At 73.8% G+C, this 84,396-nt stretch carries 83 protein-coding genes and 5 tRNA genes (1 of these 88 only partly in view); 67 read left to right on the top strand and 21 right to left on the bottom strand.

Features of this window, described 5'->3' with window-relative positions:
* Window positions 1-109: 109 nt before the first annotated feature.
* Window positions 110-183 (bottom strand) — tRNA-Leu (locus tag O2W20_RS18380).
* A 68-nt stretch (window positions 184-251) separates the two neighbouring features.
* Here O2W20_RS18380 and O2W20_RS18375 point away from each other — a divergent pair.
* On the top strand, window positions 252-872 hold the full coding sequence (locus tag O2W20_RS18375; RefSeq protein WP_269171730.1) for an ANTAR domain-containing response regulator: 621 nt from the start codon (window positions 252-254) through the stop codon (window positions 870-872).
* 222 nt (window positions 873-1,094) lie between these two features.
* Window positions 1,095-2,423: an ABC transporter substrate-binding protein gene (locus O2W20_RS18370; protein ID WP_269171731.1), complete on the top strand. Its 1,329-nt coding sequence runs from the start codon at window positions 1,095-1,097 to the stop codon at window positions 2,421-2,423.
* Window positions 2,424-2,540: 117 nt separating this feature from the next.
* Here the strand turns inward: O2W20_RS18370 and O2W20_RS18365 are convergent, their stop codons facing one another.
* The 6 genes from O2W20_RS18365 to O2W20_RS18340 all read right to left on the bottom strand — a co-directional run bounded on the left by O2W20_RS18365 (window position 2,541) and on the right by O2W20_RS18340 (window position 7,925).
* Window positions 2,541-2,957, bottom strand: coding sequence for a DUF1772 domain-containing protein (locus O2W20_RS18365; RefSeq protein WP_269171732.1), 417 nt, complete (start codon window positions 2,955-2,957; stop codon window positions 2,541-2,543).
* A gap of 79 nt (window positions 2,958-3,036) precedes the next feature.
* Complete coding sequence (locus tag O2W20_RS18360; protein WP_269171733.1) at window positions 3,037-3,924, bottom strand: ABC transporter ATP-binding protein; 888 nt, start codon at window positions 3,922-3,924, stop codon at window positions 3,037-3,039.
* Window positions 3,921-4,964 (bottom strand): ABC transporter ATP-binding protein, encoded by a 1,044-nt coding sequence (locus O2W20_RS18355; RefSeq protein ID WP_269171734.1) that lies wholly within the window; start codon window positions 4,962-4,964, stop codon window positions 3,921-3,923. Before O2W20_RS18355 ends, O2W20_RS18360 begins: the two co-directional genes overlap by 4 nt.
* On the bottom strand, window positions 4,954-5,952 hold the full coding sequence (locus tag O2W20_RS18350) for a branched-chain amino acid ABC transporter permease (protein ID WP_269171735.1): 999 nt from the start codon (window positions 5,950-5,952) through the stop codon (window positions 4,954-4,956). The genes O2W20_RS18355 and O2W20_RS18350 overlap by 11 nt, the downstream gene beginning before the upstream one ends.
* Before the next feature lie 3 nt (window positions 5,953-5,955).
* Window positions 5,956-7,209, bottom strand: coding sequence for a branched-chain amino acid ABC transporter permease (locus O2W20_RS18345; protein ID WP_269171736.1), 1,254 nt, complete (start codon window positions 7,207-7,209; stop codon window positions 5,956-5,958).
* Window positions 7,210-7,517: 308 nt separating this feature from the next.
* On the bottom strand, window positions 7,518-7,925 hold the full coding sequence (locus O2W20_RS18340) for a PaaI family thioesterase (protein WP_269171737.1): 408 nt from the start codon (window positions 7,923-7,925) through the stop codon (window positions 7,518-7,520).
* Between the two features lie 90 nt (window positions 7,926-8,015).
* On the opposite strand from O2W20_RS18340, the gene polA reads away from it, so the two are divergent.
* A complete protein-coding gene (polA, locus tag O2W20_RS18335; RefSeq protein ID WP_269171738.1) occupies window positions 8,016-10,766 on the top strand; it encodes a DNA polymerase I in 2,751 nt (916 codons plus the stop codon).
* A gap of 72 nt (window positions 10,767-10,838) precedes the next feature.
* On the opposite strand, the gene O2W20_RS18330 is transcribed toward polA, so the two are convergent.
* Window positions 10,839-11,405: a 2'-5' RNA ligase family protein gene (locus tag O2W20_RS18330; RefSeq protein WP_269171739.1), complete on the bottom strand. Its 567-nt coding sequence runs from the start codon at window positions 11,403-11,405 to the stop codon at window positions 10,839-10,841.
* 98 nt (window positions 11,406-11,503) lie between these two features.
* Window positions 11,504-12,364, bottom strand: coding sequence for a class I SAM-dependent methyltransferase (locus O2W20_RS18325; protein WP_269171740.1), 861 nt, complete (start codon window positions 12,362-12,364; stop codon window positions 11,504-11,506).
* A gap of 230 nt (window positions 12,365-12,594) precedes the next feature.
* Here O2W20_RS18325 and rpsA point away from each other — a divergent pair, with 230 nt between their 5' ends.
* Window positions 12,595-14,061, top strand: coding sequence for a 30S ribosomal protein S1 (rpsA, locus tag O2W20_RS18320; RefSeq protein WP_269171741.1), 1,467 nt, complete (start codon window positions 12,595-12,597; stop codon window positions 14,059-14,061).
* A 317-nt stretch (window positions 14,062-14,378) separates the two neighbouring features.
* Here rpsA and O2W20_RS18315 read toward each other — a convergent pair whose 3' ends face one another.
* On the bottom strand, window positions 14,379-14,636 hold the full coding sequence (locus tag O2W20_RS18315; protein WP_269171742.1) for a hypothetical protein: 258 nt from the start codon (window positions 14,634-14,636) through the stop codon (window positions 14,379-14,381).
* Window positions 14,637-14,788: 152 nt separating this feature from the next.
* Here O2W20_RS18315 and coaE point away from each other — a divergent pair, with 152 nt between their 5' ends.
* Both coaE and O2W20_RS18305 read left to right on the top strand, forming a co-directional pair.
* Window positions 14,789-15,385, top strand: coding sequence for a dephospho-CoA kinase (gene coaE / locus O2W20_RS18310; protein WP_269171743.1), 597 nt, complete (start codon window positions 14,789-14,791; stop codon window positions 15,383-15,385).
* A gap of 81 nt (window positions 15,386-15,466) precedes the next feature.
* Window positions 15,467-15,958 carry a VOC family protein gene (locus tag O2W20_RS18305; protein WP_269171744.1) on the top strand — a complete coding sequence of 164 codons (492 nt, stop codon included), beginning with the start codon at window positions 15,467-15,469 and terminating at the stop codon, window positions 15,956-15,958.
* Window positions 15,959-16,052: 94 nt separating this feature from the next.
* Here the strand turns inward: O2W20_RS18305 and O2W20_RS18300 are convergent.
* The 4 genes from O2W20_RS18300 to O2W20_RS18285 form a co-directional block, all read right to left on the bottom strand.
* Window positions 16,053-16,127, bottom strand: a tRNA-Val gene (locus tag O2W20_RS18300).
* 53 nt (window positions 16,128-16,180) lie between these two features.
* Window positions 16,181-16,251, bottom strand: a tRNA-Cys gene (locus O2W20_RS18295).
* A 42-nt stretch (window positions 16,252-16,293) separates the two neighbouring features.
* Window positions 16,294-16,365 (bottom strand) — tRNA-Gly (locus O2W20_RS18290).
* 119 nt (window positions 16,366-16,484) lie between these two features.
* Complete coding sequence (locus O2W20_RS18285; protein WP_269171745.1) at window positions 16,485-17,000, bottom strand: SsgA family sporulation/cell division regulator; 516 nt, start codon at window positions 16,998-17,000, stop codon at window positions 16,485-16,487.
* A gap of 172 nt (window positions 17,001-17,172) precedes the next feature.
* On the opposite strand from O2W20_RS18285, the gene O2W20_RS18280 reads away from it, so the two are divergent.
* The 25 genes from O2W20_RS18280 (at window position 17,173) to O2W20_RS18160 (ending at window position 39,605) form a co-directional block, all read left to right on the top strand.
* Window positions 17,173-17,799, top strand: coding sequence for a sigma-70 family RNA polymerase sigma factor (locus O2W20_RS18280; protein ID WP_269171746.1), 627 nt, complete (start codon window positions 17,173-17,175; stop codon window positions 17,797-17,799).
* The gene (locus O2W20_RS18275) at window positions 17,796-18,698 is read left to right on the top strand and encodes an anti-sigma factor domain-containing protein (protein WP_269171747.1); all 903 of its coding nucleotides are present in this window, start codon (window positions 17,796-17,798) and stop codon (window positions 18,696-18,698) included. The genes O2W20_RS18280 and O2W20_RS18275 overlap by 4 nt, the downstream gene beginning before the upstream one ends.
* A 14-nt stretch (window positions 18,699-18,712) precedes the next feature.
* Window positions 18,713-19,204: a TIGR02611 family protein gene (locus O2W20_RS18270; protein WP_269171748.1), complete on the top strand. Its 492-nt coding sequence runs from the start codon at window positions 18,713-18,715 to the stop codon at window positions 19,202-19,204.
* A gap of 27 nt (window positions 19,205-19,231) precedes the next feature.
* Window positions 19,232-19,303: transfer RNA gene (locus O2W20_RS18265), tRNA-Val, on the top strand.
* Between the two features lie 111 nt (window positions 19,304-19,414).
* Window positions 19,415-19,822 (top strand): HNH endonuclease, encoded by a 408-nt coding sequence (locus O2W20_RS18260; protein WP_269171749.1) that lies wholly within the window; start codon window positions 19,415-19,417, stop codon window positions 19,820-19,822.
* Between the two features lie 10 nt (window positions 19,823-19,832).
* Window positions 19,833-20,390, top strand: a complete 558-nt coding sequence (locus O2W20_RS18255) for an MOSC N-terminal beta barrel domain-containing protein (protein ID WP_269171750.1) — start codon at window positions 19,833-19,835, stop codon at window positions 20,388-20,390.
* 47 nt (window positions 20,391-20,437) lie between these two features.
* Window positions 20,438-21,562 carry a CapA family protein gene (locus tag O2W20_RS18250; RefSeq protein ID WP_269171751.1) on the top strand — a complete coding sequence of 375 codons (1,125 nt, stop codon included), beginning with the start codon at window positions 20,438-20,440 and terminating at the stop codon, window positions 21,560-21,562.
* 81 nt (window positions 21,563-21,643) lie between these two features.
* Window positions 21,644-23,674 (top strand): threonine--tRNA ligase, encoded by a 2,031-nt coding sequence (thrS, locus tag O2W20_RS18245; protein ID WP_269171752.1) that lies wholly within the window; start codon window positions 21,644-21,646, stop codon window positions 23,672-23,674.
* Window positions 23,671-24,303: an HIT family protein gene (locus O2W20_RS18240; protein ID WP_269171753.1), complete on the top strand. Its 633-nt coding sequence runs from the start codon at window positions 23,671-23,673 to the stop codon at window positions 24,301-24,303. Before thrS ends, O2W20_RS18240 begins: the two co-directional genes overlap by 4 nt.
* A complete protein-coding gene (gene pgsA / locus O2W20_RS18235; RefSeq protein WP_269171754.1) occupies window positions 24,304-24,957 on the top strand; it encodes a phosphatidylinositol phosphate synthase in 654 nt (217 codons plus the stop codon).
* A complete protein-coding gene (locus O2W20_RS18230) occupies window positions 24,954-25,919 on the top strand; it encodes a phosphatidylinositol mannoside acyltransferase (protein WP_269171755.1) in 966 nt (321 codons plus the stop codon). Before pgsA ends, O2W20_RS18230 begins: the two co-directional genes overlap by 4 nt.
* The gene (locus O2W20_RS18225; protein WP_269171756.1) at window positions 25,919-27,145 is read left to right on the top strand and encodes a glycosyltransferase family 4 protein; all 1,227 of its coding nucleotides are present in this window, start codon (window positions 25,919-25,921) and stop codon (window positions 27,143-27,145) included. Before O2W20_RS18230 ends, O2W20_RS18225 begins: the two co-directional genes overlap by 1 nt.
* Window positions 27,146-27,156: 11 nt before the next feature.
* Complete coding sequence (locus O2W20_RS18220; RefSeq protein ID WP_269171757.1) at window positions 27,157-27,693, top strand: hypothetical protein; 537 nt, start codon at window positions 27,157-27,159, stop codon at window positions 27,691-27,693.
* Window positions 27,694-27,757: 64 nt separating this feature from the next.
* Entirely contained in the window at window positions 27,758-28,663 is a 906-nt protein-coding gene (gene pdxS / locus O2W20_RS18215; RefSeq protein WP_442928938.1) for a pyridoxal 5'-phosphate synthase lyase subunit PdxS, read from the top strand.
* Window positions 28,660-29,358: a pyridoxal 5'-phosphate synthase glutaminase subunit PdxT gene (gene pdxT / locus O2W20_RS18210; RefSeq protein ID WP_269171758.1), complete on the top strand. Its 699-nt coding sequence runs from the start codon at window positions 28,660-28,662 to the stop codon at window positions 29,356-29,358. The genes pdxS and pdxT overlap by 4 nt, the downstream gene beginning before the upstream one ends.
* Complete coding sequence (locus O2W20_RS18205) at window positions 29,355-30,107, top strand: YebC/PmpR family DNA-binding transcriptional regulator (RefSeq protein ID WP_269171759.1); 753 nt, start codon at window positions 29,355-29,357, stop codon at window positions 30,105-30,107. Before pdxT ends, O2W20_RS18205 begins: the two co-directional genes overlap by 4 nt.
* A gap of 142 nt (window positions 30,108-30,249) precedes the next feature.
* Entirely contained in the window at window positions 30,250-30,831 is a 582-nt protein-coding gene (gene ruvC, locus O2W20_RS18200; protein ID WP_269171760.1) for a crossover junction endodeoxyribonuclease RuvC, read from the top strand.
* Window positions 30,828-31,463, top strand: coding sequence for a Holliday junction branch migration protein RuvA (ruvA, locus tag O2W20_RS18195; protein ID WP_269171761.1), 636 nt, complete (start codon window positions 30,828-30,830; stop codon window positions 31,461-31,463). The genes ruvC and ruvA overlap by 4 nt, the downstream gene beginning before the upstream one ends.
* Window positions 31,460-32,587 carry a Holliday junction branch migration DNA helicase RuvB gene (gene ruvB / locus O2W20_RS18190; protein WP_269171762.1) on the top strand — a complete coding sequence of 376 codons (1,128 nt, stop codon included), beginning with the start codon at window positions 31,460-31,462 and terminating at the stop codon, window positions 32,585-32,587. Before ruvA ends, ruvB begins: the two co-directional genes overlap by 4 nt.
* Before the next feature lie 158 nt (window positions 32,588-32,745).
* On the top strand, window positions 32,746-33,081 hold the full coding sequence (yajC, locus tag O2W20_RS18185; RefSeq protein WP_269171763.1) for a preprotein translocase subunit YajC: 336 nt from the start codon (window positions 32,746-32,748) through the stop codon (window positions 33,079-33,081).
* Between the two features lie 13 nt (window positions 33,082-33,094).
* Window positions 33,095-34,741: a protein translocase subunit SecD gene (gene secD / locus O2W20_RS18180; RefSeq protein WP_269171764.1), complete on the top strand. Its 1,647-nt coding sequence runs from the start codon at window positions 33,095-33,097 to the stop codon at window positions 34,739-34,741.
* Complete coding sequence (gene secF, locus O2W20_RS18175; protein ID WP_269171765.1) at window positions 34,738-36,234, top strand: protein translocase subunit SecF; 1,497 nt, start codon at window positions 34,738-34,740, stop codon at window positions 36,232-36,234. Before secD ends, secF begins: the two co-directional genes overlap by 4 nt.
* Window positions 36,231-36,818, top strand: a complete 588-nt coding sequence (locus O2W20_RS18170) for an adenine phosphoribosyltransferase (protein WP_331254089.1) — start codon at window positions 36,231-36,233, stop codon at window positions 36,816-36,818. The genes secF and O2W20_RS18170 overlap by 4 nt, the downstream gene beginning before the upstream one ends.
* Before the next feature lie 100 nt (window positions 36,819-36,918).
* A complete protein-coding gene (locus tag O2W20_RS18165) occupies window positions 36,919-39,324 on the top strand; it encodes a RelA/SpoT family protein (protein ID WP_269171766.1) in 2,406 nt (801 codons plus the stop codon).
* Window positions 39,324-39,605, top strand: a complete 282-nt coding sequence (locus O2W20_RS18160; protein ID WP_269171767.1) for a hypothetical protein — start codon at window positions 39,324-39,326, stop codon at window positions 39,603-39,605. Before O2W20_RS18165 ends, O2W20_RS18160 begins: the two co-directional genes overlap by 1 nt.
* Before the next feature lie 59 nt (window positions 39,606-39,664).
* On the opposite strand, the gene O2W20_RS18155 is transcribed toward O2W20_RS18160, so the two are convergent.
* Window positions 39,665-40,309 (bottom strand): class I SAM-dependent methyltransferase, encoded by a 645-nt coding sequence (locus tag O2W20_RS18155; RefSeq protein ID WP_269171768.1) that lies wholly within the window; start codon window positions 40,307-40,309, stop codon window positions 39,665-39,667.
* A 41-nt stretch (window positions 40,310-40,350) separates the two neighbouring features.
* Window positions 40,351-41,154, bottom strand: a complete 804-nt coding sequence (locus O2W20_RS18150; RefSeq protein WP_269171769.1) for a peptidylprolyl isomerase — start codon at window positions 41,152-41,154, stop codon at window positions 40,351-40,353.
* Between the two features lie 161 nt (window positions 41,155-41,315).
* Between O2W20_RS18150 and O2W20_RS18145 the strand changes: the two genes are divergently transcribed.
* The 4 genes from O2W20_RS18145 (at window position 41,316) to aspS (ending at window position 46,199) form a co-directional block, all read left to right on the top strand.
* Window positions 41,316-41,999, top strand: a complete 684-nt coding sequence (locus O2W20_RS18145; protein ID WP_269171770.1) for an MBL fold metallo-hydrolase — start codon at window positions 41,316-41,318, stop codon at window positions 41,997-41,999.
* Between the two features lie 82 nt (window positions 42,000-42,081).
* Window positions 42,082-43,335: a histidine--tRNA ligase gene (gene hisS, locus O2W20_RS18140; RefSeq protein WP_269171771.1), complete on the top strand. Its 1,254-nt coding sequence runs from the start codon at window positions 42,082-42,084 to the stop codon at window positions 43,333-43,335.
* Window positions 43,332-44,345, top strand: coding sequence for an aldo/keto reductase (locus tag O2W20_RS18135; protein WP_269171772.1), 1,014 nt, complete (start codon window positions 43,332-43,334; stop codon window positions 44,343-44,345). The genes hisS and O2W20_RS18135 overlap by 4 nt, the downstream gene beginning before the upstream one ends.
* Before the next feature lie 72 nt (window positions 44,346-44,417).
* The gene (aspS, locus tag O2W20_RS18130; RefSeq protein WP_269171773.1) at window positions 44,418-46,199 is read left to right on the top strand and encodes an aspartate--tRNA ligase; all 1,782 of its coding nucleotides are present in this window, start codon (window positions 44,418-44,420) and stop codon (window positions 46,197-46,199) included.
* 85 nt (window positions 46,200-46,284) lie between these two features.
* Here aspS and O2W20_RS18125 read toward each other — a convergent pair whose 3' ends face one another.
* Together O2W20_RS18125 and O2W20_RS18120 are read right to left on the bottom strand one after the other, a co-directional pair.
* A complete protein-coding gene (locus O2W20_RS18125; protein WP_269171774.1) occupies window positions 46,285-47,163 on the bottom strand; it encodes a DUF559 domain-containing protein in 879 nt (292 codons plus the stop codon).
* A gap of 207 nt (window positions 47,164-47,370) precedes the next feature.
* Window positions 47,371-48,228, bottom strand: coding sequence for an aldo/keto reductase (locus tag O2W20_RS18120; protein WP_269171775.1), 858 nt, complete (start codon window positions 48,226-48,228; stop codon window positions 47,371-47,373).
* A gap of 34 nt (window positions 48,229-48,262) precedes the next feature.
* On the opposite strand from O2W20_RS18120, the gene O2W20_RS18115 reads away from it, so the two are divergent.
* The 15 genes from O2W20_RS18115 to nusB all read left to right on the top strand — a co-directional run bounded on the left by O2W20_RS18115 (window position 48,263) and on the right by nusB (window position 62,627).
* A complete protein-coding gene (locus O2W20_RS18115) occupies window positions 48,263-49,624 on the top strand; it encodes a replication-associated recombination protein A (protein WP_269171776.1) in 1,362 nt (453 codons plus the stop codon).
* A gap of 115 nt (window positions 49,625-49,739) precedes the next feature.
* Window positions 49,740-50,165, top strand: coding sequence for a DUF948 domain-containing protein (locus O2W20_RS18110; protein ID WP_269171777.1), 426 nt, complete (start codon window positions 49,740-49,742; stop codon window positions 50,163-50,165).
* On the top strand, window positions 50,165-50,461 hold the full coding sequence (locus tag O2W20_RS18105) for a hypothetical protein (RefSeq protein ID WP_269171778.1): 297 nt from the start codon (window positions 50,165-50,167) through the stop codon (window positions 50,459-50,461). The genes O2W20_RS18110 and O2W20_RS18105 overlap by 1 nt, the downstream gene beginning before the upstream one ends.
* A 59-nt stretch (window positions 50,462-50,520) precedes the next feature.
* Window positions 50,521-53,190, top strand: coding sequence for an alanine--tRNA ligase (gene alaS, locus O2W20_RS18100; RefSeq protein ID WP_269171779.1), 2,670 nt, complete (start codon window positions 50,521-50,523; stop codon window positions 53,188-53,190).
* Between the two features lie 125 nt (window positions 53,191-53,315).
* The gene (gene ruvX / locus O2W20_RS18095) at window positions 53,316-53,768 is read left to right on the top strand and encodes a Holliday junction resolvase RuvX (protein ID WP_269171780.1); all 453 of its coding nucleotides are present in this window, start codon (window positions 53,316-53,318) and stop codon (window positions 53,766-53,768) included.
* Window positions 53,765-55,831, top strand: a complete 2,067-nt coding sequence (mltG, locus tag O2W20_RS18090) for an endolytic transglycosylase MltG (protein ID WP_269171781.1) — start codon at window positions 53,765-53,767, stop codon at window positions 55,829-55,831. Before ruvX ends, mltG begins: the two co-directional genes overlap by 4 nt.
* Window positions 55,832-55,859: 28 nt before the next feature.
* On the top strand, window positions 55,860-56,651 hold the full coding sequence (locus O2W20_RS18085; protein ID WP_269171782.1) for a shikimate dehydrogenase: 792 nt from the start codon (window positions 55,860-55,862) through the stop codon (window positions 56,649-56,651).
* Window positions 56,652-56,661: 10 nt separating this feature from the next.
* Window positions 56,662-57,330: a prepilin peptidase gene (locus tag O2W20_RS18080; RefSeq protein ID WP_269171783.1), complete on the top strand. Its 669-nt coding sequence runs from the start codon at window positions 56,662-56,664 to the stop codon at window positions 57,328-57,330.
* A gap of 35 nt (window positions 57,331-57,365) precedes the next feature.
* A complete protein-coding gene (aroC, locus tag O2W20_RS18075) occupies window positions 57,366-58,544 on the top strand; it encodes a chorismate synthase (RefSeq protein ID WP_269171784.1) in 1,179 nt (392 codons plus the stop codon).
* Entirely contained in the window at window positions 58,541-59,071 is a 531-nt protein-coding gene (locus tag O2W20_RS18070) for a shikimate kinase (RefSeq protein WP_269171785.1), read from the top strand. Before aroC ends, O2W20_RS18070 begins: the two co-directional genes overlap by 4 nt.
* A complete protein-coding gene (gene aroB / locus O2W20_RS18065) occupies window positions 59,068-60,132 on the top strand; it encodes a 3-dehydroquinate synthase (RefSeq protein WP_269171786.1) in 1,065 nt (354 codons plus the stop codon). Before O2W20_RS18070 ends, aroB begins: the two co-directional genes overlap by 4 nt.
* Entirely contained in the window at window positions 60,129-60,563 is a 435-nt protein-coding gene (gene aroQ / locus O2W20_RS18060) for a type II 3-dehydroquinate dehydratase (RefSeq protein ID WP_269171787.1), read from the top strand. The genes aroB and aroQ overlap by 4 nt, the downstream gene beginning before the upstream one ends.
* Entirely contained in the window at window positions 60,560-61,657 is a 1,098-nt protein-coding gene (locus tag O2W20_RS18055) for an aminopeptidase P family protein (protein WP_269171788.1), read from the top strand. The genes aroQ and O2W20_RS18055 overlap by 4 nt, the downstream gene beginning before the upstream one ends.
* A complete protein-coding gene (gene efp, locus O2W20_RS18050; protein WP_269156862.1) occupies window positions 61,658-62,218 on the top strand; it encodes an elongation factor P in 561 nt (186 codons plus the stop codon).
* A 4-nt stretch (window positions 62,219-62,222) separates the two neighbouring features.
* Window positions 62,223-62,627, top strand: a complete 405-nt coding sequence (nusB, locus tag O2W20_RS18045; protein ID WP_269171789.1) for a transcription antitermination factor NusB — start codon at window positions 62,223-62,225, stop codon at window positions 62,625-62,627.
* A gap of 70 nt (window positions 62,628-62,697) precedes the next feature.
* On the opposite strand, the gene bldD is transcribed toward nusB, so the two are convergent.
* Complete coding sequence (gene bldD, locus O2W20_RS18040) at window positions 62,698-63,240, bottom strand: transcriptional regulator BldD (protein WP_269171790.1); 543 nt, start codon at window positions 63,238-63,240, stop codon at window positions 62,698-62,700.
* 253 nt (window positions 63,241-63,493) lie between these two features.
* Between bldD and pyrR the strand changes: the two genes are divergently transcribed.
* The 14 genes from pyrR to O2W20_RS17970 all read left to right on the top strand — a co-directional run bounded on the left by pyrR (window position 63,494) and on the right by O2W20_RS17970 (window position 79,607).
* Window positions 63,494-64,117, top strand: coding sequence for a bifunctional pyr operon transcriptional regulator/uracil phosphoribosyltransferase PyrR (gene pyrR, locus O2W20_RS18035; protein WP_269171791.1), 624 nt, complete (start codon window positions 63,494-63,496; stop codon window positions 64,115-64,117).
* Window positions 64,114-65,034 carry an aspartate carbamoyltransferase catalytic subunit gene (locus O2W20_RS18030; RefSeq protein WP_269171792.1) on the top strand — a complete coding sequence of 307 codons (921 nt, stop codon included), beginning with the start codon at window positions 64,114-64,116 and terminating at the stop codon, window positions 65,032-65,034. The genes pyrR and O2W20_RS18030 overlap by 4 nt, the downstream gene beginning before the upstream one ends.
* Window positions 65,031-66,332, top strand: a complete 1,302-nt coding sequence (locus O2W20_RS18025; protein WP_269171793.1) for a dihydroorotase — start codon at window positions 65,031-65,033, stop codon at window positions 66,330-66,332. Before O2W20_RS18030 ends, O2W20_RS18025 begins: the two co-directional genes overlap by 4 nt.
* Window positions 66,329-67,489, top strand: a complete 1,161-nt coding sequence (gene carA, locus O2W20_RS18020; RefSeq protein ID WP_269171794.1) for a glutamine-hydrolyzing carbamoyl-phosphate synthase small subunit — start codon at window positions 66,329-66,331, stop codon at window positions 67,487-67,489. The genes O2W20_RS18025 and carA overlap by 4 nt, the downstream gene beginning before the upstream one ends.
* Window positions 67,489-70,803: a carbamoyl-phosphate synthase large subunit gene (carB, locus tag O2W20_RS18015; protein ID WP_269171795.1), complete on the top strand. Its 3,315-nt coding sequence runs from the start codon at window positions 67,489-67,491 to the stop codon at window positions 70,801-70,803. The genes carA and carB overlap by 1 nt, the downstream gene beginning before the upstream one ends.
* Entirely contained in the window at window positions 70,800-72,164 is a 1,365-nt protein-coding gene (locus O2W20_RS18010; RefSeq protein ID WP_269171796.1) for a dihydroorotate oxidase, read from the top strand. Before carB ends, O2W20_RS18010 begins: the two co-directional genes overlap by 4 nt.
* Window positions 72,161-73,039 (top strand): orotidine-5'-phosphate decarboxylase, encoded by an 879-nt coding sequence (gene pyrF, locus O2W20_RS18005; protein ID WP_269171797.1) that lies wholly within the window; start codon window positions 72,161-72,163, stop codon window positions 73,037-73,039. The genes O2W20_RS18010 and pyrF overlap by 4 nt, the downstream gene beginning before the upstream one ends.
* The gene (locus O2W20_RS18000) at window positions 73,036-73,356 is read left to right on the top strand and encodes a hypothetical protein (RefSeq protein ID WP_269171798.1); all 321 of its coding nucleotides are present in this window, start codon (window positions 73,036-73,038) and stop codon (window positions 73,354-73,356) included. The genes pyrF and O2W20_RS18000 overlap by 4 nt, the downstream gene beginning before the upstream one ends.
* 207 nt (window positions 73,357-73,563) lie before the next feature.
* Entirely contained in the window at window positions 73,564-73,893 is a 330-nt protein-coding gene (gene mihF / locus O2W20_RS17995; RefSeq protein ID WP_269171799.1) for an integration host factor, actinobacterial type, read from the top strand.
* A 50-nt stretch (window positions 73,894-73,943) separates the two neighbouring features.
* The gene (gene gmk, locus O2W20_RS17990; protein ID WP_269156851.1) at window positions 73,944-74,519 is read left to right on the top strand and encodes a guanylate kinase; all 576 of its coding nucleotides are present in this window, start codon (window positions 73,944-73,946) and stop codon (window positions 74,517-74,519) included.
* A gap of 83 nt (window positions 74,520-74,602) precedes the next feature.
* Window positions 74,603-74,866 (top strand): DNA-directed RNA polymerase subunit omega, encoded by a 264-nt coding sequence (gene rpoZ, locus O2W20_RS17985; RefSeq protein WP_036335031.1) that lies wholly within the window; start codon window positions 74,603-74,605, stop codon window positions 74,864-74,866.
* Window positions 74,867-74,938: 72 nt separating this feature from the next.
* Window positions 74,939-76,201, top strand: a complete 1,263-nt coding sequence (gene coaBC, locus O2W20_RS17980) for a bifunctional phosphopantothenoylcysteine decarboxylase/phosphopantothenate--cysteine ligase CoaBC (protein WP_269171800.1) — start codon at window positions 74,939-74,941, stop codon at window positions 76,199-76,201.
* A 126-nt stretch (window positions 76,202-76,327) separates the two neighbouring features.
* Window positions 76,328-77,548 (top strand): methionine adenosyltransferase, encoded by a 1,221-nt coding sequence (gene metK / locus O2W20_RS17975; protein ID WP_269171801.1) that lies wholly within the window; start codon window positions 76,328-76,330, stop codon window positions 77,546-77,548.
* 106 nt (window positions 77,549-77,654) lie between these two features.
* Window positions 77,655-79,607: a primosomal protein N' gene (locus O2W20_RS17970; protein WP_269171802.1), complete on the top strand. Its 1,953-nt coding sequence runs from the start codon at window positions 77,655-77,657 to the stop codon at window positions 79,605-79,607.
* Window positions 79,608-79,625: 18 nt separating this feature from the next.
* Here the strand turns inward: O2W20_RS17970 and O2W20_RS17965 are convergent, their stop codons facing one another.
* Complete coding sequence (locus O2W20_RS17965; RefSeq protein WP_269171803.1) at window positions 79,626-80,120, bottom strand: hypothetical protein; 495 nt, start codon at window positions 80,118-80,120, stop codon at window positions 79,626-79,628.
* A 62-nt stretch (window positions 80,121-80,182) separates the two neighbouring features.
* On the opposite strand from O2W20_RS17965, the gene def reads away from it, so the two are divergent.
* The 3 genes from def to O2W20_RS17950 are packed head-to-tail and all read left to right on the top strand — an operon-like array spanning window position 80,183 to window position 83,090.
* Window positions 80,183-80,740 (top strand): peptide deformylase, encoded by a 558-nt coding sequence (gene def, locus O2W20_RS17960; RefSeq protein WP_269171804.1) that lies wholly within the window; start codon window positions 80,183-80,185, stop codon window positions 80,738-80,740.
* Entirely contained in the window at window positions 80,665-81,678 is a 1,014-nt protein-coding gene (gene fmt / locus O2W20_RS17955) for a methionyl-tRNA formyltransferase (RefSeq protein ID WP_269171805.1), read from the top strand. The genes def and fmt overlap by 76 nt, the downstream gene beginning before the upstream one ends.
* On the top strand, window positions 81,675-83,090 hold the full coding sequence (locus tag O2W20_RS17950) for an RsmB/NOP family class I SAM-dependent RNA methyltransferase (protein WP_269171806.1): 1,416 nt from the start codon (window positions 81,675-81,677) through the stop codon (window positions 83,088-83,090). Before fmt ends, O2W20_RS17950 begins: the two co-directional genes overlap by 4 nt.
* 41 nt (window positions 83,091-83,131) lie before the next feature.
* Here O2W20_RS17950 and O2W20_RS17945 read toward each other — a convergent pair whose 3' ends face one another.
* Window positions 83,132-84,396, bottom strand: partial view of an aldehyde dehydrogenase family protein gene (locus tag O2W20_RS17945; RefSeq protein WP_269171807.1) — the 3' portion only. The gene runs 214 nt beyond the window's last position; only the last 1,265 of its 1,479 coding nucleotides appear in the window; the start codon falls outside the window, past its right edge; the stop codon is at window positions 83,132-83,134.

Here is an 84,396-nt window from a genome sequence, read left to right as displayed (position 1 = left end):
CGCGGGTTGTGACTCGCTGCAGTTCGTGCTGGTCCTTCGGTGCCCCCGGTGCGACTCGAACGCACACTGCGCGGGTTGTGACTCGCTGCAGTTCGTGCTGGTCCTTCGGTGCCCCCGGTGCGACTCGAACGCACACTGCGCGGGTTTTGAATCCGCTCCCTCTGCCGATTGGGGTACGGGGGCCAGCTCAACTGGGTGAGCAGCAGGGTATCTGGCGGGGTCCGGCCGCCTGCGGCCGATAGGATCACCCGGTGACCAACGCACCGACCCGGGTCCTCATCGCTGAGGACGAGGCCCTCATCCGCCTGGACCTCAAGGAGATGCTGGAGGAGGAGGGCTACGTCGTCGTCGCCGAAGTCGGCGACGGCCAGGCTGCCGTGGAGCAGGCCCAGCTGCTGCGCCCGGATCTCGTCGTCCTCGACGTCCAGATGCCCGTCCTCGACGGCATCGCCGCGGCCGAGCAGATCGCCGCTGCGCGGATCGCGCCGGTGATCGTGCTGACGGCCTTCAGCCAGCGGGAGCTCGTCGAGCGCGCTCGGGACGCCGGTGCGATGGCCTACCTGGTCAAGCCGTTCTCCAAGAACGACCTGGTGCCCGCGATCGAGGTGGCGGTGGGCCGGTTCCAGGAGATGCACGCCCTGGACGCCGAGGTGAGCGACCTCAAGGAGCGGCTGGAGACCCGCAAGGTCGTCGAGCAGGCCAAGGGTCGGCTCATGTCCGAGCGCGGCATGACCGAGGCCGAGGCGTTCCGCTGGATCCAGCGGACGGCGATGAACGAGCGCACGTCGATGAAGGCCCTGGCTCAGGCGATCCTGGCCACCGACGCGCAGCCGACCGGGGAACCCAGCCCGACCGCTCCCGCCGACTCCTGAGCGCCTCGCCGGGGCAGAGTCCCCGGCGCGTTGCGCCGGTGTGTCGCACCCGTCGACGGTGTGGCGACTGCGCAACGTGCAGGTCACGACCTCATCACGGTACGGTCGAGGGCGGTCCGCCCTGCCCAGTCGACAGTTAGGTTCTCCGCACTGATCGGCTCCCCGACAGGCAATGGGGCCTGCCGGAGAGCGTGGAGCACACACCTCACTGGGAGTTCCTTGATGCGCACAGGCACGTTTGCCCGCGCGACCGCCCTCTCCGGTGCTGCCCTCCTCGCGCTGACCGCCTGTGGCGGCAGCGACGAGGACGGCGGTACCGCTGCTGAGGATGCGAGCGGCGAGAAGCAGGTCAACATCTACGGCACCGACGGCAACATGGGCAACGCCCTCGGCGAGGACTTCTCGGACGAGGGTGCGCTCGTCGGGATGAGCGGCACCACGCCGCTCACCGAGCTGTCCGGCGACTTCACCGAGCGGCTGCTCGCGATCGACCCGGACCTGCAGGACTACAACTACGCCGGTGAGACCTACGACGCGGTCATCCTGACCGCGCTGGCGGCCCAGGCCGCCGGCAGCAGCGACGCCACCGTGTTCGCGCCGTACCTCAACGGGCTGACCTTCGGTGGCGAGGCCTGCGACAGCTACAGCGCCTGCGTGGAGATCATCAACGCCGGCGGCAACGTCGACTACGACGGTGTCAGCGGGCCGCTGAGCTTCGCCGAGGCCGGCGAGCCGGCCCAGGCCAGCTTCGGCATCCTCCAGTTCGGTGAGGACAACGCGCTCGACGACGAGGCGACCGAGTTCGTCATCGCCGGCGACGAGGCCAACGCCGCCACCGACGAGGGCCCGGCCTACGCGCCGGCGGGCGCCACGGGCGACCCCCTGGTGATCGGCACCCTGCTGCCGCTGACCGGGAACCTGGCCTTCCTCGGCCCGCCCGAGGTCGCCGCCGCACAGCTGGCCGTCAACGAGGTCAACGAGGCCGGTGGCGTGCTCGGCCAGCCGGTGCAGCTCGTCGAGGGTGACTCCGGTGACGCCTCGACCGACACCGCGACCCAGACCGTCGACCGGCTGCTGCAGTCCAACGTCGACGCCATCGTCGGTGCCGCGTCGTCCGGCGTGAGCCTCACCGTCATCGACACCATCACCGGTGCCGGTGTCCTGCAGATCTCGCCGGCGAACACCTCCGACCAGTTCACCGAGTACAACGACAACGGGCTGTACTTCCGCACCGCGCCCCCGGACACGCTGCAGGCCCGCGCGCTGGCCGACCTGATCGCCGAGGACGGCAACAACACCGTCGGCATCCTGGCGATCAACGACCCGTACGGCACCGGTCTGGCCGAGAACACCCGCGACAACCTGATCGCCGGCGGTCTGTCCGAGGACAGCATCGAGTACGTGACCTACGACCCGCAGGCGGCGAACTTCGACTCAGAGGTCCAGCAGATGGTGGACTTCAACCCCGACGCCGTCGTGGTCATCGGTTTCGAGGAGTCCTCGCGGATCATCCAGGGCCTCAACGCCCAGGGCATCGGGCCCCAGCGCTGAGCTGAGGTACGAGGCGCTGTGATCGAGCAGCGCTGAGGCAGTCCCACCGTTCCAGGCTGCGGCCCGGCACCCTCGAGGTGCCGGGCCGCAGTGCTGTGCGGGGCACGGGGGAGTGCCTCAGTCGACCAGCAGCACGGCGAAGACGACGCCGGCGCTCGCCAGGCCCACCCGGACGGCGTCCACGCGGAGCAGCCGGCGGTGGACGGCGGCGTCCCAGCCGGCGTCCAGCCGGCGGTGCAGCGGCACGGCGCCCAGCGCAGTCACCAGCAGGACGAGGGCGGTCACCGTGGCCGCGCCGACGGCCAGGCCCCACGGCGTCCCGGCCGGCCGGTCGGCGAGCAGCCAGCCGCTGGTCACCGCCTGTGCGGCGAAGAGGGGCCCCACCACCCGGGCCACCCGGCGCTGGTGCGCACGCTCGTAGGCCGGGAAGGTAGCCGTGGGCACCTGGTCGAACTGGGGGTAGACGAGCACCCGCACGGTCCACTGGAAGCCGGCGTACGCGCTGACCGCGATCAGGTGGACGAGGAGGAGCACCGGGTGAGTCTGCCTCGCCCGGCAGCTCCGGGGACGACGACGGCCGGCCTCCCAGGGGAGACCGGCCGTCGTCGTGGTGTCACTGGGCCTTGGCGAGGGTCCCCAGGTAGAGCTCGATCACCTTCGGGTCGTTCATCAGCGACTTGCCGGTGTCGGTGTAGGCGTTGCGGCCCTGGTCGAGCACGTAGCCACGGTGGCAGATCTGCAGGCACCGCCGGGCGTTCTGCTCGACCATGATGATCGAGACGCCGGTGGCGTTGATCCGCCGGCAGCGGATGAACACCTCGTCCTGCAGCACCGGGGACAGGCCCGCGGAGGGCTCGTCCAGCAGCAGCACGGAGGGGTCCATCATGAGCGCCCGACCCATGGCCACCATCTGCCGTTCGCCACCGGAGAGGGCGCCGGCCTTGCCCTTGCGCCGGTCACCGAGGAGCGGGAACAGCTCGGCGACGTAGTCGAAGCGTTCCTTGAACGACTTCGGACGCAGGTAGACGCCCATCTGCATGTTCTCCTCGATGGTGAGCGAGGGGAACACGTTGTTGTTCTGCGGGACGTAGCCGACACCCAGGGACACCAGCCGGTGGGCCGGGGCCGAGGTGATGTCCTCCCCCCGGAGGGTCACCCCGCCGGACCGGACCGGGATCAGCCCGAACAGCGCCTTGAGCAGCGTGGACTTGCCGGCGCCGTTGGGGCCGATGATCCCCACCAGCTCGCCGTCGGCGAGGTAGAAGTCGCAGCCGTTGAGGATGTTGACCCCGGGCACGTAGCCCGCCACCAGGTCGTCGGCGCGCACCAACGCGCCCTCGGCGAGCCGCAGGTGCTCCTCCCGGGTGGCCGCCTTCTCCGCGGGCGACATGGCCGCCGCGGTGGCGGGTCCGGGCTCCTCGGCGACCGGCCGGTCCTGCTCGGACTCCGGGACCGAGAACCTGCGGTCCTCCGGCGGACCTGGTACGTCGGCGGTGCTCATCGTCCTGTCCTCCTCTTGCGGCCCCGGTCGGAGCTGATGACGTCCTCGCGCCGGGCACGTTCGGCCGCCTGGTCCTCGGCGAGGAAGCGGTCCTCCTCCTCCTCGGACAGCGGGGCGTCGTGGTGCGCGCCGAGGTAGGCGTCGACGACGGCCTTGTTCTGGCTGATGGAGTCCGGTGCGCCCTCGGCGATGACCTTGCCGGCGGCCATGACGACGACCCAGTCGCTGATGTCCCGGACGACGTCCATGTCGTGCTCGACGAAGATGACCGTCATGCCCTCCTCGCGGAGGTCCTTGACGTGGCCCAGCAGGCTCTGGGTCAGCGCCGGGTTCACCCCGGCCATCGGCTCGTCCAGCATGACCACCTGCGGCTCGCTCATGAGCGCGCGGGCCATCTCGAGCAGCTTGCGCTGGCCGCCGGACAGGCTGCCGGCGAAGTCGTCCTTCTTGGCGTCGAGCTTGAACCGCCGGAGGAGGTCCATCGCCCGCTCGGTGTTGGCCTTCTCCTGCGCCTTCCAGGTGCCGGGCACCAGGGCGCGGAGGAAGCTCTCCCCGCTCTGTCCCTGAGCGCCGAGCAGCATGTTCTGCAGGACGGTGAGCCGGGACAGCGCCTTCGTCAGCTGGAAGGTGCGGACGACGCCGAGCCGGGCGACCTGGTGCGGGCTCAGCTTGCCCAGGTCCCGGCCGTTGAACGACCAGGTGCCGGTGTTGGGCTGGTCGAACCCGGTGAGCAGGTTGAACAGCGTCGTCTTCCCGGCACCGTTGGGCCCGATCAACCCGGTGATCCCACCGCGCTGGATCTCCAGGTGGTCGACCGACACCGCGGTGAGGCCACCGAACGTGCGGGTGACGTGGTCGACGACGATCGCCGGGTCGGGCTTGGCGACGCCGACCTCCCAGGGGACGTCCCGGAGGGCCGCCTGAGCCACGCGGGTGGGTCGGGCGCGCGTGGCGCCGGCCGGAGCCGCGGCGCCGGCCGGGATCGTGGCCTCGTCGGACCGTGCGGCGTGCGCGCCGTGGGGAGCGGGGTCAGCGGGCATCGAGCATCACCTCTCGTCGGTCACCGAAGATGCCCTGGGGCCGGAACACCAACAACAGCATGAGCCCGATCCCGACCAGCACGTAGCGCAGCTGCGCGACGTCGGTCGAGGAGAGCAGCTCCGCGGGGATGACCCCGTTGGCGATCAGGGAGCGCAGCCCGGTGTCGGCGAACTGCAGGATGAACAGCAGCAGCATGGACCCGATGACGGGGCCGAGCACCCGCGCCGCACCACCGAGGATCAGCGCCGCGTACGCCAGGAAGGTGTTGGCGTTCTGGTACTGGTCGGGGATCGCCGAACCGGTGCCGACGGCGTAGACCATGCCGCCGAAGGCACCGAAGACCCCGCCCAGGACGAGGGCCTGCATCTTGTAGGCGTAGACGTTCTTGCCCAGCGAGCGGACGGCGTCCTCGTCCTCCCGGATGGCCTTCACCACCCGGCCCCACGGAGAGCGCATGAGCGCCCAGACGAGCAGCGAGCACAGCGCCACCAGGATCCACCCGATCGTGACGACCCAGAGCTCGCTGCCGCTCCAGGTGGTGCCGATCAGGTCGTACCGGCGACCGGTGTCCCAGGGGGCCAGCGCGATGAAGTCGCGGTTGAACGCCGACAGGCCCCGGGTGCCACCGGTGACCGGGGTGGCGGAGACGGATCGGAAGACCAGTCTCAGCCCCTCGGCCGTGGCGATGGTGACGATGGCGAGGTAGTCGGCGCGCAGGCGCAGCGTGGGGAGGCCGAGCAGCAGGGCGAGGACGACGGAGGCGAGCACCCCGACGATCACGCCGACCCAGAAGGGGAGCCCCCACAGGCTCACCGAGATGGCGATGCCGAAGCCGCCGAGCATGGCGAAGGCGATCTGGCCGAAGTTGAGCAGGCCCGTGTACCCGAAGTGCACGTTGATGCCGATGGCGAGCAGGGCGAAGAAGATCGCCTGGAACCCGAAGAACGCCTTGCCCGCGATCGCGAACGCGTTGAGGAGGTCGGCCATCGGTCAGCCGATCCTGGCTCGGCTGCCCAGGATGCCCTGGGGACGGACGACGAGGATGACGATCAAGAGGAGCAGCCCTCCGACGTACTTCATGTCATTCGGGATGACGAGGGTGGACATCTGCACGAAGACGCCGACGATGAGGCTGCCGAGCAGGGCGCCGTAGGCGGTCCCGAGCCCACCGAGGGTGACCCCGGCGAACATCAGCAGCAGCAGGCGGAAGCCCATGTCCCACTGGACCTGGTCGGAGAGGCCGAGGAGGACGCCGCCGAGCGCGGCGAGCGCGCCGCCGAGCACCCAGACGAAGAGGACCACCCGGTTGACGTCGATCCCGGAGGACGCCGCCAGGTCCCGGTTGTCCGACACCGCCCGCATCGCCTTGCCGATCTTGGTGCGCTGCAGCATGAGCGCCACCAGCACGAGCACGACGACCGCGATGACGATCGAGGCGATGTCCCGGTCCTGCAGGGTGAAGAGCCCGTAGCTCCGCGCCCGCTGCCCCTGGTAGTCGGCGTAGGGGTTGGAGAACCCGCCGTAGAAGATCTGGTAGCTGTAGCGCAGCGCCAGGGAGAGGCCGATCGAGACGACCAGCGCCGCGATGAGCCCGGTCCCGCGGCGCCGCAGCGGCCGCCAGATGGCCAGCTCGTTCAGGGCGCCCACGACACCGCCGACCACCATCGCCAGCAGGGCCGCCGGGATCAGCGGCACCCCGCCCTGCACGTTGATGTACCAGGCCGCGATGGCGCCGATGGTGACCAGCTCGCCGTGGGCGAAGTTGGTCAGCCCGGTGGTGCCGTAGATCAGCGACAGGCCGACCGCTGCCATCGCGATCAGGAGCCCGAAGCGCAGGCCGTCGACGAACAGCTGGACGGCGCGGACGGTGCCGCCCCCGTCGTTGCGGCTGCCGTCGTTCAGGCCGATGTTGACCGGCTGGGCGCGTCCGGCGTCCACGGTGACGGTCCGGCTGGGCTCGCCGTTGAGCTCGACGCCCTCCGGCAGGTCGTCGGGGTCGACGCTGACGACGTACTGGCCGGGGGCCGGCAGATCGACCTCCCACCGGCCGTCCTCGCCGGTCTGGACGGTGTCCACGGTCTCGCCGTCGGGGGTGGCCACCTCGACGGTGACCCCTTCGATGGGGCCGCTCAGGCTGGTCTGCAGGGTGCCGCGCACCTGCTCGCCGGCCTCGGCCGCGGAGGCGACGCCGGGCACCAGGGTGGCGAAGGCCATCCCGAAGGCGGCGATGAGCAGGGCCAGCACCAGTGGACGGTGGGCGCTGCGCCACCGGCGTGGGCTCCGCCGGTGTCCGGGTGGGTCCTCCCGGGTGGTGCTGCGTTCCCCGCACCTCGCGGCACGGTGGGGCGCGTGCGTCACTCGACCTCCCAGCCGTTGGATGTGAGCCGGGACAGTAACCCACCGCTGTTACGGGGATCGACCTGCTGGGACACACTGTGACCCTTCTGCGACACGCCGATGTGCTACTCACCGGTAGTCCGGGGACGACGTGTCGCCCGAGCGCACGGCCCCGCGCCCCCTGGACCGGTGGCGGGGCGGTCCCCGCTCCGGGTTCAGCGCGCGGGGCGGATCAGGCAGGTGAGCCGTGCGCTGGCGGTCGGCCGGCCGGCCTCGTCGTTCACCGCGATCAGGAAGGTCGCCAGGGTGCGGCCCCGCCGGACCGGTGTGCAGACCGCGGTGACCAGGCCGGAGGTGGCCGCCCGCAGGTAACTGGCGTTCAGCTCGATGCCGACCACCGTCCCGCCGGGCCCGGCGTGCAGCATCGCCGCCCACGACCCGATGCTCTCCGCGAGGGCGCAGGTGGCCCCGCCGTGCAGCAGGCCGAAGGGCTGTTCGTTGCCGGCGACCGGCATCGTCGCCACCAGCCGGTCGGGGGTGTAGTCGGTGATCTGGATCCCGAGCTTGTCGTCCAGCGGGCCCTGGGTGTCGGACGGCAGCCAGTCGGGACGCGCGGTGGTCATGCACGCACCGTAGTTGCGGCCCGGCTGCAGGGTCCCGCGCCGAGCTCGCGGGGCGTGGGGAGCAGCCGGGTCCTTCTAGGATCGCGGTCGATGTCCGCACCGGTGAGCACCTCAGCCAGCAACCCAGCGTCCGCCTCCGACCCGGCCTCCGGGGTCCGTCCGCGGCTGCTGCTGCTCGACGGCCACTCGCTGGCCTACCGGGCCTTCTTCGCCCTGCCGGTGGAGAACTTCTCGACCACCACCGGGCAGCCGACCAACGCCGTCTACGGCTTCACGTCGATGCTGATCAACGTGCTGCGCGACGAGCAGCCCAGCCACCTCGCGGTGGCCTTCGACGTCAGCCGCAAGACCTTCCGCAGCGAGATCTACGCCGACTACAAGGCCAACCGCGCCGAGAGCCCGACCGACTTCCGCGGCCAGGTGAGCCTGGTGCAGGAGGTGCTGGGTGCGCTGCACGTCCCGGTGATCACCGCGGAGAACTACGAGGCCGACGACGTCATCGCCACCCTCACCGTGCAGGCGGTCGAGCAGGGCATGGACGTGCTGATCTGCACCGGCGACCGGGACGCGCTGCAGTTGGTCAACGAGCACGTGACGGTGCTGTACCCGCGCAAGGGCGTCTCCGACCTCACCCGGTTCACCCCGGAGGAGGTGGAGGCCAAGTACGGCCTCACCCCCACCCAGTACCCCGACTTCGCCGCACTGCGCGGCGACCCGAGCGACAACCTCCCCAACATCCCGAGCGTGGGGGAGAAGACCGCCGCCAAGTGGGTGCGCGAGTACGGGTCGCTGGACGCGCTGGTCGACCAGGTCGACACGGTGAAGGGCAAGGTCGGGGAGAAGCTGCGGGAGCACCTCTCCTCGGTGCTGCAGAACCGCCGGCTCACCGAGCTGGACCGCGCCGTCCCGCTGGAGGTCGGGCCGCAGGACCTGGCCGTCCAGCCCTGGGACCGCAACGAGGTGCACACCCTCTTCGACAACCTGCAGTTCCGGGTGCTGCGCGACCGGCTCTTCGCCACGCTCGCCACCCCGGAGCCGGAGGTCGACGGCGGCTTCGAGGTGACCGCCGACCGGTTGGCCCCGGGTGAGCTGGCCGGGTGGCTCACCGCGCACGCGCGCACCGGGCACACCGGGGTCGTCTTCCGGGGCACCTGGGGCCGCGGTGTCGGGGAGCTCACCGGGATCGCGCTGGCCGCCGCCGACGACCACGCCACCTTCGTCGACCTGGGCCCCGACCTCGACACCGCCGACGAGCAGGCACTGGCCGGCTGGCTGGCCGACCCGGCGACCCCCAAGGTCGTGCACGAGGTCAAGGGCCCGCTGCTGGCGATCTGGAGCCGCGGCTGGGACCTGCAGGGCATGGTCAGCGACACCGCCCTCGCGGCCTACCTGGTCAACCCCGGGCAGCGGTCGTTCGACCTCGGCGACCTGGCGGTGCGCTACCTGCGTCGCGAGCTCAAGGACGCCGCGGAGCCGGAGGGTCAGCTGACCCTCGACGGGCTCGGGCCCTCGGTGGAGGACGTCGCCGCGGCCGCCGCGCACGCCGACGTCCTCAAGGCGGTGGCGGTCAACGACCTGTCCGACGCGCTGGAGCAGGTGCTCGGGCAGAAGGGCGGCGACCAGCTGCTCGGGGACATCGAGTTGCCGCTGACCCGGGTGCTCGCGGCCATGGAGCACCGGGGCATCGCCGCGGACCTGGACTCCCTGCGCGAACTGCAGCGTGAGTTCGCCGCCGCAGTGACCGAGGCGGCGGACGAGGCCTACGCGGTCATCGGCAAGGAGATCAACCTCGGCTCGCCCAAGCAGCTGCAGGCGGTCCTCTTCGACGAGCTCGGCCTGCCCAAGACGAAGAAGAACAAGACCGGCTACACCACCGACGCCGAGGCCCTGACCTCGCTGCTGGCCTCCACCGGGCACCCGTTCCTGGAGCACCTGCTGCGGCACCGGGACGTCACCCGGCTGCGCACCGTCATCGACGGGCTGATCCCGATGGTCGACGAGGTGGGTCGGGTGCACACGACCTACCAACAGACGATCGCGGCGACCGGTCGGCTGTCCTCGACCGACCCGAACCTGCAGAACATCCCGATCCGCAGTGCCGAGGGGCGCCGGATCCGGCAGGCCTTCGTCGTCGGCGCCGGCTACGAGTCGCTGATGACCGCCGACTACAGCCAGATCGAGATGCGGATCATGGCCCACCTGTCCGAGGACGCCGGCCTGATCGAGGCGTTCACCTCGGGGGAGGACCTGCACTCCTTCGTCGCGTCGCGGGCGTTCGACATCCCGATCGAGCAGGTCGACCCGGAGATGCGCCGGCGGATCAAGGCGATGAGCTACGGCCTGGCCTACGGGTTGAGCGCCTACGGGCTGTCCCAGCAGCTTCGGATCACCCCGGAGGAGGCGCGCGGTCAGATGCACGCCTACTTCGAGCGGTTCGGCGGCATCCGGGACTACCTGGACGGGGTGGTCGACGACGCCCGGCAGACCGGCTACACCGAGACGACGTTGGGCCGCCGCCGCTACCTGCCCGACCTGACCAGTGACAACCGGCAGCGCCGGGAGATGGCCGAGCGGATGGCGCTGAACGCCCCGATCCAGGGGTCGGCCGCCGACGTCATCAAGGTGGCGATGCTGAACGTGGAGCGGGCGATCGCGGCCGAGGGGCTGAGCTCACGGATGCTGCTGCAGGTCCACGACGAGCTGGTGCTCGAGGTGGCGCCGGGTGAGCGGGAGACCCTGGAGGCGCTGGTGCGGCGGGAGATGGGCGGGGCGGCCCAGCTGTCGGTGCCGCTGGAGGTCTCGGTCGGCTTCGGCACCAGCTGGGACGACGCGGCCCACTGACGAAGGACCCCGATGCCCCCACGCCTCGCAGGCTCGGCGCGGGCCACTGCATCGTGGCCACGGGCGGGGCGCTCAGCTGGTGGGGCGGCCCAGGGGGAACGTGGCGACCTGGTGCCAGGAGCCCGGCTCCCGGGTGCCGGCGTAGAACGCGGCGGTGTCGATGCGGGTCCGCAGCGGCATCGCCTCGCACAGCACCTTCTGGGCCTGCTCGAGGCCGGCCAGGTCGCCCTGGCGACGTTGCCCGATGCTCAGGTGCGGCACCGGTTCGCCGTGCGCGCCCAGGAACGGCTGGTGGTCGGGGTAGGCCTCGGCCACCCGCCGGGTCATCCGGCGGAACGGCTCCTCGGGGTCGGGGACCAGGTAGAGCATCTCCTCGCCGAACCACGCGGTCCCGGTGAACGTGCAGTCGAAGGCGGGCTCTGTCGCGAGGAGCTCGGCCAGACCGGCCAGCAGGGCGTCGTCCACCTGGCGTGGTGTGACGAAGGGGTAGATGACCGCCAGGTGGGCCGGGACCCCCCAGGACGCGGAGACGTCGAACTGCTGGCGGTGTGGGTCGACCAGCGGGTCGGCGTCCGGGACCAACAGCACCACGGCGCTCTCGGTCGCATCGCCCAGGACGGACTGTGCACTCTGGTCCACCGCGCGGCTCCCTCGCTCCGGTCCGGCGTCACCGGGCGGAGCCGGTGTCGCTGGACAGCCTCGCAGGTCCGCGCCCCGATCGGCAGGTCGACGGCGGCTCAGCCGGGCAGGTCGCATACCAGGATCAGCGTCCCGGGCATCAGCGCACCGCGCTCCGGGGACCACTGCCCCCAGGTCTCGGTCCGCCCGGGCGTCCACTCGGGTTCGAGGAGGTCGCGCAGGACGAACCCGGCGCCGACGACGGCTCGCACCCAGTCACCGATCGTGCGGTGGTGCTCGACGTAGACCGTCGTCCCGGCCTCGTCGGTCTCCACGTACGGCGCGCGGTCGAAGTAGGAGGAGACGACGCGCAGGTCCGCCGGGTCGGGGGAGTCGGGCATCGGCCACCGCATCGGGTGGTTCACCGAGGCGACCAACCGGCCACCCGGCCGCAGCACCCGGGCGACCTCGGCGAGCACGGCCCGCGCGTCGGCGACGAACGGCAGGCCGCCGAAGGCCGAGCAGGCCAGGTCCACGCTGGCGTCCGCCAGGGGCAGCGCCCCCGCGTCGGCCTGCAGCAGCGGAACGTCGATGCCGGTGGACCGGTTCAGCTCCGCCGCGCGGGCGAGCATGCCCCCGGACACGTCGAAGGCCACCGGGGACGCACCGGCGGTCCGCAGCCAGCGGGCGCAGGGCGCGGACCCGCAGCCGATCTCCAGCACCCGGCGCCCGGCGACCTCGCCCAGCAGGTGCGCGTCGGCCTCCCGCAGCCCCTCGGGGCACCAGAGGAAGTCGGCGTCGCCCAGGTCGCTGCCGTGCTCGGCGAGGTAGGCCGGTGCGGCGGCGTCCCACCAGCCCCGGTTGGCCCGGGCGGACTCGGCCGGGCCGGCCGCGCGGCGGGTCACCCCACCGGCCGCCGGGTAGCCGTCCTCGGCCAACGGCAGCGGGGCGACGGAGGGGCGCGCGGGGGTGCTGTCCATGACGCGCCGATGGTGACACGCCGTCGGGTGGGCGACCGTCCCGGCCGGGCCACACCCCTGGTGGACCGCCCCTCGCCGGGTCCGTACGATGGGGATCACGCCAGAGGTCTGTGGCGTCGACCTCCCTGTGCGGGGGTCGGCATCGCCGTCTCCCGTGAACCTCCCCGCGGTCGTCCTCGGCCGCGGGTGATCCTGTCCCTACGCATCCCCCGTCCGGAGCACTCGACCACATGACCTCCACTCAGGTCCGTCCCGACAGCACCCCCCAGATCGCGGTGAACGACATCGGCACCGCCGAGGACTTCCTCGCCGCGATCGACCAGACGATCAAGTACTTCAACGACGGCGACATCGTCGAAGGCATCATCGTCAAGGTCGACCGGGACGAGGTGCTGCTGGACATCGGCTACAAGACCGAGGGCGTCATCCCCTCGCGTGAGCTGTCCATCAAGCACGACGTCGACCCGACCGAGGTCGTCAAGGTCGGCGACGAGGTGGAAGCCCTCGTCCTCCAGAAGGAGGACAAGGAAGGCCGGCTCATCCTGTCCAAGAAGCGGGCTCAGTACGAGCGCGCCTGGGGCACGATCGAGGCCAAGAAGGAAGCTGACGAGGTCGTCACCGGCACCGTCATCGAGGTCGTCAAGGGCGGCCTCATCCTCGACATCGGCCTGCGCGGGTTCCTCCCCGCCTCGCTGGTCGAGATGCGTCGCGTCCGCGACCTGCAGCCCTACGTGGGCCGCGAGCTCGAGGCGAAGATCATCGAGCTCGACAAGAACCGCAACAACGTCGTGCTCTCCCGTCGTCAGTGGCTGGAGCAGACCCAGTCCGAGGTCCGCAGCGAGTTCCTCAACAAGCTCGCCAAGGGCCAGGTCCGCACGGGCGTCGTCTCCTCGATCGTCAACTTCGGTGCCTTCGTGGACCTGGGTGGCGTCGATGGTCTGGTGCACGTCTCCGAGCTGTCCTGGAAGCACATCGACCACCCGTCCGAGGTCGTCGAGGTCGGCCAGGAGGTCACCGTCGAGGTCCTCGACGTCGACCTGGACCGTGAGCGGGTCTCGCTGTCGCTGAAGGCGACCCAGGAAGACCCGTGGCGTCAGTTCGCCCGCACGCACCAGATCGGTCAGGTCGTGCCGGGCAAGGTCACCAAGCTGGTCCCCTTCGGTGCGTTCGTGCGCGTCGACGAGGGCATCGAGGGCCTGGTGCACATCTCCGAGCTGGCCGAGCGCCACGTGGAGATCCCGGAGCAGGTCGTGCAGGTCGGCGACGAGATCCTGGTCAAGGTCATCGACATCGACCTGGACCGTCGTCGCATCTCGCTGTCCCTCAAGCAGGCCAACGAGGGCGTCGTCGGCGACGAGGAGCAGTTCGACCCGGCCGCCTACGGCATGGCCGCGCAGTACGACGAGCAGGGCAACTACGTCTACCCCGAGGGCTTCGACGCCTCCACCGGCGAGTGGCTCGAGGGCTACGACGAGGCCCGCGAGACGTGGGAGCGGCAGTACGCCGAGGCGCAGGCCCGGTTCGAGGCGCACCGCAAGCAGATCGCGGCGGCCAAGGAGGCCGACGCCGAGGCTGCGGCCGGCGGCAGCTACTCCAGCGAGCCGGTCGACACGCCGGACGCCCCCTCGACCGGTGGCACCCTCGCCTCCGACGAGGCACTGGCGGCCCTGCGGGCCAAGCTCGCCGGCGGCGAGTGACCCCGCAGCTCGGCTGAGCAGCACCTGACCGTGCGCCGTCCACCTCCGGGTGGGCGGCGCACGGTCGTCTGTGCAGGAGGGTGGGCCGACCTGCCGGTCGGTCACCCGCAGCGCGACGACCCCGTCGACCGTGGAGGTCGACGGGGTCGTGGCTGTTCGTGGCTCAGCACTGAGCCCTGAGCCGTCGGACGGTGGCGCGGCCCTGGCTCGTGCGCCCGCCGTCGGCGGGCGGGCTGCGGGGGCGGCTCAGCCGTGGATCGCGCGCGCCCGCAGCGGCCTGCCGCGCGTTCGCGGACGATGCGGCCCGGCGCCCTGCGTCAGAGGCTGAGGATGATGGCGAACGCGGTCCGCGGACGGCCGCCGGCGTTGGCCAGGAAGTCCCAGGTGTGCCTGCCGGAGCGGACGCTGGGGATCAGGGCGCGGAAGAACGCGGCTCCCCGGCGGCTCTGCGGCAGGCGCTCGCGCACGCCCGGCAGGTCCGAGCAGCGCACCCCGGCGGGGTTGTCGAGCCGGTGCCGACCACGGCGGGGAGTGCCAGCGGCCGACAGTGCGCCATCGAGCGTGGAACGGGACATGGTCGGTTCTGCCTCTCTCCTGTGGCGGGGGAAGTCCACCGGGACGAAAGGTAGGTCCTGTGACTGGTGTGACTGGTGCGACGCGCCGAGGGTGGCGTCGCCGTGACCTCCCCGAGACCTGCGGGTGGGGTGCGCCCTCCTAAGGTCGGCCCGTGCTGAAGATCGGGTTGACCGGGGGCATCGGTTCGGGGAAGAGCACCGTGGCGGCCCTGCTGGCCGAACGCGGTGCGGTCGTCGTGGACGCCGACCGACTGGCTCGGGAGGTCGTGGCGCCCGGCACGCCGGGGCTGGCGGCGATCGCCGAGGAGTTCGGGTCCGACGTGCTCGCCGAGGACGGTGCGCTGGACCGCGCGGCCCTCGCCGCGGTCGTCTTCGCCGATCCCGCCGCCCGGGCCCGGCTGGATGCGATCGTCCACCCCCGGGTCCGCGCCCGCGCCGCTGAGCTGGCCGCTGCCGCACCATCGGGGTCGGTCGTGGTGCAGGACGTGCCCCTGCTCGTGGAGACCGGCCAGGCGGGCTCCTTCGACCTCGTGCTCGTCGTGGAGACCGATCCGGAGACGCGGGTGGCCCGGCTGCTGGACCGGGGGCTGTCCGCCGCCGACGCGCGGGCCCGGATCGCCAGCCAGGCCACCGACGAGCAGCGCCGTGCGGTCGCCGACGTCGTGCTGCACAACGACGGTGGGCGAGCGGCGCTGGCGGAGCAGGTGCAGCGGTTCTGGACCGAGCGGGTGGAGCCGGCCACGCGCTGACCGCGGCGATGAGTTCCGCCGGCCGGTGCAGTCCTCACTTCAGACCCCGGTGCGGGGTGCCGGTCGAGGAGCGGAGCTGAGATGGCCCAGCAGAAGATCGTCCCGAACCTGTGGTTCGACACCCAGGCCGAGGAGGCGGCGCAGTACTACATCGACGTGTTCGGGGCGGGGCGGGTGATCGACGTCACCCGGTACCCGGAGGGGGCGCCCGGCCCGACCGGGTCGGTGATGACGGTGGAGTTCGAGCTCGCCGGCCAGCGGTTCGTCGGGATCAACGGTGGCCCGCAGTTGCCCTTCACCGAGGCCGTCTCCTTCCAGATCGACTGCGCCGACCAGGCCGAGGTCGACCGGTACTGGGACCGGCTCGTCGGCGACGGGGGAGAGGAGAGCCAGTGCGGGTGGCTGAAGGACCGGTACGGACTGTCCTGGCAGGTGGTCCCGGCCGGCATGGCCGAGATCTTCGCCGACCCGGACCCGGCGCGGGCGCAGCGTGCCGTGCAGGCGATGCTCGGCATGCGCAAGCTGGACGTGGCGGCGCTCCGCGCGGCCGCGGACGGTGTGCCGGTCGGCTGAGTGGGGATCGTCACAGTCGTACCGGAGCGCCCACAGAGCTGTTGCCCGAGACGACAGCAGGCCCCAGGTCCGTGGACCTGGGGCCTGCTGGAGCTGGTGGGCGATACTGGGATCGAACCAGTGACCTCTTCCGTGTCAGGGAAGCGCGCTACCGCTGCGCCAATCGCCCGTACCGGTCTGCCGACCGGCCTGCCTCCACACCCGTGCTCCGTGGAGGAGACGAGGTGGAGACGGGATTTGAACCCGTGTAGACGGCTTTGCAGGCCGTTGCCTCGCCTCTCGGCCACTCCACCGCACACCGGGCGCCGGTCCAGAGACCAACGCCCGGGGTTCCGAGCGGACGACGGGATTCGAACCCGCGACCCTCACCTTGGCAAGGTGATGCTCTACCACTGAGCCACGTCCGCGTTACGGATCAAGTCCGCGTTACGGGGAGAACTCTAACCGACCCGATTCGGGCCTCCAAACCGGGGGGGTCCGGGGGGTGTCGGAACGGGGGTCTTCGCTGGTCAGCGGCGCGTGGAGGTCAGTGCGACGTGGGGTTGTCGGTGCCGCCGCGCAGCAGCGCGGTGAGCTCCTCGTCGACCTGCAGGAGCTCGCTCTCCGCGCCGACCGGCACCAGGGCGTCGGTCTCGCGCAGGAACTGGCCGACCGCGGCGCCGGACACCTCGAACAGCGCCTCGCCCGAGGGGGCACGCAGCTGCAGGAAGAGCACGTCCAGCCCGTTGCGGGCCGGCCACAGCCGGACGTCCCCCTCGCCGACCGGTCCGATCAGGCCGGCCCGCAGCAGGTCGCGGCTGAGCAGCCACTCGACGCTGCCCTCGTCGTCCGGGTCCGTGTCGTCGAGGTCGGGTGCCTGCGTGGCCGCCTCGTCGTCGTGGACGTCGACCTCCGCCGCGCTGTCGTCGCCGAAGCGGACGCGCACCGCGAACGGGTCGGTGGAGTCGTAGACCAGGGCGGCCGGGACGGCCGTCCAGGACTGGGGGCCGATGAGGTGGAACGTCGTCCGAGCGGTGCAGCCGGACATCGAGTGGCGGGGCATGCCTCCTTAACGACCCAGAACGGCCCTTGGTCACGCATGGTCTCGGCGTGTCGCGTCACACCGGTCACATGCGCCCCAGGAGTCGACACCCGACACGGCCTGACGCCGTCGCCGAGCCCGGCACGAGGTGGTGAACCGATCAGCGCCGACGTGCCGAACGCCGCGTGTGACCATGGGCCTCGTGAGCCGACCAGTGCGCAGTCCCGAGGACGGCGCAGCCGACCTCGAACTGGTCCGCCGGATGGCGGCCGGTGACCGCACGGCGGTCGACGACCTGTACCTGCGCTTCCGGCGCCCGGCCTTCGCCCTGGCCCGCCGGGTGCTGGCCGACGAGGTGCTGGCCGAGGACGTGCTCCAGGACGTCTTCCTGGGCATCTGGCGCAACCCCGGGGCCTTCGACGGCAGCCGGGGCAGCGTCGCCTCCTGGGTGCTGACCATGGTCCACCACAAGGCGGTGGACGCCGTCCGGCGTGAGGAGTCGCACCGCCGCCGCACGGCACGGGCGGAGGAGGACATGGCGCTCGCGGCACCGACCGAGACACACGACGTCGAGGACGAGGCCTGGGAGCGGGTGGAGGCCGGTCGCGTGCGGACGGCGCTGCGCTCCCTGCCTGATCCGCAACGGGAGGCGCTGACCTTGGCCTACTACGGCGGGTACACCCAGCGGGAGGTGGCCGCCCTGACCGGCACCCCGCTGGGGACGGTCAAGACCCGGATGCTGGCCGGCATGCGCCGGCTCAAGGAGACGCTCGGCACGGGGTTGCCCGGGGTCACGCCGGCCGACGGGGGCCCCCGATGACCGCACCGGCGAGCGGCCAGGACGACGAGCACCGCCGCTGGGAGGAGCTCGCCGTCGGCTGGGCGCTGCACGCCCTCGAGCCCGAGGACGAGGACCTCTTCGCCGCCCACCTCGCCGACTGTGACCGCTGCGCGGACACGGTCGCCGAGACCGCCGAGGTGATGACGGCGATGTCCAGCGACCTGCCCCAGGCGGAGCCGTCGGACGCGCTCCGCGACCGGCTGCGCGCAGCGGTCGAGGAGACCGAGCAGCTGCCGCAGAACACCCTCCCCGAGCGTCGGCGTGAGCAGTCCCCGGCTGCGCCGACCCGTCCCGCCGCCCGGTCGGCCCCCCCGCGCGCCGGCACGGGCAGCACCTCCGCACGGGACCTGCAGCTGCCCCTGCCTGCCCGGTTCGCCGACCCCCGCCCGGCCTGGAAGCGGGTGCTGCCGACCGCTCTGGTCGCCGCCGGGGTGGCCGCGGTGCTGGCGCTGGGCGCCTGGAACGTCGCGCTCACCAGCGCCCGCGACGAGGCCGTGGCCGCAGCGGCCGAGCAGGCCCAGGTGCTGGACGCGCTCCTGGAGCCGGGGCAGGCCACCATCGCCCCGCTCGTCGGGGACGAGGACGGGGCGGACCTCGCCACCGTCGTCGCGCGGGACGGTCAGCTGCAGGTGCTGGCCGACGGTCTGCCGGTCAACGACCCCAGCGAGAGCACTTACGTCGTCTGGGGGTTGCCCGATGGTCCCGCGGTGGCCATCGGCACGTTCGACGTGGTCACTTCTGAGATGGACCTGCGAACCGTAGGCTCAGCGGCGACCGGACTCGACGAGTACCCCTCCTACGCCGTCAGCATCGAGCCCGGTCGACAGGCTCCGTCGGAACCGACGGACATCGTCGCGACCGGGCAGGTGACCAGCTGAGCGGACAGGACACGATGGCAGCGCCGGGTGAGCACGTGCCGGGCCCGGCGGACCCGGACGTGCCCGAGACCGCCGACCAGCGCCGCGCCCGCTACGACGCCGACGAGGTGCACAGCCTGCGTGAGCGGGTCGCCGAGGCGGGGTGGCGCCGGTGGATCGCCGCCCGCCGCAGCATGGACACGCCGTACCGGGGCGCGGTCGGGCTGGTGGGTGGCCTGGTCGTGACCTTCGGCATCGTCACCATCCCGCTGCCGGGGCCCGGCTGGCTCACCGTGATCGCCGGGCTCTTCCTGCTCGCCACCGAGTTCACCTGGGCGGAGCGGGTGCTGGAGTTCACCCGGCTGCACGTCGCCCGGTGGTCGGCCTGGCTGAACCGCCAGCAGCTGTTCGTCCGGCTGTCCATCGCCGCCGTGACCGCGGCGTTCGTGTTCGGCGTGCTGATCGTGACGCTGCACATGACGGGCGTCCCGGACTGGGTGCCGGGGTGGGTGCCACTCTGGCGTTGAGCATCTGGCAAGATGTTCGACGCACCCGGGCGATTGGCTCAGCGGTAGAGCGCTTCGTTCACACCGAAGAGGTCACTGGTTCGATCCCAGTATCGCCCACCGGATGCAAGGGCCAGGTCAACCCGGAGACGGGGGAGCCTGGCCCTTCGTCGTCCCGGGGCGCCCCTGTCGACCGGCGCACCCGTCCGGAACCGGCGCACCATGGACGCGATGGCACTGGACCGGGCCGCCCGCCTGCGGGTCGCCGTGCAGCGCGACGGGCCCACCTGCGTGTGGTGCGGCCGGACGTTCGGCGGGCAGGTGGTCCCGACCACCGAGCACGTGGTGCCACGGGTCAAGGGCGGGCCGTCCTGGCTGGAGAACGAGGTGGCCGCCTGCCGCCGCTGCAACTCCGAGCGCGGGCACACCGCGCCGGTCCCGTGGCTGGAGGAGTGCGAGCGCCGCGGCTGGCACCCCGACGAGCTCCGGCTGACCCGGGTGCTCACCGCCCTGGACGAGGCCATCGCCGAGCGCGGGGGGCAGCGCCGGGCCCGTCCGCACGTGGAGGCGCAGCTGCGGCGACTGCGACGCCGGGGGAGCCCGTCGGCCGGGCAGGCCGCCCGATCGCGCCCCGCGTAGCGTCGGGGAGGTGAGCGCTGCGGTGGGCAAGGTCGGTCAGATCTCGGTGTACCCGGTGAAGTCCCTGGCCGGGCGGGTGGTCCCGGCCGTGGAGGTCGAGGACGCCGGCCTGCACGGTGACCGGGCGTGGTCGGTCGTGGAGGTCGACACCGGCGAGCGGGTCACCGTGAAGACCACCCCCCGGTTGCGCGAGGTCGTACCCACCGGCGACACCGAGGCCGACACCCTCACCCTCACCGAGGTGCTGGGGCGACCGGTCCGGCTGGCTGCCGCTGCGGGGGGCCCGCAGGTCGACGCCGCCGCCGTCCACCTGGTGTCCCGCGGGGCCGTCGAGCGGGCCGCGGAGGGCGACGTGCCCGAGGGCTGCTCCGCCGACGACCCGCGCGCGAACCTGCTGCTGCATCTTCCCGACGGGCAGGACGAGCGGTCCTGGGTCGGCCGGCGGCTGCGGATCGGCACCGCGGAGCTCGACGTGGTCCGCACCCCCAAGCACTGCCTCGGCGTGTACGCCGAGGTCCGCACCCCGGGCCTGGTCGCCGAGGGTGACGAGGTCCAGCTGCTCGACTGACGTGAGCGCACCGGTCCTCGAGCTCCGCGGTCGTTAACCTCCAGACCGTGACCCGGAGAGCTGCGGTGGCCGTGTGCGTGGCGCTGCTGGCCGGCTGTGGCGCCGACGCGGAGTCCCCGGTCGCGCAGGCGCCGGCTCCGTCGTCGGCGGCCCCGTCGGCCGCGTCGTCGTCCACGCCCCCACCGGCGCCGGACTCGTTCACCCTCGTCGCCACCGGGGACGTGCTCGTCCACCAGGGCCGCGCGCTGACCGCCGGCGCCCTGCAGCCCGACGGCAGCTGGGACTTCTCGGCCGTCTTCGCCGGGGTGGCGCCGGTGTTGCAGGCCGCTGACCTGGCGATCTGCCACCTGGAGACGCCGGTCGCCCCGGTCGGCGGGCCGTACTCGGGCTACCCGTCCTTCGCCGCCCAGCCGGAGATCGTGGACGCCCTGGCCGACGCCGGGTACGACCTGTGCTCGACCGCCTCCAACCACTCCGTGGACGACGGCTTCGACGGGCTGGTGCGCACGCTGGACGCCCTGGACGCCGCGGGGATCGCGCACACCGGCACCCACCGCACCGCGGACGAGCCGCCGACGGTGGTGGACGTCGGGGGAGTGCGGGTCGGGCACGTGGCGACGACGTTCTCGCTCAACGGGGTCCCGCTGCCGGCCGACGCGCCCTGGGCGGTGGACACCTTCGCTGCGCCCGACGTCAGCGGGGTGCTGGCCGATGCGGCCGCGGCCCGGGCGGCCGGCGCGGAGGTGGTGGTGGCCAGCGTGCACTGCTGCGCCGAGTACGACCACGCACCGACCGCGGCCCAGGAGGAGGCGGTGCGCACGCTGCTCGCCTCAGCCGACGTCGACCTGGTGCTCGGGCACCACGCGCACGTCGTCCAGCCGTTCGAGCAGATCGGCGGCGAGTGGGTGGCCTACGGGCTGGGGAACCACCTGGCCGAGCACGCCACCCGGGGGTACGACACCGAGGACTCGGTGATCGCCCGGTTCACCTTCACCCGGGGCCAGTCCGGCCGGTTCACCGTGTCGCAGGCCGAGGCGGTGCCGGTGCGGATCGACGTGGGCGCGGAGGAGGTCCGGCTGGTGCCCGCCGACCCGGAGAGCGCAGCGCGGATCGGTGCAGTGCTCGACTCGCGGGGCGCGGTCGCCGCCGGGCTGTCGATCGTCCCCGGCTGACCGGGACCGTCGTCCCGGCGCACTAGTCTCGACTGCGCCCGGCCGACCGGCCGGCACCGTGTCTGACCCCCGGGAGCTCTCGTGTCCACCCCGCCTTCGCCCACCGCCGTCACCGCGATCCTGGTGCCGGCCGGGACGACGGCCCTGCAGGCGCTCAAGGACGCCGGGGTGCCGCTGAAGGGCCCGGACGGTGCCGTCGTCGTCCGGGACGTTGTCTCCGGCGACCTCAAGGACCTCGGCTGGGTTGCCGACGCCGACGCCGAGGTCGAGCCGGTGCCCGCCGCCAGCGCCGACGGTCGCGCGGTCATCCGGCACTCCACCGCCCACGTGCTGGCCCAGGCCGTGCAGGACCTCTTCCCGGGCACCCGGCTGGGCATCGGCCCGCCGGTGGAGAACGGCTTCTACTACGACTTCGACCCCGAGCGGCCGTTCACCCCCGAGGACCTCCAGGCGCTGGAGAAGCGCATGCAGGCGATCGTGAAGCAGGGGCAGAACTTCAGCCGCCGGGAGATCGGCGACGACGAGGCGCGGGCCGAGCTGGCGCACGAGCCGTACAAGCTGGAGCTGATCGGCCTCAAGGGAGGCGCCGGTGAGGAGCCGGCCGAGGGCGCCGACGTCGAGGTGGGCGGCGCGCAGCTGACCATGTACGACAACCTCGACCCGCGCACCGGCGACCGGCTGTGGACCGACCTGTGCCGTGGCCCGCACCTGCCCCGCACCAGCACCATCCCGGCGTTCTCCCTCACCCGCAGCGCCGCCGCCTACTGGCGGGGCAGCGAGAAGAACCCGCAGCTGCAGCGGGTCTACGGCACCGCCTGGGAGAGCAAGGACGCGCACAAGGCGTACCTGGAGCAGATCGCCGAGGCCGAGCGCCGCGACCACCGGCGGCTCGGCGTCGAGCTCGACCTCTTCAGCTTCCCCGACGAGATCGGCTCGGGCCTGGCCGTCTTCCACCCCAAGGGCGGGGTGGTGAAGCGGGAGATGGAGGACTACGTCCGCCGCCGGCACCTGGAGGAGGGGTTCGACTACGTCGGCACCCCGCACATCAGCAAGCGCGGGCTGTTCGAGACCTCCGGGCACCTGCCGTACTACGAGGAGACGATGTTCCCGGCCATGGAGCTGGAGAACAGCGAGTACTTCCTCAAGGCCATGAACTGCCCGATGCACAACCTGATCTTCCGGTCGCGCGGGCGGTCCTACCGCGAGCTGCCGCTGCGGTTCTTCGAGTTCGGCTCGGTGTACCGGTACGAGAAGTCCGGCGTCGTACACGGCCTGACCCGCGTCCGCGGGCTGACCCAGGACGACTCGCACAGCTACGTCACCCCGGAGCAGGCGCCCGGGGAGGTCCGGCACCTGCTGGCCTTCGTCCTCGGGCTGCTGCGCGACTTCGGCCTGGACGACTACTACCTGGAGCTGTCCACCCGGGGCGAGGGCCCGAAGTTCATCGGCTCCGATGAGGAGTGGGCCAACGCCACCTCGGTGCTGGAGCAGGCAGCGCGGGAGACCGGCCTGGAGCTCGTGCCCGACCCGGGCGGGGCGGCCTACTACGGCCCGAAGATCTCCGTCCAGGCCCGCGACGCCATCGGGCGCACCTGGCAGATGTCGACCATCCAGTACGACTTCAACCAGCCGGCCCGCTTCGGCCTCGAGTTCAGCGCCGCCGACGGCACCCGGCAGCAGCCGGTGATGATCCACTCGGCGAAGTTCGGCTCGATCGAGCGGTTCTTCGGCGTGCTGACCGAGCACTACGCCGGCGCCTTCCCGGCCTGGCTCGCCCCGGTCCAGGTGGTCGGCATCCCGATCACCGACGAGCAGGTGCCCTACCTCACCGACGTCGCCCTGCAGCTGCGCCAGCGCGGCATCCGGGTGGAGATCGACGACTCCGACGACCGGATGCAGAAGAAGATCCGCACCGCCAGCAAGCAGAAGGTGCCCTTCGTGCTGATCGCCGGGGCCACCGACGCCGAGGCGGGGGCGGTCTCCTTCCGCTACCGCGACGGCTCCCAGCGCAACGGCGTCCCGGTTGCCGAGGCGGTGGCCCAAGTGGCCGCCTGGGTCGAGGGTCGGCACAACAGCGACCCGACCGCGGAGACCCCGATGGTGGCCGGATGACCGGGGGCATGGGCACCGGCATGGGCACCGGCACGGGCGAGGAACCGGCTGCCTACCGGGTGCCGCTGCGCAACGACGACGACGGGCCGACCTCGGGCTTCGAGCACCTGTGGACGCCGTACCGGATGGCCTACATCCGCGGGGAGAACAAGCCGACCGGCGACCACGACTGCCCGTTCTGCCTGATCCCGGCGATGTCGGACGAGGACGGGCTGATCGTGGCCCGGGGCGAGACGGTGTTCGCCGTCCTCAACCTCTACCCGTACAACGCCGGCCACCTGATGGTGGTGCCGTACCGGCACGTGCCCGACTACACCGACCTGACCATCGCCGAGGTCGCCGAGCTCGGGGCCTTCACCCAGACGGCGATGCGCGTGGTGCGGTCGGTCAGCGGCGCGCACGGGTTCAACATCGGGATGAACCAGGGCTCGGTCGCCGGCGCCGGCATCGCCGACCACCTGCACCAGCACGCGGTCCCGCGCTGGGGCGGGGACACCAACTTCATGCCGGTGGTCGGGCTGACCCGGGTGCTGCCGCAGGTGCTCGCCGAGACCCGGGCCCTGCTGGCCGGCGCCTGGCCGGCTGCCGGCCAGGGGGCCGGCCCCGCCCCGCACCCGACGGTGGCCTGAGTGCTCGGCGTCAACCTCCGGCCGGCCGTCGGCCGTTTCTGGGCGCCCGTGGTGCGCGGCCTGGTCCGGGCCGGGGTCACCGCCGACGCGGTGACCCTCACCGGCACCCTCGGCGCTGTCGTCTCCGCGGTCTTCCTGATCGGGAACGGCCTGCTGTTCTGGGGCGCCCTGGCCGTGACCGTCTTCGTGCTGCTGGACATGCTCGACGGCGCCCTGGCCCGGGCCCGCGGGGGCGGTTCGGTCTTCGGTGCGGTGCTGGACTCCGCCGGTGACCGGGCCGCCGACGCCGCCATCTTCGGCGGGCTGGTCTGGTGGTTCTCCGGCGCCGGGGACAACCGGCTGCTGGTCCTGCTCGCGCTGCTGTGCCTGGTGCTCGGGGTGCTCACCTCCTACGTCAAGGCCCGCGCCGAGGGGGTCGGGCTGTCGGCCGACGTGGGGATCGTCGAGCGCACCGAACGGCTGATCCTGGTGCTGGTCGGCACCGGGTTCACCGGCCTGGGCATCCCGTACGCACTCCACGTCGCGCTGTGGGTGCTGCTCGTCGGCAGCGCGGTGACGGTCGCGCAGCGGTTCGCCGCGGTCCGCCGGGAGGCCCACGGACGTCGACTGCCGACGTCGTCCCCCGACCAGCCGTCCGAGCGCCCCGCCCCGTGAGCCGCCGCGCCGACCTGCTCGCCCGGCTCACCGACGCCGGGTACGCAGCCGGCTGGCGGGCCGTCCGGCTGCTGCCCGAGCCGGTGGCCCGGGCCGGCGCCGCCGCGGGCGGCGCGCTCGCCGTCCGCCGCGGCGGACGGGGTGCCCGGCAGCTGCGGGCCAACCTGGACGTCGTCACCGGCGGCGACCTGGACGACAGTGCGCTGGATGCCCTCACCCGGCGGGCGATGCAGTCCTACGCCCGCTACTGGCAGGAGGCGTTCCGGCTGCCCACCCTGTCCAGCGAACGCATCCTCGCCGGCTCGGAGATGCGTGGCCGGGAGCACCTGGAGGCTGCACGAGCCCAGGGCCGCGGCATCGTCCTGGCCCTGCCGCACAGCGGGAACTGGGACGCCGCCGGGGTCTGGCTGATCGCCTGGCTCGGGGGCCCGTTCCTGACGGTTGCCGAGCGGCTGCGGCCGGAGTCGCTGTACCGCCGGTTCGTCGCCTTCCGGGAACGGCTGGGCATGCGGGTCGTACCGCTCACCGGCGGCGAGCGGCCCAGCTCGGCGGTGCTGCGCGAGTGGCTGGCCGACGGCGGGACCGCCTGCCTGCTGATGGACCGCGACCTGTCCGGCAGCGGTGTGCCGGTCACCTTCTTCGGCCGCCGGACGACGATGCCCGGCGGCCCGGCCCTCGTCGCAGCCCAGACCGGGGCGACCCTGCTGCCCGCCGTCTGCCAGTTCGACGGGGCGGGGTGGCAGTTCGTCGTCCACCCCCCGGTGCCGCTCGACGACGGGCCGGGTCGGCTGCGGGACCGGGTGACCAGCGCGACCCAGCAGGTCGCCGACGCCTTCGCCACGACGATCGCCGAACGTCCCGAGGACTGGCACGTGCTCGGCCGGGTCTGGCCCGAGGTGGGGCCCGAGGGGCGTGCCCCGGCCCTCCCGGTCGTGGCCGCGCCCCCGGCGGAGGTGGGGTGATGCGGATCGGGCTGGTCTGCCCCTACCAGTGGGACGTCCCCGGTGGCGTGCAGTACCACGTGCGCGACCTCGCCGAGACCCTGCGCGGGCTGGGGCACCACGTGGAGGTCCTGACCCCGGCGCTGCACGAGGAGTCGCTGCCCGCCGAGCACGTGACCTGGGCCGGTCGTGCGGTGCCGGTTCCCTACAACGGCTCGATGGCCAGCGTCTCCTTCGGCCTGGTCTCCGCCGCCCGGGCGCGCCGCTGGCTGCGGGACGGGCACTTCGACGTCGTCCACGTGCACGAGCCGGCGTCGGTGTCGCTGTCCTTGCTGGTCTGCATCATCGCCGAGGGCCCGATCGTGGCGACCTTCCACGCGGCGACCACCCGGTCCAAGGTGCTCGCGGCGCTCGGGCCGTGGGCGCGCCCGTGGCTGGAGAAGGTGGCCGGCCGGATCGCCGTCTCCGACTTCGCCCGCCGCGTCCAGGTCGAGCACCTGGGTGGCGACGCGGTGGTCATCCCCAACGGAGTGCACGTCGCGGCGTTCGCCGAGGGGCCGACGCTGGCCGGGTACCGGCGTGACACCGACGCCCCGACGATCGGCTTCCTCGGCCGCTACGACGAGCCGCGCAAGGGCCTGCCGGTGCTCCTGGCGGCGATGCGGACCGTGGTCGCCGAACACCCGCGGGCCCGGCTGCTCATCGCCGGCCGCGGCGACCCCGACGAGCTGGACGAGCTGGTGGCCGACGACCTTCGCCCGCACGTCACGGTCCTCGGGGAGCTGGACGAACCGGCGAAGGCGGCCTTCCTCCGCTCGGTCGACGTCTACTGCGCCCCGAACCTGCTGGGGGAGTCCTTCGGGGTGATCCTGCTGGAGGCGATGGGCGCCGGTGCGCCGGTGGTCGCCAGCGACCTGGACGCCTTCAGCCGGGTCCTGGCGGACGGCGCCGCCGGGGTGCTGGTCCGGCGTGGGGACGCCGCCGCGCTGGCCACGGCGCTCGGCGGCCTGCTGGCCGACCCCGTCCGGCGGGCCGAGCTGCAGGCGGCCGGCAGGCGGGCCGTCGCCGACTACGACTGGGCCGTGGTCGCCCAGCGGATCCTCGCCGTCTACGAGACGGTCGCCCCGCCGGGCGGCACCGGGGTGACCGCCTCCACCGCCGCCGACGCCGCGCTGCTGGGTGATCTCCCCGACGCGACCGGTGCACCCGGGGCGTCAGGGCCCTTCCGCCGGCGGGTCCGCCGCTAACCTGGGACCCGATGACCACTGCGACCTGGCTGCTGCTCGCCGCCGGGCTCCTGGTGGCCCTGGCGCTCCTCTGGACGGCCTGGACGCTCACCCGGCTGCGCCGGCTGGCCGGGCGGGTCCGCCGCGCACGGGAGGTCCTCGACGCCGCGCTGCGGCGCCGGGCCGAGCTGGCGGCGGCGCTGGCCCGGGAGCACGCCGGTGACCTCGGTCCCGAGCGCGCCGACGCGCTGGCCTCGGCTGCGGCCGGGGCCCGGGCGCCGTCGGCCGGGGACCGGGAGGCCGCCGAGAACGCGCTGGGCCGGCTGCTCCGCCGGGTCCCCGCCGGGGTGCTCCCCCCGGAGCTCGAGGACGCCGGCATGCGGGTGGGCCTGGCCCGGCGGTTCTACAACGACGCCGTCCGGGACACCCGGACGCTGCGCCGGGGCCGGCTGGCCCGGGTGCTGCGGCTGCACGCCGGCCGTCCGCTGCCCCGGTACTTCGACATCGACGACGGCCTCGACGCGGTGCTCACCGGCCCCGGCTCCGGCACCGCGCGGCCCGTCGGCTGATCCGCCGTACGCTGGGCCGTCCCCTCCCGCCGGTCCCCGGCCCGACGACCTGCGAGGCAGCAGCGTGACCCTGAACCACAGCGAGCCCACCGGCACCGGCACCGAGCGCGTCAAGCGCGGGATGGCCGAGCAGCTGAAGGGCGGCGTCATCATGGACGTCGTCACCCCCGAGCAGGCCAAGATCGCCGAGGACGCCGGCGCCGTCGCGGTGATGGCCCTGGAGCGGGTGCCCGCCGACATCCGCGTCGAGGGCGGCATCGCCCGGATGAGCGACCCCGACATGATCGAGGGCATCATCGGCGCGGTCTCCATCCCGGTGATGGCCAAGGCCCGGATCGGTCACTTCGTCGAGGCCCAGGTGCTGCAGGCGCTCGGGGTCGACTACGTCGACGAGTCCGAGGTGCTCACCCCGGCCGACGAGGCGCACCACATCGTCAAGAGCGCGTTCACCGTGCCCTTCGTCTGCGGCGCCACCGACCTCGGGGAGGCGCTGCGCCGGATCTCCGAGGGCGCGGCGATGATCCGCTCCAAGGGCGAGGCCGGCACCGGCAACGTGGTCGAGGCCACCCGGCACATGCGGGCGATCCGGGCCGGCATCAAGCGGCTGGGCACCCTGGACGAGACCGAGCTGTTCGTCGCCGCCAAGGAGCTGCGGGCCCCGTACGACCTCGTGGTCGAGGTCGCCCGCACGGGCGCGCTCCCCGTCGTCCTGTTCACCGCCGGCGGCATCGCCACCCCGGCGGACGCCGCGATGATGATGCAGCTGGGCGCCCAGGGCGTCTTCGTCGGTTCGGGCATCTTCAAGTCCGGCGACCCGGCGCAGCGCGCCGCCGCGATCGTGCAGGCCACCACCTTCTTCGACGACCCCGGCGTGATCGCCAAGGTCTCCCGCGGGCTCGGTGAGGCCATGGTCGGCATCAACGTCAGCACGCTGCCGGAGAGCGAGCAGTACGCCAAGCGCGGCTGGTGACCCCGCCGACGATCGGGGTGCTCGCGCTGCAGGGCGACGTCCGCGAGCACCTCGCCGCACTGCGGGCGGCCGGCGCCGAGGCGCGGCCGGTGCGCCGGCCCGGTGAGCTGGCCGAGGTCGACGGGCTGGTCCTGCCCGGCGGGGAGTCCACCACGATGGCCAAGCTCGCCGAGCGGTTCGGCATGCTGCAGCCGTTGAGGGACGCCGTCCGCGCCGGGCTCCCCGCCTACGGGTCGTGCGCCGGGATGATCCTGCTGGCCGACACGGTGCTCGACGCCCCGGCCGACCAGGAGACGATCGGTGGCCTGGACGTGACGGTGCGCCGCAACGCGTTCGGCCGGCAGGTCGACTCCTTCGAGACCGAGGTGCAGCTGGCCGGGGTCCCCGGGCCGCCGCTGCACGCGGTGTTCATCCGGGCGCCGTGGGTCGAGGAGGTCGGCCCGGACGTCGAGGTGCTCGGCCGGGTGGAGGGCGGACCGGCCGACGGTAAGATCGTCGCCGTCCGTCAGGGCCGGCTGGTGGCCACCAGCTTCCACCCCGAGCTCACCGGGGACACCCGGGTGCACGCTCTCTTCGTGGAGCTGGTGCGGGAGGTCGTGGAGCTGGTGCCGGAGGCAACGGCGATGAGGGCACGAGACCATGCGAGCAGTGCCGGCGCCGGAGCGGACGCGGGCAGTGAGGGGAGAACGTCGTGAGCGGGCATTCCAAGTGGGCGACGACCAAGCACAAGAAGGCCGGCATCGATGCCAAGCGAGGCAAGCTCTTCGCCAAGCTGATCAAGAACATCGAGGTCGCCGCGCGCACCGGCGGTGCTGACCTGTCGGGCAACCCGACGCTCTACGACGCCGTCCAGAAGGCGAAGAAGAGCTCGGTGCCCAACGACAACATCGACCGCGCGGTCAAGCGCGGCGGTGGCCTCGAGGCCGGTGGGGTCGACTACCAGGGCATCACCTACGAGGGCTACGCCGCCGGCGGCGTCGCCGTGCTGATCGAGTGCCTCACCGACAACAAGAACCGGTCGGCGATGGAGGTGCGCACCGCGATGACCCGCAACGGGGGCAACATGGCCGACCCCGGCTCAGTCTCCTACCTCTTCTCCCGCAAGGGCATCGTCGTGGTCCCCGCGACCGGGACCACCGAGGACGACGTGCTGATGGCCGTGCTGGACGCCGGTGCGGAGGAGGTCCGCGACCTGGGCGACACCTTCGAGGTGGTCTGCGAGCCCACCGACCTGGTCGCCGTGCGCACCGCCCTGCAGGACGCCGGCATCGACTACGACTCCGCGGACATGGGCTTCCTGCCCAGCGTGCAGGTCGAGCTGGACGCCGATGGCGCAGGCAAGGTCTTCCGGCTCATCGACGCCCTCGAGGACCTCGACGACGTGCAGAACGTGTACGCGAACTACGACGTCTCCGACGAGGTCATGGAGTCCATCGACGCCTAGAAGGACCCTGCTGCCCCCCACCACTCGCAGGCTCGCGGCGGGTCCCTGCAGCAGGGCCGTTCCAGCTCGTCGCCAGCGTGTCGGTGGGGGGCCAGTGGACCTCGGCGGTTAGCGTGGTTCGAACACGTGTTCGCGTCGGCTGGTGGAGGTCCTCATGCGGGTGCTCGGCATCGACCCGGGGCTCACCCGGTGCGGGTGGGGCGTGGTCGAGGGGCGCCCCGGTGCTCGACCGACCGCCCTGGGGGTCGGCGTCGTCCGCACCTCGCCCGACCTCGACCTGGAACTGCGTCTGCTGGAGGTGCACACCGCCGTGACCGCACTGCTGCGCGAGCACCGGCCCACCGCGGTCGCCATCGAGCGGGTGTTCACCCAGAACAACAAGGGGACGGCGACCGGCACCGCGCAGGCCGCCGGCGTCGCCGCCCTGGCCGCCGCCCAGGCCGACGTGCCGGTTGCCTGGCACACGCCCAGCGAGGTCAAGGCCGCCATCTCCGGCAACGGCCGCGCGGACAAGGACCAGGTCACGATGATGGTCACCCGGGTCCTCGGGCTCGCCACCGCGCCCAAGCCCGCCGACGCCGCCGACGCCCTGGCGCTGGCCGTCTGCCACGTGTGGCGGGGGCCGGCGCAGCAGCGGCTGCGGGTCGCGGCCCTGGCCGGCGGCATCGGCGCCCCCGTCCGGCCGGCGACGCTGCCCCGCTGGACGGGGGTGGCGCCGCGATGATCGCCTCGGTGAACGGCCGGGTGGCCGCGGTGTCGCCCGACGGTGCGGTCCTCGAGGTCGGTGGCGTGGGGCTGTCCGTGCAGTGCACCCCCGGCACGATCGCCCGGCTGGCGGTGGGGGAGCAGGCCCGGCTGTCGACCAGCCTGGTCGTCCGCGAGGACTCCCTCACCCTCTACGGCTTCGCCGACGACGACGAGCGTCAGCTGTTCGAGCTGCTGCAGACCGCCAACGGCGTGGGCCCCCGGCTCGCCCAGGCGGTGCTGGCGATCCACCCGCCCCGCGAGGTGCGCCGGGCGGTGTCGATGGGCGACCTCAAGGCGCTGATGCAGGTGCCCGGGATCGGCAAGAAGGGCGCCGAGCGGCTGGTGCTGGAGCTCCGCGACCGGCTGGGCACGACGGCGTCGGACACCTCGCTGGACGGCCCGCCGGCGGCCGGCCTCGGCGGGGTCACCCCGGTGGCCCCCTGGCGGGACCAGCTCACCGCGGCCCTGGTCGGGCTGGGCTGGTCGAGCCGGGAGGCGGACACCGCGGTCTCCGCCCTCGAGCCGGTGGCCGAGGAGCAGCAGCTGGCCGGCGGCGTCCAGGTCGCGGTCCTCCTGCGGCAGGCCCTCCAGATCCTGGGGCGGTCGTGAGCACCCCGTTCGACCGCGGGCTCTCCGCCGCCGACGCCGGGCCGGGCCGGTTCCCCGACGACGCGGTCGACCCCCGGGCCGGCGACGAGGAACGGGTCGTCGAGTCGGCGCTGCGCCCGAACTCGCTGGCCGACTTCATCGGCCAGCCCAAGGTCGCCCGCCAGCTGGACCTCGTGCTGGAGGGGGCCAAGCGCCGCGGCCGGCCGCCGGACCACGTGCTGCTCTCCGGCCCGCCCGGGCTGGGCAAGACCAGCCTCGCGCTGATCATCGGCACCGAGCTCGGCACCGCGGTGAAGATCACCAGCGGGCCGGCGATCGAACGCTCCGGCGACCTCGCCGCGATGCTGTCCAACCTCGGCCCCGGCGACGTGCTGTTCATCGACGAGATCCACCGCATCGCCCGGCCGGCCGAGGAACTGCTCTACATGGCGATGGAGGACTTCCGGGTCGACGTCGTCGTCGGCAAGGGACCGGGCGCCACGGCCATCCCGCTGGAGATCCACCCGTTCACCCTGGTCGGCGCCACCACCCGCGCCGGGCTGCTGACCGGGCCGCTGCGCGACCGGTTCGGCTTCGTCGGGCAGATGGAGTTCTACGAGGTCGCCGACCTGGAGCGGGTGCTGGCGCGCAGCGCCGACCTGCTCGGGGTCCAGCTCACCGACGACGGTTCCGCGGAGATCGCCGGGCGCTCCCGCGGCACCCCGCGGATCGCCAACCGCCTGCTGCGCCGGGTCCGCGACTACGCCGAGGTGCGGGCCGACGGCCGGATCACCCGGGACGTCGCGCAGGCGGCGCTGGCCCTGTACGACGTGGACGACCTCGGGTTGGACCGGCTGGACCGGTCGGTCCTCGAGGCCCTGGTGGTCCGCTTCGGCGGTGGCCCGGTGGGGGTGGCGACCCTCGCGGTGGCCGTCGGGGAGGAGCCGCACACGGTCGAGGAGGTCTGCGAGCCGTTCCTCGTGCGGGCCGGGCTGCTGGCCCGCACCTCGCGCGGGCGGGTGGCGACCGAGGCGGCCTTCCGTCATCTCGGGCAGGCCGTGCCGCGGGGTGGACTGCCGCTCAGCAGCCTCTCAGCCGACCCGCCGTCGGACGCGCCGTCGTCACAGACCCTCTTCGACGCATAGACTCCTCTGCGCTGGCGCGCAACCCGGCTGCGGCCGGGGCGCCTCGCCCCGGAGCCACCCTGCGCAGGCGGGCGTGCGCCGGCGCCGATGTACCCGAGCGGCCCGATCCCGGGCCGCACCCACCGCGCGACTCGCTGCGGTAGAGAGGCTCACCCGTCGTGGAACAGTTCTTCCCGTTGATCCTGCTCGTCCTGGCCTTCGGCCTGCTGATCGTGCTGCCCGCCCGGCAGCGCAAGAAGCTGCAGGCGAAGGCCGAAGCGCTGCAGTCCTCGCTGACCGTGGGCACCCCGGTCATGCTGACCAGCGGGATCCACGGCACGGTCGCCTCGCTCGGCGAGGGCACCGTCGGCCTGGAGGTCGCCCCGGGGGTCGTCATCACCGTGGCCCGCCCGGCGGTCATGGAGATCCGCCAGTCGGCGTCCGGCGCCGTCCCGCCCGAGGGGGCCACCGGCACCATCGACGGCGACGGCGACTCCACCGACCGCACCCGCTGAGCCGGGTCGACGCATGGCCGCCCGTCAGCTCCCCGCCCGCCGGTACTTCGCGGCTTTCCTCCTGATCGTCGCCGGGCTGTACTCCCTGGTCTTCCTCACCGGCGACCAGCGCACGCCGCAGCTCGGACTCGACCTGCAGGGCGGGACGACGGTGACCCTCGAGGCCCGCACGCCCGATGGTCAGGCGCCCGACCCCGAGGACCTCGATCTCGCCCGCGAGATCATCGAGCAGCGGGTCAACGGCCTGGGCGTCGCCGAGGCCGAGGTCGTCACCGAGGGCAACAGCAACATCGTCATCTCGGTGCCGGGCGAGGACGGCGACGAGGCCCGCGAACTGGGGGCCACCGCGCAGCTGCGGTTCCGTCCGGTCCTCGTCGGTCCGGAGCCGGCCGCCACGGACCCGGCAGCGACCGACCCGGCGGCCACGGACCCGGCGGCCACGGACCCGGCGGCCACGGACCCGGCGGCCACGGACCCGGCGGCCACGGATCCGGCGGCCACGGATCCGGCCGCCACGGACCCGGCGGCCACCGAGCCTGCTGCTGCCGACCCGGATGCACCGGTCGTCACCCAGGAGGAGGCGCTCGCCGAGTACGCGACGCTCACCTGCGACACGACCACCACCGAGGTCGACCAGCCCGAGTCCTTCATCGCCGCGTGTTCCGACGACGGCACCGCGAAGTTCCTGCTCGGGCCGGCGGTCATCGAGGGCACCGACGTCGCCGACGCCACGGCCGGCACCGAGGTCGGCACCGGTGAGTGGGTCGTCAACCTCGACTTCACGTCCTCGGGCTCGGCCGCCTGGGCGGACTACACGACGGCCAACGTCGGCAACAACGTGGCGATCACCCTCGACGGGCGGGTCGTCTCCGCGCCGACGATCAACTCGGCCATCGTGGGTGGCACCACCCAGATCACCGGGAGCTTCGACCAGGCCGCTGCCACCGAGCTGGCCAACCAGCTCAAGTACGGCGCCCTGCCGCTGACCTTCAGCCAGGCGACGGCGCAGACGATCACGACCGAGCTGGGCAGCGAGCAGCTGCGCGCCGGGCTCATCGCCGGCGGGATCGGCGTCGCACTCGTGTTCGTCTACGCGCTGCTGTACTACCGGCTGCTCGGCCTGGTGATGATCGCCAGCCTGGTCCTCTCGGCGGTGGTCGTCTACGCCTGCCTGGTCTTGCTCAGCCGGGAGATCGGCTTCGCACTGAGCCTCGCCGGGATCGCCGGGTTCATCGTGTCCATCGGCATCACGGCCGACTCGTTCGTCGTCTACTTCGAGCGGCTCAAGGACGAGGTGCGCGAGGGGCGCAGCCTGCGCAGCGCCACGCCACGGGCCTGGGTGCGGGCCCGCCGGACGATCCTCTCCGCCGATGCGGTGAGCTTCCTCGCCGCGGCCATCCTGTACTGGCTGGCCATCGGTGACGTGAAGGGCTTCGCGTTCACCCTGGGCCTGTCCACGGTGCTCGACCTGATCGTCGTCTTCCTCTTCACCCACCCGCTGATGGTGGTGCTCAGCCGGGTCAAGGGGTTCGGGACCAACCGCTTCTCCGGGCTGGGCCGGGTGGACCACAGCCGCCGGCCGGTCCAGCCGTCGCTGAGCGACCGCGAGCTGGTCGGCGCCGCCACCGGCAGCAGCAGCACGAACGGGAGCAACCGATGACCCCCCGCGACCGCACCGGCGCCGACGGCGCCGTCCCCGAGGGCCACGGCTGGGGAGAGCAGGCCCCGGAGGAGCAGGACCCGGTGATCCGTCCGGATGCCCCCACCGCCGGACCCACCCCCGAGCCGGTGGACGAGGCCGGGCGCGGCGAGGAGCCGGACGACGAGGAGGTCGACGACTCCGACGTCCGCGACGAGGCGGCCGGTGACAGCACCGGCGACCAGGCGCTCGCCGACGCCGGGCTCCCCGCCGAGGGGACGGTCCCGGGTGCCGCCCGGGCACGCCCCCGGGCGTCCCTGGCGCACCGGCTGTACAACGGCGAGGTCGGCCTGGACGTGGTCGGCCGTCGGCGCTTCTGGTTCCGGGTCACCGCCGTCGTGATGCTGCTGTGCGTGGCGGCGATGGTGTTCCGCGGGTTCAACTTCGGCATCGAGTTCGCCGGCGGGAACAGCGTGCGGGTGCCGGCCACCAGCGCCGAGCTCGGCGAGGTCCGCGAGGCCGCCGAGGAGGCCGGGGCCCAGGTCTCCAGCGCCCAGGTGGTCGGTGGCGACTCCGTCCTGCTGCGCACCAGTGCGCTGGACAACGAGACCGAGACGGCCGTGGTCGCCGCGGTCGCCGACGCTGCCGGCGTCGACCCCTCCCAGGTCAGCCCGCAGTCGGTGAGCGCGGACTGGGGGGGCAACGTCACCAACCAGGCGCTGATCGCGTTGGCCGTCTTCCTGGTCGCGGTGGTGGCCTTCCTGGCCATCCGGTTCCGACCGACGATGGCGATCGCCGCGATCGCCGCCCTGCTGCACGACATCGTCGTCACCGCGGGGATCTACGCGCTGGTCGGCTTCGAGGTCTCGCCCTCGACGGTCATCGGCCTGCTGACGATCCTGGGCTTCTCGCTGTACGACACCGTCGTGGTGTTCGACAAGGTCGACGAGAACACCAAGGACCTCGACAAGAGCGCCCGGTCCACCTACGGCGAGGCCGCGAACCTGGCGGTGAACCAGACGCTGATGCGCTCGATCAACACCTCGGTCATCGCGCTGCTGCCGGTCGCCGGGCTGCTGTTCGTCGGCGCCGGGCTGCTCGGGGCCGGCACGCTGAAGGACCTCGCCCTGGTCCTCTTCGTCGGTCTGGCCGCGGGCACCTACAGCTCCATCTTCCTGGCCACCCCGGTGCTCGCCGAGCTGGAGGAGCGCCGGCCCGAGCAGCAGGCGCTGCGCCGGCGGGTGCTGGCCCGCCGGTCGGCCGAGGCCCGCCAGGGCGGCGCGCGGGTCGACGCCCCGGTCGCGACGGCCCGGCGGGGGAGCGGGGCGACCCGCCGCTCGGCGGTCACGGTCGCCGAGCGCGAGGAGAGCCTGCCGAGCCAGCCGATGGCCGACGTGCAGATCGAGTCGCCGGCCTCGGTGCGCCCCGGTGCCCGGGGCGGGACCACCACCCCGCGGCCCGGTCAGCGGCCGAGCCGGCCGGGGCAGCGTCCGGCGGGCCGGAAGCGACGGTGAGCACCCTGCAGGACGGTGAGCTGCCGATCGAGGAGCTGATCGCCAGCTTCTCGGTGGACGTGCCCGACTTCCCCGAGCCCGGGGTGCTGTTCCGCGACCTGACCCCGGTCTTCGCCGATGCCGGCGCGTTCCGGCGGGTCGTCGACGCGCTCACCGAGCCCGCCGACGTCGACCCGCGGGCGGCTGCGCTGGGCCGGGCCGACGGCGGGCCGGGCTTCGACGTCGTCGCCGGCGTCGAGGCCCGCGGCTTCCTGCTCGCGGCCGCCGTCGCCCTGGACGCCGGGACCGGCGTCCTCCCGGTGCGCAAGGCGGGCAAGCTGCCCCGCGAGGTCGTCACGGCCGAGTACGTCCTGGAGTACGGGACGGCGACCCTCGAACTGCACGCCGATGCGATCACCCCCGGCCAGCGGGTGCTGCTGGTCGACGACGTCCTGGCCACCGGCGGCACGCTGGAGGCGGCCATCGCGCTGGTCGAACAGCTCGGCGGGGTGGTGACCGCGGTCGCCGTCGTCGTGGAGCTCATGGCCCTCGGCGGGCGGGAGCGCCTGGCCCCGCACCCGGTGCACGCGCTCTGGCGGGTCTGAGCCCGACCTCACCCCATCCCGGGTGAGCGCAGGGGGTGCGACCCGGTGGGGCGCGGCTAGCATGGGCAGGGTCCACCTCCTCAACAGTGCAGGAGCACCCGTGGCCTCTGACGTCGTCGCACCGCAGACGTCCGGCGCGCCTGCCGTCGAGGAGGCGCCGCCCCGGGTGCCGCTGCCCGAGCGGCCCGCCGTCCGTCGCCCCGACGACGTGGCCCCCGAGCCGGGCGGGGAGGCCGAGACCGCACCCCGGAGACGGGTCCGCGACCGGCTCGCCCGGCGGATCGTGGCCGGGCAGCGTTCCACCGGCATCCGTCCGGTGCTGGAGCCGCTATCGGTGCTGCACCGGCAGAGCCACCCGAAGGCCGACCTCGCCCTTCTGCAGCGCGCCTACGACGTCGCCGAGGAGGCGCACGCCGAGCAGAAGCGCAAGAGCGGCGACCCCTACATCACCCATCCGCTCGCCGTCGCCACCGTGCTCGCCGGGCTGGGCATGGACACCACGACGCTGGTCGCCGCCCTGCTGCACGACACGGTCGAGGACACCGGCACGACGCTGGAGTCGATCACCGCCGACTTCGGCCCCGAGGTGGCACACCTCGTCGACGGCGTCACGAAGATCGACAAGGTCAAGTTCGGCGACGGCGCGCAGGCCGAGACGATCCGCAAGATGATCGTCGCGATGTCCCGCGACCCGCGGGTGCTGGTCATCAAGCTCGCCGACCGGCTGCACAACATGCGCACGCTGCGCTTCCTCCCGCCGGAGAAGCAGGAGAAGAAGGCGCGCGAGACGCTGGAGATCCTCGCCCCGCTGGCCCACCGGCTGGGCATGAACACGATCAAGTGGGAGCTCGAGGACCTGGCCTTCGCCACCCTCTACCCCAAGCGGTACGACGAGATCGTGCGGCTGGTGGCGGAGCGTGCGCCGTCCCGGGACACCTACCTGGCCGAGGTCACCTCGGCGGTGACCGAGCAGCTCAAGGCGGCCAAGATCGAGGCCGCCGTCACCGGCCGGCCCAAGCACTACTACTCGATCTACCAGAAGATGATCGTCCGCGGCCGGGACTTCACCGACATCTGGGACCTGGTCGGCATCCGGATCCTGGTCGAGTCCGTCCGCGACGTGTACGCCGCACTCGGCATCATGCACGCGCACTGGCAGCCGGTACCCGGCCGGTTCAAGGACTTCGTGGCGATGCCGAAGTTCAACATGTACCAGTCGCTGCACACCACGGTGATCGGCCCACAGGGCAAGCCGGTGGAGCTGCAGATCCGCACCCACGACATGCACCGCACCGCCGAGTACGGGATCGCGGCGCACTGGAAGTACAAGGAGAAGGCCCGGGCGGCCGGCGGCAAGGCCGACCTCACCCCGGCCCCGGGCGCCCCGGGCGACGACATGCTCTGGCTGCGCCAGCTGCTGGACTGGCAGCGCGAGGCGCAGGAGCCCGGCGAGTTCCTGGAGACGCTGCGCTACGACCTCGGTCCGCAGGAGGTCTTCGTCTTCACGCCCAAGGGCGACGTGATCAGCCTGCCGGGGGAGTCGACCCCGGTCGACTTCGCGTACGCGGTGCACACCGAGGTCGGGCACCGGTGCATCGGCGCCCGGGTCAACGGCAACCTGGTGTCCCTGGACAGCCGGCTGTCCAACGGCGACGTCGTGGAGGTCTTCACCTCCCGGTCGCCGAGCGCCGCCCCCTCGAAGGACTGGCTGACCTTCGTCGGCAGCTCGCGGGCCCGCACCAAGATCCGCCAGTGGTTCACCAAGGAGCGTCGCGAGGACGCCGTCGAGGCGGGCAAGGACGCGCTGACCAAGGCGATGCGCAAGGCGGGCCTGCCGTTGCAGCGGCTGCTGGGCGGGGAGTCACTGGCCACCCTCGCCGCCGACCTGCACTACCCCGACGTCAGCGCGCTGTACGCGGCGGTGGGGGAGAACCAGGTCTCGGCGCACTCGCTGGTCGAGAAGCTGATCACCGCCCTGGGCGGGTCGGAGGGCGCGGCCGAGGACATCGCCGAGACGGCGATCCCGACCAAGCGCACCGTCGCCCGCACCGCCAGCGGTGACCCGGGCGTGGTCGTGCACGGCATGCACGACGTGTGGGCCAAGCTCGCCAAGTGCTGCACCCCGGTGCCCGGCGACGAGATCCTCGGCTTCGTGACCCGCGGTGGCGGCGTGAGCGTGCACCGCACCGACTGCACCAACGCCGAGGACCTGCAGGCCAAGCCGGAGCGGCTGGTGGAGGTCGACTGGGCGTCCCAGCCCGGTGCGGTGTTCCTGGTCGCGATCCAGGTGGAGGCACTGGACCGGCACCGGCTGCTCTCCGACGTCACCCGGGCCCTGGCCGACGAACGGGTCAACATCCTGTCCGCCTCGGTGCAGACCAGCCGCGACCGGGTGGCGATCAGCCGGTTCACCTTCGAGCTGGCCGACCCGGCGCACCTGGGCGCGGTGCTGCAGACCGTCCGCAACGTCGACGGCGTCTTCGACGTGGAGCGCGTCACCGCCTGATGGACGTTGGATCGGTCGATCCGCGGGACGTGCGCTGGGAGATCGACGAGCCGCGGTACCGGGTGCACTTCTGGACCGAGTCGGCCGACCCCGTGACCGGCAGCATCGGCCGGGGCGCTGACGAGCAGGAGCTCTCGGGCCCGGACGTGGACGGGGCGGCTGTCCTCGCCTGGGCCGCGGACGAGGCGACAGAGCGCGGCGCCGACTGGTTCGAGGTCTTCGTGGTCGTCGACCGCACGCCGGGCGACCGTGGCCTGGTGCGGCTGACGCCGCTGCGCTGACCGCGCGTGGGCAGCGAAGGCCCCGGGAGCCCGTGGAGGGGCGGCTGCGGCGGGCCCTCTCAGGGGAGCCGGGTGGCGACGACGGCGTACAGCGGGTCGCCGGTGCCCGGCGGGGTGCGCAGGGTGACCGTCGGCTCGGTGAACCGCCCGCTGCGCCGGACCAGCTCCGCGACGACGGCCCCGTGCTGCCGGTCGTCGGTGGCCAGCCAGCCGCGGACGGCCTTGGTGGGGAAGCAGCGGTTGGAGAAGGTGACCGCCAGGCGGCCGCCGGGGCGCAGCACCCGGCCCACGTCGGCGAGCACCTCGACGGGCCGGGTGAGGTAGTCGATCGACACGCAGCAGACAGCCGCGTCGACGTCCCCGTCGGGCAGCGGGACGTGCGGATCGGTGTTCAGGTCGTGCACCAGCCGCTGGGTGGCCGCCGGGTTGGCGGCCAGCTCCTCGTCGTTCATGCCGAGCACCACGAGCTCGGCGGGGGGCGTGCGGAAGTGCGACACCCACGAGGACATCAGGTCCAGCACCCGCGTCGGCCGGGGTGCGGCGCCGTCGATGCCCAGCTCGGCGTACAGCTCACCGACGGCGGAGATCGCACCCTCGTCGATGTGCGTCACGAGCCGGGGCCGGTCGTAGAACCCGGCGTCCGGCCCGTCGTCGCTGCGGTCGAAGAAGCCCGGCGGGAAGCCGGCGTACGGGTCGGCGTCCATCACACCTCAGTGTGCGGGTGGCGGCGCCGCCACCCGCACGCTCAGGGTGCGGCGACGGTCGTCGACTCGATCGTCACCGGCGTGGCCGGCGCGCCGTCGGTGGCGCCACCCTCGATGCCGGCGGCCGCGATCGCGTCCAGCGTCGCGAGCCCGGCCTCGTCGATGGTGCCGACGACGGTGTAGTCGGGCTGCAGCTGGCTGTCGGCGTAGACCAGGAAGAACTGGCTGGCGTCGGTGCCCTGCCCGGCGTTGGCCATCGCCAGCGTGCCGCGGGGGTAGGTCTCCGAACCGGTCACCTGGGTCGGGAAGTCGTAGGTGGGGCCGCCGGTGCCGGTGCCGCTCGGGTCACCGCACTGCAGCACGCTCAGGCCGCCGCTGGTCAGCCGGTGGCAGGGCGTGCCCTCGAAGAAGCCCTGCTCCGCCAGGTAGACCATGCTCGCCGAGGCGCAGGGGGCGTTCGCCTGGTCCAGGGTCAGCCCGATGTCACCGGCGGAGGTGGCCAGCGTCAGGTCCGTGGTGCCGGTCGTCGGCACCTCGGCCGGCGGGATGCCGACGTCGGTGAGGGTCTCGCTGCCCGAGGTGTCCGGGACGAAGTCGCAGGTCCCGTCGCTGCCGTCGACGACCGGGGCCGCAGTGGTGGCCTCGGGGGTGGCCGTGGCGTCCGCGGGCTCGTCGTCGCCCAGGCCGATGACGACGAAGACCGCCCCGGCAACGGCGAGGACGGCCAGGACGGCCACCCCGATCAGCGTGTTCCGCCGGCGCTTCTGGGCGAGCTCCTCGCGGCGCTCGAGCTGCCGCTGCAGCCGTCGCTGCGCGGCCTGACGACGCTGCTTGTTGGTCGGCACTCTTCTCGGGCTCCTCGGGCTCTGCGCTCTGCCGCCGGTGGTCGCGGCCCCGGGCCGCGTGCCCACACCGCGGTGTGTGTCGAGTGCGGAGTGTAGGTGGGCTGCCTGTCCGGACCCTGGCAGCGCCAGCTGGGCGGATCTCGCCCGCGTAGCCTGCACGGGTGCTCATCCGCTCCTTCCCCGCCGGCGCGTTCGGCACCAACTGCTACGCCGTCGCCCCGGGGCCCGGGCAGGAGTGCGTCGTCGTCGACCCGGGGATGGACGCGGTCGAGCCGCTGGCCCGGATGCTCGCCGACGACGGGCTCAAGCCGGTCGCGGTCGTGCTGACCCACGGCCACCTCGACCACACCTTCTCCGTGCTGCCGGTCTGCTCGGGCTATGACATCCCCGCCTACCTGCACCCCGAGGACAGCGGCATGCTGTCGGACCCGGCGCGCTGGCACGGTCCTCAGCTCGCCCCGCTGATCACCGGCGTGCAGCTCCCGGACCCCGCCGACGTCCTGCCGTTGGCCGACGGGGCGACGATCTCACTGGCCGGCGTGGACCTGACCGTGCGGCACGCGCCGGGCCACACCCGGGGCTCGGTGGTCTTCTCGCTGGACCTGGGGGAGGCCCCCGGCCTGCTCGCCGGTGACGTGCTCTTCGCCGGTTCCGTCGGCCGGGTCGACCTCCCCGGCGGCTCCTGGGACGACATGCTCGGCTCGCTGCGCGACGTCGTCCTGCCGCTGGACGACGAGACCGTCGTCCTCCCCGGGCACGGGCCGGCCACCACGATCGGGCGCGAGCGCGCCACCAACCCGTACCTCGCCGAAGCCGCGAGTGCACCGAAGGGACGTTCCTTGTGAGCGAGCATCGCAGCGAGCGCCAGCGAGCGAGGAGCGGAACGAACCCAGGAGCGCAGCGAGTGATGACACTGTGAGTGAGCCGATGCGGGCTCCGAAGGGGACGTTCGACACGCTGCCCCCCGACTCGGCGCAGTTCCTCGCCGTCCGGGACACCCTGACCGCGCCGCTGCGCCGCGCGGGCTACGGCTACATCGAGACGCCGACGTTCGAGGACACCGCCGTCTTCTCCCGGGGGGTGGGGGAGTCCACCGACGTCGTCTCCAAGGAGATGTACACGTTCACCGACCGGGGTGGCCGGTCGCTGACGCTGCGCCCCGAGCTCACCGCCGGGCTGATGCGGTCGTTCATCGAGCACCGGCTCTACTCCGGAGCCCTGCCGGTGAAGCTGTGGGCGGTCGGGTCGGCGTTCCGCTACGAGCGCCCGCAGGCCGGCCGCTACCGGCACTTCACCCAGGTCGACTGCGAGGCCCTCGGCGTCGACGACCCGGCGCTGGACGCGGAGATCGTGGCGCTGGGCGTGCAGGGTTTCCGGGACCTGGGCCTGCGCGACTTCGAGCTGCTGCTGACCTCGCTCGGCGACGCCACCTGCCGCCCGCAGTACCGCGAGCTGCTGGTCGACTTCCTGGCCAAGCTCGATCTGGACGAGGACACCCGGCGCCGGGCGGAGATCAACCCGCTGCGGGTCCTCGACGACAAGCGCCCCGAGGTGCAGGCCCAGCTGGACGACGCCCCGCTGATGGTCGACCACCTCTCCGACTCCACCAAGGCGCACTACGACGCCGTCCGTGAGCACCTCACCGACCTCGGGGTCAGCTGGACCGAGGCGCCCCGGCTGGTCCGCGGGCTGGACTACTACACGAAGACGACGTTCGAGTTCGTGCACTCCGGGCTCGGCTCGCAGTCGGCGATCGGTGGCGGGGGCCGCTACGACGGGCTGTCCGCGTCCCTCGGCGGGCCGGACCTCTCCGGCATCGGCTACGCCGTCGGTGTCGACCGCACGCTGCTGGCGGTGCAGGCCGAGGGGCTGGACGTCGCCACGTCGTCCGGCGTGCAGGCGTTCGTCGTCCCGCTGGGTGCGGAGGCCAAGCGGCTCGCGGTGAAGCTCGTCGGGCAGCTGCGGGAGGCCGGGGTCTCCGCCGACACCGTCTACGGCGACCGCGGGCTCAAGGGCGCGATGAAGGCCGCCGACCGGTCCGGTGCCTCGCACGCGGTGGTGCTCGGTGACCGCGACCTGGCCGAGGGGGTGGCCCAGCTGCGCGACCTGCGGTCGCACGAGCAGGTCGCCGTCCCCCTGACCGAGCTGTTCGACCGGGTGCGTGCGACGGTGGGCGCATGACCGCGACACCCACCGCCAGCACCCCGCTCGAGACCCGGCCCCTGGGCCGCACCGGCGCCGACGTCTCCGTCGTCGGCCTGGGCACCTGGCAGCTGGGCGGTGACTGGGGGAACGTCTCCGAGGACGACGCCGCCGCCGTCCTCGACGCCGCGCTGGACGCCGGCGTCACGCTGCTGGACACCGCCGACGTCTACGGCGACGGCCGGTCCGAGGAGCGCATCCGCAAGGCGCTGGCCGCCCGGGGCGAGCGCCCCTTCGTGGCCACCAAGGCCGGCCGCCGCGCCGACCCGTTCGCCGCGGAGACCTACACCCCGGAGAACCTGCGCGCCTGGATCGACCGGAGCCGCCGCAACCTCGGCGTCGACACCCTGGACCTGGTGCAGCTGCACTGCCCGCCGCCGGCCGTCTACTCCGACGAGCGGGTCTACGAGACCCTGGACGCGCTGGTCGAGGAGCAGGCGATCGCGGCCTACGGCGTCTCGGTCGAGACCGTCGCCGAGGGCCTGACCGCCCTCCAGCACCCGGGCGTGCAGTCGATCCAGGTGATCCTCAACGTCTTCCGCCGCAAGCCGCTGGAGCAGCTGCTGCCCGCCGCCCAGCGCGCCGAGGTCGGCATCCTGGCCCGGGTGCCGCTGGCCAGCGGGCTGCTGTCGGGCAAGTACTCCACCGACACCACCTTCGCCGCCGACGACCACCGGAACTTCAACCGCAACGGTGAGGCCTTCGACGTCGGCGAGACCTTCGCCGGGGTGCCCTTCGAGGTCGGTGTCGCCGCCGCCCGCGAGGTCGCCGAGATCGCCGGCCCGGACGTCACCACCGCGGCCTTCGCGCTGCGCTGGGTCATCGACCAGCCGGGCGTCACCACCGTCATCCCGGGCGCGCGCAACGTGCAGCAGGCACTGGGCAACGTCGCCGCCGCCTCGATGCCGTCGCTCAGCGCCGGCCAGCTCGCCGACCTCGAGCGGGTGTACGACGAGCGCATCCGCGCCCACGTGCACGACCGCTGGTGACCCGCACCTCCTGACACGCACCTCCTGGCACGCACCTCCTGAGACAGCGCACCTCCTGAGAAAGGCACTCCCTTGCTCCGCACCCACGACGCCGGCACGCTGCGCGCGACCGACGCCGGTTCCACGGTCACCCTCGCCGGCTGGGTCGCCCGCCGGCGCGACCACGGCGGGGTCGTCTTCCTCGACCTGCGCGACGCCTCGGGCTACGCCCAGGTCGTCGTCCGTGAGGAGGAGGCGCACGCGCTGCGCAACGAGTACTGCGTGCTCGTGACCGGCGACGTCCAGCGGCGTCCGGCCGGCAACGAGAACCCCGACCTGCCGACGGGTGAGATCGAGGTCGTCGCCAGCACGCTGCAGGTGCTCTCGGCGTCCGCGCCGCTGCCGTTCCCGATCGAGACGGCGCAGGCCGCCGGCGACGACGTCCGCTACGCCCACCGCTACCTGGACCTGCGCCGCCAGGGGCCGGCGTCGGTGCTGCGGCTGCGCAGCGAGGTCAACCGGATCGCCCGGGGGGTGATGGCCGGCCACGGGTTCGTCGAGGTGGAGACGCCGTCGCTGACCCGCTCCACCCCCGAGGGCGCCCGGGACTTCGTCGTCCCGGTGCGGCTGCAGCCGGGGCACTGGTACGCCCTGCCGCAGTCGCCGCAGCTGTTCAAGCAGCTGCTGATGATCGGCGGCCTGGAGCGGTACTACCAGATCGCCCGGTGCTTCCGGGACGAGGACTTCCGCGCCGACCGGCAGCCCGAGTTCACCCAGCTGGACTTCGAGATGAGCTTCGTCGACCGCGACGACGTGCTCGCGATCGCCGAGGACGTCATCCGGGCGCTGTGGCAGGAGCTGGCCTCCTACACCGTGCCGGAGATCCCGCGGATGACCTACCGCGAGGCGATGGACCGGTTCGGCTCCGACAAGCCCGACCTGCGCTTCGGCATCGAGCTGACCGAGCTGACCAGCTACTTCGCCGAGACCCCGTTCCGGGTCTTCCAGGCGCCCTACGTCGGGGCGATCGTGATGCCCGGTGGCGGTTCGCAGCCACGGCGGGCGTTCGACGCCTGGCAGGACTGGGCCCGCTCGCGCGGCCACAAGGGCCTGGCCTACGTGACGATCGCCGAGGACGGCACGCTCGGCGGCCCGGTGTCGAAGAACATCTCCGAGTCCGAGCGGGCCGGCTTGGTCGAGGCCGTCGGTGCGAAGCCGGGGGACTGCGTCTTCTTCGCCGCCGGCCCGCGTCGTGGGGCCCAGGAGCTGCTCGGGGCCGCGCGCAACGAGATCGCCAAGCGGCTGGAGCTCATCGAGCCGGGTTCGTGGTCGTTCCTGTTCGTCGTCGACTTCCCGATGTTCGAGGAGACCGAGGACGGCGACTGGACCTTCATGCACCACCCGTTCACCTCGCCCACCCCGGAGTGGCGGGAGCGGTTCGCCGAGGAGAAGGGCGCGGCGCTGTCCGACGCCTACGACCTGGTCTGCAACGGCAACGAGCTGATGAGCGGTTCGGTCCGCATCGCCGACGCCGCGCTGCAGGAGCGGGTGTTCCAGACCCTGGGCATGACCCAGGAGGAGGCCCGGGCTCAGTTCGGCTGGTTCCTGGAGGCCTTCGACTACGGGCCCCCGCCGCACGCCGGTGCGGCCATCGGCTGGGACCGCACCGTGGCGCTGCTCGCCGGCGTCGACTCCATCCGCGAGGTCATCGCCTTCCCCAAGACCGGGGCCGGCTTCGACCCGCTGACCGGCGCCCCCACGCCGATCACCGCAGCCCAGCGCACCGAGGCCGGGATCGACGTCGACCCCGACGCCGAGCCGGCCCCCGGCGAGCCCGGCGCCCCCGGCCCGACCGACCCCTCGAAGAAGGCCTGACGCCCCTCGACGGTGTTCGCCGAGTGAGCAGTTGTGGTCGCCCGTTCCGGTGTGTCCCGCCGTGTCGGCGACCACAACTGCTCACTCACGAGCTGCGCAGCAGAGCACCCCGGCTGAGCAGGGCGTCGGCGACCCGGTCGACCACCGCCGTCCGGCGCGCCAGGTGGACGGCGCCGAACCGCAACACCAGCCAGCCACGGCTGGCCATGAACGAGTAGCGGTCCACGTCCCGGCCGAACTGCCGCCACTCCGCGTGCTGGCGCCCCTCGTACTCGACCGCGATCTTCCAGCGGCTGTAACCGAGGTCGCCGTGAACCACCGCGACACCCCGGCGGTCGAACACCGGTACCTGCACCTCGGGCGCCGGCAGGTCGCTGTCATGCAGCCAGTACCGGATCAGGCTCTCCGGGCGGGAGGCGGCCAGCGGTGTCAGCAGCGGAGCACAGCGGCGGGCGAGCACGACCCCCCGCACCCGTTCTGCCCGGGCGAGACGCGCCTCCAGTCCGGCGGCGCTCAGGTGCCCGGCCCGGAAGAGAGCGTCCCCGATGGCCACGAGCTCGTCCGGGACTGTGTCGGCGGCGAGGTCGAGCCAGGCCTGGGCGCCGCTGGTCATCAGCAGTCCGCGATGCGCGACCCGGTCGTCCGCAGCCAGGTCCCGGACGTGCACCTGCAGCCCCCGGCGTCGGGGGCGCGGGCTGCCCGGCGGCACCACGACGTGCAGCGGGCGGGTCTCGCGGACGGGCGCGCCGAGGAGCCCGGCAGCGGTGGCGTGGCTGAACGCCGCCCCGTCGGGCAGGACGGCGAGGAGTGACCGGCACATCGCGTGCACGGTCAGCGGCTGAGCCTGGGAGACGTACGCCCCGCGGCTGACCCGGACGCCGTCGTCCCGGAGTTGAGCTCTGGTCAGGCCGGCGGACCGGGCGTCCTGGCGGGTGTACGTCGGTGGGAGCTCAGCGGTGGCCACCCGCCGACGCTGATGCGGACAGAGGCGGACGCGCCACCACCCCGCCCGATCTGTGGAGACCGCCCACCCCTGTGGACGGCGCCGCCTCCGCCCCGACTGAGCAGTTGTGGTCGTCAGGGACGGCGTGTCCCGCCGTGTCGACGACCACAACTGCGCACTCGCGCGGGCTCGGCGGGGCCGACCTCAGGCTCAGGCTGAGGTCGAGGGTCAGGCGGCGTTGAGGCGGGCGAGGTGCTCGGGGGCGAGGTGCAGCTCGGATCCCGCAGCCGAGTCGGTGATCGACTCTGCCCGTGAGGCGCCGGGGATGGGCAGGACGACGTCGGCCTGGGCCAGGTGCCAGGCCACCGTCACCCGGTACACCGACACGCCCAGCTCATCGGCGACGGCGGCGAACTCCGCGGCCGTCGAGCCCAGCGACTTGGCCGCCGACACTCCACCGAACGGGCTCCACGGCAGGAAGGCCAGCCCGTGCTCGGCGCAGTGCGCCAGCTCGTCGGCCGAAGAGCGCCAGCCGGGGGAGAACTGGTTCTGCACGCTGACCATTGCATCGCCCACGATCTCCCGGGCCGCGTCGATCTGGCCGACGTCGGCGTTGGAGATACCGGCCAGCTGCACCAGCCCGTCGTCCACCAGTCCGCGCAGCGCCCCCATCGACTCCTCCCACGGCGTCGCTGGGTCGGGCCGGTGGAACTGGTACAGCCCGATCGCCTCGACGCCCAGCCGGCGCAGCGAGGCCTCGCAGGCCCGGCGCAGGTAGGCGGGCGACCCGTTCAGCTCCCACTCGGCGCCCTGTCGGGTGTGACCGCCCTTGGTCGCCACCAGCACGTCGCCCACGGAGCCGTAGGAGGCCAGCGCACGGGCGACCAGCTCCTCGTTGTGGCCGAAGTCAGCGTCGGTGTGCGAGTAGGCGTCCGCGGTGTCGATCAGCGTGACGCCGGCGTCGAGCGCGGCGTGCACGACGGCCGCGGCCTCGTCCGGCGAGGGGCGGGGGTCCTTGGTGGACAGGGGCATCGCCCCCAGCCCCACTGCGCTGACCGTCCTGTTCCCGATGCGTCGCTTCTGCATGGGACCGTCGTGCCCCACGGGTAGCGTCGCAACCGTGACGGCAGGTGACCCGGGGCTCTTCGGGGGTGGGCTCTTCGACCCCGACCCGGCCGAGGGGCCACCACCGGTCGACCCGGGTGCTCCCCTGGCTGTCCGGATGCGGCCGCAGTCGCTGGACGAGGTGGTCGGCCAGCGGCACCTGCTCGGCCCCCGGGCTCCGTTGCGCCGGCTGGTCGAGGCCGACGAGCCGATGTCCCTGGTGCTCTACGGCCCGCCGGGCACCGGGAAGACGACGCTGGCGCACGTCATCTCGCTGGCCACCCAGCGCTCCTTCGTGCAGCTGTCCGCGCTGGACTCCGGGGTCAAGGAGGTCCGCGCGGTCATCGCGAACGCCAAGCGGGAGCTGACGCACGCCGGCCGGCGCACCGTGCTGTTCATCGACGAGGTGCACCGCTTCTCCAAGACCCAGCAGGACTCGCTGCTGTCCGCGGTCGAGGACCGGATCGTCAGCCTGATCGCCGCGACCACGGAGAACCCGTTCTTCTCCGTGGTCAGCCCGCTGCTGTCCCGCAGCCTGGTGCTGGCGCTGCAGTCACTGGACGACGAGGACGTGCGCACGGTGCTGCGCCGGGCGCTGACCAGCGAGCGCGGTCTGGACGGCGCGGTGACGCTGACCGCCGAGGCCGAGGAGCACCTGCTGCGGGTGGCCGGCGGCGACGCCCGCAAGGCGCTGACCGCACTGGAGAGCGGCGCCGGGGCGGCGCGGGCGGCCGGCTCCGACGTCCTGGACCTGGCCACCCTGGAGACGGCGGTCGCCCAGGCGGCGGTGCGCTACGACCGCTCCGGCGACCAGCACTACGACATCGCCAGCGCGCTGATCAAGAGCATCCGGGGCAGCGACGTCGACGCGGCGCTGCACTACCTGGCGCGGATGGTGGAGGCGGGGGAGGACCCGCGCTTCATCGCCCGCCGGCTGGTGATCTCGGCCAGCGAGGACATCGGCATGGCCGACCCGACCGCACTGCTCACCGCGGTCGCCGCCGCCGACGCGGTCGCCTTCATCGGCATGCCCGAGGGGCACTTCCCGCTGGCGCACGCCGTCGTCCACCTGGCCACGGCGCCGAAGTCCAACGCGATCACCACGGCGATGGGGGAGTCGGTCGCCGACGTCCGGGCCGGCCTGGCCGGGCCGGTGCCGGCCGGGCTGCGCGACGCCCACTACGCCGGAGCGAAGAAGCTCGGGCACGGCGCGACCTACGTCTACCCGCACGCGCACCCCGACGGGGTCGTCCCGCAGCAGTACCCGCCCGATGCGCTGGTCGGGCGGGACTACTACCGGCCGACCGGGCGCGGGGTGGAGGCGCAGATCGGTGCCCGGCTGGCCAAGCTGCGGGCGATCGTCCGTCGTCGCAGCTGAGCCACTGCGGCTGTCGACCCGATGGCAGCGGTCGGTGTCGGTGTCGGCGGTTAGTGTTGCCCGACCGGTGGACCGTCACCGGCAACGTGCACGAGTCGACGAAGGGGACCCTCGAGTGTCTGCAGGAGAGTGGGCCGGGCTGATCGCAGCCGGTGCCTTGGTGCTGCTGGTGGTCCTGGTGGCGGTGCCGCTGCTCAAGCTCGGGCGCACGCTGGACGAGACGACGCTGACCATCCGCCAGGTCCGGGAGCAGAGCCAGCCGATCCTGAGCCAGGCGTCGACGACGGTCACCCACGTCAACGCCAACCTCGAGCGGGTCGACGACATCACCGGCAACGCCGCGAACGTCTCCAGCAACGTCGCCGCCCTCACCAGCGTGTTCGCCGCCACCCTCGGCAGCCCGCTGATCAAGGTCGCCGCGTTCAGCTACGGGGTCCGCAGCGCCGCCCGCAAGAAGCGGGAGGGCCAGGCCGTCGCCGACGCCGCCGCCCGCGACAAGGCCGAGCGGCGCGCTCGCCGCAGCGCCCGGCGGGCCGCCTGATGCGCCGGCTGTTCTGGCTCGCCATGGGCATCACCATCGGTGTGCTCGTCGTCCGCAAGCTGTCCCAGACGGCGGAGAAGCTGACCCCGCAGAGCCTGGCCGGCAACCTCGCCGACGGGCTGCGCGAACTGGCCGACGCGATCGGCGACTTCGGTGCCGACGTCCGCGCCGCGGCCGCGCTCCGGGAGGACGAGCTGCGCGCCGGCACGGGCCTCGACGCCCCGCTGCCCGACAGCAGCCAGGCCTCCCTGTCGGAGGCGCTGCCCCGCCGCGGCGCCCACGCCGCGGACAGCTGAGCCATCCCCTCCGGGCGCCGCGCGCGCCCACCCCGCGCTGAAGGACCGAGACCACCCGCATGCAGACCGCCGAGATCCGCCGCCGCTTCCTGGACCACTTCGAGAAGCGTGGGCACACCGTCGTCCCCAGCGCCTCGCTGGTGTCGCCGGACCCCTCACTGCTGTTCACCGTCGCCGGGATGGTGCCGTTCATCCCGTACCTGACCGGTCGTGAGCCGGCGCCGTACCCGCGCGCGACCAGCGTGCAGAAGTGCGTGCGCACCCTCGACATCGAGGAGGTGGGCAAGACCACCCGGCACGGCACGTTCTTCCAGATGAACGGCAACTTCTCCTTCGGTGACTACTTCAAGGCCGAGGCGATCGCCTTCGCCTGGGAGCTGGTCACCGGCGCGGTGGCCGACGGTGGCCTGGGGCTGGACCCGGAGCGGATCTGGCCGACGGTCTACCTCGACGACGACGAGGCGTTCGACGCCTGGCGGGCCTACGTCCCGGCCGAGCGGATCCAGCGCCGCGGCAAGGACGACAACTACTGGTCCACCGGCGCGGCCGGCCCGGCCGGGCCCTGTTCGGAGATCCACTACGACCGCGGGCCCGCGTACGGCCCGGACGGCGGGCCGGCGGTCGATCCCACCGGCGACCGGTTCCTGGAGATCTGGAACCTGGTCTTCATGCAGTACGAGCGGGGCCCGGGGGAGGGCAAGGAGTTCCCGATCCTCGGCGAGCTGCCGAAGAAGAACATCGACACCGGCATGGGCCTGGAGCGGGTGGCCTTCCTGCTGCAGGGCGTCGACAACATGTACGAGGTCGACCAGGTCGCGCCGGTGCTGCACCGGGCCGCGGAGCTCGCCGGGGTGCGCTACGGCGCCGACCACGAGGCCGACGTCCGGCTGCGGGTGGTCGCCGACCACGTGCGCAGCGGCCTGATGCTCATCGGCGACGGCGTGACCCCGGGCAACGAGGGGCGCGGCTACATCCTGCGCCGGCTGCTGCGCCGGGCGGTCCGCTCGATGAAGCTGCTCGGGGTCGAGGAGGCGACGCTGCCGGAGCTGCTGCCGGTCTCCCGCGACGCGATGAGCCCCAGCTACCCCGAGCTGGCCACCGACTTCGCCCGCATCTCCGGGATCGCCTACGCCGAGGAGGAGGCGTTCCGGCGCACCCTCACCGCCGGGACGGCGTTGTTCGACACCGCCGTCGGCCAGGCGAAGAAGGCCGGCACCCCGGCCCTGTCGGGTGAGCAGGCCTTCTCGCTGCACGACACCTACGGCTTCCCGATCGACGTGACCCTGGAGATGGCCGCCGAGCAGGGCGTCAGCGTCGACGAAGAGGGCTTCCGGGCCCTGATGAAGGAGCAGCGGGACCGGGCCCGGGCCGACGCGCGCGCCAAGCGCACCGGCGCGGTCGACGTGCTGGCCTACCGGCGGCTGCTGGCCGAGCACGGGCCCACCGACTGGCGGGCCTACGACACGCTGCACACCGACTCCCGGGTCCTCGGCGTGGTCGAGGAGGAGGACTCCGACGGCGAGCCGGTCGTCGGCCCGGGCTCGGTCACCCGGGTGGTGCTGGACCGCACACCGTTCTACGCCGAGTCCGGTGGCCAGGTCGCCGACGCCGGCGAGCTGACCTGGGACGGCGGCCGGGCCGAGGTCATCGACGTGCAGCGCCCGGTCAAGGGCCTGGTCGCCCACCAGGTGCGGGTGCTGGAGGGTGAGCTGCGGGCCGGCACCGAGCTCACCGCCCAGGTCGACCGCGAGTGGCGGCTCTCGGCGTGCCAGGCGCACTCCGGCACGCACGTGCTGCACGCGGCGCTGCGCCAGGTGCTCGGTCCGCAGGCGCTGCAGTCCGGCTCCTACAACCGGCCCGGCTACCTGCGGCTGGACTTCGCCTGGCAGGGCGCGCTGTCCGCGCAGCAGCGGATCGACGTCGAGGACGTCGCCAACGCCGCCGTCCGGGCCGACCACGGGGTCCGCGCGCTCTACATGACCCTCCCGGAGGCACGGGAGTTCGGCGCGCTCGCGCTGTTCGGGGAGACCTACGGCGAACAGGTCCGCGTCGTGGAGATCGGCGGCGAGTGGTCGCGGGAGCTCTGCGGTGGCACCCACGTGCACGGCAGTGCCCAGATCGGCACCCTGGCGCTCACCGGGGAGAGCTCGGTCGGCTCGGGTTCCCGCCGGGTGGAGGCCGCCGTGGGCCTGGAGGGCTTCCGGTACCTGGCCCGCGAACGGGACCTCGTCCGCCAGCTCGCCGACCTGCTCAAGACCCCGCAGGACGGCGTCGCCGACCGGGTGAGCAGCATCCTGGAGCGGCTGCGTGAGGCCGACAAGGAGCTGGCCGACCTGCGCGCCCGGCAGACCCTGGCCGCCGCCGGCGACCTGGCGGCCGGCGCCCGCGAGCTCGGCGGCGTCGCCGTCGTGACCGGTGCACCGGCCGGGCTGTCCGGTGGGGACCTGCGCAGCCTCGCCCTGGACGTGCGGGGCCGGCTCGGTGAGCGGCCGGCGGCCGTGTTGCTGGCCTCGGCCGCGGACGGCAAGGTGGCCCTGGTGGCCACCGTGAACCCGGCGGCCCAGCAGCAGGGCCTGTCGGCGAACGACCTGCTGCGGGCGGCAGCGCCGGCCGTGGGCGGTCGCGGTGGTGGCAAGGCCGACGTGGCGCAGGGTGGCGGGACCGATCCGGCCGGCATCCCCGCGGCCCTGGCGGCCGTCGAGCAGACGATCGGAGCGGCCACGACGTGAGCGGGGCGTCCGACGGACCCGGTGGCGGGCCGGTGGCGGGGGGGACCAGCCGGTCCGGCCGCCCGCCGGCGCCCGCGGCCGCCCCGCCGGACAACGCCCCGTCGGCGAGCGCCCCGCCGGCCTGGATGCCCGGTCGGCGACTGGGTGTCGACGTCGGGACCGTGCGGGTCGGGGTGGCTCTCTCCGACGCCACCGGCATGCTCGCCAGCCCTCTCGAGACGGTCCGGCGGGCGAAGGACCAACGCGACCTGGACCACCTCGCTGAGCTGGTTGTGACACACGAGGTGGTCGAGGTGGTTGTGGGGTTGCCAAAGCACCTGTCCGGAGCGTCGGGCGCGTCGGCAAGAGATGCCAGTGCATACGCTGAAGCCCTGGCCAGTCGCATCGGGAACGTCCCGGTGCACCTCGTCGACGAGAGGCTCTCCACGGTGACCGCAGCGAGTCATCTGCGCGCCGGTGGCATCGATGCCCGCCGCCAGCGCTCGGTGATCGACCAAGCGGCCGCCGTGGTCATCCTGCAGAGCCATCTCGACGAGCGACGACGCACTGGCCCCGACCTCAGGGGGCGCCACTCGTGACGGACCCGACCCAGCCGCATGCCCGCGGTCGCCACTCCCAGGCCGACACCGGCGCCGGACGCCCGGCGGCCGAGCTGCTGGCCGCGTGGGCGGGCGCGGCGACCTTGCAGCTCCCCGACGACGACGCGACCCTGCGACCGCGCCGGCGCCGCCGGTACGTGGCCGACACCGACGCCGGGGCCCGCTCGGCGGGCGGTGGCGTCGACGTGGCGGACGTGGAGATCACCGGCCTGGCCGCCTCCGGCATCGCCGATGTCGGCCTCGCCGCCGCAGGCCTCGACGTGAGCGCCTTCGACCTCGGCCGGCGGACCACGAGCCCGGCGGCCCCAGGGCCCAGTCGGAGCCCGGGCGGGGCCGTCCCCGGCCCAGCAGCCCGGGAGGTGAGCGTCCCGCAGACCGCCGAGATGCCGGCCGCCCCGCCCGCCGTCCCGAGCCTCGGGGCGACCGCACCCGGGACCGGCACGACGGCCGGACGGCGGGTCCCGACCCCCCGGCCCGCCGCCGAGCCCACCACCGCCGACCACGTCCGCGCGGACCGGTTCGCCGACGCCGGGACCGACCCTGGTTGGCTGTCGGCATCCAGCCGTCCCGTCCCCGGGACGGCCGGATCGTCGCCGGTCCCGGCGAACGGGCCCTCCGGTGCACTCGCCGGGCTCGTCACCGGACAGGGCGGCGCCGGGGTGCGCGCCGCATCTCGGGACATGCCCGTCGAGGAGCCGGCGACCGTGGTGCACGCCGCACTGCCCGCCGACGACCTCGACCCGGACGAGGAGCGCTGGCGGATGGTCTCCGAGCGGCACGGGAGCGACGAGGGCGACGAGGGCGACCTCGATCCCGCCCATCTCGACCCCCACGACGACGACGCCGGCGCATCGGCAGCCCATGCGTCCCCCGAGACCGGCGGCCTCGACGTCATCGGTGGCGGTGACCACGACGAGCACCACGACGAGTACTACGACGTCCACGCTGACGACCACGACGATGCCGGCCACGGCGGCGCCACCGGCGGAGGCCGGGGCGGGCGCCGACGCCGCGGTCCGGTGGTGGTCGGCCTCTCCCTGGTGGTCCTGGCCGCACTGATGGCGGGGATCTTCCTCGGCGGCAAGGCCCTCTGGGAGCGGGTGAACCCGGTGGCCGAGGACTACGCCGGGGCCGGCACCGGCGAGGTCGACGTCCGCGTCGAGGCGGGTGACTCGCTGCGGGCCATCGGCGACACCCTGGTGGAGGCCGGCGTCATCGCCTCGGTGCCGCCGTTCACCGAGGCCGCGGAGGCCAACCCGGCCGCGACCGGCATCCAGCCCGGCGTCTACCGCCTGCGCGAGCAGATGTCCGGCCAGGCCGCACTGGACCTGCTGCTGGACCCGGCGTCCCGGCAGGTCACCCGGGTGACCCTCCCGGAGGGCCTGCGGGTCAGCCAGGTGCTGCAGCGGCTGGCCGACGAGGGCGGGCTGCCGCTCGCCGACCTCGAGGCCGCCGCCGCCGACCCGGCGCAGCTGGGGCTCCCGGCCTATGCCAACGGCTCGCTGGAGGGCTTCCTCTTCCCGGCCACCTACGACATCGAGCCGGGCCAGACGGCCGTTGACGTGCTCAGCAGGATGGTGGCGCGCACCGATCAGGTGCTCACCGACCTGCAGGTCCCGGTCGACCAGCGGCTCGCGACGCTCACCGAGGCCAGCATCGTCCAGGCCGAGGCCGGCACCCCGGAGGACATGGGCAAGGTGGCCCGGGTGATCGAGAACCGATTGATGGACGGCATGCGGTTGCAGATGGACAGCACCGTCAACTACGCCAGCGGCGAGACCGGGCTCCTCACCACCCCGGAGGACCGGGCCAACCCCTCGCCGTACAACACCTACGCGAACGCCGGCCTGCCGCCGGGACCCATCGGCAACCCCGGGGAGGCGGCGCTGCGCGCGGTGCAGTCCCCGACCGAGGGGCCCTGGCGGTTCTTCGTGCTGACCAACCCGGAGACCGGCGAGTCGGCGTTCGCGGAGACGGCCGAGGAGCACCAGCGGAACGTGCTGGTGTTCCAGCAGTGGCTGCGGGACAACCCGGGAAATTGACGCACCGTCGCGACCCGGTCCGGCCGGCATGAGGGCAGCCGTCCTCGGCCGGCCGGTCGGGCACTCCCTCTCACCCCGGCTGCACCGCGCCGCCTACGCCGCACTCGGCCTGGACGACTGGAGCTACGACGCCCTGGACGTCGGGGCCGAGGACCTGCCGGTGCTGCTGGCCGGGCTCGGCCCGGAGTGGCGCGGGTTCTCGGTGACCATGCCGTGCAAGCAGGCGGCGGTGGCGGTCGCCGACGACGTGGACCAGCTGCCGCGGCTGCTCGGCGCGGCGAACACCCTGCTGCGCACCGACGCCGGCTGGCGCGCGGAGAACACCGACGTCGCCGGGGTGGGGATGGCCCTCCAGCTGGGCGGTGTCGAGCAGGTCGAGCACGCCGCCGTCCTCGGGGCCGGGGGGACGGCGGCCGCAGCGGCCACCGCGCTCGCCTCCCTCGGTGCCCAGCAGGTGGACGTCGTCGTCCGGGAGCCAGCCCGCGCCGCTGACCTGCTCCGGGTGCTGGCCGCCCTCGGGGTGAGCGCCGACGTCCAGCGGCTGGACCGCACGGGGGCGGTCACCGCGCCGGTGGTGGTCAGCACGGTCCCCGCCGACGGCCAGGCCGCCGTCGCCGACCTCGCCTGGGGGCGCGGACAGACGGTGCTCGACGTGCTCTACGCCGGCTGGCCCACCCCGCTGGCCCAGCGCGTGCAGGCGGCCGGCGGGCGGACCATCAGCGGCCTGGAGGTGCTGTTCTGGCAGGCCACCGCCCAGGTCGAGCTGATGACCGGCCGGCCGGCGCCGATCGAGGCCATGCGCGCCGCGCTGGACGCCTGACCACACCCAGGTGACCGGGGTGCTCACCGGGGCCGCCGCCGTCCTGGGGCTGCTGCTCGGCCCGTGGCTGGCGACCGTCACGGTGCGGCTGGCCGAGCGTGACCGGGCGGCGCGTCCGTCGTCCCGGCGGGTGGTGGTCACGGCGGCCGGCACCGCGGCGGCGCTCGCCGCTGCGCCCGCGCTGGCCGGTCTGCGACCGGCCACCGCCGCGTTCGCCTGGTTCGGGGCGGCCGCGGTGGTGCTGGCCGGGGTCGACCTGGCCCGGCACCGGCTGCCCGACCGGGTCACCTTCCCGGCGGTCGCGGCCTGTGCCCTCGCCCTGCTCGTGGACGCCGCCGTGCTGGGCACCTGGCCCGCGCTGGCCCGGGGGGTCGTCGCCGCCGCGGTGGTCACCGGCCTGGGCACCCTCGCGCGGCTGGTCCAGCCCGGCGGTCTCGGCGGCGGCGACGTCAAGCTGCTCGGCCTGCTCGCTCTCCTCCTGGGCTGGGTGGGCTGGAGCGTGCTGCTGGCGGGGGTGCTGGCCGGGTTCGTGCTCGGTGCGCTGGGGTCGCTGCTGCTCATCGCCCTGGGCCGGGCCGGCTGGCGCACGGCCGTGGCCTTCGGCCCGCCGCTGCTGGTGGGCGCCTACGCCGCCCTGGGGCTGGCTGCCGCCATGCCCATGCCGTGGCCCATGCCGTGACAGGAGGTCGTCCGTCGACTGGCAGAATCGCCGGCATGTTGCGCTGGTTGACCGCAGGTGAGTCGCACGGTCAACAGCTCACCGCCATCCTGGAGGGGCTGCCCGCCGGGGTGCGGGTGCAGACCACCGACCTCGACGCCCAGCTCTCCCGCCGCCGCCTCGGCCACGGCCGCAGTGCGCGGATGAGCTTCGAGGAGGACGTCGTCACCCTCACCGGCGGCGTCCGGCACGGGGTGACCCAGGGTGGGCCGATCGCCGTCCAGGTCGGCAACACCGAATGGCCGAAGTGGCAGAGCGTGATGGCCGCGGACCCGGTCGACCCGGAGGTGCTGGAGGGGCAGGCGCGCAACGCCCCGCTCACCCGGCCGCGCCCCGGTCACGCCGACCTCGCCGGCATGCAGAAGTACGGCTTCGACGACGTCCGCCCCGTGCTGGAGCGGGCGAGCGCGCGGGAGACCGCCGCCCGCGTCGCGCTGGGCACCGTGGCGCAGGCGTTCCTGCACCAGGTGCTCGGGGTGCGGGTGGTCAGCCACGTGGTGGGGATCGGGCCGGTCACCGTCCCCGACGGGGTGCTGCCCGGCCCGGAGGACAACCCGCGGGTGGACGAGGACCCGGTGCGCTGTGCCGACCCGGCCACGAGCGCGCGGATGACCGCCGAGATCGACGACGCCCGCCGGTCTGGCGACACCCTGGGTGGAGTGATCGAGGTCGTCGTCCACGGCCTGCCGCCGGGCCTGGGCAGTCACGTGCACTGGGACCGCCGGCTGGACTCCCGGCTGGCCGGGGCGCTGATGGGCGTGCAGTCGGTCAAGGCCGTCGAGGTGGGTGACGGGCTGGAGACCGCCCGCCGGCGCGGCTCGGTCGCCCACGACGAGATCGATGTGGACGGCGACCGGCTGTCCCGGCGCACCGACCGGGCCGGCGGCATCGAGGGCGGCATGACCAACGGCGAGGTGCTGCGGGTGCGCGCCGCGATGAAGCCGATCAGCACCGTGCCGCGCGCGCTGGCCACGATCGACACCGCCACCGGCGACGCCGCGGTCGCGATCAACCAGCGCAGCGACGCCTGTGCCGTGCCGCGCGGCAGCGTGGTCATGGAGGCGATGGTCGCCCTGGTGCTCGCCGATGCGGTGCTGGAGAAGTTCGGCGGGGACTCGGTGCTGGAGACCCGCCGGAACGTGCAGGGCTACCTCGACGCCCTGACCTACCGGTGACCGGCCCCGCGCTGGTCGTGGTGGGCCCGCCCGCGTCGGGCAAGACGACGGTGGGCGCCGCGGTCGCCCGGGCCCTCGACCTGCCGTTCCGGGACACCGACGCCGACGTGGAGGCCCAGACCGGGACCACGGTGGCCGACCTCTTCGTGCAGCAGGGCGAACCGCACTTCCGGGCGCTGGAGGAGCAGGCGGTCGCCCGCGCGCTGGCCGAGCACGACGGCGTCCTGGCCCTCGGCGGCGGGGCGGTCACCAGCGCGGCCACCCGGGAGCGGCTGGTCGCCCACGGGCGGGCCGGCGGCGCGGTCGTCTGGCTGGACGTCGACGTCACCTCGGCGGCCAAGCGGGTCGGGCTGTCCCGGGACCGGCCGCTGCTGGCGGTCAACCCACGCGCCATGCTGCGGACCATGCTCGAGACCCGCGCCCCGCTCTACGCCGAGGTCGCCACCGCGACCGTCGTCACCTCGGCCCGTCCGGTCGAGGACGTGGTGGCCGACGTGCTCACCGCCGTCGGGGCGGGCACCCCGTGACCGCCCAGCGGATCACCGTCGGCGGCGACCGGCCCTACGACGTGCTCATCGGCCCGGGGGTGCAGGCCCAGCTGGGGCTGGTGCTCGACGGCACCGCCCGCGCCGCCGTGGTGCACAGCCGCGCGCTGGCCGCTGCGGCCGGTGCCGCGGTCGAGACGCTGCAGCAGGCCGGGGTCGCCGCCGAGGCGGTCGTCGTCCCCGACGGCGAGGCCGCCAAGACGGCTGAGGTCGCCGCCGGCGCCTGGGAGGAGTTCGGCCGGCTGGGGCTCACCCGGTCCGACGCCGTGGTGGGCATCGGTGGGGGAGCGGTCACCGACCTGGCCGGCTTCCTGGCCGCCACCTGGACCCGCGGGATCCGGGTGGTGCAGGTGCCCACCAGCCTGCTGGCCATGGTCGACGCCGCGGTCGGGGGCAAGACCGGCATCAACACCGCGGCCGGCAAGAACCTGGTCGGCGCCTTCCACCCGCCGGCGGCGGTGCTGGCCGACACCGATGCGCTGGCCGGGCTGCCCGAGGCGGAGTTCCGCTCCGGGCTGGCCGAGGTGGTCAAGTGCGGGTTCATCGCCGACGGGCGCATCCTCGAGCTGCTGGCGGCCGATCCCACCGGCCGGGCCGACACCGCCGAGCTGATCGCCCGTGCCGTGCAGGTCAAGGCCGACGCCGTGGCCGACGACCTCTACGACACCGGCCGCCGGGAGTTCCTCAACTACGGGCACACCCTCGGGCACGCGATCGAGCGGGTCGAGGACTTCGGCTGGCGGCACGGCGAGGCGGTGGCGGTCGGACTGGTGTTCGCCGCCGAACTGGCCTGTCAGGCCGGACGGCTGTCCCGTGCTGACGCCGACCGGCACCGCGAGCTGATCACCGCCATGGGGCTGCCCACCACCTACCGGGGCGACTGGGCCCAGCTGCAGTCGGTGATGCGGGTGGACAAGAAGGCCCGCGGTGCCTCGCTGCGCTTCGTCGTCCTCGACGGGCTGGGCACGCCGGCCATCCTGACCGACCCCGACCAGGCCTGGCTGGACGCCGCCTGGGCAGCCGTGAACGGAGACCGTGCATGACGATCCAGGTGCTCAACGGCGCCAACCTCGGCCGGCTCGGCACCCGCGAGCCCGAGGTCTACGGCACGACCACCCACGCCGAGCTGGTGCAGCTGATCGAGGCCGCCGCCGCCGAGCTGGGGCTGGACGTCGTCGTCCGGCAGACCGACTCCGAGGGCGAGCTGCTCGGCTGGGTGCACGACGCGACCGACGCCGGCGACCCGGTGGTGATCAACCCCGGCGGGTGGTCGCACACCTCGGTGGTCCTCCGGGACGCGCTCGCGGCGGTCACCGCCCCGGTGGTGGAGGTGCACATCAGCAACGTGCACACCCGCGAGCCGTTCCGGCACCACTCCTACGTCTCGGCCGTGGCCGACGGGGTGATCGTCGGGCTCGGGGTGCAGGGGTACGAGCTGGCGCTGCGCCACCTGGCCGCCCGGGGAGCCCGGTGACCCGCCCCGAGGCCGGCCGCCGGGACCGGCTGCGCGCCGCCGCAGCGGCCGGCGGGCTGGACGCCGTCCTGGTCACCGACCTGCTCAACGTCCGTTACCTGACCGGCTTCACCGGCTCCAACGGCGCACTCCTGCTCCGCACGGACGGCGGGGACCTCTTCGGCACCGACGGCCGGTACACCACGCAGGCCGGCACCCAGGTGCCCGACGTGGAGCTGCTGGTCGACCGGGCCACGATGCCCGCCCTGGCCCGGGCCGCCCGCACCGGCGGGGCGACCCGGCTGGGCTTCGAGTCCCACGTGGTGACCGTCGACGAGCTGCACGGCCTGGAGCGGCTGCTCGGTGAGGGCGGCGCCGCCGTGGAGCTGGTGAGCATCCGCCGGGCGGTGGAGGCGTTGCGCGCGGTCAAGGACGAGGGCGAGATCGAGGCGCTGCGGCGGGCCTGCGCGGTCGCCGACGCGGCGCTGGCCGAGCTGGCCGCCGAGGGCGCCCTGCGCCCCGGGCGCACCGAGCTGCAGGTGGGCCGGGAGCTGGACGCGCGGATGCTCGCACTGGGTGCCGAGGCGCCGAGCTTCGAGACGATCGTGGCGGCCGGGGCGAACTCGGCGATCCCGCACCACCGGCCCGACTCCACCGAGCTGACCGAAGGCGACTTCCTGAAGCTGGACTTCGGGGCGACCGTCGACGGCTACCACTCCGACATGACCCGCACCCTGGTGCTGGGGCACGCGGCGGACTGGCAGCGCGAGGTGTACGAGCTGGTCGCTGCGTCGCAAGCGGCCGGCCGGGCGGCGCTGGCGGTCGGCGCGGAGGTGACCGCGGTGGACGCTGCGGCCCGCGACGTCATCGTCGCCGCCGGGCACGGAGAGCACTTCACCCACGGGCTGGGGCACGGTGTCGGCCTGGAGATCCACGAGGCTCCGGGCATCTCGGCGCTGGGCGCAGGTACCCTGGCCGCTGGCATGGCCGTCACCGTGGAGCCAGGCGTGTACCTGCCCGGCCACGGCGGTGTCCGGATCGAGGACACCTTGATCGTCACGGACGACGAGCCCGAGTTGTTGACCCTCACGAGCAAGGAACTGCTGGTCCTCTAGATGGCTACCACCAACGACCTCAAGAACGGCACCGTCCTCAACCTGGACGGCCAGCTGTGGACCGTCACCGACTTCCAGCACGTGAAGCCGGGCAAGGGCGGCGCCTTCGTGCGCACCACCCTGAAGAACGTGCTCTCCGGCAAGGTCGTCGACCGCACGTTCAACGCCGGCCTGAAGATCGAGACGGCCAACGTCGACAAGCGGTCGATGACGTTCCTCTACGCCGACGGCACCGACTACGTCTTCATGGACGGCGACACCTTCGAGCAGATCTACGTCCCCGCCACGACCCTCGGGGACGGCGCGAACTACCTGCTGGAGAACACCGAGGTCACGGTGGCGGTGCACAACGAGACCCCGCTGTACGTCGAGCTGCCGGTGACCATGGAGCTGGTCGTGCAGCACACCGACCCGGGCCTGCAGGGCGACCGCTCCACCGGTGGCACGAAGCCGGCGACCCTGGAGACCGGTGCGGAGGTCCAGGTGCCGCTGTTCATCACCACCGGCGAGAAGCTGAAGATCGACACCCGCGACGGCCGCTACCTCGGCCGGGTCAGCTGACCTCGTGGCAGCCCGCACCAAGGCGCGCAAGCGTGCGGTCGACGTCCTCTACGAGGCCGACCTGCGCTCCAGCGACCCGCTCACGGTCCTGCGGGACCGCATCGCCGACGGCAACCCGCCGGTGCCCGAGCACGCCGTCCGGCTGGTCGAGGGCGCTGTCGCGCAGCAGGCCCGGATCGACGAGCTGATCGAGGAGCACGCCTCCGGCTGGTCGCTGGACCGGCTCCCCGACGTCGACCGGGCGATCCTGCGGATGGCCGTCTTCGAGCTGCTGTGGGTCGACGACGTCCCCGACGCGGTGGTCATCGACGAGGCGGTGGAGCTGGCCAAGGCGCTGTCCACCGACGACTCGCCGGCCTACGTCAACGGCGTCCTCGGCGGCATCGTCCGCGCCGAGATCCCCACCTGAGGCAGCCTCTGCCTGAACGCGAACGGCCCACTCCGGAGACCGGAGTGGGCCGTTCGCACGTTCGGTCCTGTCAGCGCGGCGCGCGGCGGCGCTCGCCCCAGGAGGCGTCGTCGTCCTCCTCGGTGGCGTAGCCGACGCCGTCGACGCCCGGGGAGAGGACACCCCACTCGATGAGCCGGGTGGTCAGCTCGTCGGGGCTCATGTCGTAGATGATCGCCAGCGACTTCAGGTCCTCGGCGCGGATCGAGAGCACCTTGCCGTTGTAGTCGTGCCGCTGCGCCTGGATGGTCGAGGCGTAGCGGGCCAGCGGGCCGGCCTCGTCGGCGGGCAGCGAGCCCAGCGACTCGAGGTTGAGCACGATCTTGGTGCTCTTGGTGACCGCGGAGCTCGGCCGCGGGTCGGGCAGCAGCTCGGAGACGGGCACGCCGTAGAAGACGGCCAGCTCGGACAGCCGCTGCACGGTGACCGCGCGGTCGCCGCGTTCGTAGGAGCCGACGACGACGGCCTTCCACCGGCCGTGGGACTTGTCCTCCACGCCCTGCAACGACAGCCCTTGCTGGTTGCGGATGGCCCGCAGGCGGGCGCCCAGCGCCCTGGAGTAGTCGGTGCTCATGACCTCTGCTCACTGACTGTCGTCGGTAGGGAACGGTTCTGGTCACGCAGAGTACTGGCAGAGCCGGTGTGGCGACAGTCCGGGAGCCCCCAAGGGGTCAGAAGCCGTCGCAGCGGCCTCCTGCCGGGTGCGACGCGGGCCACCTCCGGCGGTGCAGTACCGTCTTCGGCGGTCCACCTCGTCGTCGGCCGGTCCGGCCGGCGGCGCTGATCTCCTTTAACGACCCGTCCCGTGAGGCGGGGAAGGAGGCTTGATGACCACGTCATCAGAGCTGCCCGTGCCACCGTCCACCGAGCCGCCCGCCGGTGGCCCCCCGCCGTTGCTGAGCGCGGACGACGTCGCCCGGGTGGTCGACCGGATCGCCCACCAGCTGATCGAGCGCGCGGCGAGCGCCTCGTCCGCCGGCACCGCCGACGGTGGCCTCGGTGACCTCGTGCTCGTCGGGATCCCCACCCGCGGCGCCCCGCTGGCCCGTCGGCTGGCCGCCCGGATCGAGGCCTTCAGCGGCACCGCGGTCGACGTCGGCACCGTCGACATCACCCTCTACCGCGACGACCTGCGCCTGCGCGGCGTCCGGGCCCTGGAGGACACCCGGCTGCCGGGTGCCGGGGTCGACGGCCGGCTCGTGGTGCTCGTGGACGACGTCCTGTTCTCCGGCCGGTCGGTGCGCGCGGCCCTGGACGCGCTGCGGGACCTCGGCCGGCCGCGCGCCGTGCAGCTGGCGGTGCTGGTCGACCGCGGCCACCGGGAGCTGCCGATCCGCGCCGACTACGTGGGCAAGAACGTGCCGACCTCCCGCACCCAGTCGGTGAAGGTGCACCTGGCCGAGGTCGACGGGCTGGACGAGGTCCTGCTGACCGAGGGGGAGGGCGCGTGAAGCGGCACCTGCTGGAGGCCGCGGACCTGGACCGGGCCGACGCGACCCTCGTCCTGGACACCGCCGGCCAGATCGAGTCCGCGCTGGCGGGCAGGGAGGTCAAGAAGCTCCCCACCCTGCGCGGGCGCACCGTGGTCAACCTCTTCTACGAGGACTCCACCCGCACTCGGATCTCCTTCGAGCTGGCGGCCAAGCGACTCTCCGCCGACGTCATCAACTTCTCAGCCAAGGGCAGCAGCGTCTCCAAGGGCGAGAGCCTGAAGGACACCGCGCTGACCCTGGAGGCGATGGGCAGCGACGCGATCGTCATCCGGCACCAGGCGTCCGGGGCGCCGCACCGGCTGGCCCGTTGGGTGAAGGGCAGCGTGGTGAACGCCGGCGACGGCACCCACGAGCACCCCACCCAGGCGCTGCTGGACGCCTACACGATCCGGCAGCGGCTGGGCCGGCTCGACGGCGTGCGGGTGGCGATCGTCGGCGACGTGCTGCACAGCCGGGTCGCCCGCTCCAACGTCTGGCTGCTGTCCACGCTGGGCGCCGAGGTCACCCTGGTCGCCCCGCCGACGCTGCTGCCGGTGGGCGTGGGCAGCTGGCCGGTCGCGGTCAGCTACGACCTGGACGCCGTGCTGCCCAAGGCCGACGTGGTGATGATGCTGCGGGTGCAGGCCGAGCGGATGAACGCCTCGTTCTTCCCCAGCGCCCGCGAGTACAGCCGCCGCTACGGCCTGGACGGGCGACGGATGGCCACGCTGCCCGACGACGCGATCGTCATGCACCCCGGCCCGATGAACCGCGGCATGGAGATCGCCGCCGAGGTGGCCGACTCGGCCCGCTCCACCATCGTCGACCAGGTCGGCAACGGCGTGAGCGTGCGCATGGCCGTCCTGTACCTGCTGCTGGGAGGCGCACCCGAATGAGCACCCTGATCAAGGGCGCCCGCCCGTACGGCGAGGACGCCGTCGACCTGCTGCTGGACGACGGCGTGATCACCGCCATCGGCACCGGCCTGTCCGCCGACGGCGCCCAGGTGGTCGACGCCGCCGGACTGATCGCGCTGCCCGGGCTGGTCGACCTGCACACCCACCTGCGGGAGCCGGGCCGGGAGGACGCCGAGACGGTCGAGACCGGCAGCCGGGCGGCGGCGCTGGGCGGGTTCACCGCGGTGCACGCGATGGCCAACACCGACCCGGTCGCGGACACCGCCGGCGTGGTCGAGCAGGTCTGGCGGCTGGGCCAGGAGGCCGGCCTGGTGGACGTCGTCCCGGTCGGGGCGGTCACCGTCGGGCTGCGCGGGGAGCGGCTGGCCGAGCTCGGCGCAATGGCCGACTCCGCCGCGCGGGTGCGGGTGTTCTCCGACGACGGGCACTGCGTCGCCGACCCCGCGCTGATGCGCCGCGCCCTGGAGTACGTCAAGGCCCTGGACGGCGTCGTCGCCCAGCACGCCGAGGAGCCCCGGCTCACCGTGGGCGCGCAGATGAACGAGGGCGACCGCTCCGCCCGGCTGGGGCTCGCCGGCTGGCCGGCCGCGGCCGAGGAGGCGGTGATCGCCCGCGACGTGCTGCTGGCCGGGCACGTCGGGGCGCGGCTGCACGTCTGCCACGTCTCCACCGCCGGGTCGGTGGAGATCCTGCGCTGGGCGAAGTCTCGTGGGGTGCAGGTCACTGCCGAGGTGACCCCGCACCACCTGCTGCTCACCGACGAGTGCGCGGAGACCTACGACCCGGTGTTCAAGGTCAACCCGCCGCTGCGCACGGACGCCGACGTCCAGGCGCTGCGGGCCGGGCTGGCCGACGGCACGATCGACGCCGTCGCCACCGACCACGCCCCACACGCGGTGGAGGACAAGGAGAGCGAGTGGGCCTCGGCCCGGCCGGGGATGCTCGGCCTGGAGCAGGCGCTCTCGATCGTCGTGCAGACCATGGTGGAGCCAGGGCTGCTCGACTGGCGCGGGGTCGCCGACCGCATGTCGGTCCGGCCGGCGGCCATCGGCCGCCTCGCCGATCGTGGTGCGGACTCCCACGGCCGACCGCTCACCGTCGGCGAGCCGGCCAACCTGCTGCTGCTGGACCCCACGCACCGGGCCACCGTCGACCCGGCCGCGCTGGCCAGCCGCAGCCGCAACAGCCCCTATGCCGGCCGGGAGCTCCCCGGCCGGGTGGTCGCCACGTTCCTGCGGGGGACGGCGACCGTGATGGACGGGAAGGCACAGAAGTGAGCGACGCGATCCTCGTCCTCGAGGACGGCAGGACCTTTCACGGCGACGCCTACGGCGCGACCGGCACGACCGTCGGCGAGGCGGTGTTCTCCACCGGCATGACCGGCTACCAGGAGACGCTCACCGACCCCAGCTACGCGGGTCAGATCATCACGATGACCGCGCCGCACGTGGGCAACACGGGCGTCAACGGCGAGGACGACGAGAGCCGCCGGATGTGGGTGGCCGGCTTCGTGGTCCGCGACCCGGCCCGACGCCCGGCCAACTGGCGGGCCACCGGCAGCCTGGACGACGAGCTGGTCGCCCAGGGCGTGGTCGGGATCAGCGGCATCGACACCCGCGCGCTGACCCGGCACCTGCGGGACCGCGGCGCGATGCGGGCGGGGATCAGCACCGAGCTGGGCGCCGACGAGCTGCTGGCCCGGGTGACCGCCAGCCCGAGCATGACCGGCGCGGACCTGGCGCCCAGCGTCAGCGCGAGCGAGCCCTACGTCGTCCCGGCGGTGGGGGAGAAGCGGTTCACCATCGCCGCCCTCGACCTGGGCATCAAGACCGCCACCCCGCGGTACCTGGCCGAGCTCGGCGTCGAGACGCACGTGCTGCCGGCCACGGCGACCGCCGAGCAGCTGCTCGAGCACGGGGTGGACGGCGTCTTCGTCTCGAACGGGCCCGGCGACCCGGCCGCCGCCGACTACGCGGTCGCCGCGGTGCGCGGGGTGCTGGAGGCCCGGCGTCCGCTGTTCGGCATCTGCTTCGGCAACCAGATCCTCGGCCGGGCCCTGGGCCTGGGCACCTACAAGCTGCGCTTCGGGCACCGCGGGCTCAACCAGCCGGTGCTGGACCGGGTCAGCGGCACGGTGCGGGTCACCAGCCACAACCACGGCTTCGCCGTCGACGCCCCGCTGGACCGGCCGGTCGACACCCCGTTCGGGCCGGTGGAGGTCAGCCACGTCGGCTTGAACGACGACGTGGTGGAGGGGCTGCGGCTCATCGACGCCCCGGCGTTCAGCGTCCAGTTCCACCCGGAGGCCGCGGCCGGGCCGCACGACGCCAACCCGCTGTTCGGCCGGTTCGTCGACCTGATGGCGGCTTCCAAGGAAGGCAGTGCGGTGACACCTCCACCCGTCGTCGAGTCGAGCACGGGGGAGAACGCCTGATGCCCAAGCGGACAGATCTGCAGCACGTGCTCGTGATCGGCTCCGGGCCGATCGTCATCGGTCAGGCCAGCGAGTTCGACTACTCGGGCACCCAGGCCTGCCGGGTGCTCAAGGCCGAGGGGCTGCGGGTCAGCCTGGTCAACAGCAACCCGGCCACGATCATGACCGACCCCGAGGTCGCCGACGCCACCTACGTGGAGCCGCTGACGCCGGAGTTCGTCGAGCGGGTGATCGCCAAGGAGCGCCCCGACGCGCTGCTGGCCACCCTGGGCGGCCAGACCGCGCTGAACCTCGCCATCGGGCTGTACGAGAACGGGGTGCTGGAGAAGTACGGCGTCCAGCTCATCGGTGCCGACGTCGACGCGATCAACCGCGGCGAGGACCGGCAGAAGTTCAAGGACATCGTGCGCTCCATCGGCGCCGACGCCCCGCGCTCGACGGTCTGCGGGACCGTCGAGGAGGCGCTGGCCACCGCCGGCGAGGTCGGCTACCCGGTGGTCATCCGGCCCAGCTTCACCATGGGCGGGCTGGGCTCGGGGATCGCCACCGACGAGCCGATGCTGCGCCGGATGGCCGGGCACGGGCTGGCCGACTCCCCGGTGCACACCGTGCTGATCGAGGAGTCGGTGCTCGGCTGGAAGGAGTTCGAGCTCGAGCTGATGCGCGACCGCAGCGACAACGTGGTGGTCATCTGCTCGATCGAGAACATCGACGCGATGGGCGTGCACACCGGTGACTCGGTGACCGTCGCCCCGGCGATGACGCTCACCGACCGCGAGTACCAGCAGATGCGCGACGTCGGCATCGCCGTGCTGCGCGAGGTCGGTGTGGACACCGGCGGCTGCAACATCCAGTTCGCCGTCCACCCGGAGACCGGCCGGCTGGTCGTCATCGAGATGAACCCGCGGGTGTCGCGGTCCAGTGCCCTGGCGTCGAAGGCCACCGGCTTCCCGATCGCCAAGATCGCCGCCAAGCTGGCCATCGGCTACACCCTGGACGAGATCACCAACGACATCACCGGGGTCACCCCGGCGTCGTTCGAGCCGTCGCTGGACTACGTCGTGGTGAAGATCCCGCGCTTCGCCTTCGAGAAGTTCCCCGGCGCCGACCCGCGGCTCACCACGACGATGAAGAGCGTCGGTGAGGTCATGGCGATGGGCCGCAACTTCACCGAGGCGCTGGGCAAGGCGATGCGGTCGACGGAGACCTCGGCCGCCGGGTTCTGGACCGACGCCGCCCAGCCCGCGGACGCCGCGGCACTGGTGGAGCAGCTGCGCACCCCCGTCGACGGCCGGCTGTACACCGCCCAGCGGGCACTGGCCGCCGGCGCCACCGTCGAGCAGGTGTCGGAGGCCAGCGGCTTCGACACCTGGTTCGTCGACCAGATCGCCATGGTCAACGAGATCGGCGAGGAGGTCCGGGAGGCGCCGTCGCTGACCCCCGAGCTGCTGCGCCGGGCCAAGCGGCACGGCCTGTCCGACCGCCAGGTGGCCGTGCTGCGGCCGGAGCTGGCGGGGGAGGACGGCGTCCGCACGCTGCGCTGGCGGCTGGGCATCCGGCCGGTCTACAAGACCGTGGACACCTGCGCCGCCGAGTTCGCCGCCCGGACGCCGTACCACTACTCCTCCTACGACTCCGAGACCGAGGTGGAGCCGCGGGAGAAGCCGGCGGTGCTGATCCTCGGGTCGGGGCCGAACCGGATCGGGCAGGGCGTGGAGTTCGACTACTCCTGCGTGCACGCGGTGATGGCCCTGCAGGACGCCGGCTACGAGGCGGTGATGGTCAACTGCAACCCGGAGACCGTCTCCACCGACTACGACACCGCCGACCGGCTGTACTTCGAGCCGCTCACCTTCGAGGACGTCCTGGAGGTCGTGGAGGCCGAGCGCGCCGCCGGCCCGGTCGCCGGGGTCATCTGCACCCTCGGCGGGCAGACCCCGCTGGGCCTGGCGCAGCGGCTCAAGGACGCCGGCGTCCCGGTGCTGGGCACGTCCCCGGAGGCGATCGACGCCGCCGAGGACCGCGGCGAGTTCTCCCGGGTGCTGTCCGACACCGGCCTGCTCGCGCCCAAGCACGGCATGGCGACGACGTCGGCCGAGGCCGTGGCCATCGCGGCCTCCATCGGCTACCCGGTGCTGGTGCGGCCCTCCTACGTGCTCGGCGGGCGCGGGATGGAGATCGTCTACGAGGACGCCATGCTGGAGGCCTACATCACCAAGGCCACCGACGTGAGCGCCGACCACCCGGTGCTGGTCGACCGGTTCCTCGAGGACGCCGTGGAGATCGACGTCGACGCGCTCTACGACGGCACCGACCTGTACCTGGGCGGGGTCATGGAGCACATCGAGGAGGCCGGGATCCACTCCGGCGACTCGGCGTGCGCGCTGCCGCCGATCACCCTGGGCGGTGAGGACCTGCAGACCATCCGGCGGGCCACCGAGGCGCTCGCCGCCCGGATCGGCGTGCGGGGGCTGATGAACGTGCAGTACGCGCTGAAGGACGACGTCCTGTACGTGCTGGAGGCCAACCCGCGCGCCAGCCGCACGGTGCCGTTCGTGTCGAAGGTGACCGCGGTGCAGCTGGCCAAGGCGGCGGCGCGGATCGCGGTCGGCCAGACGATCGCCCAGCTGCGCACCGAGGGCGTGCTGCCGGCCACCGGTGACGGCACCGACCTGCCGGTCGACGGCCCGATCGCGGTGAAGGAGGCGGTGCTGCCCTTCCACCGGTTCCGCACCATGGAGGGCCACGGCGTGGACACCGTGCTCGGGCCGGAGATGAAGTCGACCGGTGAGGTGATGGGCATCGACGCGGAGTTCGGCACCGCGTTCGCCAAGTCCCAGGCCGCCGCCTACGGCGACCTGCCGACCGGCGGAACGGTGTTCGTGTCGCTGGCCAACCGGGACAAGCGCTCGGCGGTCTTCCCGGTCAAGCGGCTGGCCGACCTCGGTTTCCGGGTGCTGGCCACCGTCGGCACCGCGCAGGTGCTCCGCCGCAACGGGGTGGCCTGCGAGGTGGTCGGGAAGTTCTCCCAGGGCCCGGGCAACGTGGTCGAGCGGATCCTGGCCGGCGAGATCGACCTGGTGGTGAACACCCCGTTCGGCACGCCGGGCAACAGCGGGCCGCGGCTGGACGGGTACGAGATCCGGGCCGCCGCGGTCAGCGCCGGCATCCCGTGCATCACCACCGTGCAGGGCATGGCGGCCACCGTGCAGGGCGTGGAGGCCCTGCGCCGCGGCGACATCGGGGTGCGCAGCCTGCAGGACCTGCACCAGGCCCTGGCCGCCGCCCAGGCGGCGGCCGGGAACCCGGCGTGACCGGGGGCGGGGGCGCAGCAGCCGCGGCCGAGCTGGGCCGGGAGGCACGCGCGGCCGGGCTGACCGGCCCCGTGCTCCGGACCCTGCACGCCGCAGCCGTCGCCCGACTGGACGGCGCCCCCGCCCCCGAACCGGCCTGGCTCACCGAGCTGACCACCGCGCTGGACCGGGACGGGCTGGGCGCCGACGACCTGCCCGCCCTGGTCCGGCTGCTGGCCACCGCGGGACAGCACCGGCTGCTGGCCCGCTCGGTGGTGCGCTTCCCGGCCTACGCCCTCACCGACGACGTGGCCGCCGCGCGCGTCGGGCCGCCCGGGCCCCGATTGCCGGTCCGCCCGCGGGCCGCCGGCAGCTGGTCGGTGCTCGGCCGGCGGACCGGCTTCCCGATCGGCGTCCCGGCCTGCCCGATGACCGGCACCGCCGCCTGGGTGCAGTACCTGGCCGGCAACGGCTTCAACCTGCTCACCTACAAGACCGTCCGCAGCCGCGCGCACCCGGCCAACCAGTTCCCCAACTGGGCGTTCGTCCCCGCGGTGCGCGAGCCGTTCGCGGTCGACGGCCCGCCGCCGGTGGTCACCGCCGAGCCGTCGGACTGGGTGCCGCCCGGCGACCCGGCGGTGACGTCGGCGAACTCCTTCGGGGTGCCGTCGCCGGACCCGGCGGTCTGGACCGAGGACGTCGCCGCCGCCGTCCGCTGCCTGGCCGACGACCAGCTGCTGCTGGTCAGCGTGCTGGGGGAGGACGTCGGCGAGGGCCCGCCGCAGCTGCAGGCGATCGCCGAGGACTTCGCCCGCACGGCGCGGCTGGCCGAGTCAGCCGGCGCCCCGGTGGTGGAGCTCAACCTGTCCTGCCCCAACGCGCTGGACGCCGCTCAGGGCGGGGTGCGGCCGCCGATCTGCCTGGACGCCGAGCTGACCACCGCGATCGTCGAGACCACCCGGCGCGCGCTGTCCAGCAGCACCGGGCTGGTCGCCAAGCTCTCCTGGCTGGACGGACCCGCCCTGGCCGGGCTGCTGCCGCGGATCGCACCGCATTTGGACGGGGTGGCCGCGATCAACACGGTGCAGTGCGCGGTGCAGCGCGCCGACGGCCGGCCCACCTTCCCGGGGCGGCCGCTGGCCGGGGTCTCCGGCGCCGCGGTGCGCGACCTGGCCCTGGACTTCACCGTCCGGCTGCTGGACCTGCGGGCGGTCGGCGGGTTCGACTTCGACGTCCTGGCGATGGGCGGGGTGACCGACCCCGCGAGCTGTGCGGCGCTGCTGGAGCTCGGCGCGGCCGGCGTGCAGACCGCCACCGGCGCCTTCGCCGACCCCTTCCTCGCCCGGGCGTGCGTCGACGAGCTCGCCGGGGCAGCGGCGTGAGCGGCACCTTCGGGGAGCGGCTGGCCGACGCCGTCGCCGCCCGCGGTCCGCTCTGCGTGGGCATCGACCCGCACGTGCCGCTGCTGGAGCGCTGGGGGCTGCCCGACAGCCCCGAGGGGCTGGCCCGGTTCACCGACGCCGTCGTGGACGCCCTCGCCGGGCACGTCGCGGTGCTCAAGCCGCAGCTGGCCTTCTACGAGCGGCACGGCTCCCGCGGGCTGGCCGTGCTGGAGGAGGCCGTCGCCCGAGCCCGGGCGGCTGGGGCGCTGGTGCTGCTGGACGCCAAGCGCGGTGACATCGGCTCGACGATGGACGCCTACGCCGACTACCTGCGCCCCGAGCACCCGCTGGCCGTGGACGCCCTGACCGTGAGCCCGTTCCTCGGCCCGGGGTCGCTGCAGCCGGCCGTCGACACCGCCCGGTGGACCGGCGGGGGGCTGTTCGTGCTGGCCCGCACCTCCAACCCGGACGCCGGCACGCTCCAGCACGCCCTGGTCGGTTCCCGGAGCGCGGCCCAGGTGGTGGTGGACACGGTCCGCGGCTGGAACACCCCGGGGTGGGTGGTGGGCGACCCGATGCCGGACGTGGCCGCGGTGCGCGACGTGGCGGGCCGGTGGGGCCCGACCACGGGCTCCTTCGGCGTCGTCGTGGGTGCCACCCTGCCCGACCTGGACGTCGACCTCGACGGGCTCGGGGGGCCGGTCCTCGCCCCGGGCCTGGGGGCGCAGGGCGGGTCGGTCGCGGACCTGCGCCGGCTGTTCGGCACCGGGCGCGCCGTCGTCCCCACCGTCTCCCGGGACGTGTTGCAGGCCGGGCCGGACGCCGCCGCGCTGCGGGCCGCCGCCGACCGCTGGACGGCGGAGCTCACCGCGTGAGCCGCGCGGCGCCCCGGCTGGTGCTGGCCCTCGGGACGGTGCTGTGCGCGCTGGGCGCCGCCCTGTTCTGGCGGACCAACCGCTCGGGGTCGCCGGCCGACGGCGGCTGGGCCGCCTACACGCCCCTGCCGGCGGAGACGGCGTACCAGAGCCGGCTGACCCTCTCCTTCGACGACGACCGCTGGGCGGTGCTCTGGACCGCCGGCCACGTCGTCGGTGCCGTGCTGGTCGTGGCCGGGCTGCTGGTGCTGTCCGGCCTGGCCGGGTGGTTGCTGGGCCGGCGGCGGGCCGGCCGACGACCTGCTGACCAGCGGTGACGGCCCGGTTACTGCACCGTCCGGTCCGATCGCGTGTCCGCGCAGCACACCGGCCCGGCGCAGATGACACGGGGTCCAGGATGACCAGCGGGTTCGAGGTGACTAGGTTGGCGGCCAGGCTCATACCGAGGGCCGCCGTCCAGGCACACTCCACACCGAACGACACCGCCGGTCGCAGCGCCGGCACGATCACGATTGGGTTGCTCCGTGCCCCTTCCCGAGTTGTCCCCCGAACAGCGCGCCGCAGCCCTGGAGAAGGCCGCCGCGGCCCGCAAGTCCCGCGCCGAGCTGCGTGAGCGGCTGAAGACCAAGGGCGCGACGGTCGGCGACGTCCTCAAGCAGGGCGAGACCGACGAGGTCATCGGCAAGATGCGGGTCTCCGCGGTGCTGGAGTCCCTCCCCGGTGTCGGCAAGGCGCGCGCGGCCAAGATCATGGAGCGGCTCGAGATCTCCCCGACCCGCCGCGTCCGTGGCCTCGGCGCCAACCAGCGCAAGGCGCTGGAGGCCGAGTTCGCCGGCGAGGTCGTCGAGCCCTGAGCCCGTCCCTGTCCCGACCGACCCGCACCCCCAGCCCGAGGACGCCGAGCGTGGCCCGCACCCCTGCCCGCCTGACGGTCCTCTCCGGCCCCTCGGGGGTGGGCAAGGGCACGGTCGTCGCCGAGGTCCGGCGCCGGCACCCGGAGGTCTGGGTGTCGGTGTCGGTCACCACCCGTGCCCCCCGCGCGGGTGAGGTCGACGGCGAGCACTACTGGTTCGTCGACGACGACTACTTCGACTGGCTGATCGAGCACGACGGCCTGCTGGAGTGGGCGGAGTACGCGGGCAACCGCTACGGCACCCCGGTGGCGCCGGTGCAGGAGCAGCTGGCCTCCGGGGCCCCGGCGCTGCTGGAGATCGAGCTGCAGGGCGCCCGGCAGGTGCGCGAACGCGCGCCGGAGGCCCAGCTGGTCTTCCTGGCCCCGCCGTCCTGGGCGGAGCTGGTCAGCCGGCTGGCCGGCCGGGGCACCGAGCACCCCGAGGTGCAGTCCCGCCGGCTGGCGCTCGCGCAGGCCGAGCTGGACGCCTCCGGGGAGTTCGACGTGGTGGTCGTCAACGACGACGTGGCCAGGGCCGCCGACGAGTTGGTAGGCTTGCTGACTGCGTCTCCCCCCGCTGGTCCCTGACCGCGGTCGAGGGCGCACCCGAGGCGACCGTGCGGAGCCATCCGCCGCCCGCCCGCACACCGAGTTGAGGAGCACGCCCGCCCGTGTCCGGAGTCGCACCTGCCCCTGAGGGCATCACCAACCCGCCGATCGACGAGCTGCTCGAGCGGACCACCAGCAAGTACGGGTTGGTCATCTACGCCGCCAAGCGCGCGCGCCAGATCAACGCCTACTACAGCCAGCTCTCCGAGGGCCTGCTGGAGTACGTCGGCCCGCTGGTCGACACCGCGCCCCAGGAGAAGCCGCTGTCGATCGCGCTCCGCGAGATCAACGAGGGCCTGCTCGCCCACACCGCCGGCGAGAACTGAGCAAGCACCCGTACTGATGACGAAGCCCCCGGCTGGTGCCGGGGGCTTCGTCGTGTGTGGAGGATGGACTCCATGAGCCAGATCGTCCTGGGCGTGGGTGGCGGCGTCGCCGCCTACAAGTCCGCGCTGCTGCTGCGCGCCCTCACCGAGTCCGGCCACGACGTCCGCGTGGTGCCCACGGCGTCGGCGCTGCGCTTCGTCGGCGCCGCGACGTTCGAGGCGCTCAGCGGGAACCCGGTGTCCACCGAGGTCTGGGACGACGTCCCCGAGGTCGCCCACGTCCGGATCGGGCAACGTGCCGACCTGGTCCTGGTCAACCCGGCCACCGCGGACCTGCTGGCCCGGGCGGCGGCCGGGCGGGCCGACGACCTGCTCACCGCCACGCTGCTCACCGCGCACTGCCCGGTCGTCTTCGTCCCGGCCATGCACACCGAGATGTGGCAGCACCCGGCCACCCAGGACAACGTCGCGACGCTGCGCCGCCGTGGTGCGGTCGTGCTGCCCCCCGCGGTGGGGCGGCTCACCGGCCCGGACTCCGGCCCCGGGCGGTTGCCCGAGCCCGCCGACGTCGCGGCGCTGGCCGAGCTGGTGCTCTCCGCCGGTGCCGGGGCGCTGGCCCCCGACCTCATCGGCCGCCGGGTGGTGATCAGCGCCGGCGGCACCCGGGAGCCGCTGGACCCGGTGCGGTTCCTGGGCAACCGCTCGTCCGGGCTGCAGGGCTGGGCGCTGGCCCGGGTCGCCGCGGCCCGGGGTGCCGAGGTCGTGCTGGTCGCCGCCAACGTCGAGCTGCCGGCCCCGTTCGGGGTGCGGGTGGTGGCGGTGGAGAGCGCCGAGGAGCTGCGGACCGCGATGCACACGGAGTCCTCCGGACGGCAGCACGCCGAGTCGTCCGGGCAGGGGGCGGCTCGACCGGCCGACGTCGTCGTCATGGCCGCCGCGGTCGCCGACTTCCGGCCCGCCACGGTCGCCGGCAGCAAGCTGAAGAAGGGCGGGGCCGCCGAGCCGAGCTCGGTGGAGCTGGTCCGCAACCCCGACGTCCTGGTCGAGCTGGTGGGCTCCCGGCCGCCCGGGCAGCTCGTCGTCGGCTTCGCCGCGGAGACCGGCGACGCCGAGGGCGACGTGCTGACCCACGCCCGCGCCAAGCTGGCCCGCAAGGGCGCGGACCTGCTGGTGGTCAACGACGTCTCCGCCGGCCGGGTCTTCGGGCGGGCCGAGAACGAGGTGACGGTGCTGGCCACCGACGGGTCGGCGACCGCCGTGCCCTCCGGTCGCAAGGACGCGGTCGCCGCCGCGATCTGGGACGTGGTGTCCGACCGGCTGCCCCGGCAGGCGTGACACCACCGCCTCACCGAACGGGCGGGAGCTCCCGCCGGTAGCCTCAGCCGTCGGGCCGCCCGCCACGTGGTGCAGCCCGGCCGACCGCGAGCAACGCGCTCGGCAGCCGACCGCAGGGAGAACCGAGTGCCACGCCGTCTCTTCACGTCCGAGTCGGTGACCGAGGGCCACCCCGACAAGATCGCGGACCAGATCAGCGACTCGATCCTGGACGCGATGCTCGCCCAGGACCCGCGCAGCCGCGTCGCCGTCGAGACCCTCATCACCACCGGCCAGGTGCACATCGCCGGTGAGGTCACCACCTCCGGCTACGTCGACATCGCCGACATCGTGCGCAAGACGATCCTCGGCATCGGCTACGACTCCTCCCGCAAGGGCTTCGACGGCGCCTCCTGCGGCGTCAGCGTCTCCATCGGCGCCCAGTCCCCGGACATCGCCCAGGGCGTGGACATCGGCTACGAGGCCCGCACGGCCGAGCTGAGCGCGGCCGAGCACCGGGCCGCGGCGGCCGACGACCTGATCGCCCGGCAGGGCGCCGGCGACCAGGGCCTGATGTTCGGCTACGCCACGGACGAGACCCCCGAGCTGATGCCGCTGCCGATCGCGCTGGCGCACCGGCTGTCCCGGCGGCTGTCGGCCGTCCGCAAGGACGGTTCGGTGCCCTACCTGCGCCCCGACGGCAAGACCCAGGTCACCGTCGTCTACGAGGACGACCGCCCGGTCGCCGTGGACACCGTGGTGGTCTCCTCCCAGCACGCCGAGGACATCTCCATCGACACGCTGCTCGCCCCGGACGTCCAGGAGTTCGTGGTCGAGCCCGCGCTGCGCGAGCTGGGCCTGCCCACCACCGGCTACCGGCTGCTGGTGAACCCGACCGGCAAGTTCGTCATCGGTGGCCCGATGGGCGATGCCGGGCTGACCGGTCGCAAGATCATCGTCGACACCTACGGCGGCATGGCCCGGCACGGTGGCGGCGCGTTCTCCGGCAAGGACCCCTCGAAGGTCGACCGGTCCGGGGCCTACGCGATGCGCTGGGTGGCGAAGAACGTCGTCGCCGCCGGGCTGGCCCGCCGGTGCGAGGTGCAGGTCGCCTACGCGATCGGTGCCGCCCACCCGGTGGGGCTCTTCGTGGAGACCTTCGGCACGAACACGATCCCGGAGGAGGTGCTGGAGAAGGCGATCACCGCGGTGTTCGACCTGCGGCCCGGCGCGATCGTGCGGGACCTGGACCTGCTGCGGCCGATCTACGCCCCGACCGCGGCCTACGGCCACTTCGGCCGCACCGACATCGAGCTGCCCTGGGAGCGGCTGGACCGGGTCGACGCGCTGAAGTCGGCGGTGGCCTGAGGACCTCCGGGCACCCCGCTGCGCGACCGCGCGCAGCGGGGCACTGCAGGAGGGCCGTGCCAGCACGTCGCCGGGGACTGTCGGAGTGAGCGGGGAGACTGGCCCGGTGCGTGTCGCCCGGGTCGTCGTCGACGTTCCGTTGGCGCACCTGGACCGGCCCTTCGACTACGCCGTCCCCGAGGAGCTCGCCGAGCAGGTGGTGGCCGGCTGCCGGGTCCGGGTGCGCTTCGCCGGCAAGCTGGTGGACGGCGTCGTCCTGGAGCTGGCGGCCGACACCGACCACACCGGGAAGCTGGCCCCGCTGGCCAAGGTGGTCTCCGCCGAGCCGGTGCTCACCCCGGAGGTCGCCGACCTGGCCCGCTCGGTCGCCGACCGGTACGCCGGGTCGCTGACCGACGTGCTGCGGCTGGCCCTGCCCCCACGCCGTGGCGCCCCGGAGAAGCGACCCCGGCTCGACCCGCCACCACCACCCGCGGCCCCCGACCCGGCGGGCTTCGCCCGGTACCCGACCGGGCCCCAGCTGCTGACCGCCGTCGCCGAGGGTCGGCCGGCCCGCGCGGTCTGGACGGCGCTGCCCGGGGAGGACTGGCCGACCCGGCTGGCCGAGCTGGCGCAGGCCGCCCTCTCCGGCGGTCGGGGTGCGCTGGTCGTGGTGCCCGACGGCAAGGACCTGGACCGGCTGGCCGCCGCGGCCGACCGGCTGCTGCCGGCCGGCTCGGTCGCCGTGCTGCGCGCGGACTCCTCCCCGGACACCCGCTACGGCCGCTTCCTCACCGCCTCGCGCGGCACCGCCCAGGTGGTGCTCGGCACCCGCGGTTCGGTCTTCGCGCCCGTGCGGGAGCTGGGCCTGGTGGTCGTCTGGGACGACGGCGACGACCTGCACGCCGAGCCGCGGGCGCCCTACCCGCACGCCCGGGACGTGCTGGTGCACCGGGCGCACCTCGCCTCCTGCGCGGCCGTGGTCGCCGGGACCGCGCGCACGGCGGAGGCAGCGCTGCTGGTGGAGTCCGGGTGGGCGCACGAGCTGATCGCCGACCGCGCCACCCTGCGCGCCGCCGCACCTCGGGTGGAGGCGCTGGGCAGCGACTTCGAGCTGGCCCGGGACCCGGCCGCCCGGTCGGCCCGGCTGCCCACCCTCGGGTTCACCGTGGCCCGGCGCGCGCTGGCCGACGGTGCCCCCGTGCTGATCCAGGTGCCCCGCTCGGGCTACGTGCCCTCCCTGGTCTGCGACCGGTGCCGTGCGCCGGCGCGCTGCGCGCACTGCGCCGGCCCGCTGGGGATCGCCCCGGCGCCCGGGCCCGGGGGCGTGCGGATCGCGGCCTGCCGCTGGTGCGCCCGGCCGGCGGCGACCTTCGACTGCCCGCACTGCCACGGCACGAAGCTGCGGGCCGCCGTCATCGGCGCCTCGCGCACGGCTGAGGAGCTGGGCCGGGCGTTCCCGGGCGCGGCGGTGCGGGTCTCCGGCCGCACCTCCGGTGTGCTGGCCACGGTCTCCGGTGACCCGGCGATCGTGGTCGCCACCCCGGGCGCCGAGCCGGTGGCCGAGGGCGGCTACGGCGCGGCGCTGCTGCTGGACTCCTGGGCGTTGCTCGGCCGGGCGGACCTGCGGGCGGGGGAGGAGACGATGCGGCGCTGGATGAACGCCGCCGCGCTGGTGCGCGCCGGCGGTCAGGTGGTGGTCGCCGCCGACGCGGCCCACCCGGTCGTGCAGGCGCTGGTCCGCTGGGACCCGGCCGGGCTGGCCACCCGGGAGCTGGCCGACCGCCGGGAGCTCGGGTTCCCGCCGGTCACCCGGATGGCCTCCCTGGCGGCGTCCCCGGCCGCGCTGGCGGACTTCCTGGCGGCGCTGCGGCTGCCCGAGGGCGCCGACGTCCTCGGGCCGGTGCCCGAGCCGCCACGGCCCGGGCAGGAGGGCGAGCGGGAGCGCTACCTGGTGCGGGTGCGGCGCAGCGACGGGGCGGCGCTGGCGCGGGCGCTGCACGACGTCCAGGGGGTGCGGAGCGCGAAGAAGGTCGCCGAGCACGTCCGCGTGCAGCTGGACCCGCTCGACCTCGCCTGATCGCCCGCCCGGGGGGAGTCAGCTGGTCGGCTGGTCCAGCAGCTGCGCCAGCTCGGCGTCCAGCTGGGCGGTGGCCAGGTCGTCGATGGCCCGCTCGGTGGCCCGGCGCCAGCGCACCGGGAGCGTCGACGCGGCGGCGCCCACCCCGACCACCACCCCCACCACCAGGTGCGGACGGCGGTGGCCGCGCCGGCGCAGGGCCCGGACGGCCGGGCGGTGGACGGCCGTCGCCGCCAGCCCCCAGCTCATCGTCGCCAGGGCCTGGTGGCGGGTCACCGCTTGGTCGGCCGGGGGCGTCGGCTCGGTCGGCATGCCCTGGAAGGTGCGCCGCAGCGCCGGCAGGTCGTGGGCGACCGTGTCGGCGGCCGTCGCGCCCATCAGGGCCAGGTAGACGCGCAGGCGGGCCGCGGACCGGGGCGGCAGGTCGAGGGCGGCTTCGGCGCCGCCGACCAGCAGTCCGTCGACGAGGGTGCTGATCACGGCGTGGACGCGGTGGGCGGCGAGTGAGGCCATTGCAGCACCGTAGCCAGATCACCCTGCAGGCGCCGCAGTCACCGGCACCTACGATCGTCCGCGTGAGCGTGACCCCCATCCGGATCATGGGCGACCCGGTGCTGCGCACCCCGGCCGCCCCCGTCGTCGACTTCGACGCCGAACTGCGTCAGCTCGTCGCCGACCTGACCGACACGATGCACGCCGCCGGCGGTGCCGGCATCGCCGCTCCGCAGATCGGCGTCGGCCTGCGGGTCTTCACCTGGTACGTCGACGGCGAGGTCGGCCACCTGGTCAACCCCGACGTCACGCCGGTGGGCGAGGAGACCGAGGAGGACGCCGAGGGATGCCTGTCCATCCCCGGTTTCCGGTTCGACTGCCGCCGGCACCTGTACGTCGCCGCGACCGGCTGGAACATGTACGGCGACCCGGTCCGGGTGGAGGGGTCGCACAAGCTGGCCCGCGCCATCCAGCACGAGACCGACCACCTCGACGGAGTGCTGTTCGTCGACCGGCTCGACACCGAGGCCCGCGCGGCCGCGCTCGCCGTCCTGCAGGACGCGGAGTGGCAGGGGGCCCAGGCCTGGCTGCCCGACGGCGCACCGGTGCCGGCGCCCGTGGTGAAGGTGAGCCCCCACTGAGGCTCCTGTTCGCCGGTACCCCGGCGCCGGCCGTCGTCGCCCTCGACGCGCTGCTGGACTCCGCCCACGAGGTCGCCGCCGTCCTCACCCGGCCGGATGCGCCGTCCGGCCGCGGCCGGCGGACCAGCCGGTCGCCGGTCGCCGAGCGCGCTGACGCGGCGGGCGTCCCCGTGCTCCAGCCCCGCTCGCCCCGCGAGCCGGAGTTCCTCGCCCAGCTGGCCGACCTCGCCGTCGACTGCGCCCCGGTCGTCGCCTACGGCGCCCTGGTGCCGCCGGCGGCGCTTGACGTCCCGCGGCACGGCTGGGTGAACCTGCACTTCTCGCTGCTGCCCGCCTGGCGTGGTGCGGCACCGGTGCAGCACGCGATCATGGCCGGCGACGAGGTCACCGGCGCGGCCACCTTCCAGCTGGAGGCGGGGCTGGACACCGGCCCGGTCTTCGGCGTCGTCACCGAGCCGATCGGGGCCACCGACACCGCTGGTGACCTGCTGGGCCGGCTGGCGGTCAGCGGCGCCCGGCTGCTGGTCGCGACCCTGGACGGCATCGCCGACGGGTCGCTGCGGCCGGAGCCCCAGCCGGCCGAGGGCGTCAGCCTGGCGCCGCGGATCGAGACGGCGGACGCCCAGGTCGACTGGGCCCTGCCGGCCCACGTCGTCGACCGCCGGGTGCGCGGGGTGACGCCGGCCCCGGGCGCCTGGACGACGTGGCGCGGGAACCGGCTGCGGCTGGCGCCGGTCGAGCCGCTGTCCTCGTCGCTGGCGCTCGCGCCCGGTGAGCTGTCGATCGGGTCGACCGGTGTCCTGGTGGGCACCGGGCGCGGTGCGGTGCGGCTGTCGTCGGTGCAGCCGGCCGGCAAGAAGATGCTCGCGGCGGCCGACTGGGCGCGCGGCGCGCGCCTGGAGCCGGGCGAGCGACTCGGTGCGCAGGTGACCGCGTGAGCGGCCCCGCGGACCGGGCCGGCCACAAGCGGCGCAACGACCCCGGCACCGGCAACCAGCGCCCGCAGTCCCGCCGGCACCGGCCCGTACTGGACGGTGCCCGGCTGACCGCCTACGACGTGCTCGACGGGGTCTCCAGCCGGGCGGCCTACGCCAACCTGCTGCTGCCCCAGCTGCTGCGCGAGCGGCAGCTGGAGCCCCGGGACGCCGCCTTCGCCACCCAGCTGGCCTACGGCACGCTGCGCGCCACCGGCACCCTGGACGCCGTCCTGACCACGCTGGTGTCCCGGCCGCTGTCCGAGCTCGACCCCAAGGTGCTGGACCTGCTGCGGCTCGGCGCCTACCAGCTGATCGACCTGCGGGTGCCGGCGCACGCCGCGGTCGACACCACGGTGGCGCTCACCCGGGCGATCGTCGGCACCGGCGCCTCCGGGCTGGTCAACGCCGTGCTGCGCAAGGTCGCGGCCGGCGGTGACCGGGCTGCCTGGGTCGCGGCGCTCGCACCGGCCGACGACGACGAGCGGTTGACCCTCACCACCGACCACCCGCGCTGGATCGTCGATGCCTGGCGCGACGCGCTCGCCGACGACGCCGAGGTCGAGGCCGCGCTGCTGGCCGACGACGCCGCACCCGAGGTCCACCTCGTCGCCCGGCACGTCGACCGCGACGAGCTGGCCGCCGACTCCGGTGGCGAGCCCGGCCCGTGGTCCCCGCACGCCGTCCGGCTGCACGGCGGCGACCCCGGCAAGCTCGCCGCGGTCCGCTCCGGCGCGGCGGCGGTCCAGGACGAGGGGAGCCAGCTGGCCGCGCTCGCCCTCGTCCGGGCGCCGCTGGAGGGCCCCGACGTGCGCTGGCTGGACATGTGCGCCGGTCCGGGCGGCAAGGCGGGGCTGCTGGCCGCCGTCCGGCCGGCCGGGGTGCACCTGACCGCTGTCGACCGCAGCGAGCACCGCGCCGAGCTGGTCCGCGGCGCGCTGGCCGGCGCCGAGGACGTCGAGGTCCTGGTCGCCGACGGCACGGCACCGGACTGGCCGGCCGGGTCGTTCGACCGGGTGCTGCTGGACGCGCCGTGCACCGGCCTGGGTGCCCTGCGCCGCCGGCCGGAGGTGCGCTGGCGCCGGACGCCGGACGACGTCCCGCCGCTGGCCGAGCTGCAGCGGCAGCTGCTGGACAGCGCGCTGGCCTCGGTCCGGCCCGGGGGAGTGGTCGCCTACGTGACCTGCTCGCCGCACATCGCCGAGACGGTGGCCATCGTCGACGCGGTCGCCGGCCGGGACGACGTCGAGGTGCTCCCCGTGGCGCCGCTGTTCCCCGAGGTGCCCGGCATCGCGCGCGGTGAGCACGCCCAGCTGTGGCCGCACCGGCACGGCACCGACGCGATGTTCATGGCCCTGCTCCGCCGCACCCGCTGAGCGCCGGTGGCGTTCCCGCGGGAACGCCACCGGCTCGGGTCTCAGAAGGGGAACTTGCGCTTGGTGTGCTGGACGCTCACCCAGTGGTCGGTGGTGAACTCCTCGATCGCCCAGTCGCCACCGAACCGGCCCAGCCCCGACTCCTTCTCCCCGCCGAAGGCGGTGTTGTTCTCGTCGTTGAGCGGGGAGTCGTTGACGTGGGTCATCCCGGCGTCCACCCGCAGCGCGAACTGCACCCCGCGCAGGGTGTCCTCGGTGAACACGGCGCTGGACAGGCCGTACTCGGTGTCGTTGGCGATCGCCAGCGCGTCGTCCTCGTCGCGGGCCCGGATGATCGTGGCCACCGGACCGAACACCTCCTGACGGGCGGTCGCGACGTCGTTGCCGCCGAGCAGCACGTGCGGGGGCAGCACCGAGCCGATCGGGCCGGTCGGGTCGCCGCCGAGCACCTGCTGGGCGCCGTCGGAGATCGACTGGGCGACCTTCTCCTGGATGCCCTCCAGCTGCTTGGCGTTGATGATCGGGCCGATCACCGTGTCCTCCTCGGCCGGGTCGCCGGCCTTGAGCCCGCGCACCCGCTCGACGTAGCGCTCCACGAACTCGTCGTGCACGGCGTCGTCCACGATGATCCGGTTGGTGATCATGCAAACCTGGCCCTGGTGGAAGAACTTGCCGAAGACGGCGGCGTCCACCGCGTAGCCGAGGTCGGCGTCGTCCAGCACCACCAGCGGTCCGTTGCCGCCCAGCTCCAGCGAGAGCTTCTTCAGCCCGGCCTTCTCCGCGATCCCCTTGCCCACCGGGGTGGAGCCGGTGAAGGAGACGACCCGCGGCGTCGGGTGGGAGACGATCGCGTCGCCGATGTCCCGGCCGGCGCCGATCAGCACCGAGAGCAGGCCCTCGGGCAGTCCGGCCTCCTCGTAGACCTTGGCCAGCAGCAGGCCGCCGGTGACCGGGGTGTCACCGGCGGGCTTGAGGACGACGGCGTTGCCGACGGCCAGGGCCGGGGCGACGGAGCGGTTGGACAGGTGCATCGGCACGTTCCACGGGCTGATCACCGCGACCACCCCGACCGGGCGCCGGTAGACCCGGCTCTCCTTGCCCTCGATGTCGGCCGGCAGGATCCGGCCCTCGACGCGGTAGGGGTAGGACGACGCCTCGTGGAAGTCGCGCAGCGTGATCGCGTACTCGAACGCGGCGGCCGGGGCGGCGGCGCCGCTCTCCTGGACGTGCCAGTCGATGATCTCGTCCTTGCGGGCCTCCATGACCCGGGCGGCGCGGCGCATCACGTCGGCGCGCTCACTGGGCA

Source organism: Modestobacter sp. VKM Ac-2982 (assembly GCF_026967935.1).
GTDB lineage: Bacteria > Actinomycetota > Actinomycetes > Mycobacteriales > Geodermatophilaceae > Modestobacter.
Note: the sequence above shows the minus strand (reverse complement) of the source record. Positions and strands in the feature narration are given on the sequence as shown.

What these genes read in the sequence shown, in the direction of transcription:
- O2W20_RS18370 (WP_269171731.1), top strand. Translation starts at nt 1,095, where the DNA reads ATGCGCACAGGCACGTTTGCCCGCGCGACCGCCCTCTCCGGTGCTGCC.
- O2W20_RS18360 (WP_269171733.1), bottom strand. Translation starts at nt 3,924, where the DNA reads ATGAGCACCGCCGACGTACCAGGTCCGCCGGAGGACCGCAGGTTCTCG.
- O2W20_RS18355 (WP_269171734.1), bottom strand. Translation starts at nt 4,964, where the DNA reads ATGCCCGCTGACCCCGCTCCCCACGGCGCGCACGCCGCACGGTCCGAC.
- O2W20_RS18350 (WP_269171735.1), bottom strand. Translation starts at nt 5,952, where the DNA reads ATGGCCGACCTCCTCAACGCGTTCGCGATCGCGGGCAAGGCGTTCTTC.
- O2W20_RS18340 (WP_269171737.1), bottom strand. Translation starts at nt 7,925, where the DNA reads ATGACCACCGCGCGTCCCGACTGGCTGCCGTCCGACACCCAGGGCCCG.
- polA (WP_269171738.1), top strand. Translation starts at nt 8,016, where the DNA reads ATGTCCGCACCGGTGAGCACCTCAGCCAGCAACCCAGCGTCCGCCTCC.
- O2W20_RS18325 (WP_269171740.1), bottom strand. Translation starts at nt 12,364, where the DNA reads ATGGACAGCACCCCCGCGCGCCCCTCCGTCGCCCCGCTGCCGTTGGCC.
- rpsA (WP_269171741.1), top strand. Translation starts at nt 12,595, where the DNA reads ATGACCTCCACTCAGGTCCGTCCCGACAGCACCCCCCAGATCGCGGTG.
- O2W20_RS18315 (WP_269171742.1), bottom strand. Translation starts at nt 14,636, where the DNA reads ATGTCCCGTTCCACGCTCGATGGCGCACTGTCGGCCGCTGGCACTCCC.
- O2W20_RS18305 (WP_269171744.1), top strand. Translation starts at nt 15,467, where the DNA reads ATGGCCCAGCAGAAGATCGTCCCGAACCTGTGGTTCGACACCCAGGCC.
- O2W20_RS18285 (WP_269171745.1), bottom strand. Translation starts at nt 17,000, where the DNA reads ATGCCCCGCCACTCGATGTCCGGCTGCACCGCTCGGACGACGTTCCAC.
- O2W20_RS18280 (WP_269171746.1), top strand. Translation starts at nt 17,173, where the DNA reads ATGGGCCTCGTGAGCCGACCAGTGCGCAGTCCCGAGGACGGCGCAGCC.
- O2W20_RS18275 (WP_269171747.1), top strand. Translation starts at nt 17,796, where the DNA reads ATGACCGCACCGGCGAGCGGCCAGGACGACGAGCACCGCCGCTGGGAG.
- O2W20_RS18270 (WP_269171748.1), top strand. Translation starts at nt 18,713, where the DNA reads ATGGCAGCGCCGGGTGAGCACGTGCCGGGCCCGGCGGACCCGGACGTG.
- O2W20_RS18260 (WP_269171749.1), top strand. Translation starts at nt 19,415, where the DNA reads ATGGCACTGGACCGGGCCGCCCGCCTGCGGGTCGCCGTGCAGCGCGAC.
- O2W20_RS18240 (WP_269171753.1), top strand. Translation starts at nt 23,671, where the DNA reads ATGACCGGGGGCATGGGCACCGGCATGGGCACCGGCACGGGCGAGGAA.
- O2W20_RS18225 (WP_269171756.1), top strand. Translation starts at nt 25,919, where the DNA reads ATGCGGATCGGGCTGGTCTGCCCCTACCAGTGGGACGTCCCCGGTGGC.
- O2W20_RS18220 (WP_269171757.1), top strand. Translation starts at nt 27,157, where the DNA reads ATGACCACTGCGACCTGGCTGCTGCTCGCCGCCGGGCTCCTGGTGGCC.
- ruvA (WP_269171761.1), top strand. Translation starts at nt 30,828, where the DNA reads ATGATCGCCTCGGTGAACGGCCGGGTGGCCGCGGTGTCGCCCGACGGT.
- secD (WP_269171764.1), top strand. Translation starts at nt 33,095, where the DNA reads ATGGCCGCCCGTCAGCTCCCCGCCCGCCGGTACTTCGCGGCTTTCCTC.
- secF (WP_269171765.1), top strand. Translation starts at nt 34,738, where the DNA reads ATGACCCCCCGCGACCGCACCGGCGCCGACGGCGCCGTCCCCGAGGGC.
- O2W20_RS18160 (WP_269171767.1), top strand. Translation starts at nt 39,324, where the DNA reads ATGGACGTTGGATCGGTCGATCCGCGGGACGTGCGCTGGGAGATCGAC.
- O2W20_RS18155 (WP_269171768.1), bottom strand. Translation starts at nt 40,309, where the DNA reads ATGGACGCCGACCCGTACGCCGGCTTCCCGCCGGGCTTCTTCGACCGC.
- hisS (WP_269171771.1), top strand. Translation starts at nt 42,082, where the DNA reads ATGCGGGCTCCGAAGGGGACGTTCGACACGCTGCCCCCCGACTCGGCG.
- O2W20_RS18135 (WP_269171772.1), top strand. Translation starts at nt 43,332, where the DNA reads ATGACCGCGACACCCACCGCCAGCACCCCGCTCGAGACCCGGCCCCTG.
- O2W20_RS18120 (WP_269171775.1), bottom strand. Translation starts at nt 48,228, where the DNA reads ATGCAGAAGCGACGCATCGGGAACAGGACGGTCAGCGCAGTGGGGCTG.
- O2W20_RS18105 (WP_269171778.1), top strand. Translation starts at nt 50,165, where the DNA reads ATGCGCCGGCTGTTCTGGCTCGCCATGGGCATCACCATCGGTGTGCTC.
- alaS (WP_269171779.1), top strand. Translation starts at nt 50,521, where the DNA reads ATGCAGACCGCCGAGATCCGCCGCCGCTTCCTGGACCACTTCGAGAAG.
- ruvX (WP_269171780.1), top strand. Translation starts at nt 53,316, where the DNA reads ATGCCCGGTCGGCGACTGGGTGTCGACGTCGGGACCGTGCGGGTCGGG.
- O2W20_RS18085 (WP_269171782.1), top strand. Translation starts at nt 55,860, where the DNA reads ATGAGGGCAGCCGTCCTCGGCCGGCCGGTCGGGCACTCCCTCTCACCC.
- aroC (WP_269171784.1), top strand. Translation starts at nt 57,366, where the DNA reads ATGTTGCGCTGGTTGACCGCAGGTGAGTCGCACGGTCAACAGCTCACC.
- aroQ (WP_269171787.1), top strand. Translation starts at nt 60,129, where the DNA reads ATGACGATCCAGGTGCTCAACGGCGCCAACCTCGGCCGGCTCGGCACC.
- efp (WP_269156862.1), top strand. Translation starts at nt 61,658, where the DNA reads ATGGCTACCACCAACGACCTCAAGAACGGCACCGTCCTCAACCTGGAC.
- bldD (WP_269171790.1), bottom strand. Translation starts at nt 63,240, where the DNA reads ATGAGCACCGACTACTCCAGGGCGCTGGGCGCCCGCCTGCGGGCCATC.
- pyrR (WP_269171791.1), top strand. Translation starts at nt 63,494, where the DNA reads ATGACCACGTCATCAGAGCTGCCCGTGCCACCGTCCACCGAGCCGCCC.
- O2W20_RS18025 (WP_269171793.1), top strand. Translation starts at nt 65,031, where the DNA reads ATGAGCACCCTGATCAAGGGCGCCCGCCCGTACGGCGAGGACGCCGTC.
- carB (WP_269171795.1), top strand. Translation starts at nt 67,489, where the DNA reads ATGCCCAAGCGGACAGATCTGCAGCACGTGCTCGTGATCGGCTCCGGG.
- coaBC (WP_269171800.1), top strand. Translation starts at nt 74,939, where the DNA reads ATGAGCCAGATCGTCCTGGGCGTGGGTGGCGGCGTCGCCGCCTACAAG.
- O2W20_RS17965 (WP_269171803.1), bottom strand. Translation starts at nt 80,120, where the DNA reads ATGGCCTCACTCGCCGCCCACCGCGTCCACGCCGTGATCAGCACCCTC.